We start from the raw sequence: 111,018 nt of genomic DNA, 5'->3' as shown, positions 1-111,018 counted from the left end.
GGGGGCGGCACTGAAGTGGCCAAATGATGTCTTGGTAGGGCAGAAGAAGATTGCCGGGATTTTGCTGGAGTTGGTAGGAGACCCTGCTGATATCTGTCACGTTGTTCTCGGAATAGGTATAAACGTGAATATGCAGAGAGCTGACGAGGTCGATCAGCTATGGACTTCGGTGCAGCTCGAGACGGGCTCTCCTATCGATCGCAACGCTCTGGCGGCGCGATTGGGCCAGCAGTTGCAAAACTACCTTGATCGACACAGGGCACACGGTTTTGTCGCGCTTCAAGAAGAGTGGGAGCAAAATCACGCATGGCAGGGGCGGTCAGTATCCCTCATTGCCGGCGTTAACCAGGTTGACGGGATTGTATTGGGTGTAGATCGTCAGGGAGCATTGCGCCTGAGCGTTGATGGTGTTGAGAAAATATACAGTGGTGGTGAGTTAAGCCTGAGGCTGCGTGATGATTCTTGAGCTCGACTGTGGGAATAGCTTTATTAAATGGCGAGTGCTTGATTCGGATAGGGCGAGTACCTCGGCGGAGGGTGTTGTGGGTTCGGATCTGGCATTGATTGAAAGCCTGCTCGCGCTTCCTGGATTATTGCTGACACGCTGCCGATTGGTGAGCGTTCGTGCCTTGGAAGAAACAAGCAAACTAGTCGCGGCTCTGTATGAGACTTTCGGCGTTGCTGTTTCCTGCGCTGCTCCCGCACGAGAAATGGCCGGAGTGCGTAACGGCTACGAAGATTTCGAGCGTCTGGGTCTTGATCGCTGGTTAGCGATGCTTGGTGGATTCAAGCTGGCGCGCGGCGCTTGCCTGGTGCTCGATTTTGGCACCGCGGCAACAGCAGATTTTATTACGGCGGATGGTGAGCATCTGGGCGGCTTTATATGTCCCGGCATGCCTCTAATGCGCAGTCAGTTGCGGACTCACACGCGCAAGATTCGTTACGACGACGCGGCTGCTGAAAGGGCGCTGGAGTATCTCTCGCCAGGTCGTACGACTGTGGAGGCGGTAGAGCGCGGCTGTACGTTGATGTTGAGAGGGTTTGTCCTGACTCAGTTGGAACTGGCGCGAAGCTACTGGGGTGATGACTTCACTGTGTTCCTGACCGGCGGGGATGCTGATCTGGTATCGGATGCGGTGCCACAGGCCCGGCTCGTTCCTGATCTGGTTTTTGTCGGTTTGGCGATGGCGTGCCCTTTGTCCTGAGGTGATTATGCGTTGGCTGTTTTTGCTTTTACTTGTTCTCAACGCCTTCTACTACGTTTGGCATCAGCAAGAAGCACCGTTGCGCGCTAAAGATGTCACTCCTCTAAGTCTCTACAAGGGGGCGCAGCAGGATATTCGGCTATTGAGTGAATCCTCTGACACCGTAATGCGCAGGGAGCGAGCAAGAGCGCCTGAGGCACAAAATACGTGCCTGTACATCGGCGGATTTGCGGATCAACGCCAGGCGCAACTCGTTGAGCAGCGCCTCACAAGCCTGGATATAAAGGTCAAGGTCCAATTGCTGAATACTGCTGATGCTTCCGGCTACTGGCTCCGCGTTGCCCCTGAAAGCCGACGCCTGGCTGACGACCTGCCCTTTGAAAACCTTGCCAAGGAATTCAATGAGTTAAAACATAAAATAATGTTGTGCGAAGGCGTTGCAACTCTCGAATAGTTTGCATAGAATGGCGCCCGCTTCGCAGTGAAGACCTTTTAGGTCAGCAGTGCGAAGCGAAGGTCAACGCAGCTAACCTCATATTTTTAATGAGAAAATGCTTGACAGAAGGTCGGCGTGATGTAGAATGCCGGCTCGCTTAGGAGGGGTTCCCGAGCGGCCAAAGGGATCAGACTGTAAATCTGACGTCTACGACTTCGAAGGTTCGAATCCTTCCCCCTCCACCATTTTTAGCGTGAGCTGCAAGCTCCGCGGGTATAGTTTAGTGGTAGAACCTCAGCCTTCCAAGCTGATGATGCGGGTTCGATTCCCGCTACCCGCTCCAAGTTTGCAGGTTGTGCACGGTGTTTTGCTCTTGTAGCTCAGTTGGTAGAGCACACCCTTGGTAAGGGTGAGGTCAGCGGTTCAAATCCGCTCAAGAGCTCCATATAACAAGGCAGATATGAAAATATCTGCCTTTGTTTTAACAGTTAATCTCGGCTTGATGGTGTTGTGCCTGGTGTTGCCAGGTGATTTCAAGTCTCTAGAGGTTGGTTGTTGTAAAGTCTTTTTCAGGCCTGCATAATGGTCGGCCTGATTTTGTTTTAGGTCAGTAGCTCAATTGGCAGAGCGACGGTCTCCAAAACCGTAGGTTGGGGGTTCGATTCCCTCCTGACCTGCCAGATTCACGTGGTGTATCTGGCTTTCTTTTCACAGGATCTTCATAGATGACTCCTAAGGCTGAAGCTCAAAGCTCTCGTTTCGATCTGGTCAAGTGGCTCGCCGTAGTCGCCTTGGTGGTCGTAGGCGTTGTTGGCAATCAGTACTATTCTGCTTCGCCGATCCTGTACCGTGTGCTCGCTTTGCTTGCCCTTGCTGCTGTAGCTGCCTTTGTAGGCCTGCAGACTGCCAAAGGCAAGTCTTTCGCGGTCCTGGTAAAGGAAGCTCGCACCGAAATACGTAAAGTCGTTTGGCCGACTCGCCAAGAAACCACGCAGACTACGTTGATTGTTGTGGCTGTTGTTCTGGTTATGGCGTTGCTGTTGTGGGGGCTTGATTCCCTGCTCGGCTGGCTTGTTTCCTTGATTGTTGGCTAAGGGTGTCCCGTGGCTAAGCGTTGGTACGTTGTGCATGCTTACTCGGGTTACGAGAAGCATGTTATGCGCTCTTTGCTAGAGCGCGTAAAGCTGGCAGGCATGGAAGATGGCTTCGGCGAAATTCTGGTTCCCACTGAAGAAGTGGTTGAAATGCGGAATGGTCAGAAGCGCAAAAGCGAACGCAAGTTCTTCCCTGGCTACGTGCTGGTACAGATGGACATGAATGAAGGTACTTGGCACTTGGTCAAGGACACTCCTCGTGTCATGGGTTTCATCGGCGGTACCGCTGATAAGCCTGCTCCTATCACCGATAAAGAAGCAGAAGCAATTCTGCGTCGTGTTGCTGATGGTAGCGACAAGCCTAAGCCGAAGACGCTTTTCGAGCCGGGTGAGGTTGTTCGTGTCACAGATGGTCCGTTTGCTGATTTCAACGGTACTGTCGAAGAAGTTAACTACGAAAAGAGCCGGATCCAAGTGGCAGTGCTTATTTTCGGTCGTTCTACTCCGGTAGAGCTGGAGTTCAGCCAGGTCGAGAAGGTCTAGCTGAGCAAGCATCCCAACCCCACAGCCTAGGCTGTGGGGTTTTGTCGTCACTGGGATAAACGCGCAAGTAACCGGGGAGCCTTTAGAGGCGTTCGAACCCGTAATTGGAGTGCCTCATGGCCAAGAAGATTACCGCTTACATCAAGCTGCAAGTGAAGGCCGCTCAGGCCAACCCTAGCCCACCCGTCGGTCCAGCTCTGGGTCAGCACGGCGTGAACATCATGGAATTCTGCAAGGCCTTCAACGCCCGTACTCAGGGTATTGAGCCAGGTCTGCCGACTCCAGTGATCATCACTGTATACAGCGACCGTAGCTTCACTTTCGAAACCAAGTCGACCCCGGCTTCGGTTTTGTTGAAGAAAGCTGCTGGTCTGACTAGCGGTTCCGCTCGTCCGAACACCGTTAAGGTTGGCACCGTGACTCGTGCTCAGCTGGAAGAAATCGCGAAAACCAAAAACGCGGATCTGACTGCAGCTGATATGGATGCAGCCGTGCGTACCATCGCCGGTTCTGCTCGTAGCATGGGCCTTAACGTGGAGGGTGTGTAATGGCTAAGCTGACCAAGCGCCAAAAGGCTATCGCCGGCAAAATCGAAGCAGGCAAGGCCTACAACTTTGTAGACGCTGCTGCCCTGCTGACCGAGCTGTCGACTGTCAAGTTCAGCGAGTCCGTTGACGTTGCTGTAAACCTGGGTGTTGACCCACGTAAATCCGACCAGGTCGTTCGTAGCGCAACTGTGCTGCCACACGGTACTGGCAAGACTGTACGTGTAGCTGTCTTCACCCAAGGCCCGGCAGCTGAAGCTGCTCTGGCCGCCGGCGCCGATCGCGTTGGCATGGACGACCTCGCTGCCGAAATGAAAGGCGGCGACCTGAACTACGACGTAGTTATTGCTTCCCCGGATGCAATGCGCGTTGTAGGTCAGTTGGGTCAGATCCTGGGTCCACGTGGCCTGATGCCTAACCCGAAAGTCGGCACCGTAACCCCAGACGTAGCTACCGCGGTTAAAAACGCCAAGGCTGGTCAGGTTCGTTATCGCACCGACAAAAACGGCATCATTCACACCTCCGTTGGCAAAGTCGGCTTCGATGCCGTCAAGCTGAAGGAAAACGTTGAAGCCCTGATCGCTGATCTGAAGCGTATCAAGCCAGCTTCCTCGAAAGGTATCTACGTCAAGCGCGTTACCCTGAGCACCACTATGGGCCCAGGTCTGGTCATCGACCAAGGCTCGTTGGACGTATAAGACACAGATTGGCGCGAGCGATTGCGCCAATTGAAAAAATTGGGGTCCCTGCCTGGCGGGGGCTATCCAAGACCGTAGGCGACGCAAGTCTTAAACCACAAGCCTACGCAGATGGTGCTCCCGGTTCCTTACCGAATCAGACACCAAAACGACATCCGGCTCCGGCCAGATGAAACGGTAACAAGCAGGAGTTAAACCCGTGGCAATTAATCTCGAAGACAAGAAGGCCATCGTCGCTGAAGTCAACGAGGCTGCCAAAGCTGCTCTGTCCGCTGTCGTGGCTGATGCCCGTGGTGTGACAGTAAGCGCTATGACCGGACTCCGTAAAGAGGCTCGTGAAGCTGGCGTATACGTACGTGTTGTACGTAACACCCTGCTCAAGCGCGCTGTTGCTGACACTGAATACAGTGTTCTCAACGACGTGTTCACAGGCCCGACCCTGATTGCTTTCTCCAAGGAACATCCTGGCGCTGCTGCCCGTTTGTTCAAAGAGTTCGCCAAGGGTCAGGACAAGTTCGAGATCAAGGCAGCTGCGTTCGAGGGCAAGTTCCTCGCAGCTAACCAAATCGACGTACTGGCAACACTGCCGACCCGTAACGAAGCTATTTCTCAGCTGATGAGCGTGATTCAAGGCGCTACCAGCAAGTTGGCTCGTACTCTGGCCGCAGTTCGCGAGCAAAAAGAAGCTGTCGCAGCCTAAGGCTGAGCAAATTCTCTCGCGTATTTTTGTTTATTTCGATGGCCGCGTAGGCCGTCCCCCAATTCAGGAAATACAGCAATGTCTATCTCCCAAGACGATATCCTCAACGCCGTAGCTGAAATGTCGGTTCTGCAGGTTGTTGAGCTGATCAAAGCTTTCGAAGAAAAATTCGGCGTTTCCGCTGCCGCTGCTTCCGCTGGCCCAGCTGTTGCTGCTGTTGCTGCTGAAGAGCAAACCGAATTCAACGTTATGCTGCTGGAAGCTGGCGAGAAGAAAGTAAACGTGATCAAGGCAGTACGTGAACTGACCGGTCTGGGCCTGAAAGAAGCCAAGGCTGTAGTTGACGGCGCTCCTGCCCAGGTTCTGGAAGCAGTGTCGAAAGACGCCGCTGACAAAGCCAAAGCTACTCTGGAAGAAGCAGGCGCTAAAGTCGAGCTGAAGTAAGCATCGACCTTGCGTCTCCAGCCCACGCGTCAAGCTGAAGGCTGATGGCTGGTGGCTCTTGCCACCGGCCTTTTTCCGTTCTTGGCTGTCGACTCGGTCGCCGCCATTAACGCGCTGTAGCCACCCGATGCGGTGGTGCAAACCATGGGGTTTGCAAGATTTTCTGGCTGCTCCCGTCGGGAGGGCCAAACAAGCAGGTGACCAAGCTGGGGAACGCTGATGGCTTACTCATATACTGAGAAAAAACGTATCCGCAAGGACTTTAGCAAGTTGCCGGACGTCATGGATGTCCCGTACCTTCTGGCTATCCAGCTGGATTCGTATCGTGAATTCTTGCAGGCGGGAGCGACCAAAGATCAGTTCCGCGACGTGGGCCTGCATGCGGCCTTCAAATCCGTTTTCCCGATCATCAGCTACTCCGGCAATGCTGCGCTGGAGTACGTCGGTTATCGCCTGGGCGAACCGGCATTTGATGTCAAAGAATGCGTGTTGCGCGGTGTTACGTACGCCGTACCTTTGCGGGTAAAAGTCCGCCTGATCATTTTCGACAAAGAATCGTCGAACAAAGCGATCAAGGACATCAAAGAGCAAGAAGTCTACATGGGCGAAATCCCACTGATGACTGAAAACGGTACCTTCGTTATCAACGGTACCGAGCGTGTAATCGTTTCCCAACTGCACCGTTCCCCGGGCGTGTTCTTTGACCACGACCGCGGCAAGACGCACAGCTCCGGTAAGCTCCTGTACTCCGCGCGGATCATTCCGTACCGTGGTTCGTGGTTGGACTTCGAGTTCGACCCGAAAGACTGCGTGTTTGTGCGTATCGACCGTCGTCGTAAGCTGCCGGCTTCGGTACTGCTGCGCGCGCTTGGCTATACCACTGAGCAAGTGCTGGACGCCTTCTACACCACCAACGTATTCAGCCTGAAGGATGAAACCCTCAAGCTGGAGCTGATCGCATCGCGTCTGCGTGGTGAAATTGCCGTTCTGGACATCCAGGATGAAAAGGGCAAGGTCATTGTTGAAGCCGGCCGCCGTATTACCGCGCGCCACATCAACCAGATCGAAAAAGCCGGTCTCAAAGAGTTGGAAGTGCCGCTGGACTACGTCCTGGGCCGCACTACCGCCAAGGTCATCGTTCACCCGGCGACAGGCGAAATCCTGGCTGAGTGCAACACCGAGCTGAACACCGAGATCCTGGCCAAAATCGCCAAGGCTCAGGTCGTTCGCATCGAGACCCTGTACACCAACGACATCGACTGCGGTCCGTTCATCTCCGACACCCTGAAGATCGACTCCACCAGCAACCAATTGGAAGCGCTGGTCGAGATCTATCGCATGATGCGTCCTGGCGAGCCGCCAACCAAAGACGCTGCCGAGACCCTGTTCAACAACCTGTTCTTCAGCCCTGAGCGCTATGACCTGTCTGCGGTCGGCCGGATGAAGTTCAACCGTCGTATCGGTCGTACCGAGATCGAAGGTTCGGGCGTGTTGTGCAAAGAAGACATCGTTGCGGTCCTGAAGACTCTGGTCGACATCCGTAACGGCAAAGGCATCGTCGATGACATCGACCACCTGGGTAACCGTCGTGTTCGCTGCGTAGGCGAAATGGCCGAGAACCAGTTCCGCGTTGGCCTGGTGCGTGTTGAGCGTGCGGTCAAAGAGCGTCTGTCGATGGCCGAAAGCGAAGGCTTGATGCCGCAAGACCTGATCAACGCCAAGCCAGTGGCTGCGGCGGTGAAAGAGTTCTTCGGTTCCAGCCAGCTCTCGCAGTTTATGGACCAGAACAACCCGCTTTCCGAGATCACCCACAAGCGCCGTGTCTCTGCACTGGGCCCGGGCGGTCTGACCCGTGAGCGTGCTGGCTTTGAAGTTCGTGACGTACACCCGACGCACTACGGTCGTGTTTGCCCGATCGAAACGCCGGAAGGTCCGAACATCGGTCTGATCAACTCCCTGGCTGCCTATGCGCGCACCAACCAGTACGGCTTCCTTGAGAGCCCGTACCGCGTGGTGAAAGACGCACTGGTCACCGACGAGATCGTGTTCCTGTCCGCCATCGAAGAAGCTGATCACGTGATCGCTCAGGCTTCGGCCACGATGAACGACAAGAAAATGCTGATCGACGAACTGGTCGCTGTTCGTCACTTGAACGAGTTCACCGTCAAGGCGCCGGAAGACGTCACCTTGATGGACGTATCGCCGAAGCAGGTAGTTTCGGTTGCCGCGTCGCTGATCCCGTTCCTGGAACACGATGACGCCAACCGTGCGTTGATGGGTTCCAACATGCAGCGTCAAGCTGTACCCACCCTGCGTGCTGACAAGCCGCTGGTAGGTACCGGCATGGAGCGTAACGTAGCTCGTGACTCCGGCGTTTGCGTCGTGGCTCGTCGTGGCGGCGTGATCGACTCCGTTGATGCCAGTCGTATCGTGGTTCGTGTTGCCGATGACGAAGTTGAAACTGGCGAAGCCGGCGTAGACATCTACAACCTGACCAAGTACACCCGCTCCAACCAGAACACCTGCATCAACCAGCGTCCGCTGGTGAGCAAGGGTGATCGGGTTCAGCGCAGTGACATCATGGCAGACGGTCCTTCCACCGATATGGGTGAGCTGGCACTGGGTCAGAACATGCGCATCGCGTTCATGGCCTGGAACGGTTACAACTTCGAAGACTCCATCTGCCTGTCCGAGCGTGTGGTTCAGGAAGATCGCTTCACCACGATCCACATTCAGGAACTGACCTGTGTGGCGCGTGACACCAAGCTTGGGCCAGAGGAAATCACTGCAGACATCCCGAACGTGGGTGAAGCTGCACTGAACAAGCTGGACGAAGCCGGTATCGTTTATGTAGGTGCTGAAGTAGGCGCAGGCGACATCCTGGTCGGTAAGGTCACTCCGAAAGGCGAGACCCAACTGACTCCGGAAGAGAAGCTGCTGCGTGCCATCTTCGGTGAAAAAGCCAGCGACGTTAAAGACACCTCCCTGCGCGTACCTACCGGTACCAAGGGCACCGTGATCGACGTACAGGTCTTCACCCGTGATGGCGTTGAGCGTGATGCTCGTGCACTGTCCATCGAGAAGACCCAGCTCGACGAGATCCGCAAGGACCTGAACGAAGAGTTCCGTATCGTTGAAGGCGCGACCTTCGAACGTCTGCGTTCCGCCCTGGTAGGCCACAAGGCTGAAGGCGGCGCAGGTCTGAAGAAAGGTCAGGACATCACCGACGAAATCCTCGACGGTCTCGAGCATGGCCAGTGGTTCAAACTGCGCATGGCTGAAGACGCTCTGAACGAGCAGCTCGAGAAAGCCCAGGCTTACATCGTTGATCGTCGCCGTCTGCTGGACGACAAGTTCGAAGACAAGAAGCGCAAACTGCAGCAGGGCGATGACCTGGCTCCAGGCGTGCTGAAAATCGTCAAGGTTTACCTGGCAATCCGTCGCCGCATCCAGCCGGGCGACAAGATGGCCGGTCGTCACGGTAACAAAGGTGTGGTCTCCGTGATCATGCCGGTTGAAGACATGCCGCACGATGCCAATGGCACCCCGGTCGACGTCGTCCTCAACCCGTTGGGCGTACCTTCGCGTATGAACGTTGGTCAGATCCTTGAAACCCACCTGGGCCTTGCGGCCAAAGGTCTGGGCGAGAAGATCAACCGTATGATCGAAGAGCAGCGCAAGGTCGCGGACCTGCGGAAGTTCCTGCACGAGATCTACAACGAGATTGGCGGTCGCAACGAAGAGCTGGACACCTTCACTGACCAGGAAATCCTGGATCTGGCGAAGAACCTGCGCGGCGGCGTTCCAATGGCTACCCCGGTGTTCGACGGTGCCAAGGAAAGCGAAATCAAGGCCATGCTTAAACTGGCAGACCTGCCAGAAAGCGGCCAGATGCAGCTGTTCGACGGCCGTACCGGCAACAAGTTTGAGCGCCCGGTTACTGTTGGCTACATGTACATGCTGAAGCTGAACCACTTGGTAGACGACAAGATGCACGCTCGTTCTACCGGTTCGTACAGCCTGGTTACCCAGCAGCCGCTGGGTGGTAAGGCTCAGTTCGGTGGTCAGCGTTTCGGGGAGATGGAGGTCTGGGCACTGGAAGCATACGGTGCTGCTTACACTCTGCAAGAAATGCTCACAGTGAAGTCGGACGATGTGAACGGTCGGACCAAGATGTACAAAAACATCGTGGACGGCGATCACCGTATGGAGCCGGGCATGCCCGAGTCTTTCAACGTGTTGATCAAAGAAATTCGTTCCCTCGGCATCGATATCGATCTGGAAACCGAATAACACGTGACGCGAATCGAGAGCGGGGCTGTTTAGCCCGCTCTCTGCTCCGCCAGGAGGAAAGGCCTTGAAAGACCTACTGAATTTGCTGAAAAACCAGGGTCAAGTCGAAGAGTTCGACGCCATCCGTATTGGATTGGCATCGCCTGAGATGATCCGTTCGTGGTCGTTCGGTGAAGTTAAAAAGCCGGAAACCATTAACTACCGTACGTTCAAACCTGAACGTGACGGCCTGTTCTGCGCCAAGATCTTTGGCCCGGTTAAGGATTACGAGTGTCTGTGCGGTAAGTACAAGCGCTTGAAGCACCGTGGTGTGATCTGCGAGAAGTGCGGCGTTGAAGTCGCACTGGCCAAGGTTCGTCGTGAGCGCATGGCGCACATCGAACTGGCTTCGCCGGTTGCCCACATCTGGTTCCTGAAATCGCTGCCGTCCCGTATCGGCTTGCTGATGGACATGACCCTGCGTGATATCGAACGCGTTCTCTACTTCGAGAGCTACGTCGTTATCGACCCAGGCATGACCACCCTTGAAAAAGGTCAGCTGCTGAACGACGAACAGTACTTCGAAGCGCTGGAAGAGTTCGGCGACGATTTCGATGCCCGCATGGGTGCCGAAGCTGTCCGTGAGCTGCTGCACGCTATCGACCTGGAACACGAGATTGGCCGTCTGCGTGAAGAAATTCCGCAAACCAACTCCGAAACCAAAATCAAGAAGCTGTCCAAGCGTCTGAAGTTGATGGAAGCCTTCCAGGGTTCCGGCAACTTGCCAGAGTGGATGGTGCTGACCGTTCTGCCGGTTCTGCCGCCAGACCTGCGTCCGCTGGTACCGTTGGACGGTGGTCGTTTCGCGACGTCCGACCTCAACGACCTGTACCGCCGCGTGATCAACCGTAACAACCGCTTGAAGCGCCTGCTCGATCTGTCCGCTCCGGACATCATCGTGCGCAACGAAAAGCGTATGTTGCAAGAAGCTGTCGATGCCTTGCTCGACAACGGTCGTCGTGGCCGCGCTATCACTGGTTCGAACAAGCGTCCTCTGAAATCCCTGGCTGACATGATCAAGGGTAAGCAAGGTCGTTTCCGTCAGAACTTGCTCGGTAAGCGTGTTGACTACTCCGGTCGTTCGGTAATTACCGTAGGCCCGACCCTGCGTCTGCATCAGTGCGGTCTGCCTAAGAAGATGGCACTTGAGCTGTTCAAGCCATTCATCTTCGGCAAGCTGGAAATGCGCGGTCTCGCGACCACCATCAAAGCGGCCAAGAAAATGGTCGAGCGCGAACTGCCAGAGGTTTGGGACGTTCTCGCTGAAGTGATTCGCGAACACCCGGTTCTCCTCAACCGTGCACCGACCCTTCACCGTCTGGGTATCCAGGCGTTTGAACCGGTACTGATCGAAGGTAAGGCTATCCAGCTGCACCCTCTGGTCTGTGCTGCGTACAACGCCGACTTCGACGGCGACCAAATGGCCGTGCACGTACCGCTGACACTGGAAGCCCAGTTGGAAGCGCGTGCGTTGATGATGTCGACCAACAACATTCTGTCGCCAGCCAACGGTGAGCCAATCATTGTTCCGTCGCAGGACGTTGTATTGGGTCTGTACTACATGACCCGTGAAGCGATCAACGCCAAAGGCGAAGGTCGTGTGTTCGCTGACCTGCAAGAAGTTGACCGTGTGTTCCGTGCCGGCGAAGCCGCACTGCACGCCAAGGTCAAAGTGCGGATCAACGAAACCGTCAATGACCGTGACGGTGGCAGCGTGAGCGGCACTCGTATCGTCGACACCACTGTCGGCCGTGCGCTGTTGTATCAAGTTGTGCCAAAAGGTCTGTCGTACGACGTCGTCAACCTGCCGATGAAGAAAAAGGCGATCTCCAAGCTGATCAACCAGTGCTACCGCGTGGTTGGTTTGAAAGAGACCGTTATCTTCGCTGACCAGTTGATGTACACCGGTTTTGCTTATTCGACCATCTCCGGCGTTTCCATCGGTGTTAACGACTTCGTTATCCCTGATGAAAAAGCTCGCATCATCGCGGCTGCAACCGATGAAGTGAAAGAGATCGAAAGCCAGTACGCCTCGGGCCTGGTAACACAGGGCGAGAAGTACAACAAAGTGATCGACCTTTGGTCCAAGGCCAACGACGAAGTGTCGAAGGCGATGATGGCTAACCTCTCGAAAGAGAAGGTTATCGACCGTCATGGCGTAGAGGTCGATCAAGAGTCGTTCAACTCGATGTACATGATGGCCGACTCGGGCGCACGGGGTTCTGCTGCGCAGATCCGTCAGCTCGCCGGTATGCGTGGCCTGATGGCCAAGCCGGACGGTTCCATCATCGAAACGCCGATTACTGCGAACTTCCGTGAAGGTTTGAGCGTACTTCAGTACTTCATCTCGACTCACGGTGCTCGTAAAGGTCTGGCGGATACCGCGTTGAAAACCGCTAACTCCGGTTACCTGACTCGTCGTCTGGTAGACGTTGCGCAAGACTTGGTTGTGACTGAAGTTGACTGCGGTACCGAACACGGTCTGCTGATGACTCCGCACATCGAAGGCGGCGACGTTGTAGAACCGTTGGGTGAGCGCGTACTGGGCCGAGTCATTGCCCGTGACGTATTCAAGCCAGGTACCGAGGAAGTTATCGTTCCTGCTGGCACCCTGGTAGATGAAAAGTGGGTCGAGTTCATCGAACTCAACAGCATCGACGAAGTGATCGTTCGCTCGCCGATCAGCTGCGAAACCCGCTACGGCATCTGCGCCAAGTGCTACGGCCGTGACTTGGCTCGTGGTCACCAGGTGAATATCGGTGAAGCGGTCGGCGTTATCGCTGCCCAGTCCATCGGTGAGCCGGGTACCCAGCTGACCATGCGTACGTTCCACATCGGTGGTGCGGCAAGCCGGACCTCCGCAGCTGACAGCGTTCAGGTGAAGAATGGCGGTACTGTCCGTCTGCACAACCTGAAACACGTTGAGCGAGTGGATGGCTGCCTGGTTGCTGTGTCCCGTTCCGGTGAGCTGGCAATCGCTGATGACTACGGTCGTGAGCGTGAGCGTTACAAGCTGCCGTACGGTGCTGTGATTTCGGTTAAAGAAGGTGACAAGGTCGACGCTGGCGCAATCGTGGCCAAGTGGGATCCGCACACTCACCCAATCGTTACCGAAATGAAAGGTACCGTGACCTACGTGGGCATGGAAGAAGGCATCACGATCAAGCGTCAGACTGACGAATTGACCGGTATGACCAACATTGAAGTACTCGACGCGAAAGATCGTCCAGCTGCCGGTAAAGACATCCGTCCTGCCGTTAAGATGGTCGATGACAACGGCAAGGATCTGTTGCTGCCAGGCACTGACGTAATCGCTCAGTACTTCCTGCCAGCCAACGCCCTGGTCGGTGTAGCGGATGGTGCGAAGATCGCGATCGGTGATGTTATCGCGCGTATCCCGCAAGAAACTTCGAAGACCCGTGACATCACCGGTGGTCTGCCGCGTGTTGCCGACTTGTTCGAAGCGCGTCGTCCGAAAGAAGCGTCGATTCTGGCTGAAGTCAGCGGCACCATCGCGTTCGGTAAAGAGACCAAAGGCAAGCGCCGTCTGGTCATTACCCCGAACGACGGTAGCGATCCGTACGAAGAGCTGATTCCGAAGTGGCGTCACCTGAACGTCTTCGAAGGCGAACAGGTAAACCGCGGCGAAGTTATCTCCGACGGCCCAAGCGATCCACACGACATCCTGCGTCTGCTGGGTGTGAGTGCGCTGGCCAAGTACATCGTTAACGAGATCCAGGACGTTTATCGCCTGCAAGGCGTGAAGATCAACGATAAGCACATCGAGACCATCCTGCGTCAGATGCTGCGTAAAGTTGAAATCGCTGAATCCGGCGATTCCAGTTTCATCAAGGGCGACCAGATGGAATTGACTCACGTACTGGTAGAGAACGAGCGTCTGGCTGGCGACGAGAAATTCGTTTCCAAGTTCACTCGTGTGCTGCTGGGTATCACCAAGGCGTCGTTGTCCACTGAGTCGTTCATCTCGGCGGCCTCCTTCCAGGAGACCACTCGCGTACTGACCGAAGCAGCGGTAACCGGCAAGCGCGATTACCTGCGCGGCCTGAAAGAAAACGTGGTTGTGGGTCGTTTGATCCCAGCTGGTACCGGTTTGGCTTACCACAGCGAGCGCAAGCGCCGCCGTGATGCTGACAAGCCGCTGCGCGTGAGCGCCAGTGAAGTGGAAGCTGCACTGACCGAAGCGCTGAACTCTAGCGGTAACTGAGTTCTGCGATAAATAAGTCTGGGCCCTGGCAGCCCCCATTCGTCGGATCGAGGCAGTTTTGCCCCGGTTCGATGAGCGGGGATGTCGGGGCCTTGCCTTGACTGGGGACAAGATCCTCTTTAGACTCTTGTACCCCTAAATTTGGCGGGAATTCGTTCCTGCCATTTTGCTTTTCTTGCAAGACAATAGCGTCGCAAGACAACAGTGGAGCTAGTAGATGGCAACTATCAACCAGCTGGTACGTCAGCCGCGTAAGCGTATCGTCGAGAAATCCGACGTGCCTGCGCTGCAGAACTGCCCGCAACGTCGTGGCGTATGCACTCGCGTGTATACCACTACGCCGAAAAAACCTAACTCGGCACTGCGTAAAGTATGCCGTGTGCGCCTGACCAACGGTTTCGAGGTTTCCTCGTACATCGGTGGTGAAGGTCACAACCTGCAAGAGCACAGCGTGGTACTGATCCGCGGCGGTCGTGTAAAAGACTTGCCAGGTGTTCGTTACCACACCGTACGCGGCTCCTTGGATACTTCCGGCGTTAAAGGTCGTAACCAGGGTCGTTCGAAGTACGGTACCAAGAAGCCTAAGTAGTAGCGGCTTTTTGTAAAATTGAATCATCTTATTTTCTGAGTCGATAAGAGTAAGGTCGGAGCCGTCCCGAAAGGGCGCTAATTCCGAGCGAACCTGAAGACCGTTTGAGGGCTTATCCATGCCAAGAAGACGCGTAGCAGCCAAGCGCGAAGTGCTTGACGATCCAAAATACGGAAGCCAAATTCTGGCCAAGTTCATGAACCACGTAATGGAAAGCGGCAAGAAAGCCGTTGCCGAGCGTATCGTTTATGGCGCGCTGGAAAAGGTTAAAGAACGCAAGAACAGCGACCCCCTGGAAATCTTCGAGAAAGCTCTCGACGCCATCGCTCCGCTGGTCGAAGTGAAGTCGCGCCGTGTAGGCGGTGCTACTTACCAGGTTCCGGTTGAAGTTCGTCCGTCCCGTCGTAACGCTCTGGCAATGCGCTGGTTGGTAGACTTCGCCCGTAAGCGCGGCGAGAAGTCTATGGCCCTGCGTTTGGCTGGCGAACTGTTGGACGCTGCTGAAGGTAAAGGTGCTGCTGTTAAGAAGCGTGAAGACGTGCACCGTATGGCTGAAGCTAACAAAGCTTTCTCGCACTACCGCTTCTAATCTTAGCTTCACTAATTTTGCGAGGGCTTTATGGCTCGTACTACTCCGATTAGCCGTTACCGTAACATCGGTATCGTTGCTCACGTGGATGCTGGTAAAACCACCACCACCGAGCGCGTACTGTTTTACACCGGCAAAAGTCACAAGATGGGCGAGGTGCATGACGGCGCCGCGACCACAGACTGGATGGTTCAGGAGCAGGAGCGTGGTATTACCATTACTTCTGCTGCTATTACCGCCTTCTGGAAAGGTTCCGAGAAGCAGTACAAAGATGAGCACCGCTTCAACGTAATCGATACCCCGGGCCACGTAGACTTCACCATTGAAGTTGAGCGTTCCCTGCGCGTACTCGACGGCGCTGTCGTTGTGTTCTGCGGTACCTCGGGCGTTGAGCCTCAGTCGGAAACCGTATGGCGTCAAGCCAACAAATACGGCGTTCCACGTCTTGTTTACGTAAACAAGATGGACCGTGCTGGTGCGAACTTCCTGCGCGTGATCGGTCAGATCAAGCAGCGTCTGGGTCACACCCCGGTGCCAATCCAGTTGGCTATCGGTTCCGAGGATAATTTCCAAGGCCAGATCGATCTGCTGACCATGGAAGCTGTTTACTGGAACGACGCTGACAAAGGTATGGTTCCTGTTCGCAAGCCTATCCCTGCTGAACTGCAGGAACTGGCTGACGAATGGCGCAACAACATGGTTGAAGCTGCGGCCGAAGCCAACGAAGAGCTGATGAACAAGTACCTCGAAGGTGAAGAACTCACCAACGTGGAAATCAAGGCCGCTCTGCGTCAGCGTACTATCGCTGGTGAGATCGTCTTGGCTGTTTGCGGTTCCTCGTTCAAGAACAAGGGTGTTCCCCTGGTTCTCGATGCTGTGATCGACTACCTGCCAGCGCCAGTTGATATTCCTGCCATCAAGGGTACTGACCCGGATGACGAGACTATCGAGCTGGAGCGTCATGCAGACGACGCAGAACCGTTCTCCGCTCTGGCATTTAAAATTGCCACTGACCCATTCGTGGGTACCTTGACCTTCGTCCGCGTTTACTCGGGCGTGCTGAACTCCGGCGACGGCGTGATCAACTCGGTTAAAGGCAAGAAAGAGCGCGTGGGTCGTATGGTGCAAATGCACGCAAACGCCCGCGAAGAGATCAAGGAAGTACGCGCTGGTGACATCGCGGCCTTGATCGGCATGAAGGACGTCACCACCGGTGAAACCTTGTGCAACGCTGACAAGCCAATCATCCTGGTTCGCATGGACTTCCCGGAGCCGGTTATTTCGGTAGCCGTAGAGCCTAAGACCAAGGATGACCAGGAAAAAATGGGTATCGCTCTGGGCAAGCTTGCTCAGGAAGATCCATCTTTCCGCGTCAAGACTGATGAAGAGACTGGTCAAACGATCATCTCCGGCATGGGCGAGCTTCACCTGGACATCCTGGTTGACCGGATGCGCCGTGAGTTCAACGTCGAAGCCAACATCGGTAAGCCTCAGGTTTCCTATCGTGAGCGCATCACGAAAAACTGTGAAATCGAAGGCAAGTTCGTTCGTCAGTCCGGCGGTCGTGGTCAGTTCGGTCACTGCTGGATCCGTTTTGCTCCTGCTGACGAAGGTCAGGAAGGTCTGCAATTCGTGAACGAAGTAGTAGGTGGTGTTGTTCCTAAGGAGTACATCCCTGCTATCCAGAAGGGTATCGAAGAGCAGATGAAGAACGGTGTTGTTGCCGGCTATCCGCTGATCGGCCTGAAAGCAACCGTTTTTGACGGTTCTTACCACGACGTCGACTCCAACGAGATGGCGTTTAAGGTGGCTGCTTCCATGGCAACCAAGCAACTGGCCCAGAAGGGCGGTGGTGAGTTGCTTGAGCCAATCATGGCGGTAGAAGTTGTTACACCTGAAGACTATATGGGTGATGTCATGGGCGACCTTAACCGTCGTCGCGGCATGATCTTGGGTATGGAAGACACGGTTTCCGGCAAAGTGATTCGCGCCGAGGTTCCGTTGGGTGAGATGTTCGGTTATGCGACCGACGTTCGCTCCATGTCTCAGGGTCGCGCAAGCTACTCTATGGAATTCAAAAAATACAACACAGCTCCGGCGCACATCGCTGAAACTGTATCCAAAAAACAAGGCTGATTCAGTCCTTTAGGCAAGGAGTTAATTGTCGTGGCTAAAGAAAAATTTGATCGTTCCCTACCGCACGTCAACGTTGGCACCATCGGTCACGTTGACCACGGTAAAACCACTCTGACTGCTGCTCTGACTCGCGTTTGCTCCGAAGTTTTCGGTTCTGCAATCGTTGATTTCGATAAAATCGACAGCGCACCAGAAGAGAAAGCTCGTGGTATCACCATCAACACCGCGCACGTTGAATACAACTCGCTGATCCGTCACTACGCTCACGTTGACTGCCCAGGTCACGCTGACTATGTGAAGAACATGATCACCGGTGCTGCTCAAATGGACGGCGCTATCCTGGTTTGCTCGGCCGCTGATGGTCCGATGCCACAGACCCGTGAGCACATCCTGCTGTCCCGCCAGGTAGGCGTTCCGTACATCGTGGTTTACCTGAACAAGGCTGACCTGGTAGACGACGCTGAGCTGCTGGAACTGGTTGAGATGGAAGTGCGCGATCTGCTGAGCACTTACGACTTCCCAGGTGACGACACTCCGATCATCATCGGTTCTGCTCGTATGGCTCTGGAAGGCAAAGACGATAACGAAATGGGCACCACGTCCGTTCGTAAACTGGTTGAGACTCTGGACAGCTACATCCCAGATCCAGTCCGTGTTATCGACAAGCCGTTCCTGATGCCAATCGAAGACGTATTCTCGATCTCTGGTCGCGGTACTGTTGTGACTGGTCGTATCGAGCGCGGTATCGTTAAGGTTCAAGATCCACTGGAAATCGTTGGTCTGCGTGACACTACCGTCACCACCTGCACCGGTGTTGAAATGTTCCGTAAACTGCTCGACGAAGGTCGTGCTGGCGAGAACTGCGGCGTTCTGCTGCGTGGTACCAAGCGTGACGACGTTGAGCGTGGCCAGGTTCTGGTTAAGCCAGGTTCGGTTAAGCCGCACACCAAGTTCGAAGCTGAAGTGTACGTGCTGAGCAAAGAAGAAGGCGGTCGTCACACTCCGTTCTTCAAAGGCTACCGTCCACAGTTCTACTTCCGTACTACTGACGTGACTGGTAACTGCGAACTGCCGGAAGGCGTTGAGATGGTAATGCCGGGCGACAACATCAAAATGGTTGTTACCCTGATCAAAACTATCGCAATGGAAGACGGTCTGCGTTTCGCTATTCGCGAAGGCGGCCGTACCGTTGGTGCTGGCGTTGTAGCTAAAATCATCGAGTAATTATCTCTTCTGAGATAGCTTCGATGTTTTGAGAAGGCCCCCGCTTAGCGGGGGCCTTTTTTATTGGGTTGACACCCATCTGGGGCGTCTATAGAATTGCGCCTCCTTTTAACGGGCGTATTGCGCTCGCTGGGAATAGCAGCCGGAGTCTGAAATCCAATGCAAAATCAGCAAATCCGTATCAGGTTGAAGGCTTTTGACCATCGCCTGATCGACCAATCCACCCAGGAAATCGTGGAAACCGCGAAACGTACTGGTGCTCAAGTGCGTGGTCCAATTCCACTGCCTACCCGTAAAGAGCGGTTCACCGTTCTGGTCTCCCCGCACGTCAACAAAGACGCGCGTGACCAGTACGAGATCCGTACTCATAAGCGCGTACTGGACATCGTCCAGCCAACGGATAAAACCGTTGATGCACTTATGAAGCTCGATCTGGCGGCCGGTGTGGAAGTACAGATCAGCCTCGGCTAAGACTTGGGTCTTAGTCGTGTAACGCTCTGAAATGGGCGGCCATAGCGGGTGAAAGCCCCGTACACTCATGAGGTTTACAACATGACTATTGGTGTAGTCGGTCGTAAATGCGGTATGACCCGTATTTTCACCGAAGAAGGTGTCTCCATTCCGGTTACGGTCATTGAGATCGAGCCGAATCGCGTCACCCAGTTCAAAACTGAAGAGACCGATGGCTATCGTGCAGTGCAAGTCACTGTCGGCGAGCGTCGTGCTTCGCGTGTGACTGCTGCTCAAGCAGGTCACTTCGCTAAAGCAAACGTTGCAGCTGGTCGCACTGTTATGGAGTTCCGTCTTGAAGACGGCGACTACCAGGCTGGCGATCTGATCAACGCTGAAATCTTCGCCGCTGGTCAACTGGTTGATGTAACCGGTCAGTCCAAAGGTAAAGGCTTCCAGGGTACGATCAAGCGTTGGAATTTCCGTGGCCAAGACAACACTCACGGTAACTCCGTCTCCCACCGCGTCCCGGGCTCTATTGGCCAGTGCCAGACTCCTGGTCGTGTATTCAAGGGCAAAAAAATGTCCGGTCATATGGGCGCTGAGCGCGTGACCGTGCAGTCCCTCGAAGTAGTGCGCGTCGACGCTGAACGCAATCTGTTGTTGGTCAAGGGTGCTGTTCCTGGCGCTACTGGCGGCAACCTGGTTGTACGTCCAGCGGCCAAGGCTCGCGGTTAAGGGGAAGCTGACATGCAATTAAATGTAAATGACGCTCAAGCGATCGAAGTTTCCGAACTGACATTTGGCGGCGAATTCAACGAGACGCTCGTTCACCAAGCAGTCGTGGCCTACATGGCCGGCGGCCGTCAAGGTAGCAAGCAGCAAAAGACCCGTTCCGACGTTCGTGGTGGCGGTAAGCGCCCTTGGCGTCAGAAAGGTACTGGCCGTGCTCGTGCCGGTACTATCCGTAGCCCAATCTGGCGTGGCGGTGGTACCACTTTCGCAGCTCGTCCACAGGATCACTCGCAGAAGCTCAACAAGAAGATGTATCGCGCAGCACTGCGCTCCATCCTTGCTGAACTCGTGCGTACCGATCGTCTGGTTGTGGTTCAGGACTTCGCTGTTGAAAGTCCAAAAACTAAAGACCTGCTGGGCAAACTGAACGACATGAGCCTGACCGACGTTTTGATCGTGTCTGAAGCTGTTGATCAGAACCTGTACCTGGCTGCTCGCAACCTGCCACACGTTGATGTACGTGACGTGCAAGGTTCCGATCCAGTTAGTCTGATCGCATACGACAAGGTGTTGATCACCGTGTCGGCCGTGAAGAAATTCGAGGAGCTGCTGGGATGAACCAGGAACGCGTATTTAAAGTTCTGCTTGGCCCGCACGTTTCCGAAAAGGCTACGGTTCTGGCTGACAAGAAAGGCCAGTTCGTTTTCAAGGTTGCAACTGACGCAACCAAGCTGGAAATCAAGAAGGCCGTCGAAAGCCTGTTCAGCGTGAAAGTAGAGCGTGTTACTACCCTGAATGTTCTGGGTAAGAGCAAGCGCACTGCTCGCGGTCTGGGCAAGCGTAATGACTGGAAGAAGGCAGTTATCTCCCTTCAGCCAGGCCAAGATCTCGATTTCAGCAGCAGTGCTGAGTAAGGAAGGGGTGCATCATGGCAATCGTTAAATGCAAACCGACTTCCCCTGGCCGCCGTTTTGTGGTCAAGGTGGTCAACCAGGAGCTGCATAAAGGCGCTCCTCACGCACCGCTGCTCGAGAAAAAATCGAAGACTGGTGGTCGTAACAACAATGGTCGTATTACCACTCGTCACATCGGTGGTGGCCATAAGCAGCATTATCGTCTGGTCGATTTCCGTCGCAACGACAAAGATGGCATCTCCGCCACTGTCGAGCGTATTGAATACGATCCAAACCGTACTGCTCACATCGCTCTGCTGCTGTACGCAGATGGCGAGCGTCGCTACATCATCGCCCCTAAAGGCGTGAGCGCTGGCGACCAGCTGATCGCAGGTGCCTTGGCGCCGATCAAGCCGGGCAACGCTCTGCAACTGCGCAACATTCCAGTTGGTAGCACCGTACACGGCATCGAATTGAAGCCAGGTAAAGGCGCGCAAATCGCTCGTTCCGCTGGTGCTTCGGCTCAGCTGATCGCTCGTGAAGGTGTCTACGTGACCCTGCGTCTGCGTTCTGGTGAGATGCGTAAAGTGCTGGCTGAATGCCGCGCGACCTTGGGTGAAGTCTCGAACTCCGAGCACAGCCTTCGTTCGCTGGGTAAAGCTGGTGCCAAACGCTGGCGTGGCGTTCGCCCAACCGTTCGTGGTGTTGCCATGAACCCGGTTGACCACCCACACGGTGGTGGTGAAGGTCGTACCTCTGGTGGTCGTCATCCGGTATCGCCATGGGGCTTCCCGACTAAGGGCGCGAAGACTCGTGGTAATAAGCGTACCGACAAAATGATCGTCCGTCGTCGCAAGTAAATAGAGGGATACGACAGTGCCACGTTCTCTGAAAAAAGGTCCTTTTATTGATCTTCACCTACTGAAGAAGATCGAAGTGGCGGCGGAAAAGAACGATCGCAAACCAGTTAAGACCTGGTCGCGTCGTTCGATGATCCTGCCACAAATGGTCGGTTTGACCATCGCTGTACACAACGGTCGCTTGCACGTCCCAGTTCTCGTGAACGAAGACATGGTCGGCCACAAACTAGGCGAGTTTGCCGGTACCCGCACTTATCGTGGGCACGTGGCAGACAAGAAAGCCAAGCGTTAAGGGGTTAGGAAATGGAAGTAGCCGCTAAGTTGTCGGGCGCTCGAATCTCCGCCCAGAAAGCCCGCTTGGTCGCCGACCAGATCCGCGGGAAGAAGGTGGGCGAAGCGCTCAACCTGTTGGCTTTCAGCAGTAAGAAAGCCGCCGAGATCATGAAGAAAGTGCTGGAGTCGGCCGTAGCCAACGCCGAGCATAACGAAGGCGCAGACGTTGATGACCTGAAGGTCAGCACCGTTTTCGTCAACGAAGGGCGTTCGCTGAAGCGCATCATGCCACGTGCCAAAGGCCGTGCTGATCGCATCGTCAAGCGGTCTTGCCATATCACTGTCAAGGTTGCTGACAAGTAACGGAGTCGAAGAGATGGGTCAGAAAGTACATCCCATTGGCATTCGCCTGGGAATCGTCAAGGAGCACACCTCCGTCTGGTACGCAGACGGTCGGACTTATGCGGACTATTTGTTCGCTGATCTGAAGGTGCGTGAGTATCTCCAAGACAAACTAAAAAGCGCGTCCGTAAGCCGTATCGATATCCATCGTCCGGCGCAAACTGCACGTATCACCATCCACACCGCTCGTCCAGGTATCGTTATCGGGAAGAAAGGTGAAGATGTTGAGAAACTGCGTCAGGACCTGACCAAGCAAATGGGTGTGCCTGTGCACATCAATATCGAAGAGATCCGCAAGCCGGAGCTCGACGGTATGCTGGTTGCGCAGAGCGTAGCTCAGCAGCTGGAGCGTCGCGTAATGTTCCGTCGCGCTATGAAGCGCGCTGTACAGAACGCCATGCGCATTGGTGCCAAAGGCATCAAAATCCAAGTGAGCGGTCGTCTCGGCGGTGCTGAAATCGCACGTACTGAATGGTATCGCGAAGGTCGTGTGCCACTGCACACCCTGCGTGCCGATATCGACTATGCCAACTACGAAGCTCACACCACTTACGGTGTGATCGGTGTAAAGGTTTGGATCTTCAAAGGCGAAGTAATTGGTGGTCGCCAAGAAGAACTGAAACCACAAGCACCAGCGCCTCGTAAAAAAGCTGCTAAGTAAGGGGTACGCCAAATGTTGCAACCTAAGCGTACGAAGTTCCGCAAGCAGATGACAGGCCACAACCGTGGTCTGGCTCAGCGCGGTAGCAAAGTCAGCTTCGGCGAGTTCGCGCTGAAGTCTGTAGCTCGTGGTCGTCTCACCGCTCGTCAGATCGAGTCAGCGCGTCGTGCTCTGACCCGTCACGTTAAACGTGGCGGCAAGATCTGGATCCGTGTATTCCCGGACAAGCCTATCTCCAAAAAGCCCCTCGAAGTTCGTATGGGTAAAGGTAAGGGTAACGTGGAGTACTGGGTTGCCCAGATTCAGCCAGGCAAAGTCCTGTATGAAATCGAGGGTGTTACTGAAGAGCTGGCGCGTGAGGCTTTTGCCCTGGCTGCTGCAAAGCTGCCGCTCGCCACCGCCTTTGTTAAACGGACGGTGATGTGATGAAAGCGAATGAACTTCGTGAAAAATCCGCACAGCAGCTGAACGAGCAATTGCTCGGCTTGCTGCGCGACCAGTTCAATCTGCGTATGCAGAAAGCAACTGGCCAGTTGGGGCAGTCTCATCTGCTCTCGCAAGTTAAGCGTGACATCGCTCGCGTGAAGACTGTGCTCAACCAGCAGGCAGGTAAGTGATCATGGCTGAAGCCGAAAAGACTGTCCGTACGCTGACTGGCCGTGTTGTCAGCGACAAGATGGACAAAACCATCACCGTACTGATCGAGCGTCGCGTTAAGCACCCGATCTACGGTAAATATGTTAAGCGTTCGACTAAGCTGCACGCGCACGACGAAACCAACCAGTGCCACATCGGCGACAAAGTCACTATTCGTGAAACTCGTCCGCTGGCCAAGACCAAGTCTTGGGCATTGGTTGATGTTCTCGAACGCGCTGTGGAAGTCTAAGGACTAGGGGTCGGAGAAATTATATGATTCAGACTCAATCCATGCTCGATGTGGCCGATAACAGCGGCGCTCGCCGTGTTATGTGCATCAAGGTGCTGGGTGGCTCCCATCGTCGTTACGCTGGTATCGGTGACATCATCAAAGTTACCGTGAAGGAAGCAATTCCTCGCGGTAAGGTGAAGAAAGGCCAAGTGATGACTGCTGTTGTAGTCCGCACTCGTCACGGCGTACGTCGTGCTGATGGCTCCATTATCCGCTTTGATGGCAACGCTGCTGTTCTTCTGAACAACAAGCAAGAGCCGATCGGCACCCGTATCTTTGGGCCAGTGACCCGTGAACTTCGTACTGAGAAGTTCATGAAGATCGTCTCGCTCGCCCCAGAAGTGCTGTAAGGAGATCCGACATGCAAAAGATTCGTCGTGACGACGAGATCATCGTGATCGCCGGCAAAGACAAAGGTAAGCGCGGTAAGGTGCTTAAGGTTCTCGCTAATAACCGTCTGGTTATCGGTGGTCTGAACCTGGTTAAGCGTCATACCAAGCCTAACCCGATGTCGGGCGTACAAGGCGGTATCGTCGAAAAAGAAGCTCCACTGGACGCTTCTAACGTCGCCATTTTCAACGGCGAAACCAACAAGGCTGACCGCGTTGGTTTCAAAGTAGAAGATGGCAAGAAAATTCGTGTCTTCAAGTCGACCCAAAAAGCGGTTGATGCTTGAACACTGCTAGGTAGAAGACCATGGCACGACTAAAAGAGATTTACTGGAAAGAAATCGCACCGAAACTTAAGGAAGAACTTAAGCTTTCGAACGTGATGGAAGTTCCACGCGTTACCAAAATTACCCTGAACATGGGTCTGGGCGAAGCGGTCGGCGACAAAAAAGTCATCGAACACGCCGTTGCTGACCTAGAAAAGATCACCGGTCAAAAAGTCGTTGTGACTTACGCTCGGAAATCCATCGCTGGCTTTAAAGTCCGTGAAGGTTGGCCGATCGGCGTCAAAGTGACTCTGCGCCGTGAGCGTATGTACGAATTCCTGGATCGTCTGCTGTCGATCTCCCTGCCTCGGGTTCGCGACTTCCGCGGCCTGAATGCCAAGTCCTTCGATGGTCGTGGTAACTACAGCATGGGCGTGAAAGAGCAGATCATCTTCCCGGAAATCGACTACGACAAGATCGATGCTCTCCGCGGTCTGGACATCACCCTGACCACCACTGCCAAGAACGATGATGAAGGTCGCGCCCTGTTGCGTGCTTTCAAATTCCCGTTCCGCAACTGATTGGAGTAGGACCATGGCCAAGATGAGCATGAAAAACCGCGAGCTGAAGCGTCAGCTCACGGTTGCCAAGTACGCCAAGAAGCGTGCAGCACTGAAAGCAATCATCGTTGATCTGAACGCAAGTCCAGAAGCGCGTTGGGAAGCTACAGTTGCTCTGCAGAAGCAGCCACGTGACGCAAGCGCTTCGCGCATGCGTAACCGCTGCCGCCTGACCGGTCGTCCACACGGCGTTTACCGCAAGTTCGGCCTCGGCCGTAACAAACTGCGTGAAGCGGCAATGCGTGGTGACGTACCAGGTCTGGTTAAAGCCAGCTGGTAAGTACTTTCAGCGTCCAGGTGGTCGGTATCGCAAGATACTGACCGCCGGTGACCTTGAATCTGGAACAAGCCCCTTTTGGGGCTTGTTTCATTTCTGGAGTGTGTTTAAAATACGCGGCTCGCCTGAGCCCGTGTTTTTTATGCTCGGAGATTCTCGGCGACATATGTAGCCGCAAGGCTAATTTTTTTGTATTAGGAGCGTCTAGCCCATGAGTATGCAGGACCCGTTAGCGGACATGCTAACTCGTATCCGTAATGCCCAGATGGCTGAAAAGTCCGTCGTAAGCATGCCATCTTCCAAGTTGAAGGTAGCTGTTGCCAAAGTCCTGAAAGACGAAGGCTACATTGCGGGTTATCAGATCAGCAGCGAAACCAAGCCACTGCTGTCCATCGAGCTGAAGTACTTCGAAGGCCGTTCGGTCATCGAGGAAGTGAAGCGCGTTAGCCGTCCAGGCCTGCGTCAGTACAAGTCCGCCGAAGATCTGCCGAAAGTTCGTGGCGGTCTGGGTGTGTCTATCGTCTCCACCAACAAAGGTGTGATGACGGATCGTGCTGCGCGCGCTGCCGGTGTCGGCGGCGAAGTTCTTTGCACTGTGTTCTAAGGGGGGATAAGCATGTCACGCGTCGCTAAGAACCCCGTTAAGCTGCCAGCCGGTGTCGAAGTAAAATTCGCAGGCCAACAGCTTTCGGTGAAGGGTGCCAAGGGTACTCTTGAACTGAACATCCATTCGTCCGTTGAGATCGTTGAAGAAGCTGGTGAGCTGCGTTTCGCTGCTCGCAATGGCGATCAACAAACTCGCGCAATGGCCGGTACCACGCGTGCGTTGGTAAACAACATGGTCCAAGGCGTAAGCCAAGGCTTCGAGCGTAAGCTCCAGCTGGTCGGTGTTGGTTACAAAGCGCAAGCAAAAGGCACGGTTTTGAACCTGGCCCTTGGCTTCTCGCACCCAGTGGATTACGAACTGCCGGAAGGCATCACCGCTGAGACCCCTAGCCAAACCGATATCCTGATCAAGGGCATCGATAAGCAGCTGGTAGGTCAGGTGGCCGCTGAGATCCGCGACTTCCGTCCACCAGAGCCGTACAAAGGCAAAGGTGTGCGCTACGCGGACGAAGTCGTCCGTCGTAAAGAAGCCAAGAAGAAGTAGGGCATAGCAAATGACCGACAAAAAAGTTACTCGACTGCGTCGCGCTCGCAAAGCACGCCTGAAAATGCACGAACTCGAAGTCGTGCGTCTCTGCGTGTATCGCTCGTCGCAGCACATCTACGCCCAGGTCATCTCGGCCGACGGCAACCAGGTCCTGGCAAGCGCCTCGACTTTGGATAAAGAACTGCGTGATGGTGCCACTGGCAACATCGACGCGGCCACTAAGGTTGGCCAGCTGGTCGCTACGCGTGCTAAGGCCGCTGGCGTCTCGCAAGTGGCTTTCGACCGCTCTGGCTTCAAGTACCACGGTCGCGTGAAAGCGCTGGCTGATGCTGCTCGTGAAGCTGGGCTGGAGTTCTAAGTTATGTCAAATAACGACCAAAAGCGCGACGAAGGCTACATTGAGAAGCTGGTTCAAGTTAACCGCGTAGCCAAAACCGTTAAAGGCGGCCGTATCTTCACTTTCACCGCGTTGACCGTGGTTGGTGATGGTAAAGGGCGTGTTGGCTTCGGCCGTGGCAAGTCACGTGAAGTGCCTGCCGCGATCCAGAAGGCAATGGAAGCTGCTCGTCGCAACATGATCCAAGTTGATCTGAACGGCACCACTCTGCAGTACGCAATGAAGTCCGCTCATGGCGCTTCGAAGGTGTACATGCAGCCTGCCTCTGAAGGTACCGGTATCATCGCTGGCGGCGCTATGCGTGCTGTCCTCGAAGTTGCTGGCGTTCAGAACGTTCTGGCCAAGTGCTACGGCTCGACTAACCCGGTAAACGTGGTTCACGCCACTTTCAAAGGTTTGAAAGCTATGCAATCTCCTGAGTCCATCGCTGCGAAGCGTGGTCTGACTGTCAAGGAGATCTTCTGATCATGGCTACCGTTAAAGTAACGCTGATCAAAAGCATGACCGGCCGCATCCCTAACCACAAACTGTGCGTTAAAGGTTTGGGTCTGCGTCGCATCGGTCACACTGTAGAAGTCCAGGATACTCCCGAGAATCGCGGGATGATCAACAAGGCTTACTACATGCTGCGTGTAGAGGGTTAATCGATGAAACTCAATGATCTGAGTCCAGCGCCGGGTTCCCGTCGCGAAAAGCATCGTCCGGGCCGTGGTATCGGTAGCGGTTTGGGTAAGACTGGTGGCCGTGGCCACAAAGGTCAAACCTCCCGCTCCGGTGGCACCATCGCTCCAGGCTTTGAAGGCGGTCAACAGCCGCTGCATCGTCGCCTGCCTAAGTTCGGTTTCGTATCCCTGAAAGCCATGGACCGCGCAGAAGTGCGTTTGTCCGAGCTGGCCAAAGTGGAAGGCGACATCGTTACTGTGCAGACCCTGAAAGATGCCAACGTGATCAACGTCAACGTACAGCGTGTGAAAATCATGCTGTCCGGTGAAGTGACTCGCGCTGTCACTATCGGCAAGGGAATCGGCGCCACCAAAGGTGCGCGTTCGGCTATCGAAGCAGCTGGCGGCAAGTTCGAGGAATAAATGGCTAAGCAAGGTGCTCTCTCAGCGCTCGGCAAAGGCGGTATGTCTGAACTCTGGGCTCGTCTGCGTTTTCTGTTCCTGGCGATTATCGTCTACCGAATAGGCGCACACATCCCGGTTCCAGGTATCAACCCGGACCGACTCGCAGACCTGTTTCGACAGAATGAGGGGACCATTCTTAGCTTGTTCAACATGTTTTCCGGCGGCGCGCTGGAACGGATGAGCATCTTTGCACTGGGGATCATGCCGTATATTTCGGCATCGATCATCATGCAACTGATGACCGCCGTCAGCCCGCAGCTGGAGCAGTTGAAGAAGGAAGGTGAAGCTGGCCGTCGCAAGATTAGCCAGTACACCCGCTACGGCACTGTCATCCTCGCCTTGGTTCAAGCTATCGGCATGTCCGTTGGCCTGGCCGGGCAGGGTGTTGCGTTCACTGGTGACTTTGGCTTCCATTTCGTCGCGGTATCCACGTTTGTGGCTGGTGCGATGTTCATGATGTGGCTGGGTGAGCAGATTACTGAGCGTGGTGTTGGTAACGGTATCTCGATGTTGATTTTCGCAGGTATCGTCGCCGGTCTTCCGAGAGCAATTGGGCAGTCTTTCGAGTCTGCACGTCAGGGTGATATCAACATTTTCGCTTTGGTTGCCATCGGTTTGCTGGCAGTAGCGATTATCGGTTTTGTGGTGTTCATTGAGCGTGGCCAGCGTCGTATTGCTGTTCACTACGCCAAGCGTCAGCAGGGCCGTAAGGTTTTTGCTGCGCAGACCAGCCACTTGCCGCTGAAAGTGAATATGGCCGGTGTTATTCCGGCAATTTTCGCGAGCAGCATTTTGCTGTTTCCGGCTTCGTTGGGTACCTGGTTTGGTCAGTCTGAAAATATGGGCTGGCTGCAGGACCTCTCTCAGTCGATCGCTCCTGGTCAGCCGTTGAATATTCTGCTGTTTAGTGCAGGGATTATTTTCTTCTGCTTCTTCTATACGGCGTTGATGTTCAATCCGAAAGACGTAGCGGAAAACCTGAAGAAGTCCGGTGCCTTTATTCCGGGCATCCGTCCAGGTGAGCAGTCTGCACGCTACATTGATGGCGTTCTGACCCGTTTGACCCTGTTCGGTGCTCTATATATGACGGCCGTGTGCTTGCTTCCCCAGTTCCTGGTGGTTGCAGCAAACGTTCCGTTCTACCTTGGCGGGACCTCGTTGCTGATCGTGGTCGTGGTTGTGATGGACTTCATGTCCCAAGTACAATCGCACCTCGTTTCGCACCAGTACGAATCCCTGATGAAGAAAGCCAACCTGAAGGGCTACGGCAGCGGCATGTTGCGCTGAGTACCCCATAAGGTTCGAGGAGTTGGTGATGAAAGTTCGTGCATCGGTGAAAAAGCTGTGCCGTAACTGCAAGATTATTCGCCGCGAAGGTGTTGTTCGAGTAATTTGCAGCGCGGAACCGCGTCACAAACAGCGCCAAGGCTGAGTGTGATCCGCTTGAAGCCCGGCAGCTAGTGCGCTGCCGGGTTGATTATTTGTTATTACAGCGATATTATCTCGCGCCCTATTTCTTGGCTTCCGGGGCGTAGGTAGCTGTCAATTGGAGTCCCACTGAATGGCCCGTATTGCAGGCGTTAACATTCCAGATAACAAGCACACTGTTATCTCGCTGACCTACATCTATGGTGTTGGTCGCACTACTGCGCAGAAAATTTGCGCAGACACTGGGGTAAACCCAGCCGCAAAGATCAAAGATCTGAGCGACGAGCAGATTGAGCTGTTGCGTGGCGAAGTGGCGAAGTTCACCACTGAAGGTGACCTGCGTCGCGAAATCAACATGAAAATCAAGCGTTTGATGGACCTCGGTTGCTACCGTGGTCTGCGTCATCGTCGTGGTCTTCCAGTACGCGGTCAGCGTACCAAGACTAACGCGCGTACCCGTAAAGGTCCGCGTAAGCCGATCCGCAAGTAATCGCCCACGCGAATCGACAGGAAAATTATCATGGCTAAACCTGCTGCTCGTCCTCGTAAAAAAGTTAAAAAGACAGTGGTTGATGGCATTGCCCACATCCATGCTTCTTTTAACAACACAATCGTGACCATCACCGACCGTCAAGGTAACGCGCTTTCTTGGGCTACCTCCGGTGGTTCGGGTTTCCGCGGTTCCCGCAAGTCCACCCCGTTCGCTGCTCAAGTAGCTGCTGAACGTGCTGGTCAAGCTGCGCTGGAATACGGCCTGAAAAACCTTGACGTTAACGTCAAAGGTCCAGGTCCAGGTCGTGAGTCTGCTGTCCGTGCTTTGAACGGCTGTGGCTATAAGATCGCCAGCATCACCGACGTGACGCCAATCCCGCACAACGGGTGCCGTCCGCCGAAGAAGCGCCGCGTGTAATCCAGGAGATTGTAAAGAATGGCTCGTTACATTGGTCCAAAATGCAAACTCGCTCGTCGTGAAGGCACCGATCTCTTCTTGAAGAGCGGCGTGCGCGCGATCGAATCGAAGTGCAACATTGAAGCAGCACCTGGTATCCACGGCCAACGCCGCGGTCGCCAGTCCGATTACGGCACCCAACTGCGTGAAAAGCAGAAGGTCCGTCGTATCTACGGCGTTCTCGAGCGTCAATTCAGCGGCTACTACAAAGAAGCTGCTGGCAAGAAAGGTGCAACCGGTGAAAACCTGCTGCAACTGCTCGAATGCCGTCTGGACAACGTTGTATACCGTATGGGCTTTGGTTCGACTCGCGCCGAATCCCGCCAGCTGGTATCGCACAAATCCGTCAGCGTAAACGGCCAAACCGTTAACGTCCCGTCCTACCAGGTTCGTGCTGGTGACGTGGTCGCGATTCGCGAGAAAGCAAAAAACCAACTTCGCATTGTCCAAGCTCTCGATCTGTGTGCCCAACGTGGCCGCGTAGAATGGGTAGAAGTAGACACTGAGAAGAAGTCGGGCGTTTTCAAGAACGTTCCTGCTCGCAGTGATCTGTCCGCCGACATCAACGAAAGCCTGATTGTCGAGCTCTACTCCAAGTAAGGGCTAGAAAATAGGTGCATCCATGCAGATTTCGGTAAATGAGTTCCTGACACCCCGCCACATTGATGTGCAGGTTGTCAGTCCAACCCGCGCCAAGATCACGCTCGAGCCTCTCGAGCGTGGTTTTGGCCACACCCTGGGCAACGCGCTGCGCCGCATCCTGTTGTCCTCAATGCCCGGCTGTGCAGTAGTCGAGGCCGAGATTGACGGTGTGCTCCACGAGTACAGCGCCATCGAAGGTGTACAGGAAGACGTAATTGAAATCCTGTTGAACCTTAAAGGTCTGGCTATCAAGCTGCACGGCCGTGACGAAGTTACGCTGACCTTGTCGAAGAAGGGTTCGGGGGTGGTTACCGCTGCCGATATTCAGCTGGATCATGATGTCGAGATCGTTAATCCCGATCACGTAATCGCTAACCTGGCGTCTAACGGCGCCCTGAACATGAAGCTCACTGTAGCTCGTGGTCGTGGTTATGAACCGGCCGACTCGCGTCAGAGCGATGAAGATGAAAGCCGCAGCATTGGTCGCTTGCAGCTTGACTCTTCGTTCAGCCCGGTTCGCCGTATCGCATACGTGGTGGAAAACGCCCGTGTCGAGCAGCGTACTAACCTGGACAAGCTGGTTATTGATCTGGAAACCAATGGTACTCTGGATCCTGAAGAGGCTATCCGCCGCGCTGCAACCATTCTGCAACAGCAGTTGGCTGCGTTCGTCGACCTCAAAGGTGACAGCGAACCAGTGGTAATCGAGCAGGAAGACGAGATCGATCCGATCCTGCTTCGCCCGGTTGACGATCTGGAACTGACTGTACGTTCGGCTAACTGCCTTAAGGCGGAAAACATTTACTACATCGGTGACCTGATTCAGCGCACCGAAGTAGAACTGTTGAAGACTCCGAACCTGGGCAAGAAATCCTTGACTGAAATCAAGGACGTTCTGGCCTCCCGCGGTCTGTCCCTCGGCATGCGCCTCGACAACTGGCCGCCTGCAAGTCTTAAGAAGGACGACAAGGCGACTGCCTGATCGTCGTAATCACCGAACGTGAGTTTGGTAAGGAATGAACCATGCGTCATCGTAAAAGTGGTCGTCACCTGAGCCGTACCAGCTCGCACCGCAAGGCCATGTTTCAAAACATGGCGGTGTCGCTGTTCGAGCACGAGCTGATCAAAACTACACTGCCAAAAGCTAAAGAACTGCGTCGCGTTGCTGAGCCGCTGATCACTTTGGCTAAGACAGACAGCCTGGCTAACCGCCGTTTGGTTTTCGACCGTACTCGTTCGAAAGCTATCGTTGGTAAGCTCTTCAACGACCTGGGCAAGCGTTACGCTACCCGTGAGGGTGGCTACCTGCGCATCCTCAAGTGCGGCTTCCGCACTGGCGACAACGCGCCAATGGCGTACGTCGAGTTGGTTGATCGTGCTACTGCCGGCGAAGCTGTAAGCGCCGAGTAAGACGACAAGCTGTAACGAAGAACCGGGCCTAGTGCCCGGTTTTTTGTGCGCGTAATAAAAGCGTGATTTGTACAAGCGTCCACGGGTTGTGCTTGGCAATATGCCTCTGGGGAGGTTGGTAGTTATTTTCTATCGATGCCGACAATTTAATGAATTTGTAGGCGTCATGTCGATGATCAATACTCCCTCCAAGCCGACTAGCCGGCAGTTCCAAGTCCGACCTGAGGAAGATTGCATGAGCCAGAATAAAATCCTTACTACCGCCAGCGGCGCGCCCGTTGCGGACAATCAGAATTCCCGTTCCGCCGGTCCACGTGGTCCATTGCTGCTCGACGATTTCCACCTGATCGAGAAGCTCGCGCACTTCAACCGTGAAAACATTCCGGAACGTCGCGTGCACGCGAAAGGTTCGGGTGCCTTTGGTACCTTCACGGTTACTCAAGACATTACCCAATACACCAGCGCCAAGTTGTTTGAGTCTGTTGGCAAGCAAACCCCGACCTTCTTGCGCTTTTCCACCGTTGGTGGTGAGCGTGGTTCGGCTGATACCGAACGCGACCCACGCGGCTTCGCCTTGAAGTTCTACACCGAAGAAGGCAACTGGGACATCGTCGGGAACAACACCCCAGTGTTCTTCATTCGCGATCCTTTAAAGTTTCCGGACTTCATCCACACCCAGAAGCGCCTGCCGCAAAGCAATCTCAAAAGCGCTCAGATGATGTGGGACTTCTGGTCGCACTCTCCGGAGGCACTGCACCAGGTCACCATTCTGTTTTCGGACCGTGGCATCCCTGATGGCTATCGCCACATGCACGGCTTCGGCAGTCACACCTACAGCCTGATTAACGCCAATGGCGAGCGCCACTGGGTGAAGTGGCACTACAAGACTAAGCAAGGCATCAAGAACTTGGCGCCGGCTGAGGCCGCGCGCCTGGCCGGTACCGATCCGGATTACGCCCAGCGCGATCTGTTCGGCGCGATTGAGCGCGGTGATTTCCCGAAATGGCGGGTCTGCATCCAGATCATGACCGAGGCCCAGGCTAATGCTCACTACGAGAACCCCTTTGACGTGACCAAGACCTGGTCGCAGAAGGAGTTCCCGTTAATCGAAGTTGGCGAGCTCGAACTCAACCGCAATCCGCAGAACTACTTCGCTGAAGTGGAGCAGGCTGCGTTCGGCCCGAGCAACATGGTGCCGGGTGTAGGCCTGTCGCCAGACCGTATGCTGCAAGGTCGTGTGTTCGCATACGCAGATGCTCACCGTTACCGCGTCGGCACCAATCACCAGCAACTGCCGGTGAATGCCCCACGTAACCAGGTGAACAGCTACCAGCGTGATGGTTCGATGGCATTTGGCAGCAACGGTGGCGCGGGGCCCAACTACGAGCCGAACAGCTACGCAGATGCGCCGAAGCAAGCACCACAATACGCGGAGCCTGCGTTGGCATTGAGCGGTGCTGCTGACCGTTATGATCACCGGGAAGACACCGATTACTACAGCCACGCAGGTGCACTGTTCCGCCTGATGAACGATGAGCAGAAAGCGTTGCTCACCAACAACATCGCCGGTGCAATGGGTGGCGTTTCCAGTGATGTGGTTCAGCGCCAATTGCAGCATTTCTACAAAGCAGATCCTGCTTATGGAGAAGCAATCGCAAAGGCACTGGGTGTATCGCTTAACTAACTCTAAACGATAAGCAGAACCGCCCTCATTTGGGCGGTTTTTGCGTTATTTCAGCCACTTTTCTCTGAAAATCTTCACTTTTCTGCCGTTGATCCCGTGACCTCCGGGTCATCATGGTTCAAACTACAGACTTTCAAGCAGGGAGATGTAGGGCGATGCAAGGTCACCCCGACGTAATCGATTACCTCAACACGTTGCTGACGGGCGAACTGGCTGCTCGTGACCAATATTTCATCCATTCGCGCATGTACGAAGACTGGGGCTTTACCGAGCTCTACGAGCGTATCAACCACGAGATGGAAGAAGAGGCACAGCACGCCGACGCACTGATGCGCCGTATCCTCATGCTCGAAGGCACGCCACGTATGCGTCCCGATGATCTGGATGTGGGGACCACGGTACCTGACATGCTCGCTGCCGACTTGCGCCTCGAGTACAAGGTCCGTGCCGCGCTCTGCAAAGGCATCGAGCTCTGTGAGCAGCATAATGACTATGTCACCCGGGAAATCCTGCGGGTGCAGTTGAATGACACCGAAGAAGATCATACCTATTGGCTTGAAAAGCAGTTGGGCCTGATCAAGCTGGTCGGCTTGGAGAATTACCTGCAATCGCAGTTCTGATTCCCGGCTACAAAAAAGCCCCTGTCACCGCAAAGTGACAGGGGCTTTTCATTGGGCCCGAAAAACTCAGGCCCGGTCGCGCTCCAGCAACGGCTTCAAGTAGAAGCCCGTGTGCGACTGCGGCATTTCGGAAACTTGCTCCGGTGTGCCTACCGCGATGATCTGACCACCCTTGGAACCACCTTCAGGCCCCAGGTCAACCAACCAGTCGGCGGTCTTGATTACATCCAGGTTGTGCTCGATCACCACCACGGTGTTGCCGTGATCGCGCAGGCGGTGCAACACGTCCAGCAGTTGCTGTATATCCGCAAAATGCAGGCCGGTGGTCGGCTCATCGAGGATGTACAGGGTCTTGCCGGTGTCGCGCTTTGACAACTCGCGGGACAGCTTCACCCGTTGCGCCTCACCACCGGACAGCGTGGTCGCCGATTGCCCCAGCTTGATATACGACAGGCCTACATCCATCAGTGTTTGCAGCTTGCGCGCCAACGCCGGAACCGCGTCAAAGAACACCCGTGCTTCCTCGATGGTCATCTCCAGGGTTTCGTGGATGCTTTTGCCCTTGTATTTGATCTCCAGGGTCTCGCGGTTATAGCGCTTGCTCTTGCACACATCGCACGGCACGTAGATGTCCGGCAGGAAGTGCATCTCCACCTTGATCAAGCCATCGCCCTGGCACGCTTCACAGCGACCGCCCTTGACGTTGAACGAGAACCGGCCCGGCCCATAACCCCGTGAGCGGGACTCCGGAACGCCAGCAAACAACTCACGAATGGGTGTAAACAACCCGGTGTAGGTCGCCGGGTTGGAACGCGGCGTGCGGCCAATTGGGCTCTGGTCGATATCGACGACTTTGTCCAGAAGCTCCAGACCCTTGATGCTGTCGTGAGCAGCCGCTTCCAGAGTCGTCGCGCCGTTTAAGGCAGTGGCACTCAAGGGGAACAGCGTGTTGTTGATCAGCGTCGATTTGCCCGAGCCGGAAACACCGGTCACGCAGGTCAGCAGGCCCAGCGGAATTTCCAGGTCTACATTGCGCAAGTTGTTGCCACGCGCGCCCTTGAGGTGCAGCGCCTGCTTCTTGTTGCGCGGTGTACGTTTGGCCGGCACGGCAATTTTCACACGGCCAGACAAGTACTTGCCGGTCAGCGAGTCCGGATGGGCCATGACTTCGGCAGGCGTACCTTCGGCGACAATATGCCCGCCATGCACACCCGCGCCCGGGCCAATATCAACCACGTAATCCGCCAGGCGAATCGCATCTTCATCGTGCTCGACCACGATCACCGTGTTGCCGATGTCCCGAAGGTGTTTCAGCGTGCCCAGCAGGCGATCGTTGTCGCGTTGGTGCAAGCCAATCGACGGTTCATCGAGGATGTACAGCACCCCCACGAGCCCGGCACCAATCTGGCTGGCCAAGCGAATTCGCTGGGCTTCACCACCAGACAACGTGTCGGCACTTCGGTCCAGCGACAGGTAATCCAGGCCAACGTTGACCAGAAACTGCAACCGCTCGCGAATTTCCTTGAGAATCTTGTCGGCGATTTCGCCACGGCGACCGGTCAACTTGAGCACACCAAAGTACTCGCAGGCATCACCGATCGGCAGGTTGGTCACCGCAGGCAATGTCTTCTCGCCCACCCACACATGCCGCGCCTCTCGACGCAGGCGAGTGCCACGGCAATCCGGGCAAGGCTGCGTGCTCAGGAATTTTGCCAACTCTTCGCGCACGCTGGCCGATTCAGTCTCGCGGTAGCGACGCTCAAGGTTCGGCACGATGCCTTCGAACGGGTGCGAGCGCTTGACGATATCGCCACGGTCATTCAAGTACTTGAAGTCGACATTCTGCGAACCACTGCCGTGGAGGATGACCTTTTGTTGGTCCGCCGGCAGTTGGTTGAATGGCACTTCCAGGCTGAATTTATAATGCGACGCCAACGACCCCAACATTTGGAAGTAGTAAACGTTACGCCTGTCCCAGCCGCGTATCGCACCCTCCGCCAGGGTCAAGTCACCGTTGACCAGACGCTTGATGTCGAAGAACTGCTTCACCCCCAGGCCATCACAGGTCGGGCACGCGCCGGCCGGGTTGTTGAAGGAGAACAGCTTGGGTTCCAGCTCACTGATGGCATGCCCGCAGATCGGGCAAGCAAAGCGCGCGGAAAAGATGATCTCTTCGCCCTGCTCGTCATCCATCGGGGCCACCAAGGCAATGCCGTCGGCCAGCTTCAACGCGGTTTCGAAGGATTCCGCAAGGCGCTGCTGCAGGTCTGCCCGCACCTTGAAGCGGTCGACTACCACATCAATCGAGTGCTTCTTCTGCTTGTCGAGCTTCGGCGCTTCGTCCAGCTCGTAGAGCTTGCCGTTGATTCGCGCCCGCACAAAGCCTTGCGCACGCAGTTCTTCGAAGACGGAAAGGTGTTCGCCCTTGCGCTCACGAATCACTGGTGCCAGCAGCATCAGCTTGGCGCCTTCCGGCTGGGCGAGCACCAGGTCGACCATCTGGCTGACGGTCTGGGCTTCCAGGGGAATATCGTGGTCCGGGCAGCGCGGAATACCCACGCGTGCGTACAGCAGACGCAGGTAGTCGTAGATTTCGGTAATGGTGCCCACGGTGGAGCGCGGGTTATGGGAAGTCGATTTTTGCTCGATGGAAATTGCCGGCGACAGGCCTTCAATGGTGTCGACGTCGGGCTTTTCCATCATCGACAGGAACTGGCGGGCATAGGCCGACAGCGATTCCACATAGCGACGCTGGCCTTCGGCATACAGCGTGTCAAACGCCAGCGACGATTTGCCGGACCCGGACAAGCCGGTGATGACAATCAGTTTGTCCCGTGGCAGGGTCAGGTCGATGTTCTTCAGGTTGTGGGTTCTAGCCCCACGAATCAGGATCTTGTCCAAGATGGCCTCGCACGGCGGGCGTAAATAATGCCGGAGTATACGGCTAAAGACTGGATGAATATACACTGTCAAAAGGCCGCTTGCAGCCTTAGATGAAAGCTGCGCGGCAAAGCGCCGCATATACCCTCTCAATCGATGGGACTGGTAGAATCGCCGCCGGTTCACACGAGGTTTTTCCATGCACGATCCCCACAGCGAACGCATGAGTAGCGGCGAGACCCGAGCGGCAAGCGGTCTGGCCCTGGTGTTCGCCTTCCGTATGCTGGGCATGTTTATGGTGTTGCCAGTGCTGGCGACCTATGGGATGGACCTCGCAGGCGCGACCCCGGCATTGATCGGCCTGGCCATTGGCGCGTATGGCCTGACCCAGGCGATTTTTCAGATTCCGTTCGGGATCATTTCTGACCGCATCGGCCGCCGTCCGGTGATCTATCTGGGTCTGATCGTGTTCGCTCTCGGCAGTGTGCTCGCGGCGCAAGCGGATTCGATATGGGGCGTGATCGCCGGGCGCATCCTGCAAGGTGCCGGTGCGATTTCCGCCGCGGTCATGGCGCTGCTGTCAGACCTGACCCGTGAGCAACACCGCACCAAGGCCATGGCCATGATCGGCATGACCATCGGCCTGTCGTTTGCCGTGGCCATGGTGGTCGGCCCCTTGCTGACGCGCGCGTTCGGCCTGCACGGGCTGTTCCTGGCCACCGGCGGCATGGCGCTGTTCGGTATCGTGATCGTAGCCTTTATGGTGCCGCGCTCCACCGGCACGTTGCAGCACCGCGAGTCGGGCGTCGCGCGCAAGGCTTTATTGCCGACACTCAAGCATCCGGACCTGCTGCGCCTGGATTTAGGTATCTTCGTATTACACGCCATGCTCATGTGCAGCTTCGTCGCCTTGCCCCTGGCGCTGGTGGAAAAAGCCGGGTTGCCCAAGGAACAGCACTGGTGGGTCTACCTCACCGCGCTGTTGATTTCGTTCTTCGCCATGATCCCGTTCATCATCTATGGCGAGAAGAAACGCAAAATGAAACGAGTTCTCTTGGGCGCCGTCGCGACGTTGATGCTCACTGAGCTATTCTTCTGGCAGTTCGGCGACAGCCTGCGGGCACTGGTAATCGGCACGGTGGTGTTTTTCACCGCGTTCAACCTGCTGGAGGCTTCATTGCCTTCGCTGATCAGTAAGGTTTCACCGGCCGGCGGCAAAGGGACGGCCATGGGGGTGTATTCCACCAGCCAGTTCCTGGGTTCTGCACTGGGCGGCATCATGGGTGGCTGGATGTTCCAGCATGGCGGTTTGTCGGTTGTCTTCCTGGGATGCGCCGGGCTGGCTGCACTTTGGCTAGCCTTTGCTGTTACCATGCGCGAACCTCCCTACGTCACAAGTCTGCGTTTGCCGCTATCGCCCGAGGCGATCCGTGAAAGCGGTCTGGTAGAGCGCCTGAAGGCCGTCGTAGGGGTAACCGATGCAGTCGTGATTGCTGAAGAAGCAGCCATTTACATCAAATTGGACACCGAATTATTGGATCGCGCGACGCTTGAGCAACTGGTCAACCCAGTGCCGACAGCGCGCCAAGCTTAGGAGAACGTTATGGCCCGTGGGGTTAACAAAGTCATATTGGTCGGTACATGCGGCCAGGATCCCGAGGTTCGCTACTTGCCTAACGGTAACGCCGTGACCAACCTGAGTCTGGCGACCAGCGAACAGTGGACCGACAAGCAGACTGGCCAGAAGGTCGAAAAAACCGAATGGCACCGCGTGTCCATGTTCGGCAAGGTTGCAGAGATTGCTGGTGAGTACCTGCGCAAAGGTTCGCAGGTCTACATCGAAGGCAAGCTGCAAACCCGTGAGTGGGAAAAAGACGGCATCAAGCGTTACACCACTGAAATCGTGGTCGACATGCAAGGCACCATGCAACTGCTGGGCGGCCGTCCACAGCAGGGCGACCAACAAGGCGGGGGCAATAACTACCAGCAGTCCGCACCGGCCCCACGCCAGCAGGCTCCGCGTCCGCAGCAGTCGGCACCGCAACAGTCGCGCCAGGCGCCGCCTCCACAACAGGCTGCTCCACAACCGGCTCCGGATTTCGACAGCTTTGATGACGATATCCCGTTCTAGCGGTCACCTTAGACCTTTTTGTAAGGTTTAGACCTGAAGCCCCCGCACTGCGGGGGCTTTGCATTTCTAAGTGAGGACTTCATCCTCAATGGCGACCCCTACATGAGCACGTTGACACGGATGAAATAGCGCAGCGTTTAATCGGCGATCAGGCGTCCGCCTCGGCCGCCGTCACCACCATCTCTTTGAACCGGCGTAACACTGCGGATCCGTCATCAATCCGCGTCGCCAAATGCAGTGGTGCCACCAGGCTCTGACACTCCGTCAGTTCCCGATACACGATGCCGTCCCCGCGCAACCGTTGCATCGACGCCGGCACGATGGACACCCCCAGTCCCGCCGCTACCAGGCTGAGTGTCGCGGTCATGCGCGGGGCTTCCTGGACCACCTGAGGGCTGAACCCCGCTTCACGGCACGCCACCAGAATCGCGTCATACAGGCCCAACCCCACGCGGCGGCGATAGAGCACGAAGGACTCGCTCGCCAATGCCTTCAAGGGCAGGGGAGAGCCCGCATTGAGTGCCAGCGGATGATCAGTGGGCAGCGCCAGCAACATCGGCTCCACCAGGATCGGGTCGTCCTGCAGCGATTGAGTCCCGCTGAGGGGGGAGCGGATAAACGCCGCGTCCAGTTTTTCATGCGCCAACGCGTCCAGCAGTTCGCCGGTGCCAGCTTCTTCCAACACCACCGTGACGCCGACATAGGTTTCGCGAAACAACCGCAACACACTCGGCACAAAGGGATGCAGTGCAGCCGAGCTAGTGAACCCGATCGCCAGCCGTCCGCGCTCACCCCGTGCGGCAAGGCGCACTACGTCCGCAATGCCTTCAGCCTGCGCGAGTAGTTCACGGGCCTCGTCCAGTAAAGCGAGCCCGGCGGTAGTGGGTCGCACGCCTCGGGGCAAACGCTCCATCAGCACCACGCCCAACTCGGCTTCGAGGCTTTGCAGCATCCGTGTCAACGGCGGCTGCTGCATGCCCAGGCGTTCGGCAGCGCGGGTGATATAACCTTCTTCGGCGATGGCTACGAAGGCCTTGAGTTGGCGAAGCTCCAGCATAGGAATACTTTTCAGGTATGGGAGAGTGCCAATCCTGGCATTTGTTCTCATGGCTCACAAGATTTAGGCTGTGGCCAACCTCAAACAGAAGGAAGCCGTGATGACCTGGTCTGCCAAGCAATACACGATGTTTGAACAGCAACGCACCCGTCCCGTCCGCGACCTGGTCGCGGCCATTCCGAATACCGAGGTGCGTACGGCTGTCGACCTGGGCTGCGGTCCCGGCAATTCCACCGAGGTGCTGGCCGAGCGCTTCCCGCATGCGCACGTTACCGGCATGGACAGCTCCGACGACATGCTGGTCGATGCACGCCAACGGCTACCGGCGCTGAACTTCGAACTGGCGGACATCGGCGCCTGGAACCCCGCACAGACTTTCGATGTGATCCTGGCCAACGCGTCGCTGCAATGGCTGCCTGACCACGCCACGCTTTACCCGCACTTGGTCCACCAACTGACACCCGCTGGCACGCTGGCGGTGCAAACGCCGGACAACCTCGATGAGCCTGCCCACCGACTTGCCCGTGAAGTTGCCGCTGATGGCCCGTGGTCTGCCAGGATCGGCGCGGTCAAACACAATGAACGCCACACCGCGAGCTACTACTACGAGCTGCTGAGCAAACATTGCAGCACCGTCGATGTGTGGCGCACCACCTATCAGCACCCGCTGGCGGATTACGCTACGGTGGTGGAGTGGTTCAAGGCCTCGGCCCTAAGACCCTTCCTGGCGCCGTTGACCGATAGCGAGAAGGCTGCCTTCCTGCAGGAGTACCAGGCGCGGATTGCCCAGGCTTACCCAGCCCTGGCCGATGGCACCGTGCTGCTGCCTTTTCCGCGCCTGTTCATTATCGCTACCCGCTAACGTCGCCAAGACCCGTGGCGGTTATGCCGCCGCCGCTTGCGCCTTGAAATATTCATCTGCCGACACCACGCCCGCATAGCCGAATGCCAGCGACGCCATATACGCCCCATGCACCTGCGCAGCCGGGATCACCTGGCCATTGAACTCCAGGTCCCGGGTCGCACACGCGTCATGAATGACCGTGACCTTGTAGCCCAGGTCCGCCGCCGCCCGCACCACCGCATCGATGCACATATGGCTCATGCTGCCGACCACCACCAGTTCGGTGATGCTGCGTTGTTCCAGCAGTGCGCGCAGGTTGGTCTCGCGAAACGAATTCACAAAATGTTTAAGCACCACCGGCTCATTGCCTTCATTCATCACTTTGGGATGCAGATGCGCACCCTCGGAGCCCGGTGTGAAGAACGGCGCGTCCTCAGACGTGAACTCATGACGCACATGAATCACCGCATCGCCCGCCTGGCGAAACGCCTGCAACACATGCACGGCCTTGTCCGCTGCGGCTTCGACGCCGTCGAGTGGCCACTTGCCTTGAGGGAAGTAGTCGTTCTGGATATCGATTAGGATGAGCGCTTGCTTGGCCATGTGTGTTGCCTCGTGATGGGTTGATGGGCCCAGTATCTTAGCTGGCGCCTGCACTTGGGATTGGCTGCACCGACAATAAAAGGGGGAAAACTGACAATGGTCGTGGTTGAGCTGGGCGTGTTGATCTACCAGGGGGCGCAGATGGCGGCCGTGCACGGCCTGACTGACCTGTTCGGCGTCGCCAACCGCATCGCCGCCGAGCACCAGTGCGCACAGTTGCCGCTCTTGCGGATCAGCCATTGGCAGGTGGAGGCTACCGGTGAAACGGTGCGCGTATTCGATAGCCATCCCGGCCCTGATCAACCCATGATGGCCGTACTGGTGCCCCCGTCGATTGGTGAGTTCACCGAAGAACAAGCGCCGCCTGCGCTACTGGAATGGCTTCGCCGGCAACACGCCGCAGGTACCGTATTGGGCGGCGTCTGCATGGGTTCGATCATGCTGGCGCGCAGCGGATTGCTCGATGGGCGCAGCGCCACCACTCATTGGTCTTCCGCCAAATCCTTCGCCGCGCGTTACCCGGCCGTGCGCCTTGAAGCGGATAAACCCATCGTTGATGACGGCGACCTTATTACCACCGCTGGCTTGATGGCCTGGTCCGAACTCGGCCTGCGCCTGGTCGATCGCCTGATGGGCCCTAGCATTGCGGCGGATACCGCGCGTTTCCTGGTGATCGAGCACAGTGACAGCGCCAGCCAATGCGGCAGCAACTTTGCGCCGATTCTCGGCCACGGCGACGCCGCCATCCTCAAGGTTCAGCACTGGTTGCAGGCCACCGGTGCGGTGGATGTTTCCCTCACGGCGATGGCACTGGAGGCAGGCTTGGAGGAGCGCACATTCCTACGGCGCTTTCGCAACGCCACCGGGTTGAAACCCACCGAATACTGTCAGCATCTGCGCGTGGGCAAGGCTCGGCAAATGCTCGAGTTTACCAACGGCACCATTGATCACATCGCGTGGACCGTGGGCTATCAGGACCCCAGCGCCTTCCGCGCCATCTTCAAGAAGATCACCGGCCTGGCGCCCAGCGATTACCGCAAACGGTTTGGCGTCTGAATCGTGCAGAACGCCGCGACGCCGACGCGCTGTCGTGCAAAATGGAGCAGGCCAACTGCCACCGGTTTTTCGGCAACTGCTTGATTTCACAACCATCCGCCTCGAAAGCGCGTTGGCCTGATCCCTGCAACCTCTCTTGCACACACATGGCGGGAAGGCCAAGGGGGACGCATGACCCCGACTCAACGCAAGAAGCTGGTGGTCGCTCACTCCACACGTGAAAGCGCCCCTCTGCATGAGATCGAAACCAACCGCGCCCTGGCGCGCTGGCTGGCACAGATTCTCGGGCTAAAATTCGGTGGCAGCTACGACCCGGCTCTACATGCGGGACGATCACTTTACCTGCTGCCCACGCAAACCCTGGTCGGTGCAGCCCAGGCGCGTGCGCTCCATATCAAGGGGCCGGAGGATGTGTGGGGCGGTTACGTCGACCACGACTTCATCTGCACCAAAGCCATCAGCCATGGTCTGCTCGGGCCTGAAGCCAAAGCGCCCGAAGGTTGGTCAGCGCTATTCTGCGAACGTGTGCGAAACGTCGTGCTGGATGGTTTGAGCGTCTTCGCGCTGGAAGACGCCCGGCCCGCAGCCACGCGCCTGCTCTACAGCGGACCCATTCGCCTGAAACCGGTGCACGCCTGCGCCGGCCGAGGTCAGGAAGTTATCCACAGTCTCGATGAGTTCGAAGCCGTGCTGGCTCGACCTGAGGCCGCGAAGCTCTTCAGCGATGGTGTGGTGTTGGAGCAAGACCTGCAGGACGTAATCACCCACAGCGTCGGCCAAAGCTTCATCGGCAATCACGTGCTCAGCTACTGCGGCGAGCAATACCTGACGAAAGACGGGCAGGGCGAAGACGTCTACGGCGGCTCCGACCTATTGGCGGTGCCGGGTGGCTACGAAGCTCTGTTGCAACTCGAACTGCCCGACGACGTACGCGAAGCCATCGAACAAGCGCAGGTGTTCGACGCGGCCGCCGATGAAGCCTATCCCGGCTTCTACGCATCGCGGCGCAACTACGACATCGCCCAGGGCTTGGACAGCGACGGCCAACGCCGCAGCGGCGTGCTCGAACAATCCTGGCGCATGGGCGGAGCCAGCAGCGCGGAAGTCGCAGCGTTGCAAAGTTTTATCAACAACCCCGGCCTGCGTGCGATCCGTGTGTCCTCTGTGGAAACCTACGCGGACCAACCCTTGCCGGCTGATGCCATTGAGGTGTATCGCGGGCCGGCGGAAAACAGCGAGTTTCTTCTTAAGTACGTGACGGTTAAATCTTATGACGGCTAGAAGCGAAAGCATTGCGATCGACATCGATGACGAACAGATGAGCGGCACCTTCCTGAGTCCCAAATCCAAAGTACCCGGCGTGTTATTTGTGCACGGCTGGGGCGGTAGCCAGGAGCGTGATCTTGAACGCGCCAAAGGCATCGCCGGCTTGGGCTGCGTGTGCCTCACCTTCGACCTGCGCGGCCATGCCGGCACTGGGATTCCGCTGTCTCGCGTCACCCGCGAAGACAACCTGCGCGACCTGCTGGCGGCCTATGATCGATTGCTGTCCCACCCGGCCATCGACACCTCGGCGGTGGCGGTGGTGGGCACCAGTTACGGCGGCTACCTCGCGGCCATTCTCACCTCACTGCGCCCGGTGCGCTGGCTGGCGCTGCGCGTGCCGGCGCTGTACCGCGACCAGGAATGGCTCAAACCCAAGCGTGATCTGGATAAGGCCGACCTGATGGATTACCGCAGCACGCTGGTCCACTCCGAAACCAATCGCGCCTTGCACGCGTGTTCTGCGTTTACCGGTGATGTGCTGATCGTTGAGTCGGAAACCGATGCCCACGTGCCCCACGCCACCATCATGAGTTACCGCGCGGCGTGCCAGCAGACCCATTCCCTGACCCATCGCATCATCGATGGCGCCGATCACTCCCTCAGCGACCCGGTGTCCCAGCAGGCGTACACCTCGATCCTGGTGGACTGGATTACCGAAATGGTGGTGGGTGAGCGGTTGAGCATTATCCAGTCTCAATAATTGGATGCTCTTTAGACCGCCTTCGCGAGCAAGCCCGCTCCCACATTCGACAGCATTCCAAAGGATGTACACGATTAAATGTGGGAGCGGGCTTACTCGCGAAGGCGGTCGACCAGTCACCACCGTCTTAAGCCGGTGTTTTCTTCACCCGCAACGCCTTGGCCTTGGCCTCTACGCCAAGGTACATCACCAGCGCGATCAGCAGCGGCAAGATGAAGTAGATCGCCCGATACGCGATCAACCCGGCGAGCAAACTGCCCCGCGACGCTTCATGCTGCAACAACGCAATGAACACCGCCTCCAGCACGCCCAGCCCTGCCGGAATATGGGTGAGCACCCCGGCAATCGCGCTGATCAGCAACACCCCTAACACCAGCGGATAATCCAGTTTGGCTGGCAGCAGGGTGAAGATCACCGCGGCCATGAGCGACCAGTTCAACGCGCCCAACATCAGCTGCAGGCACGCCATGCGTAGCGACGGCAGGTTGATTTCCATGCCGCGAATCGTCCACGCACGCTTTTTCGAAAACTGGCAGGCCACCAGATAACCCAGGCTGGCCAGTACCAACAACGCGCCAATGCCTTGCAACGCCGTGGTGCTGACCTTCCAGCCCGGTGGCATCGTGACCAGGCCGCTGCTGAAAACCACCCCGGCGATCGCCATGTAGCCAAACCAATTGGTGGCCAGGCTCAGACCGAGGATCTTGGCGATATTGCCTGTGCTCACTCCCAGCCGCGAATACAGCCGATAACGCATGGCGATGCCGCCGACCCAGGCGCTCAAATTGAGGTTGAAGGCGTAGCTGATGATGCCCACCGGCAAGATCTGCTTCCACACCAGATTCTGGCGAATGTAGGTGCGGCCAATCAGATCGAAGCTGGCGTAGACCAGGAAACTGCACAGCGTCAGTGCGCCTGCAATCAACAACGTGCGCACCTTGAAGTCGCCCAGGGTCTGCACCACTTCGCTCCAATCGATGCGCCGCGCGAGCAGGGTGAACAGCACGATCAGCAGCAAGAAGAAGGCGATGGTCAGCGGCTTCTTCCAGCGCTTGAACCGCGAGCCTTTGGTTTCAGACGTCATGGCGCTGAGCCTCAAAAGGTTTCAAGCGCGGCTTGTGCGCGGGCAACCAGCCGGTGAGCGCAGGAAAGTGACGCATCACATGGAACACCAGGAAACCCACGGTCAAACGCCAGAGCCACAGGCGCGGCTTGCGGTTTTCCGGCATGGTCTGGCAGTGGTTTTTGGCCAGGGCTTCCAGTCGTTCATACAGCTGTTGATTGAACGCACGGTCGCGAATCAACACGTTGGCTTCCAGGTTCAGCGACAAGCTCAATGGGTCCAGATTGCTCGACCCCACCGTGCTCCATTCGTCATCCACCAGTGCGACTTTGCCGTGCAGTGGGCGCTGGCAATACTCGTGGATCACCACGCCGTCCTTGAGCAAATAGTCGTACAGCATGCGCGCCGCCAGCTTGGCCAGCAGTACATCGGGCTGGCCCTGCATGATCAATTGCACGTGCACGCCACGGCGCGCGGCATTGCGGATTTCCCGCAGCAGGCGGTAACCGGGGAAGAAGTAGGCGTTGGCGATCACCGCGCGTGTCTGGGCTTTGCTCAAGGCGTGGATATACGCTTCTTCGATGTCATCGCGATGCTGCGCGTTGTCGCGGTAAATCAGGCGCACCTGGCCGTCGCCTTTATCGGTCGACCAGATCTCCGGCCGCTGCTGGCGTCGTCGCCAACCGCGCCGCGTGCGTACTTGGCGGCCGCTTTGGGCCAAGGCGAAATGATGCAAGTCCGCTACCGCCGGGCCGATCACCTTCACCGCGTAATCTTGCTTGGCCTCGGGACCGTAATCGCCCAGGTGGTCGGCGGAGAAATTGATTCCGCCGATGAACGCCACCTCCGCGTCCACTACGACGATCTTGCGGTGCAGGCGGCGAAACCAATTGGTGCGAATGCCCAGGGTCTTTGGCGCGGGGTCGAACATCTGCACCGCAACGCCGGCCTCGGCCAGCTCGCCGAGAAACGACGGGTTCAGTTCGCCGCAGCCAAAGCCATCCAGGCTGACCACCACGTTGACCCCACGGCGCGCCGCCTCGATCAGGATGCCATGCAGCTCATTACCCACTTTGTCCTCGAAGAGAATGAAGGTCTCCAGCAGGATCTCGCGCCGGGCTTCACGCAGTGCGGTGAACACCTCAGGGAAGTACGCTTCGCCGTTCTCCAGCAATTGGACCTGGTTGCCACTCTGCCAGCCGTAATCCAGGTCACGTGCCTTGGTTTGGTCCGGCGGCTGGTCGGTGGAAATATGTTCTACAGCGACGTTCATAGCTCGATCTCCACCGACAGGGGGACATGGTCTGATAGATGGGACCAGGGCCGTGTCGTCAGTACTCGGGGGTTATGCACCTTCAAATTGCGCACATAAATCCGGTCCAGCGGCAGCAGAGGCAAGCGCGCCGGGAAGGTGCGCGCGGGTTTGCCCTGGGTTTCGATGAATACTTCCTTCAGGCCGCTCTGGCTCAGGTCGGCCTTTTGGCGCCAATCGTTGAAATCACCGGCAACCACCAGCGGCGCGTCGGCAGGAATTTCGCTGATGCGCTGTTCGATCAAGCGCAATTGCTGCTGGCGGTGCACTTCGCGCAGCCCCAAGTGAATGCAGATCGCATGCACCTCTTGGCCGGTGCCCGGCAGGCGCATCACGCAATGCAAAAGGCCACGGTTTTCATGGCCGCTTTGGGAAATGTCGAGGTTGTCGTAGCGCACGATCTGGAATTTCGACAGCAGCGCATTGCCATGGTCGCCGTGTGGGTAGACCGCATTGCGCCCGTAAGCGAACTGCGGCCAGATGCTGTCAGCGAGGAACTCGTACTGCGGCATGTTCGGCCAGTCGCTGAAGCGCTGGGGGTGGCGCTCATGGGTGCCGTGAATTTCTTGCAGGAACACCATGTCGGCGCCCACGCTGCGCACCGCTTCACGTAGCTCAGGCAGGATGAAGCGTCGATTCAAGGCAGTGAAACCCTTGTGGATATTGACCGTCAGCACGGTGAAGCGCGTGATGGCGACGTTGGGCGTCACGGGAATCAATTCCGGATGAGTCATGGCAGCACCCCCGATTCTGGTAGTTTACCGGGCTCAGTGGTCAATGCTTTATCCAGCTCGAAGCGTTGTAGCAATTGGCGCGCATCGAAGGGCGCGCGCACCTTGATGTCGTTGTCGAAGAAGCAGAACACGTCGCGCTGCTTGCGCGCGCGCGGCTTGCGTTTCGGGTCGATCAGATGGGCGTCTGAGGGTTGTTTGCCGTGACGCCAGCATTCGATCCGGTCGCCCCAGCGCTCAAGCGCTGCGTCGGTGTAGCCGCTGGCGTAGAGCTTTTTATCGCCGTGCAGCCGCAGGTAGAGGAAGTCAGCGGTCACGTCTTCCAGATACGGCCACTTGCCGGCGGTGTCGGCGACCACCAACGCCACGCCGTATTTGTCGAGCATCTGCACAAATTCCGGAACGGCAAAGCTCTTATGGCGAATCTCGACCGCGTGGCGCAGCGGTTTTTTGCCATGGGCGTTCATGCTGGCTTTGCCATTGACCCGCGATTCATGCTGGCGGGCGAGGGCGGCGGCTTGTCGGGTATCGGTGGGCAACTGCGCGAGAAAAGCCTCAAACAGCGGTGGGTCGAATGTGAAACTGGGTGGGAATTGCCAAAGAAACGGCCCCAGCTTCTCCTTGAGCTCCAGCACGCCGGAGGCAAAAAAGTTGGCCATGGGCTTGTGCACATCGTGTAACCGCAGGATATGCGTGATGTAGCGCGGTGCCTTGACGCTGAACACGAATTGCTCCGGCGTATCGGCGTACCACTCGGCATAGCGCTGCGGCGTTTGCAGCGCGTAGAACGAACCATTGATCTCAATGCTGTTGACCGCCCGTGACGCAAACTGCAACTCACGTTTCTGGGTCAGGCCCTCGGGGTAGAAATCCCCCCGCCAAGGCGTGTAGCGCCAGCCGGAAATGCCGATATGAATCGCGGACATGGTTGCTCCCGTGGTTAATGGGTCGAATGACCTCCATGGAGGGATGACTGTGGGATTTGCGAGAAAGTTTCCAGCGCCTTACGGACGGCACGCCCCAGCGCATTGCGTTCTAGACGGGAACGATCAGCGCCAAAACCCGTCAGTTCCTTACAGACCTACCTCAAGGAGCCCGGTGTTTTGCTGAATTCAAAGACTGCATTACTGCTCGGCGCGCTGCTGTTTTGCGGCAGCGGCGCAGTGCACGCCGCGGCGGCCGCGCCTGAAGCCGAAACGCCGGCCAAGCCGGAAATCCTGGTCGAGGGCGGCCTGCTCGGGGCCATCAGCTCCAGCATCGATGATGTGCAGGACAAGCTTGATCTCAACCAGAACCTCCTTGACGCCTGGCGCCTGCGCGCCGACCGTGCGGCCAATGAGGTGGGGCGCCTGGTCAACCGTCCCTCGGACCGCTCGCCATGGAGCGTGGCCGGGGACTTCCTGCTGTTGTCCGGCGTTTGGATCGGCGCCTTCGCGCTTTTGACCTTCCTGGGGCGCATGTTGGTCAGGCGTATCAGTCAACGTCCCTTTGTTGAACGGCGTGGACGCTTGCAAGGCGTACTCGGCTATCTGATGCCCTACACGATCCCGGCCGTGATCTGTCTACCGCTGACGCTTTACGTCAGTCATTTTTTGCCGACCTCCATCGGCCGGGCGCTGGCGTTGTGTTTTGCCTATGCGACCAGTAGCGGCATCTTCTCCACGTCCATCCTGCTGTGCGTGATCGTGATGTTTAACGTCGGGCATAAACGCCCGGCCGTGCAGATCATCCGCGATTACTGCCCAAAGCCACTGTTCATGATCGGGTTCCTCGCCGCCCTCAGCGATGCGCTGACCAGCCCGCAGATCGCCCGCCAGTTCGGCGGCAATATCACCAGCGGCATTGCGGTGTTTACCGGCCTGTTTGCGGCGGTGATTTTCGGCATGCTGGTGATTCGCCTGCGTCGCCCGGTCGCGCACCTGATTCGTAATCGGGCGCTGTCCCAGCGCCTTAAACACCCGGCGTTGCAACAATCGCTGCGGATATTTTCCGGGCTCTGGTATTGGCCGATCCTGCTGATGGTGCTGGTTTCGGCGATCAACCTGATCGGCGCCGGGGACGATAATCAGAAAGCCCTGCGCTGCGCGCTGCTCACCACCATTTTGCTGATCGGCACGGTGTTCCTGAGCACTGTGCTGCAACACCTGTTCAAGTCGCGCAGCCAAGTGGCGATCCAGCGCAGCAGTGCTTACAAGGAGCGTTTCCTCAGCTTGCTGCACGCGATCTTGCGTATCGCGATGGCGATCGGGTTTATTGAAGTCCTCGGGCGTATCTGGGGCGTCTCGCTGTTTGAATTCGCCGAGCGCAACTCGATCGGTCGAGCGATCAGCGATTCCCTCAGCAGCATTGGCTTGATCCTGCTGATGACCTGGCTGTTCTGGGTGGTCCTGGATACGGCGATTCAGGAAGCGCTGAAACCGCCGGTCAACAAACGCTCGAGCCGCCAGCCCAGCACCCGGGTGAAAACCATCCTGCCGCTGGTGCGCAACGCGGTGAAAATCATCCTGGTGGTGATTTGCGCAATCACCACCATGGCCAACCTCGGCATCAACGTCGCACCGCTGCTGGCCGGTGCCGGCGTGGTCGGCCTGGCTATCGGTTTTGGTTCCCAGCAGTTGGTGCAGGATGTGATCACCGGGCTGTTCATCATCATTGAAGACACCCTGTCCATCGGCGACTGGGTGGTGCTCGACTCTGGCCACGCCGGCACGGTCGAAGGCCTGACTATCCGTACCCTGCGCCTGCGCGACGGCAAGGGGTTTGTGCATTCGGTGCCGTTCGGGCAGATCAAGGCGGTTACCAACCAGTCGCGGCAGTTTGCCTATGCATTCTTCTCAGTGCAGTTCACCTACGACACGGACGTGGACAAGGCGGTGGAATTGATCCGAGAGGCCGGGCAATCGATTCGCGACGATGTGTTCCTCAAGTACAACCTGCAAGGCCCGCTGGAGGTGTTTGGCGTCGACAAGATGGACCTCAACGGCGTGGTGCTGACGGCGCAGTTCCGTACGGTCTCGGGCGGGCAATACGCGGTAAGTCGCGCGTTTAACCAGCGGCTGAAAAAACTAGTGGATAATTGTGACGAGGTGCACTTCGCGCAGACTTATCCACAGCAGGTGTTGTTGCCCAAGCGTGCGCCGCAGGGGGATGAACCGGATGCAGAGGTGCCGGCTTCGGTGGTGCTGACGGAGCAGCCTCGGACTCAGTAACCTTCACAACCCGTAGCAGCTGTCGAGCGCCAGCGAGGCTGCGTCGGACGCGACTCGATAATATGCCTGACACGAATTTGGCGGTGCTGCCGACGCAGCCTCGCTGGCGCTCGACAGCTGCTACGTTACGGACGGTTAATCAGTTTATTCCGCACCGCCAACTGATCCACCTCCATCAACACCTGCTGCTTGCCCGCCACCATCACCGCCGCCGGCAACCCGTCCCGATATACGATCCGATTGCCACTCACCGCGGGCACCTTGGTACCCGGCAACAACGTACCCACCAAGTTCAACGGATCAGCCCCACACACAACAATCAAACTGCCGTCATGGGCCCGACGTCGCACTTCACGCAGCAACGGGATCGCCTCCGGCAACGCAAACTGTTCTCCCGCCAACCCACTGACAAACCGCCCCCCGCGAATCTCCCCGCGTGCTTCCAGCCGATGAAAAGTGCGCAGCAACTCGCGCCAGCTTGGTAGCCAATCCGCCTCACGCTCGAGCAACCGCCAGAACACCACGCCATAGCGGCGCAGCAAGGTCATTGCCACATGCTCCAGCGTCTCGGCCGAATGCGCGCCAGCGGCGGTGGGTGAACGCCGCACCAAGGCCCAGCGCCCGGCGTCGTCCATGCCGCCGATAAACGCGCCGCGCCCACGCCGACTGCTGCGCGCCTGGCGTTTGCTGGCGGGTGTGGTCAGGGCGCGCAGGCCGGCGAAGCTGTCGGCGTTTACCAGCCCGGCGCCGACCAGTTCCTGCAAGGCGCTTTCCAGTTCGCTGCGCAGCAAGTGGGCCTCGTGCACCAACTCATCAAAAAACAGCGCGCCGTGGTCGCGCAGGGCTTGATGCACCTTCTGCGCCTTGGGCGACAGTGTGGTGGCGTCGGTGAGGTCGGTCAGTCCGCTCCACAGTCCCACCTGGCTGCGCGGCAGTAACACCACAGGCGTACTGCGTAATGCCATGGCGCCGGCCTTGTTGCTCAAACGCGTCCACACCAGTTTGCCGCTGCGGCACAGGTCGTCGAGCCAGGTGGAGGCGTAATCCTTGAGCCGTGCGCTGAGCAGGTCGCTCTCCCAGGCGGACGTGGCGGCGGCATACCCTTCAAACTGCGCGACGATCTGCGGCAACATCGCGCTGCCCTGACCGCGTGTGCCGTCGGACAAGTGCTGCCAATCGAACAGAAACCGCATGAAGTCCTGCAGCGCCACCGGCTCGATTTCCCGGCGCAGGCGCTTGACTGTATAGCGATGAATACGCGCCAGCAGGTGGCGTTCGCACCATTGCTCCTCAGTGGCAGCAGGGCTGAAATGGCCGCGTAACACATAGCCTTCCTGCTCCAGGCGGGCCAGCGCCTGGAGCACGTCAGTTTCTGGCAAGGCCAGTGGCGGGGCGATCTCGCTCAGGCTCAGCGGGCCGAACCCACCGAGGCGTGCGCGCAGCACTTCTACCACGGCCTCATCAAAGGTCCAGGGCTCATCGAAACCAGGTAACAGCGGCAAGTCGTTGGGGTAGATCGCCTGCAAGCAACTCAAGCGTTCAACGGCAACCCATAGGCCATTGTGCAATTGAAAGGCACGACCGCTCTTGGCCAAGGCGTGCAGCCATTGCGCCCATGGCGGGGAGACTTCGGCAGCGGCGATACACGCCAGGCTCATCAACGCCTCATGCATTTCATCCAGCCCGTTGGGTGCCGGCCAGGCTTCTTCGCGCACGCCGGCAATAGCGTCAGCATCCAGCGCGCCGAGGTCGTCGGTGCTTTGCGGGTCGCTCCAGCGTCGGTTGAGCACGGCCTGGGTGCGGCGCTCTTCTAGCGGCGCATCGTCAAGAAAAGTATAGGGGCGCGCACTGAGTATTTCGGCGGCCATCGGCGAGGGCGCCGGCAGGTCGCGACTGATCAGGCGCACGTCGCCGCGCTCCATGCGCCGCAGCAGGGCCAGCCAGGCCTCGCTGTCCATGGCGTCGTGCAGGCAGTCGTCGAGGGTTTGCTCGACCAGCGGGTGTTCAGGCACTTCGCGCTCGCCGGCGAGGTTTTCCAGGCAGGCGATCTGGTCGGGAAACACACTGGCGATCAGGTCTTCGCTTTTCATGCGCTGGATCTGCGGCGCCACCTTGCGCCCGCCGGTAAAGCGCGGTAATGCCAGGGCCACACCGGCATTCCAGCGCCAGCGCACGCCGAACAGCGGCGCCTCCAGCACGGCCTGGATCAGGATATGTTCGGCGCTGTGGCTGTTGAGGTAACGCCACACCTCGTCCAGCTCGAAACTGTGGCTGGTGGACAGCGACAGCACGATCGCATTTTCGCTGGCGGCGGCCTGCAATTCGAAATTGAAGGTGCGGCAAAAACGCTTGCGCAAGGCCAGGCCCCAGGCGCGGTTGACGCGGCTGCCGAACGGCGTGTGGATGATCAGTTGGGTGCCGCCGGACGCGTCGAAGAAACGCTCCATGATCAACGTGTCCTGGGACGGCAGGGCGCTCAGGGCCAAGCGTGTGCGCGCCAGGTAATCGAGGATTTGTTCGGCGCTGGCGCGGTTCAGGCCGAGGGTTTCGATAAGCCAGTCCTGCGCGGCTTGCAGGTTGCCGGGCGTGGCGCTGAGCAGCGCGTCCAATTGGCCCTGCAAGCGCGCCACCGCCGCCGATAATTCGTTGCTGCGCCCCGGCGCTTCGCCGAGCCAGAACGGAATGGTCGGCGGCTGGCCATGGGCATCCTCGACGCGCACCTTGCCGGCGTCGACCCGCAGGATTCGGTAGGACGTATTGCCGAGCTGGAAGATATCCCCAGCGATGCTTTCCACTGCAAAGTCTTCGTTGACGCTGCCGATGTTCAGGCTCTGGGGTTCGAGCAACACGCTGTAGTCGGCATTATCGGGAATGGTGCCGCCGCTGGTCACGGCAGTGAGTTTGGCGCCGCGCCGACCGCGCAGGGTGCGGGTCAGGGCGTCGCGGTGCAGGTAGGCGCTGCGGATGCCCTGGCGGCCGTTGTAGCCGTCGCTGAGCATCTGCAGCAGCGCTTGGTAATGGCGTTCATCCAGCTCGGCGTAGGGCGCGGCGCGGCGGATCAGGTCGAGCAAGGCCTGCTCCGACCATTCCTGGGCGCTGACCTCGGCGATGATCTGTTGGGCCAGCACGTCCAACGGCGCGACCGGTATGTGCAAGGTGTCCAGCTCACCCCGACGTACGCAATCGAGCAGCGCGGCGCATTCGATCAAGTCGTCGCGCGTGGTGGCGAACAAGCGACCTTTGGGTGTGCCGCCGACCTGGTGGCCGGAGCGTCCCACTCTTTGCAGAAAACCGTTGATGGAGCCGGGCGAGCCGATCTGACAGACCAAATCCACGTCGCCGATATCAATCCCCAGCTCCAGGGACGCGGTGGCGATCAGCACTTGCAGCTCACCGGCCTTGAGCCGTTGTTCGGCGTCCAGGCGCATTTCCTTGGCCAGGCTGCCGTGGTGAGCGGCCACGGCGGTTTTGCCCAGGCGTTCGCTCAAATGCCGGGCCAGGCGTTCGGCCAGACGGCGGGTGTTGACGAACACCAGCGTGGTGCGGTGCTCGCGGGCCAATTCGGCGAGACGGTCGTAGACCAACTCCCACACATCGTTGGCCATTACTGCCGAGAGCGGGACCGGCGGCACCTCGATATTCAGGTCGCGCGGGCGCGCGTGGCCAATGTCCACAATCGCGCAGGGGCGACCCGTACCCACCAGGAAACGTGACACCGCATCGATGGGCTTTTGCGTGGCCGACAAGCCAATGCGCGTCAGCGGCTCGGCACACAGCGCTTGTAGGCGCTCCAGGCTCAACGCCAAATGGCTGCCACGTTTGCCGGCCGCGATGGCGTGGATTTCATCGACGATCACCGTGCGCGTGCTGGCGAGCATTTGCCGACCGGAGTCCGAGCCCAGCAGCACGTAGAGCGATTCCGGAGTGGTCACCAGAATGTGCGGCGGGCGCTTGCGCATCTGCACGCGGTCTTTTTGCGGGGTGTCGCCCGTGCGCACGGCGGTGCGGATCACCAGCGGCGGCAGGCCCTGGTTCTGTAAGTGTTGAGTGATCCCGGCAAGCGGATTCTGCAGGTTGATCTGGATGTCGTTGGACAGCGCCTTCAGCGGCGACACGTAGACCACCAGGGTTTCATCCGGCAGTTGCCCGCCGTTCGCCAATCCTTGCTGGACCAAGTCATCCAGCACTGCCAGAAAGGCTGTGAGCGTCTTGCCGGAGCCGGTGGGCGCGGCGATCAGCGTCGATTGGCGTTGGCGGATCAGCGGCCATGCCTGGGCCTGGGCGCTTGTCACCGAAGGGAAGGTGCTGCGGAACCAGGCACTGACGGCGGGGTGGAAGCCGTTCAATGCGCTGTCGGTGGATTCAGGAAGGTTCATGGAGTGATTGATACCGCCCGCTCCAACAAGTTGCAATCGCGCAGTTTGTCCGTGACGGTTGCGCTACAAACCCGCAAAATGCAACGATTCTGACAAATACCTGAATAACCATCGTTCTAAACAGACCGGGCCTGCTCAATCTATGCGAATGCGCCTTATGTTACTGGGCGGCGGGAATGCCCTCGGGCAGGCGCTGATTCGCCTCGGTGCAGAGGAAGACATTGGTTTCCTCGCACCCAAACCGCCCCAAGACGGCTGGGATGCCGCGAGCCTCACCCAATTGCTCGACGACACCCGTCCCGATGCGTTGATCAACCTCGCCTACTATTTCGACTGGTTCCAGGCCGAAGCGGTCAGCGAAACGCGCCTGGCCTCCCAGGAGTTCGCCATTGAGCGTCTGGCCGAGCTGTGCCAGCACCACAACATCACTTTGCTGCAACCGTCCAGCTACCGCGTGTTCGATGGCTCTCGCGCCACCGCCTACAGCGAAAAAGACGAGCCGGTGCCCCTGGGCCTGCGCGGCCAGGCGTTGTGGCGTATCGAACAAAGCGTGCGCGCCACTTGCCCGCAACATGTGTTGCTGCGGTTTGGCTGGCTGCTGGATGACAGCGTCGACGGCACCCTCGGGCGCTTCCTGGCCCGGGCCGAAAAAACCGATGAATTACTGATGGCTGACGACCGGCGCGGCAACCCGACGCCAGTGGACGATGCGGCGCGGGTGATCATTTCGGTGCTCAAGCAACTCGATTGCGCGGCGCCGTTGTGGGGCACTTACCACTACGCGGGCCATGAGGCGACCACGCCGTTGGCGCTGGGCCAGGCGATCCTCACAGAAGCGCGCAACTTTCATCCGTTGGCGATCGAATCCCCCACCGCCCAGGCCCATGCGGCCCGGCCGGATGCAAGTGAAGAACCGCAACACGCGGTGCTCGCCTGCAAGAAAATCCTCCATACCTTTGGCATCAAGCCACGGGCGTGGCGGGCGGGGTTGCCGGCGTTGCTGGATCGGTTCTATCGGCACAGCTGACTACACGCAAAACCAAAATGTGGGAGGGGGCTTGTGTGGGCGCTGGCTTGCCTGCGATAGCATCACCTCGGTATCACTGATACACCGAGGTGTCTGCATCGCGGGCAAGCCCGGCTCCCACACAACCCCCCTCCCACATTTGGTTATGCAGTGTTGCTTAGGTCGGGATTAGAACTTGTAACCAATACCCACCATGTAAACCATCGGGTCCACGTCCACATTGACCTTGGCGCGAGTGCCAGGTGCCACGGCGTTGTTTTCCACGGTGGCCTTGGTGCTGATGTCGATGTAGCGCGCCTGGGCGTTGATCATCCACTTGTCGTTGATCATGTAGTCCGCGCCGATCTGTGCAGCCCAGCCCCAGGAGTTTTCAGCCTTGAAGTTGCTGAAACCTGCGCCTTGGGCACGGCTGCCGACGTGCTCGTCGTAGATCCAGGTGTAGTTGATACCGGCGCCTACGTAAGGTTGGAAGGCCGATTTGTTATCCAACGGGTAGTACACGACGCTCAGTGTTGGCGGCAGGTGTTTCAGGGTGCCGAGCTTGCCGTTGGCGGCGCCTAGGGCGGTGCCTTTGATCTTCACGTCGTGCTCGAACGGCGTGGCGGCCAGCAGTTCGATACCGACGTGGTTGGTCAGCATGTAGGCGAAGTTCAGGCCCAGTTGGGTGTCGCTGCTCATGGTCGCCTTGCCGCCCAGGTTGGCGCCGGCCAATGGGCCTTGGTCAACTTTGACGGTGCTGCTGTCAGCTTTCGGATTCACGGTGATTGCACCGGCGCGAACCAGAATGTCGCCCGCTTCGTGAGCGTGTGCGACAGGGGCAGCGAGGGCGAGCGCGAAGAGGGACGCGCCGAGCAGAGACTTGTTCATGGGAGCTCCAAAAGGACGTTAAAAGTTGTACGTCCAATGGTAAAGATCGTTCCGCTCGATCTTTTGACTCAGCTCAATGAAAGGGCGATCAGCGCTATTCCGGCAGCTCGTAGATGTAAATCTTCTCGGCATCCATCTGGTAACCGGCGTCGGCCAGTTCGCTGGTGGACGGTTTGACCCGCATCGCGCCTTCGATCCAGTACGGTTGATACAGCTCATCGAGCTTCACGCCGACTTCACTTTTAACGTGCACGATCTGGTTCGATGGCGGTGGCGGAACGTGGATGCACGCGCCGAAATACGGCACCAGCAAGAATTCAGTGGTGCGGCCGTTTTCGCCGACTTCCAGCGGCACGATATAACCGGGCAGGCGGATGCGCTTGCCATCAAGGCTTTGCACCACAGGCGCGTGGGGCATTTCCTGCTTGGCCGCCGGTGCCGACTCCAGTGCATCCGCCATGCCGGACAGGTTGTGCAGCGGCTGCATATTGGGCACTTCGGGCATGGCATCCGGCGGGATCAGCTCCGACCAGGTCAGTTCCTTGGGCTCGGCGGCCCAGGCGGGCAGGGCCACCAGCAAAAACAGTGCAGCGAGGGCGCGACGCATCAAGGCCTTCCTCATAAACGTATGGACAGGCCGTCGGCCAGGGATTGTCGATAGGCGCGCCACGCGGGCACGCTGCCCATCAACAGCGCGGCGGCCAGGATACCGGCGAGCAGCGTCCATTCATATTCGCTGGGCCACGACATGGGCAGGTCCAGGCCGTAATTGGCCTGCAGGTAACCGCGCGAGGCGGCGATGCACACGTACAGCAGGCCCACGCCCGCGATCACGCCGGACAGCGCCAGGGCAAAGGCTTCAAAGATCAGCAAGGTCGCAATATGCCATGGCCGTGCGCCCACCGAGCGCAGGATCGCCATTTCGCGACGGCGCTCGTTGAGGCTGGTGAGGATCGCCGTGAGCATGCCGATCAGGCCCGTGAGCACCACGAACAGTGAGATCACAAACAGCGCTTTTTCAGCGGTGCCCATCATGCTCCACAGTTCTTGCAGCGCCACGCCCGGCAGGATCGCCAGCATCGGCTCACCACGGAATTCGTTGATCTCCCGTTGCAGGGCGAAGGTGGAAATCTTGTTGTTCAGCCCAAGCATGAACGCGGTAATGGCCTGCGGCGTGAGGTCCATGTTGCGCGCTTGATCGGCGCTGATGCGGCCTTTGCCTTGAGCCGGCACGCCGTTGTGCCAGTCGATATGGATCGCCTCCATGCCGCCGAGGCTGATGTGCAAGGTACGGTCCACCGGCGTGCCGGTGCGCTTGAGGATGCCGACCACGGTGAAGGGTTTGTCATCGTGCTTGACCAGGCTGACCACCGCCACGCCATGGGCCAGCACCAGTTTGTCGCCGAGTTTGTAGTGCAGTGCGTCAGCCACTTCGGCGCCGAGCACCACTTCGAACGGGTCGGTGGCGAAGGCGCGGCCGCTGGCCAGTTCAAGGTTTTGCTTGCGACCGTATTGGTAGTGCTCGAAGTAGGACTCGTTGGTGCCCATCACGCGGTAGCCGCGGTGGGAATCACCCAAGGAAATCGGGATCGCCCATTTCACCTGGGGGCTGGCGGCGAAGTGCTCGTAGCTGTCCCAGCGGATATTGTTGGTGGCATTGCCGATGCGAAACACCGAATACAGCAGCAGGTTCACCGAGCCGGAGCGGGCGCCGACGATCAGGTCGGTGCCGCTGATGGTGCTGGCGAAACTGTTGCGCGCCTCGACACGCACGCGTTCCACGGCCAGCAGCAGGCACACAGACAGGGCGATGGCGAATGCGGTGAGGATCGCGGTAAAGCGGCGGTTAGCCAGGCTGGCCATGGCTAGTCGGAACAGATACATCTCAAACCTCTGCGGGCGTGGCGGCGCGATTGAGTTCGGCCAGCGACAGGTGGCGGTCGAACAGCGCGGCCAGGCTTTGGTCATGGCTGACAAACAACAGGCTGGCGCCGGCTTCGCGGCATTCAGCGAACAACAGCTGAAGGAACGCTTCGCGGGCGTCGTAGTCCAGGGCCGAGGTGGGCTCGTCGGCGATCACCAACTCGGGTTGACCGATCAGCGCGCGAGCGGCGGCCACCCGTTGTTGCTGGCCGATGGACAGCGAGTCGGCGCGGCGTTCCAGCAGGTCTTTGTCTTTCAAACCCAGGTGCGCCAGCAAGGTCGCGGCGGCGCGGTCGACACTGCCGTGACGTTGTTTCGCCCGCTGCGCGCGCAGCGTGGAAAAGTGGCAGGGCAACTCGACGTTCTCGCGCACCGACAGGAACGGCAGCAGGTTGAACTGCTGGAAGATGTAGCCGGTGTGGTCGACACGGAAGCGGTCGCGGGCGCCGGCCGACAGTTCGGTCAGCTCCTGGCCGAGCAATCGGATGCTGCCCTGGCTGGGTTTCTGTACGCCGCCGAGCAGGCCCAGTAGCGTGGTTTTGCCACTGCCGCTCGGGCCCTTCAGAAACAGGGTTTCACCTGCTTCCAGGCGGAAAGCGGGGATGTCCAGCAACTGTGGGTGCCCGGGCCAGTTAAAGCCCAGGTCAGACAGTTCGATCAATGCTTGGGTCATGTTAAATCAGTAGTGCCTGGTTGTAGAAAATGGCGCCGATCCGTTGTGGGAGCTGGCTTGCCTGCGATGCGGGCGACTCGGTTTTTCCAGACATACCGAGGCGATCCGTTCGCAGGCAAGCCAGCTCCCACAGTGACCGCATTTTCAAATCAGAATTTAACGGTGGCTGCTGTGGCCGTCGCTTCAACACCTTGCTGACCGCTCGGGCCGATCAGTTGTACCTGAATTTTCTGGGTGGCGGGGAAGGTCTTGAACACTTGGCTCAGGTCGAGATTGCTCAAGGCTGTCGGCGTGGCGCAGGTGAACTGGTAATGGGCGTGGATCTCGCTGTGGTCGTGATGGTGCTCGTGGGCGCCGTCTTTGGCGTCATCGTCATCGTCATCGTCATGGTCGGCTTCGGGCTTGTCGCCGAACAACGGGCTGTTGAGTTCCTGGGTGCTGACGACGCAGCCGGCGGCCTTGGGCAAATTGAACAGGGCGACAGGGCTTTCCAGCTGTTTACGTGCAGCGGCGACTTTGGCTTTGTCCGCCGCGCTGGTGGCCACGTGTTCGAAACCCACCAGGTTCATCGCCGGGCTGTCCAACTCTAGTTCAAGGGCTTGGCCGTCGAGCACCGCATTGAGGCGACCAACGCCGTGTTCATGGGCGCCGAGGCTGCCGTGTTCATGGTCGTGATCGTCGTGAGCATGGGCGACCGCCAGTGGCAGCAGGGCAAACGGCAAAGCAAGCAACAGACGGCGCATGGTGAAACTCCCGAGCGAAGAGGAAAGTTTTGTTATGTGATCTTATAACAATAGTGCCGGGAGTTTGACCGTCTGCTTGGCGTTGCGCAAGCCGCATGGGAGCATGCCTGTCGGAAAATGTGCAGGAGTAACGACGATGTTGCGAATTCGTGGAACGGTCGGCGACCTGCCGGTGGACTTGACCCTGGAGCTGGACGACGCTGATTGGGCACGCCTGGGCGCGCAATTGCAGGCCGCCCCAGCACCGAGTACGCCCACAGTTACGCCGATAAAGCAGAATGATGACCTGTGGCAGAACGCTCAGGATCTGTTGCGCGAGGCCGGGCAACTCAGTGGCCTCGAACTGCTCGACCAGTTGGAAGGCTTGGCGGGGGACGCCTCGGCGGGCAAGCGCCTGTTGGTGCGCCTGCGCCATAGCGCCAAGGTGAAAGTGGCCAGCGGCGGTGATACGCCGCTGTACAGTTGGGTCGGCGATTAATACAGCGCGGCAAACAGCTTGCGGCGGTACACGGTCACCAGCGGGTGATCATTGCCCAGCAGTTCGAACACCTGCAGCAAGGTCTTGTGCGGCAGGCCTTCGCTGTAGCTGCGGTTGCGGATGAACAGCTTGAGCAAACCTTCCAGCGCCGCGTCGTACTGCTGGCGCGCCAGTTGCTGGATCGCCAGCTGGTAAGCCGCTTCATCGTCCTGCGGATTTTGCGCCAGGCGGCTTTTCAAGTCGGCGGCATCCGGCAGGTCGGCAGCCTGGCGCAGGAAAGTGATCTGCGCCTTGGCCCCGGCGAGGGCGGCTTTGTGGTCGTCGCTTTTCACGGCGTCCAGCACGGCCTGGGCTTCGCCCAACTCACCGCGCTCGGCCAGGCAGCGTGCATATAGGATCAGTGCGGCGGCGTTGGTGTTGTCCTCGCCCAACAGCGCGACCAGCACCGCTTCGGCATCGCTGATGCGACCTTCGGCAAACAGCGCCTGGGCCTGCTCCAACGGATCCGCCGCCGCTGGCGGCGGCATCTGCACATGCGGCTCCAACAGCGCCCGCACCGCCGACTCCGGCTGCGCACCGGCAAAACCGTCCACCGGCTGGCCATCCTTGAACAGCACCACCGTCGGCAGGCTTTGAATGCCAAAACGCGCGACGATGTCCTGCTCGGCCTCGCAATCAACCTTGGCCAGCAGCAGCTCGCCCTGATAACTCTCGGCAACTTTCGCGAGCATCGGCATCAACGCCTTGCACGGCGCGCACCACTCGGCCCAGAAATCCACCAGCACGGGTTTTTCGAAGGAGTTCTGGATCACCGCCTGGTCGAAGGTGGCAGTAGTAACGTCGAAGATGTACGGCGTGGGCTCACTCATGGGGCGTCTCGAATAAAGCGGGAATGGGGCAACTATAAGGGCTGGCGAGCCTGGCTGAAAGTGCGCCGCGAATGGTACAGGCTCACCTTGCGAAACTCCCAAGGCTCCGCCAAGTCCGGCAACGTCAGCGCATCCAGAGTCTCCAGCCGTTGATAATCCGGGTGCTGAAAGTCCCGCACCCGCGAATCCGCCACCAACGCTTCGCGGCCACGGGTCAGGAACTGGTCCAGCAGCGGCAGGTTCGCCCGGTCGTAGAGCACGTCAGCCACCAGGATCAGGTCGAAGCGGTCCGCTTCCGCGAAAAAGTCCGCTGAATAACCCAGTTCCACGCCATTAAGCTCGGCATTCGCCCGGCAGGATGCCAAGGCCAGCGGGTCCAGGTCGCAGGCGACTACTTCCAGCGCGCCCGCTTTAGTCGCCGCAATCCCGGCCACACCGGAACCCGCGCCAAAATCCAGCACGCGCTTGCCGGCGACCCACTCAGGATTCGCCGCCAGATACCGCGCCAGCGCCAAACCACTGGCCCAGCAAAAACTCCAGTAAGGCGGTTCATGCAGGATGCGCCGGGTTTCCTCGGGGCTGAAGGCGCGATCCATGTTGTCTGCATCCAGCAGCCACAAAGACAGCTCGGTACCCGGCAGTGGGCAGGGCACCAGTTGCGCGTCGCCGATCAGTTCGCTCAGCGCCGCTTGCAGGTCCAGCGGTGGCGTCATGGTGCCTTGACGAGTTGCAGGGGGCCGGTGGTCTGGGTGATTGCCTGGGTGATCAGTACGGCAGGCAGGTGCAGGATCAACTGGCCGGACTGGCTGGCGCGGCCACGCAGTTCAACCCGCGCACCGGCTGGGAAGGCTTCGGGGTTGTAGCGCAGGCGGAAGGCCAAGGGCTTGCCGTTGCCGCTCAATACACTGCTGGCGAGCAGTTGTTGCGGGCGCGAACGGTCGTCGATGACCAACAAGGCCATCTCGACTTCGGCACCCGCCGGCACGTTGGTCAGGCTGCCGCTGATTTCCCGCTGATAGGCAGGCAGGGGGCCCATGTCTTCAATCCCTGGGACTTTTTTCTCTTGCGCTGGTGTCGGTTGAGGTGCGGCCGGCTTGGGGGCTTCGCTGCTGCAGGCGACCAGAAAACTGAAAAGGGTGAGCAAAACAAGTGGTCGTAACTGCATGTACGGCTCCAGAAAGGACAAAATCCGTGGCTTAAAAGATATGAAACATAATAGTCAGCCTATATACCGTAAAGGCTATGGCTTGTCTTGCCACGGGGATGCGCTACCATGGCCCTCCCTTTATTTGTTGCCTGCCAACCATGCACTGTCCCTTCTGCGGTGCCAACGACACCAAGGTCATTGACTCGCGTCTGGTCGCCGAGGGCGATCAAGTGCGTCGCCGGCGCGAATGCCTGGCCTCTGGCTGCGGTGAACGTTTCACCACCTTCGAAACCGCCGAACTGGTATTGCCACGTCTGATCAAGTCCGACGGCAGCCGCCAGCCTTTCGACGAAGATAAATTACGCGCCGGTATGCAGCGCGCCCTGGAAAAACGCCCGGTGAGTGTCGAGCGGCTGGAAGCGGCGCTGGTGCACATCAAGCACAAGCTGCGGGCGACCGGCGAACGCGAGGTCAAGAGCCTGGTAGTTGGAGAGCTGGTAATGGGCGAGCTGCAAAAGCTCGACGAAGTTGCCTATATCCGTTTCGCCTCGGTGTATCGACGCTTCCAGGACCTCAATGAGTTCCGTGAAGAGATCGACCGCCTGGCCCGTGAGCCTGCCAAAGAATGAACCCACCTTCTGCTGAACAGGCAGTGCTCGACGCCCATTACATGGCCCGCGCCCTGGAACTTGCACGCAATGGCTTGTACACCACCCATCCCAACCCACGGGTAGGTTGCGTGATTGTGCGTGATGGGCAGATTGTCGGCGAAGGCTGGCATGTGCGTACCGGCGAGCCCCATGCCGAAGTGCATGCCCTGCGCGCAGCGGGTAACAAGGCTCGCGGTGCCACGGCCTACGTAACCCTTGAACCTTGCAGCCACTATGGTCACACCCCGCCGTGCGCCGATGCGTTGGTGAGCGCCGGGTTGGCGCGGGTGGTTGCGGCGATGCAGGACCCTAACCCGGAAGTCGCCGGGCGCGGCATGCAGCGCCTGGCCCAGGCTGGGATCGAGGTGCGCAGCGGTGTGTTGGAAGGTGAAGCCAGGGCCCTCAACAAGGGTTTCCTCAAGCGCATGGAACACGGCCTGCCTTTCGTGCGGGTCAAATTGGCGATGAGCCTGGACGGTCGCACCGCGATGGCCAGCGGCGAAAGCCAATGGATCACCGGCCCCGCCGCCCGCGCCGCGGTACAGCGCCTGCGCGCCGAGGCCAGCGTGGTGCTGACGGGCGCCGACACAGTGTTGGCGGACGGTGCGCGCTTGACCGTACGCGCCGCCGAGCTCGGCCTGGACGAAGCCACGACTGCCCTGGCGATGTCGCGCCCGCCGTTGCGCGTGCTGATCGATGGCCGCTTGCGCGTGCCGCTCAATGCGCCGTTCTTCAAGGCCGGCCCGGCGTTGGTCATCACGTGCGTGACCGCGGAAAACCAGTTCCCCCGTGGCCCCGAGTGCCTGGTGGTGCCGGGCGTCGAGGGCCAGGTCGACCTGCGCTCAGCACTGGTTGCGCTGGCTGCCCGCGGCGTCAATGACGTGCTGGTAGAAGCCGGCCCAAGCCTGGCGGGCGCGTTCGCCCAGCAAGGCCTGGTGGATGAATACGTGATATTCGTCGCCGGCAAGTTCCTTGGCTCCGCCGCCCGGCCTTTGCTGGACTGGCCGCTTGAGAAACTCGCCGACGCCCCCCAACTCAAGATCACTGAAATGCGCGCTGTTGGCGACGACTGGCGAGTCACTGCCATCCCGCTCCCCGCAGCGAGCGTATAATTCCCGGCCTGCGCTTGAGCGTCAGCCCCCCGTTTTCAGGAGAACGAAATGTTCACCGGCATTATCGAATCCATCGGCAGCATCCGTGCAATGACCCCCAAAGGCGGCGATGTACGCCTGCTGGTTGAAACCGGCAAGCTCGACCTGGGCGACGTCAAGCTGGGCGACAGTATCGCCGTCAGTGGCGTGTGCCTGACCGTCATCGAGCTGCCGGGCAACGGTTTTGCCGCCGACGTCAGCCGGGAAACCCTGGACTGCACCGCGATGAGTGACCTTAAGGCCGGCAGCCCGGTCAACCTGGAAAAAGCCCTGACGCCGACCACCCGCCTCGGCGGCCACCTGGTCAGCGGCCACGTCGACGGCGTCGGCGAAGTCGTGGCGCGCAGCGAAAACGCGCGGGCCGTGGAATTCCGCATCCGCGCGCCCAAAGAGTTGGCCAAATACATTGCCCACAAAGGCTCGATCACCGTCGACGGTACCAGCCTGACCGTGAACGCCGTGAACGGCGCCGAATTTGAACTGACCATTATTCCCCACACCCTGAGCGAAACCATCATGGCGTCGTACCAGCCGGGTCGCCGGGTGAACCTTGAAGTCGACTTGCTTGCCCGTTATCTGGAGCGCCTATTGCTGGGCGACAAGGCCGCAGAGCCTGCTGCCAGTAACATCACCGAAAGTTTTCTGGCCGCTAATGGCTACCTGAAATCCTGACCAAGGGGGTGCCACGTGGCGCTCAATAGCATCGAAGAACTGGTTGAAGACATCCGCCAAGGCAAGATGGTCATCCTGATGGATGACGAAGACCGCGAGAACGAAGGCGACATCATCATGGCCGCCGAGGCCTGCCAGGCTGAGCACATCAACTTCATGGCCAAGCATGCCCGTGGGCTGATTTGCATGCCTATGAGCCGTGAGCGCTGCGAATTGCTCAAGCTGCCATTGATGGCGCCGCGCAATGGCTCGGGTTTTGGCACCAAGTTCACCGTATCGATTGAAGCCACCACCGGCGTCACCACCGGTATCTCTGCTGCTGACCGTGCGCGCACCGTGCAAGCCGCCGCCGCCAAAGACGCCAAGGCCGAAGACATCGTCAGCCCAGGCCACATCTTCCCGCTGATGGCCCAGCCGGGCGGCACCCTGGCTCGCGCCGGCCATACTGAAGCCGCCTGCGACCTGGCGCGCATGGCCGGTTTCGAACCGAGCGGGGTGATCTGCGAAGTGATGAACGACGACGGCACCATGGCTCGCCGTGCTGAACTGGAAGCCTTTGCCGCCGAACACAACATCAAGGTCGGCACCATTGCCGACCTGATTCACTACCGGATGATCCACGAACGTACCGTTCAGCGGATTGCCGAGCAGCCACTGGACAGCGAACTGGGCCAATTCAATTTGGTGACCTACCGTGATTCAGTGGAAGGCGACGTGCACATGGCCCTGACCCTGGGCACCATCTGTGCAGACGAACCAACCTTGGTGCGCGTGCACAACATGGACCCGCTGCGTGACCTGCTGATGGTCAAGCAACCGGGCCGTTGGAGCCTGCGCGCCGCCATGGCTGCGGTCTCCGAGGCGGGTAGCGGTGTGGTGTTGTTGCTGGGTAATCCGGTCGACGGCGATGTATTGCTGGCGCATATCCGCGAAACGGCTGACCACGTGGCGGTGAAAAAACCGACCACCTATAGCATCGTCGGTGCCGGTTCGCAGATCCTGCGTGACCTGGGCGTGCGCAAAATGCGCTTGATGAGTGCACCCATGAAATTTAATGCGATATCCGGTTTCGACCTGGAAGTAGTAGAATACGTGCCCTCCGAATAAAGGCCGGCGATTGTCGCCCCTTGTTTGCGGTTCAAATATCACTAAGGGGCGCGTCATACACGCGTCCCGGCTCTTTAAGAGATTTGTCGAATGACCCTGAAGACCATCGAAGGTACCTTCATCGCCCCCAAAGGCCGCTACGCCCTGGTAGTTGGCCGCTTCAACAGCTTCGTGGTTGAAAGCCTGGTGAGCGGTGCCGTGGACGCCCTGGTTCGCCACGGTGTGAGCGAAAGCGATATCACCCTTATCCGTGCCCCTGGCGCCTTCGAAATTCCACTGGTTGCGCAAAAAGTTGCTCAACAGGGTGAATACGCGGCCATCATCGCCCTGGGCGCGGTCATTCGTGGCGGTACTCCGCACTTCGAATACGTGGCTGGCGAATGCACCAAGGGCCTGGCCCAGGTGTCCATGGAGTTCGGCGTGCCGGTCGCCTTCGGCGTACTGACCGTTGATTCCATCGAGCAAGCCATCGAGCGTTCCGGCACCAAGGCCGGTAACAAAGGCGCTGAAGCTGCCCTGTCCGCCCTGGAAATGGTCAGCCTGCTGTCGCAGTTGGAGGCCAAGTGATTTCCGACGAGAGCGATCGTTTCAACCCACGCGACGAGCGTCCAGCCGACGCCGGTAAGCCGTCCAAGAACGAGAAGCGTCGCGCTGCTCGTCAACTGGCCACCCAGGCGCTGTATCAGCGTCAGATGGCGGGCGCCTCGCTGAACGAAATCGAAGCGCAGTTTCGCGTCGACAACGATTTCACCTTCGCCGACCTGCCGTACTTCCACGACATCCTGCACGGTGTGTATGCGCACCTGAGCGAGATCGACACGGCCCTGGCACCTTGCCTGGACCTGACCATCGAAGAACTGGACCCGGTTGAACTGTGCGTGATGCGCCTGTCCACCTGGGAACTGCTGTATCGCGTCGATGTGCCGTACCGCGTAGTGATCAACGAAGGCATCGAACTGGCGAAAGTCTACGGTTCGACCGACGGCCACAAGTTCGTCAACGGCGTGCTCGACAAGCTGGCCCCGCGCCTGCGTGAAGCCGAAGTGAAGGCGTACAAGCGCTAACCGGCGCTTGAGTCCTGTGGGCGAGTTTGAGCTGATCCGCAACTACTTCGCCGCCGCGCCTTGTGCGCAAGGCGGCGAAGGCATTGCCTTGGGGATCGGCGACGACTGCGCTTTGCTGGCGCTCCCTGCCGGGGAGCAACTGGCAATTTCTACCGATACATTGGTGGCCGGGGTGCACTTTTCGGACCCCTGCGACCCCTTCCTGCTCGGCCAACGCTCGTTGGCGGTGGCGGTGAGCGACCTGGCTGCCATGGGTGCCAACCCCCTCGCGTTTACCCTTGCCCTTACCACGCCGACGGTTGATGCCGATTGGCTGCAACGCTATGCCCTGGGTTTGAACCTCATGGCGCAACGCTGCGGCGTGGGCCTGGTGGGCGGCGATACCACACGCGGGCCCCTCAGCCTGACCCTGACCGTGTTTGGTCGTGTGCCGGCCGGGCAAGCCTTGACCCGCAGCGGTGCGCGGCCGGGTGACCTGCTGTGTGTCGGCGGCGAGCTGGGTAATGCCGCCGGGGCCTTGCCGCTGGTGTTGGGGCAGCGCAGCGCTGACGCGGCCATCGCCGAGCCGTTGCTGGCGCATTACTGGTCGCCACAACCGCAGTTGGCCTTGGGCCTGGCACTGCGCGGCAAGGCGACGTCCGCGATGGATATTTCCGACGGGCTTCTGGCCGATTGCGGGCATATCGCCAAGGCTTCGTCTGTCAGCCTGCTGATCGAGCGTCAACAGTTGCCCTTGTCCGGGGCGCTGCTGGCGTTTGTCGGCGATGACCAGGCACGCGTGGCGGCGTTGAGCGGGGGCGACGACTACGTGCTGGCGTTTACCCTGCCATCCGCCGAATTGGCGCCGCTGCAGGCCGCCGGCTGGCCGATCCATGTGATCGGCCGAGTCGAGGCGGGACAGGGCGTGACGCTGCTCGACGCTAACGGACAGGACATCACCCCCGCCATCCGTGGCTATCAACACTTTCGCGAGACGCGTGAATAGCAGCGCTGCATAGAAGCTGAACAAAGGCCAATCAAACCGATTGATCTTTATCAGCGATAATTCAGCTTAAGCGTCTGTAGGAACGTGCTGTTACAATGGCCGCCTCTGTAAAAACTGAAATCAGGAGCACATGGTGCCCATCGTTTTCGTCGCCGCTTCCAAGCTGCCTACCCCTTTTGCCACGTTCACCATGAGCGGCTTTCTTGAAGAAGCCACCGGGCGCGAGCACGTTGTGCTTAGCCTGGGCGATATCGCGGATGGCGCGCCGGTGCTTGGGCGTGTGCACTCCGAATGCCTGACCGGCGATGCACTGTTCAGCCAGCGTTGCGACTGCGGTTCGCAACTTGAAGCGGCTATGCGAGCTATCGCGCGCGAAGGCCGTGGCGTGCTGCTGTACTTGCGTCAGGAAGGCCGCGGCATTGGCCTGATGAACAAGATCCGCGCCTACGAGCTGCAAGATGGCGGTGCCGATACCGTGGAGGCCAACGAGCGCCTGGGCTTCGCCGCCGATCAGCGTGACTACGCGATCTGCCTGCCGATGTTGGAGTATCTGGGCGTCAAATCCCTGCGCCTGATGACCAATAACCCGCGCAAGGTCAAAGCCTTGACCGAAATGGGCATCACCGTTGCCGAGCGCGTGCCGTTGCACACCGGGCACAACCCGCATAACAAGCTCTACCTGGCCACCAAGGCCAGCAAGCTCGACCACATGATGGGCAACGAGCACCAGGGCGAGGTCGACCGCGCGTGACTCGTGGCCAGGTGAAACGGCGACTGTCCTTCAATTGGTGGCAGTACCTGGCGCTGGCGCTGCTCCCTTTGTTCGTGATCAACCTGGTATTTGGCAAGGCCCAGTCCTTGCTGCCGGTGCTCGCCATGCCGTTCTTTATTGCCGGCGTGGCCTCGATGTTCCTCAGCCTGCGCTACTTCAACGGCTATAAACATGCGTTGATCGCGACCTCCAAAGCCCTCGATACCCCCGAAGAACCGGCTGCCTGGATTACCTTGGCGGCGCGTCGGCGCGCGGCGTTGCTGGTTGCCGCCGTGCCAGCCTGGATCGGTGCGTTGGCGGTGTTTGTCGGCCTTGAAGCCGTGCCGCTGTTCCTGCTGGTGCTATCGACACTCGTGCTGTTTTACCTCTACCGCATCCCCCGTCAATTGGGATGAGGTGTCACTGGCTGGCGTTCCTGCTGCTGGCATTGAGTGCCCAGGCGTTGGCTGCCGAACGCGTGATCAGCCTGGCGCCATCGCTGTCTGAAATCGTCGCTGAACTGGGCGCTGCCGACCTGCTGGTGGGCGTGCTCGACGGCGGCGATCGCCCGGCAGCCTTGGCGCAAGTACCGTCGGTGGGGCGTTACGGCCAACTGGACATGGAGCGCCTGCTCAGTCTCAAGCCCGACCTGATCCTGCTGTGGCCCGGCAGTGTCGGCCCGGCCCAGCGTGAGCAGTTGCAGCGCCTGAACATTCCGGTGTACGTCGCCGAACCCCACAGCCTTGAACAACTCACCACCCAAGTGCAGGCCATCGCCGAACAATTAGGTCGGCCTGAAGCCGGTCGGCAGTTGGCTGCACAGTTGCGCCAGCGCCTGGCCGAACTGCGTCAGCGTTATCAGCGGGCCGAACCGTTGCGGGTGTTCTACCAAGTGTGGAACCAGCCGCTGTACACCGTGGGCGGCGGGCAGATCATCAGTGATGCCTTGAGTGTGTGCGGCACGCGCAATGTGTTTGACGACCTCACGCTGCCCGCGCCGCAGGTGAATATCGAGTCGGTGTTGCAGCGTGATCCCGAGTTGATTCTGGTGGGGGATCAGGCGCAGAAGGAGGCCTGGAAGGTCTGGCCGTCGATGGCGACGCGGGTGCGGGTGGTTCCGGACAAAGGCCTGGAGCGGCCCAGTGGGCAGATGTTGGAGGCGGTGGCGAGGTTGTGTCAGGTGATTGCACCTGACCTGTGACACCGCTATCGCAGGCAAGCCAGCTCCCACAGGGAAACGCATTCCAAATGTGGGAGCTGGCTTGCCTGCGATGAGGCCTGTACGGCCCACTCAGATCTCAGGTGTCCAGGTCACCCCAACCATCCACACCCGGCCTTCTTCACGGTAATCCTGATTGTTCAAGAACCCCGGGTCGTTATAGCTGTAACGCGCCCGTGCATACGACTTGTCCAACAGATTATCGACCTTCAGCGACAACGCCACTTCCCGATTCAACGCCCAACTGCTGCGCAATCCCAGCAAGGCATACCCGCCAAGGCGGTGTGTGTTGTCTTCATCGTCATAGCTGCTGCTGATGGCCTGCCAACTGGCACCTACCCCCAGTTTGTCGAACTGCCGATCCAGATCCAGGCTCAACGTACGCCGCGCCCGTCGGGCCAGGGTGTGGCCGCTGTCACGGTCGCGCGGGTCGATGACCGCAAGCCCCAGGTTGCCCTGCCACCCAAACAGCTCTTGCTTCAGCGCGGCCTCAACGCCATCGATGCGCGCCGACGCCACGTTTTGGGGCTTGCTGTTACTGTCGAGAATGATCGCGTCGCTCAAGTCGGTGCGGTACAGCGAGGCCTCCAGGCGCGTGCTGTCGCTCAACTGGCTGCGCCATTGCAGCTCGTAGCTTTTCGAGGTTTCGGGCTGCAGGTTGGGGTTGCTGTACTTCGTATCCGGGTAATACAGGTCGTTGAAGGTCGGCGCACGAAAGCCTTCGCTGTAGCTCAGCAGCACGTCGTTGTCGGGGTTGACCGGCACGGTGACGGTGCCGCTCCAGCTGTTCTGCCCGCCAAATTGCTGGTTCTGGTCGCGCCGTATCCCCAACTCGGTGGAAAACCATTGGCCGTGGAACCGATGTTGCACAAAAGCTGCACGGTTCCAGCGGCTGTTTTCGGTAAAGGTGGTGGAGCCGTGGAAGCGGTCTTCGTACCAGTCGCCGCCGAGAATCAGGCTGTTCTGGTCATTCAGCGTCAGGTCGTTCTGCCAGTTGACCGAGTCGCGGTACGTGTTGAACACGCTGAAGTCATCGCTGAGGGTGTCGCGCTTGGTGTCGCGGTTCTCGCTATGGCCCAGCTCCAGGCGCGATTGCCAGCGCTCGTTGAGCCTGGCATCGACATAGCCGCTGGCGCTGCTCACCGCGTAGTCGGTGTAGGGCTTTTGCCCAAGCGTTTGCCCGGTGGCGACGTCGTAGCGGCCGAAGCTGTTGTCGTACTCCGATTTGCCACGGTTATCCAACAGGTTGAAACCGGCCTCTAGCTCATCGCTGAAGGAATGGCTCAGGTTCAGGCTGAGTGACTGGTTGCGGTAGGCGTCGTGGTCGCCATCGCTTGGGAATGACGTGTGCGTCGAGTTGATGCCCGCGGTTTCATCCAGGCTCGCGCCGAGGTTGAAACGCGTGTGCTCATCACCGCCGGACAGGCCAAGGCTACGCTCCCAGGTCTGGTTGCTGCCGAAACCGAGCTTGAGGCGTGGTTGCAGGCCTTGCTCGGTATTACGCCGGGTAAACACCTGGATCACCCCGCCAATGGCATCGCTGCCGTAGATCACTGAGCGTGAACCGCGCAGCACTTCCACCCGTTCAATCTGGTCGACGTTCAGGTACTGCAAGCCGCTGTCACCGGAGGTGGTATTGGCGATGCGCTGACCGTCCACCAGCACCAGGCTCTGGGCGGATTTGGTGCCACGCATATAGATGCCGGGCAGGCTGCCGCGGCCGCCAGTCGGTGCTATTTGCACGCCAGGAACGCGGCTGAGCAGGTCGGTGAGGCTGGTGGGTTGCAGGCGATCGATGTCATCGCGGGTAAACACGCTGTTGGCGGCGCTGCTGTCGTTGCGCGCCTGCACCTGGCGGTTGGCGCTGATGACGACGTTGGGGAGTTTCAGGGCGTCGTCGCGGCTGTCTGCGAGCAGGTCGGTGGCAGGCAGAAGGAAAAGGGGCAAGGCATAGCGAAGGCGTTTCATTGGCTGTCCATGGCATTTAAAAACAATGCAAACCAATGTGGGAGCTGGCTTGCCTGCGATGCAGGCACCTCGGTCTGTCAGCGTAACCGAGGTGATGCTATCGCAGGCAAGCCAGCTCCCACATTTGAATGTTGTTTACAGGTTCAAGAGTGCCATGCGCTTGCGCACCGAAGCCTCAATCCCGGCCTCATCCAACCCGCACTCCGCCAGCATCTGCGCCGGCTTAGCGTGTTCGACGTACACATCCGGCAAGCCCAGGTGGAGCACTGACTTGAGGATATTCTCCCGTGCCAGGAACTCGCTGACCGCCGCACCAGCGCCACCCATGATGGCGTTTTCTTCGACGGTCACCAGCAGCTCGTGGCTACCGGCGATCTCGCGCACCAAGGCTTCATCCAGTGGTTTGACGAAACGCATGTCGACCACGGTCGCGTCGATCTTCTCGGCGACTTTCAGGGCTTCGGCCAGTTGCACGCCGAACACCAGGAATGCGGTCTTGCTGCCCTGGCGACGCACGATGCCTTTGCCGATCTCGATCGGCTCCAGGTCTTTTTCGATCACGGCATTCGGGCCATTGCCGCGAGGGTAGCGCACGGCCGCCGGGCCGTTGTACAGATGGCCGGTGCTGAGCATCTTGCGCAATTCGTTTTCGTCGCTCGGCGTCATCACCAGCATGCCGGGGATGCAGCGCAAGTAGGACAAGTCGAAGCTGCCCGCGTGGGTCGGGCCGTCTTCGCCGACCAAACCGGCGCGGTCGATGGCAAACAGCACGTCTAGGTTTTGCACCGCTACGTCATGCACCAACTGGTCGTAACCGCGTTGCAGGAACGTCGAGTAGATCGCTACTACCGGCTTGGCGCCTTCACAGGCCATGCCGGCGGCGAATGTAACTGCGTGCTGCTCGGCAATCGCCACGTCAAAGTAGCGCAGCGGGAAACGTTCGCTGAACGCCACCAGGTCGGAGCCTTCCTTCATCGCCGGAGTAATGCCCACCAGGCGCGGGTCGGCGGCGGCCATGTCGCACAGCCATTCGCCAAACACACCGGAATACTTAGGCCCGCTGGCTTTTTTCGGCGCAGCGGCGGGGGCGTCCAGCGGTTCCAGCTTGGTAATTGCGTGATAGCCGATCGGGTCGACTTCTGCCGGGGCAAAGCCTTTGCCTTTCTTGGTGACGATGTGCAGGAACTGCGGGCCCTTGAGGTCACGCATGTTGCGCAGGGTGGCAATCAGGGTCGGCAGGTCGTGGCCGTCGATAGGGCCGATGTAGTTCCAGCCCAGCTCTTCAAACAGGGTGCCAGGCACCAGCATGCCCTTGGCGTATTCTTCGGTGCGCCGGGCAATTTCCCACGCGCCGGGCAGGCGCGAGAGCACCTTCTTGCTGCCTTCGCGCATGCTGGCGTAAGTGCGGCTGGAGAGGATTTTTGCCAGGTAGTTGGACAGGCCACCGACATTGCGCGAGATCGACATGTCGTTGTCGTTGAGGATCACCAGCATGTTGGCGTCCACTTCCGGCGCATGGTTCAGCGCTTCGAAGGCCATGCCGGCAGTCAGCGCGCCATCACCAATCACGGCAATCGCCTTGCGATCGCTGCCTTGCAGACGGGCGGCAATCGCCATGCCCAGCGCTGCACTGATGGAGGTGCTGGAATGGCCGACGCCAAAGGTGTCGTACTCGCTCTCGGAGCGACGCGGGAAGGCAGCAACGCCGTCCTTCTGGCGCAGGGTGCCCATTTGCTCGCGGCGACCCGTAAGGATTTTATGCGGATACGCCTGATGGCCCACGTCCCACACCAGCCGGTCGTCCGGGGTGTCGAACACGTAGTGCAGGGCGATGGTCAGCTCGATGACGCCCAGGCCAGCACCAAAATGCCCACCGGTCTGGCCGACCGTGTAGAGCAATTCCAGGCGCAACTCATCGGCCAGGGTTTCCAGCTCGGCTTCACCCAACCGACGCAGGCCGTCCGGCGTGGCAGCACGGTCGAGCAGGGGCGTGGACGGGCGCTTGCGGGGAATCTCTTGAAACGTCGTGGGCATCAGGCGAATCGTTATAGGTATAGAAGAGGCGGCAGTTTACCTCAAGCATCGCAAACTGCCCACGCAGAGCGCCGAACTTGGCCGATATGCGGCTGAAATGGCCGCTGTAATCAGTGCCGGCGTTCGACGATATACCGCGCCAAGTCACGCAGTGGCTCGGCCGCCGCGTCGAAAGGTCGCAGGGCGTCCAGGGCCTGGTCGCGCAGTTCCAGGGCATAAGCCTTGGCCGATTCCAGCCCAAGCAGCGCAGGATAAGTCGGTTTGTCCCGTGCGATATCGGCGCCTTGGCGCTTGCCCAGGGTGGCGGTGTCACTTTCTACGTCGAGAATGTCGTCCTGCACCTGGAACGCCAGGCCAACGGCCAGCGCGTAGGTCTTCAGCGCCGCCAATTGAGGGGCTTCGGCCCGCCCACTGGCAAGGGCGCCCAAGTGCACGGCGGCTTCGATCAAGGCGCCGGTCTTGTGCCGGTGCATGTATTCCAGGGCGTGTTGATCAAGCTTCTGGCCCACCGAACCGAGGTCGATGGCTTGGCCACCGACCATACCGGCGGGCCCTGCAGCCACGGCCAGGGCGGTAACCATACGCAGACGGATGTCGGCGTTGACGCTGCTCAGCGCCGGGTCCAGCAGTGCGCTGAACGCCAGGCTTTGCAGGCCGTCACCGGCGAGGATCGCGCACGCTTCATCAAACGCTTTGTGGGTGGTCGGCTGGCCGCGACGCAAATCATCGTCGTCCATCGCCGGCAAATCGTCATGCACCAACGAATAGGCGTGAATCAACTCCACCGCACACGCCGCGCCATTCGCCTGTTCGGCCGGCGCGCCCAAGGCTTCACAGGCCGCATAGGCCAGCAACGGGCGCACGCGCTTGCCGCCATTCATCACGCTGTAGCGCATGGCTTCGTAGAGACGCTTGAGTTCGGGGCTTGGCGCGACAAACAAGGGTTCCAACGCCGCATTGACCCGGGCTTGGCTACTGGCCTGATACGCGTCGATCATTCGGGCTGTTCCGCATCGAAAGGTTCTTCGGCCAACTCCCCGTCGCGCTCCAGCAACACCTGGACCTTCTGTTCCGCCTGCGCCAAGGCGCTCTGGCAGTCACGGGTCAGGCCGATGCCTTGCTCAAACGCTGTCAACGAGTCTTCCAGCGACAACTCGCCGTTCTCCAGACGCTCGACCAGGGTTTGCAGGTCGGCGAGGGATTGTTCGAAATCGAGTGCAACTTTTTTGCGGGCCATGGCGGCTATTCCGGTAGACGGTAAACCGGCGCGACACTAGCAGACATGGGGATTCTGGGCAAATGAGCGGGGGTGTCATTCTCCCTCTGTACTGACCTGATACCGCGTGCTGCGGCCGCCTCCGGGGAGTCGGACCAGGCAGTTCTTTTCCAGCAGGTCAGCCAGATGCCTCGTGGCCGTGGCCTTGGATACCTTAGCCACCGCCTGGTACTGCGCGGCGCTGATGCCGTGCTCAAAACCTTTCTCGCCACCGTCGAGCAGACGGTTGAGCACCTTGATCTGTTGGGCAGACAAGGCGAGGTCACGGCGCTGCTGCCAAAACCGGCTCTTGTCCAATACCCGGTCAATCCGCGCCATGGCTTGTTGCACGCTGCGGAGCAATGTCTTGAGGAACCACGCCAACCAGTCGGTGATATCCAGCGTAGCTTTCTGACTGGACGCTAGCGCGTTGTAGTAACCGGCGCGGTCTTCGAGGATGCTGGCCGACATTGCATAAAAACGGATGGCCTGATGCTCGCCTTGGGCCAGCGCCAGGTCAGTGATTGCGCGGGTCAGGCGACCATTGCCGTCATCGAACGGGTGCAGCGTGACAAACCAGAAGTGCGCCACGCCGGCGCGTACCAAAGGGTCCAGCTCTGGTTGATGGCGGCTGGTTTCGAACCACGCCAGGAAGTCATCCAGCGCTTGCTCCAGGCCCAGGCGCGGCGGTGCTTCGAAATGAACCGTTGGTCGATCAAGTCGACCCGGCATCACTTGCATCGGCTCATCCCCCCTCAACGTCCCGACATTCAGCGCACGCGCGGCAAGGCCAGTTTCCGCATCCGGGAACAATAAATGGTGCCAATTCAGTAAGCGGGCAAGGGTGAAGGGTTGGTCGAATGGCTGTGTGGCATCCATCATCAGCTCGGCAAGGCCTTCGCTGCGGCGGCTTACCTGGCCGTTCAAGGGTTCCAAACCCAAACGGCGCGCCAGTGACGAGCGCACTGAGCCAACGTTCAGTTGTTCCCCCTCGATTGCCGAAGAGGTCAGGACATTTTGCAGCAACGCATCCAGCTCATTCTGCGCACTGACTGGCTGGCTGACGGCACCGAGCTTGCCCAGCAGCTTGCCTTGGGCTTGCCCGCACTCGCGCAACAACACCGCAAGGCGCCCAGGTTGCCAATGAAAGTGCGGCCAGTCGATGTGTTGCCAGATCCAGAACGGGCGATCCATGGAGGAGTACCTGAGAAGGTGAGCCGAATAGAAAAGCTATTCGGCTCATTTAGTGAGCCGATTATGTGTCCTATTCGGCTCACCTTCCATTCAGGTGGGCGCTGTTGTCGGTAAAAAGCATCGCCCCTGCGCGTCCTTTAATTGGGCTTCGAACTCAAGTAACCCTGTTTGCATCGTCTGCAGCGCAGCGATCTGTGTGGCTAATTGGTGTTTCTTTCCAGCGATAGCCTGGTCCGCCCGGTCCCAAGGCAGCGCGTCGCCTTGATGGCCTCGGAGAATGTCCTGCAACTCCTTGAGCTTGAAGCCCAGTTGCTGCGCGCACTTGATAAACATCAGCAACTCAACGCTTTGCTCCGAATAGACCCGGTACTGGCCCTGACGCTGCGGCGCAGGTAATAGCCCGATCGCCTCATAGTGACGAATTGCCTTGATGGTCGTGCCCGACAACTGCGCGGCTTTGCCGATGTACATGAAAATTCCCTTTTCCCAATAAAGCGCCGGTTTGTTTCAGCCACCTGGCCCGCTGCGCCGCAGTAGAGCCCAGTACCGGCCCGAACAGCAACGTCTTGATCGGCTTGATGCCACACAACCCCAGCGTGGTCTTGCGCATCTGATGGATGCCTGGCATGCGATAGAACCAGCGGTAGTACCACGGAGGGGTGTCCAGGGTCACCAACAGGTGCGCGGTCCGGCCTTTCAACAGTTTGTCAGGGAATGCCTTGCCAGCACGGTATTTGAAGGCAAAGCCGGGTAGGAACGTTCGATCGATGAAACCTTTCATCAAGGCAGGGATGCCGCCCCACCAGATCGGGAAAATGAACGTCAGATGGGTGGCCCATAAGATGTCGGATTGTGCGCGGAGCAGGTCGGGTTCCAGGGCTTGGACCTCGGAGTAGCCGGTGTGCAAGACGGGGTCGAAAGCCAGATCACCCAAGCGTAGGACGCGCACCTCATGGCCGGCGTCTTTTGCGGCGTGGACGTACGTTTCGGCCAGGGCTGAACAAAAGCTGGTAGCGGAGGGGTGGCCGAGGATAACTAGGGTGCGTGGGGTCATGGGAAAGATCCTGAACAGGGCGTTTCAGGGTAAGGGTTGCCGTATAGGGGAGAGTCAAGCGTGGGGCTGCAATACGCCAATCTGCAATTGCCAGCAGGACGTTTCTGTAACCGTTGAAAGGCCTTTCCTGAACCGCTTCTGGCCCCTTGTGACAGCACATGCCCCTGACTAGCCTCCCTTCAAACACAAGAGTGCAACGGCATGAGCGAAACCGTTATCGGTTTGACCCAACCGCCCGAGGGCTACAGCGACTGGCTGACTGACCTGAAAGGCCGCATCCATTCGGCGCAACAGCGCGCAACGCTGGCGGTAAACCGAGAGCTGGTGCTGCTTTACTGGCAGATCGGCCACGACATTTTGACCCGCCAGGCTGAGCAGGGCTGGGGCAGTAAAGTCATTGATCGTCTTGCCCAGGATTTGCGGGCGGCCTTTCCCAAAATGAAGGGTTTTTCACCACGTAATCTTAAGTACATGCGTGCTTTTGCGCAGGCATGGCCAGACTCGGAATTTGTGCAACAGGCTGCTGCACAATTGCCCTGGGGACACAATGTGGTGTTGCTGGACAAACTCCCTGGCCCCGAAACCCGCCGCTGGTACATCGCCCAGGCGATAGAACACAACTGGTCGCGCAATACGTTAGTCATGCAAATCGAAAATCGATTGCTGGAGCGCAGTGGCAAGGCCGTCAGCTATTTCGACAGCCATCTGCCCAAACCTCAATCCGATTTAGCGCGTGAATCGCTGAAAGACCCTTACCGTTTTGATTTCCTCAGCCTGGGCTTGGACGCGCAGGAGCGCGACATAGAAAACGCCTTGATCAAACACGTGACTGACTTTCTGTTGGAGCTGGGCGCGGGTTTTGCCTTCGTCGGCCAGCAAGTGCTGATCGACGTTGGGGGTGATGAATTCTTTGTCGACCTGTTGTTCTATCACCTGAAGCTGCGCTGCTACGTGGTGATCGAACTGAAGGCGGGCAAGTTCAAGCCCGAGCACCTGGGGCAGTTGAGTTTTTATCTCGCGGCCGTCGATGCCCAGCTCAAACACCCGCAAGATGGGCCAACGATTGGCCTGCTGCTGTGCAAGAGCAAAAACGAAGTCGTCGCCGAATATGCATTGCGCGACAACAACCGACCGATGGGTGTGGCTGAATATCAACTGGTTGAGTCGCTGCCCGCTGAGCTGCAAACGGTTTTGCCTAGCATTGAGCAGATCGAGCGGGAGCTGGCGGATTAGAGTGCGAGAGGGCTGCGAGCCCTAGAACCCTGGCGGAATATACCCCGGCACATACGGTATGTTGATGCACTTGCCATGGAGGATGCGGCCATCCTCAATCCTGAACAGCACGATCTTCTTGGCCTTGTTTACGGTGGCCTCAAGCTTGCAATCCGAACTGTGTCCAACGCTCTGGTAATACTCCGTATAAACCATGCCGTTTCCGGTGTGGTTCATTGAAGTTCCCGCGGCTTCGGTGGTGTTCCAGGAAGACGACTTGTACCAAGTCATCACCACCTGCGTTTCGCCACTGGGCCCGTTCTGCTTTTTCATCGAGTCGGGTTTGCCGAATAAATTCAGCGCTTCCTGAGCATCCCTGCCTTCCCAGCGCGATTGTGCAATCAGGTGGCAGCCGTTAATAAAAAGCGTGGCAGGTAACAAGAGTCCTGCCAGCAACAGCCTTGTCCATGTAGGCATAGTGAATCCTTCGTGTAGGTGCGTGCTGTTCAGGGCTTGTTGCCCAACATATCGTCGAGGTCATCGATCATCTGACTCTTCTCCTGAGTCGGCCCCAACTGCTGGAACATGGCCTTGGTGGTCTGGATCATCTGCAGGTGGGTCATCTTGCCCATGGCGATCGTGTCTTTGCTCTTGCCCGGTTCACAGACAAACGCGAGCGTGCGATCGAGCCAGAACTCCTTGGGCGTTTGCCAGGTTTTGGAGACCTTCAAGTGCTTGAGCGTGTAGGAAAATTGCGCGACCGACTGCCCGTTGAGGAAGCGCACTTTGCGCGTGGGGCACTGCACCTCGATGTTGTACACATCGATCATCGGCTTGCCCGGGTCCTCATACACCAGAGTGACGGCCACCAACTGGGCGCCCTTGGTATGGTTCGAACGCACCACGGAAGTACGGTCGGCCACATACATCACGTTTTGATGCGCCCGGCCGTTGCCGTAGATGATCCACCAGTCGCCGACAGGTTCTTGCTCGTCGGCGAGCGCCCACGTGGCACTGGCCAGTAAGGCTGTCAGGAGTGCCAGGTAGTGTCCGGCCTTGGTTAGCGTATTCAACTGAGTTCTTCCTTGAGGCTTCAAACACCTGAAGGACTTTAGTGTTGCGCCTGCACAGTAACAATTAGGGCAAGTGTGCTAATGGCGTACTGCTAGCTCCACGAAAAAAGCCTGCTTTTTCAGGGCAGGCTGATTGAATGAAACGGTTGGCTTAGTCCTTACGTGCCGTCAGCGCCGAGTAACCATTCATCAAGTTGCGGTAGTTCGGAATACGCTGGGACAACAGATTGCCCAGGCCTTCGATATCGTTGCGCCAGTCGCGATGCAGCTCACAGGCCACCGAGAACCAGTTCATCATTTGCGCACCGGCTTGGGTCATCCGGCTCCACGCCGCCTGCTGCACGGTGGTGTTGAACGTGCCCGAGGCATCGGTTACCACAAACACATCAAAGCCTTCCGCCAGTGCCGACAAGGTAGGGAACGCGACGCACACATCCGTGACCACACCGGCAATGATGATCTGCTTGCGGCCGGTAGCCTTGATCGCCTTGACGAAGTCTTCGTTGTCCCACGCATTGATCTGGCCAGGGCGAGCGATGTACGGCGCGTCCGGGAACATTTCTTTCAGCTCCGGCACCAGCGGGCCGTTGGGACCTTGTTCGAAGCTGGTGGTGAGGATGGTCGGCAGGTTGAAGAACTTGGCCAGGTCCGCCAGGGCGAGCACGTTGTTCTTGAACTCGTTAGGGGAGAAGTCTTGCACCAGGGAGATCAGGCCGGTCTGGTGGTCGACCAGTAGAACTACGGCGTCGTCTTTGTTCAAGCGATTGTAGGTTGGCGTGCTCATGGTTGAATCCTTTTTTGTTTAAGTGGGTTTGGCGTTGCGTTCAGCATGGGCACAGATTAATGGGTGGTTGGCGGGTGATAAATCGGCTGTGGCGTGTCTTACCGTCAACCTGTAAGAGACAATCGAAAGGCAGGTATTTTTTGCCCATTGGGCGTCGGCGCGAAGGTCACCTCAAGCCGTTGCCCGATCTGCAGCTGTTGCCTGTCCTCGCACTCGATGACGGACAACATTGTCGGTCCCTCGTCGAGCGTTACGTAAGCGATGCAATACGCTTCATCGTCTCGCCCGCTGTAGCTGAAGCTGTACAAGGTGGCGTTGCCGCTGGCGACGATCCAGTCGGTGGCTGCACTGCCGGTAAAAGGGCTGTGGTCGCGGGGGTAGAAAAAGGCCTTGCCAGTGTCGAGGCAGCGGCGCAGCAGCAGTTGCTCCCGGTTGGCCGCTTCCCAGAACGGCGCGCTTTCGGGGGTGATGTGCGGTGAGGTCAGGTGCATATCAGAGTCGCTCCAGAATGAGAGTAGCGCTGCCATGCCGTGAGCCCAGCAATCCACCGGTGCCGTGGGCCAGGGCCAGCGCGCAGTCAGGCCTTTGCACCGCTGGGTGTGCCTCGCCACGTAACTGACGCACAGCCTCTATCAGCCTGGCCATGCCGCCGCGATTGCCGGGGTGGTTGTTGCACAGCCCGCCACCGTCGGTATTGATCGCCAACGGGCCCACGCCGCTGATCAATTTACCGTCGGCAACGAAAGCACCGCCCTCGCCGGGGGGGCAGAAGCCTAGGTTTTCCAGCTGGATCAATACGGTGATGGTGAAGCTGTCGTACAGCGAGGCGTAGCGGATGTCGCTGGGTTTGAGCCGTGCCTCGGCGAAGGCATCGGCGCCAGACTTCACCGCGCCCGAAGCCAGCAGGTCGAAGTAGCCGCCGTTCAGATGACTGAGTGAATAACCTGCACCGATGGGTGTAATCAGCGGCCGCTTGAGTGCCTGCGCAATGGACGGATGAACCACCACCAACGCGCCACCGCCGTCGCTGATCACACAACAATCCAAGCGTCGCAACGGGGCGGCGATCAGCGGTGAGTTCAGCACATCGTCCACCGTCACTATGTTGCGCAACATCGCCAGGGGGTTGTGCTGTGCATGGTGCGACGCTGCGACTTTGATCCAGGCCAGTTGCTCGGCGGTGGTGCCGTGCTCGTACTGATGGCGCATCGCGCACATCGCGTACAGGTTGGTCACGGCGGCGCCGTAGGGCATTTCAAAGGGGCCTTCGCAGGTGGTTTGGGGCTGATCGAGGTGGCTGGCGTCCGGCCGTTGGCGCCTGGCACGCGGGCGTCCGGCTTGGGTGATCAGGGCGACGGTGCAGCGCCCGTCGGCAATCGCGCGTGTAGCTTGGGCGACGTGATGCAGGTAGGACGAACCCCAGCTTTCTGTGGTCTCCAAGTGCCGAGGATGAATGCCCAGGTACTCGACCATGGAAAAAGGCCCTACACCCGGAGCATCCCAACCGGGTACGTCGCCGGCGCAAAAGTAGCCGTCCACGTCGCTGAGGCTCAGCCCCGCATCCGCCAGGGCGCCGCGGGCCACGTCCGCGTGCAATTGCGCGAGGGAGCGGTCCACCGCATGCCGTGTGGGATGTTCGTAGGCGCCGACGATAAATGCGTTGCCCTTCATGGTTAACGACTCCGGCGGGCGTATTCGATGAAAAACGCCAGCGCCTGCGGATCGCGCATGGCGCTGAGGTTGGCGACGTTTTGCGGCTCGTGCCCCATCAGGATTCGGCGCACCGGCACTTCCATTTTTTTACCGGTCAGCGTCAGGGGAATCAGCGGCACCGCGAGGATCTGGTCCGGTACATGCCGGGGCGTACACGCCTGGCGCAGGCATTCACGCACGCGCTGCTGCAAGGCATCGTCCAGCACCGCGCCGTGACGCAGTTGGACAAACAGCGGCATGAAAAAACCGCCTTCGGGCAGGTCCAGATTCACGATCAGCGCATCGTCGATTTCTGCGATGGGCTCCAATGCCCGGTAGATTTCTGCTGTACCGATCCGCACCCCAAAGCGGTTCAGCGTGGCGTCCGAACGCCCCAGCACCTGGCAACCGCCACGGGCATTGAGCAAGAAAAAATCCCCATGGCGCCACACCCCTGGCCAGGGTTGGAAATAGCTTTCGCGGTAGCGCTCGCCCCCAGTGTCATCCCAAAAGTACACCGGCATCGACGGCATGGGCGACGTCACCACCAACTCGCCAACCTGTTCAACCACCGGCCGACCATTTTCATCAAACGCATGAACCGCCACACCCAGGGCGCGCGCCTGGATTTCACCGGCATACACCGGCAGCGTCGGCACGCCGCTTACCAGGCCCGTGCAAATGTCCGTGCCCCCGCTGCCCGTGGTCACCCAGATATCCGTTTTGAGGTTGCGGTAAAACCAGGCATTGCACTGCGGCGAAACCGGCGAGCCAACCGGCATCACGGTGCGCAGCGCGCCCAGGTCAAAGCGCTCACGGGGCACTACGTCGTAGCGTTTCATCAACTCGATATAAGTGGGGCTGGTGCCGAAAAAGCTGGCGCGGCTGTCCTGCACGATCTGCCACAGCGTATCGATGTTCGGCCAGGTCGGATGGCCGTCATAGAGCACTGGCCGTACTCCGCAGAGCAGGGCGCTGAACAAGGTGTTCCACATCATCCAGCCGGTGGTGGTGAAGATGAATGCTGTATCACCGGGGCGAAAATCCAGGTGTAGATGCAGTGCCTTCAGTTGCTCCAGAAGTATCCCGCCATGGCTGTGTACGATGGCTTTGGGCAAGCCAGTCGTGCCGGAAGAAAACAGCACCCATAACGGATGATCGAAGGGCAATTGTTCGCAGTGGAAATCGGCAGCGGGCACCGTAGGCCGCCGGAGCAAGGCGCGCCAATCGATGGCGTTGGCAACCGTCAGCGGTTCATCGGGAAACAGCGCTGGCAGCACGATGACGTGTTCGATACTGCCCAGCTCGCGGGCAATGTGCCGGACCTGTTCGCGTCGATCAAACGCCTTGCCGCCATAGCGATAACCGTCCACCGCCAACAGCACCTTCGGCGACAATTGCCGCACCCGGTCCAGCACGCCCTCCGCACCGAAATCCGGCGAGCAACTGGCCCAGACCGCACCGATGGCCGCACAGGCACACAGCGCGATCATCGCCTCGGGAACATTTGGCAAATAAGCCACCACTCGATCACCCGGCATCACGCCCACTTCCCGTAGGTAGGTCGCCAGGGTGCGAACCTGACGGGCGAAGTCACTCCACGGCAGGCCTTGCAAGGCAACCGTTTCACTCTGGTAGAGCAGTGCGTCGCCTTCGCGTTCATTGCGCAGAATGTGTTCGGCAAAATTCAGTCGCGCACCGGGAAACCACTGCGCACCGGGCATCGCACGGTCACCCAGCACCGCTTGGTGAGGGCTACTGGCCTGAATGTGAAAATGATCCCAGATCGATTGCCAGAACGCTTCCGGCTCATCGACGGACCACTGCCATAGCGGGTGGTAATCGGCGAATCTGAGCTTGCGTTCGTGCCTCAGCCAACTCAGGTAGTGAGTGAGGCAAGCGTGTTGAAGAAGCTCAGGGGAGGGCTGCCAGAGCAGTTGCCCCTGGGCCACGTCGTTGAATGCAGTCGCCACGATAAAAGACCTCTGACGTTGTTGTTATTCGGGTCATGGGGTGCTCTTGCGTGGCGGACTGTAGCGACAAATTGTACGACGTACAATTGGTGGTGTGTCTGGTTTTGCTGTGCGAATTTTCAGCGGCGGGCAGCCAGGGTTTCCAGGCCGCAGAGGAGGGTGTCGACGTAGAACGTGAAGCTCTCATCCAGCGCCGCGTGCACGCCATTTTGCCAGCGCAGGCTGAAACCGCGATTGCTCAGTTGGTCCATATTCTGCGCGAGCGTGGGGTGCTGTTCTGCATCGATGGCCCGCAGCTTCTCCTGCACTTGGCATTGCCATGCCTCGGTATTATCCGGCAATGGCGCGTACTCCAGCGTCGTGAAACCGGTAAGAGCAGCGATAAACGTATTGTAGGCGGCGGCCAGGGAAGGGCCGCTGAAACCCGCTTGTTGCAGTGCTGCCAACACACCCTCGACCAACGTGAAGTCGGTGCTGGCGTTGGACACCAATTGCGAACCCAACAACGGCGCGATGTTCGGATGCTGGTGCACGGCATCATGGCAGTTGACCATCGCCGCACGCAGGTAGTCCTGCCAGCGCCGCTCCTGAGGCTCTGGCGCAACGTGTTCCAGGACTTTGGCCAGCACTTCACTCAACAACAACTCGCGTGATGAGACGTACCAATAGATGGCCGTCGGGTACACACCCAGGCTGCTGGCCAGGTTGCGCAGGCTGCATTTGTCCAGGCCTTCGCGATCGATCAACGCCAGGGCGGCGGTGATGATGGCGTCTTTGTTCAGTGGGCTCTTTGCATCTTCGCCAGCGGTTTTTTTACGCCTGCCTCGTGGGTTTGCGGTTTTGCTGGTCATTATTGTGGGTTCCGGTTGAGCGACGGCGAAAGGATAGCGGTTCACCGATTCGCTGTCGCTCTTGCGCAATAGCCGTCAACCCCCTCCGTAGCGCTCGACGAACGCTTGCGTGGCCGTGACCAGTCGGCTCAGCTCGCGGTCAGTCAGCGGCAAACTCAGCGCAAACAACCCGCGCCGCGCGCTGTAGATCCCACATTCGAGCAGGTGAAAGAAGAACAGGTCGCGCAGGTCGTTTCGGTCCGTTGGGATATCTGACGGACGACGAATCGGTAAGCCCGTGGGATGCAGATTCATCACCGATCCTTGCCCGGTAAATTGCATCGACATGGGCGCCAGCACCTCATTGAGCTGGCCGCGCAACCTGTCGCCACGGGCATTGAGTTCCAACGCTGCTTCGCGGGTGTACACCTGCTCCAGTCCGGCGATGCCCGCCGCCATGGTCAGCACATTGTTATTGAACGTGCCCGCATGGGACAGGCATCCATGGCGCGGGTCAAACTGCGCCAGGATGTCCCGCCGCCCACCGAGCACGCCGCACGGCATGCCACCGCCGAGGTATTTGCCCAGGGTGATCAGGTCCGGGGTGATGCCGAGCTTTTCCTGCAGGCCGCCGGGGGCTAGGCGCGAGGTCATTACTTCATCGAAGATCAGCAGCGTGCCATGGGCGTGGCTCCTTTCGCGCAACCCTTCGAGAAAACCCGGCTCGGCACAGATACACCCGCCCGCACCCAGCATCGGCTCCACCAGGATGGCCGCAATGTCGACATGCTCATGCAATAAACGCTCGACGTTCTCAAGGTCGTTGTAGTCGGCCAGGTACACCCGATGCGGCACATTCATCGCCGTGCTTGCCCCGGCAAAACTCAACACACCGCCGTGATAGCCGCCGTTGAACGCGATGACTCCGCTGCGCCCGGTGTAGGCCTTTGCCGCCGCCAACGCGAGCAGATTCGCCTCGGTGCCGGAGTTAGTAAACCGCACCTGCTCGATACAACCGAAGCGCTCCACGATCAGCGTCGCCAGCCGCGCTTCCCATTCTGTGTGGGCGCTCAGGTTCAGCCCGTTCGCCATTGCCTTTGTCAGCGCATCGGTGATTACCGGATGGGAGTGTCCATACAGCGCTGCTGTGTATTCCGCGAGAAAATCGACGTAGCGGTGCCCATCCAGGTCATCGAGAAAACACCCGCTGCCGCCTGTCATCACCAACGGAAACGGCTCATAGAACAGCACCGAGCGCGTGTTGCCGCCGGGCATCACCTGCGCAGCCCAATCCAGCTGGCGCGCACTGTTGGGATTGGCCCGGATGTACCGTTGAATGCAACGCTCCAACTCAAGCATGCCAGGCATCGCTCACCCCCTTCGACGCGGCACGTTTCGGATACACCAGCATCAACAAGCCAAACCACGCCGCCGCCACATAAAACGCCGCGCGCGTTTCCGGGTCGCGAATCACCAGCACTGTCAGCACGCCCAGGTAACCCAGAACCAGCACACTGCTGACCTTGGGCCAAGGCAGGCGGTAATCCACTTCTGCCAATTCGCTGCGCTGCACCTTGCGGCGATAGGCCATATGCGCCGTGATGATCACCACCCACACCCAGATCAACAGGCCCAGGATCCCCGTGATCAACAGGCTGAAAATGCTCTCCGGAATCAAATAATTCAGCAGCACCCCCATCAGCAAAATGGCGGTCGACACCATCAAGCAACGGGCCGGCACCTGTTGCGGGCTCAACACCTGCAACTGACGCGGCGCCTGCCTGATATGCGACAGCGCAAACAACATGCGGCTGGTGGCAAACAGCCCGGTATTGCACGAAGACGCCAGCGCGCTGATCACCACAAAATTGATAAACCCGGCCGCCACACTCATCCCGATGCTGTCGAACACCATCACAAACGGGCTTTGCGACGTATCGATCTGATTCCACGGGTACAGCGCCATGATCACTGCCGTCGACCCCAGGTAAAAAATCGCCATGCGCCACAGGATGCTATTGATCGCTCGTGGCAAGGTGCGCTGCGGCTCGGCCGTTTCCGCCGCCACCAAACCAATCACCTCGACACCCGCAAAGGTAAACGCGGCGACAGGCACCGCGAACCAAAAGCCACTCCAGCCATTCGGAAAAAAACCGCCGTGCTGCCAGAGATTCGCCGCCGAGGGTGTCGTTTGCTCCGATGTCTCCAGCCCAAACACCAAAATCACCAACCCCGCCCCGATCAGGCCGACAATCGTCAACACCTTGATCAACGCCAGCCAGAACTCCACCTCACCAAACGTCTTCACCGCAAACAGATTGATCACCATCAACACGCCGACAGTGACCAACGCCGGAATCCACTGCGGCAACTCCGGGTACCAATACTTCATCAGCAAACCAATCCCGGTCACCTCCAGCACCCCGACCAGGATCCAGATCATCCAATACGACCACCCCGTGATAAACGCCACCCGCGGTCCCAAAAACTCCTCCGCATACGTCGCAAACGAACCACTGCTGGGCCGATACAACGACAACTCCCCCAGCGCCCGCGCAATCAGATAAACCATCCCCCCACACAACGCATACGCCAGCAACAACGCCGGCCCCGCCGTGGCAATCGCCTTGCCCGATCCTAAAAACAACCCGGCCCCGATAATGCCGCCGATAGCGATCAACATGACGTGGCGCTCCTTGAGCGACCGCGCCAAGCCATGGTTGGAAGAGTGAAGCGGTGTTGTAGACATCAGCATTCCCCAGGCTGCATTACGCAGCAGTGGTTGAGGGTGAGCCCGGCTTGAACCGGTTTTATTGTACGGTGTGCAATAAGCAGGTTTTGGGCCAGCGGAGAGGGGAGTCGGGGAATTGGCGCTTAAACGGTTTGTTTAGATATGTGTGTAGGACGTTTCATTTGATGTTTATGCGATGGGGGTAAGGTCGGGGGGTGTCACCTGGGAACACAGGTGGGTGGGGGGAACACGGGAGTGAGTGGGGTGTGATTTTCAAAGGCCAGCAGGACTGATCCTTTTTGCTTGCAGGGCGTTTCCCAGGGAGCGCCTATCGCTTGCCCAGCTATTTTTGATGGCCGAAAAACGCACCGAAAAAATCTCACGCGTGAGCTATTGAGCACGATCGAAATTGCCTGTAGTGTTTCTCACGCGTGAGTTTTTCACAACGAGGTCAGTACCATGAAAAGCAGCTCTCCATCGAGCCCGCCAGCAGGGCCCGATACAGATTCAGCAAGCCGCAAGGGAGAGCGCTTGAAATCGCCCGCAAAGAAGCCATCGAGCTTTTATATGAAGCAGATGCGCGCGGGTCTGGCGGCCGCCGGTTATGTGAAACACGAGACTTGGGTGCTTCCCGAAAACCGAAGCCTGCTCAAGCAGATGGAGAAACAGCTTCGCCAGCCGATTCTGGCTGGCTCATTCATGTCGGAGAATTACATGAGCGCAGGTACCAACTGGAACATCGATCGCCTCTTCAGTGCGCTTCAGGCCCTGGACGACGTGGTCTCCAACGACATTACGCTTTCTCTGGTTCAAGGCTCCGAGTCCAGCATCAAGCTGGAAATGAACGACTTCGGTGGCCTGCCGATTTACATCGCGGTGGTCGGCGAGCAGATCATCGTCGACACCGTTCTGGTCGACGTCGAGTCCATCAACGATGTACCTGCCTTCAATGACGCCGTGTTGCGCAGCCGGGAAATGTTCCCGCTGTCTTCGATCGGCATCGAGTCCATGCCGAACGGGCAAGTTGTTTACAACATGTTCGGCGCGTTGAGCTCCGACTCCAGCCTGACGAACATCGTGACCGAGGTAAAAACCCTCGTCGATAACGTGCAGCGCGCCAGCGAAGCCTTTGAACGCTTCTTCAACTAATCAGTAGGGAATATCCAATGACTCAGTCCATCTGGAGCAAATTGTTCACCGCGCTGCGTGGCGGTGCCAACGAAGTCGGCGAATCCATCGTCGACCAACAAGCCCTGCGCATCCTCGACCAGGAAATTCGCGACGCCGACAGCGCGCTGGCTAACGCCAAGCGTGAGCTGGTCAGCATCATGGCCAAGCACAAATTGGCGAATGACCGCGTCGGCGAGTACAACGCCAAGATCAAGGACCTGGAATCCAAGGCGATGGCCGCTATCCAGGCCAACCGTGAAGACCTGGCGCTGGAAGTGGCAGAGGCCATTTCGACCCTGACCAACGAACTGGATGTCGAGCAAAAGCAGGCCGCCGAGTTCGGTGGGTACGCTGAAAGCATGCGCAAGGACATCACCAAGGCTGAAAGCCGGATTAAAAGCCTGCGTCAGCAAGTGGACATGGCCAAGGCGCGCGACAGCGTACAGAAGGCCCAGGTCAGCGCGTCCATCGCCAGTGGCGGTGCCAACGGCAAGCTGGAAACCGCCGTCGGTACGTTGAATCGCTTGCAAGCCAAACAGCAGCAACGCGCCGCTGAACTGCAAGCCCAGGACGAACTGGCTGACGCCTCGACGGGTACCGACCTGGAGCGCAAATTGCGCGACGCCGGCATCACGCCGAACGAAGGCAGCGCCAATGCGATTCTGGAACGTCTGAAGCAAAAGTCGGCCGAGTAAGCGAAGGGCGAACACTGTACCTGTGGCGAGGGAGCTTGCTCCCGTTGGGCTGCGCAGCAGTCCCATTTTCAGGGCCGCTACGCAGCCCAGCGGGAGCAAGCTCCCTCGCCACGGTTCATTAGCGGGCCGGCATTTAACGTCGAGGTCAGGATGGATGCCCTGAAGGGGTTCAAGACAATCGCAGGCCTCGCCCTCTTGATGGTCGCGCTGCAATTGCTCAATGCAGTCACCGGTTACAGCCTGATTGCATTCGGCCTTGTGCCAAGAACGCTGTACGGGCTGCCGGGCATTCTCACCTCACCCTTTTTGCACGCGTCCTTTGCTCACCTGAGTGCGAACCTGATCGCCTTTTTGATACTGGGCACCCTGGTCATCATCGAAGGGTTCAATCGGTTCATCAGCGTCAGCGCAATCATTATCCTGCTGGGCGGCTTGTTGGTCTGGCTGTTCGGTTTTGCAGGCGTGCACGTGGGGGCCAGCGGCTGGGTATTCGGGCTGTGGGCCTACCTGTTGTCTCGTGCCTGGTTTCATCGGAGCTGGAGCAACCTGATAACCGCCGGTGTTGTCGCTCTGCTCTATGGCGGGCTGATTTTTGGCTTCCTGCCGCGTCAGGGGGTGTCCTTCGAAGGTCACCTGTTTGGTGCGTTCGCTGGATTTATTGCTGCCAAGGTACTTCTCTCTGCGCCGCGCAGCAGGTTTAATGCGCGGTGAACGCACTTGAGCCTCCAGACGCCGAGGCGCTGACCTCATCCGGAATCAAGTACCCAGGGAATCAGGGACGACATGTCGATATTTCTATTGTTGCGCCTGTACGCGTCCTCCCTCTTTCACCGCTTCGGCTGGGCAGGTCTGGTCATTGCCCTGGGTGTCCACCTGAGCACGGCCTATCTGGGCCTGGTGTTTCTGGGCGAACAGCACCTTACTGCTCCCGCCACGTTTATCTACTTCTACCTCACCACCACACTCACCGTCGGCTATGGCGACCTCGCGCCACAGACCTCGGCGGGGCGAATTTTCGTGGCCACCTGGGTCATGCTCGGGGGCATTGCGCTGTTGACGGCAGCCATCGGCAAAACCACCAGCAGTGTCATCGATGCATGGAGAAAAGGCATGAAGGGCAAAGGCGATTTCACCGGAAAAGTCGGCCATACGGTGCTCATTGGCTGGGAAGGTACGTCCAGCGAGCGGGTCATTGAGTTGTTGCTGCAAGACGAAACCTCAAACGACAACCTGATCGTCATCTGCGATTGCACCCTCGAAGAAAACCCGATGCCCGGCAAAGCGGCATTCATCCGCGGCGAAAGCCTGTCCTCCACCGCGTTACTGTTGCGTGCAGGCGTTCCCGGTGCCGAGCGTGTGCTGGTGCGAACCCCGTCTGACGACTTGACGCTGGCCACCGTGCTGGCGGTGAATCAACTGAAACCTGTTGGGCATGTGGTCGCGCACTTCAACGAAAGTGAAATTGCCGCACTCGCCAGCTCCTACGCCCCCAGCCTGGAGTGCACCTCCAGCATGGCGATCGAGATGTTGGTGCGCGCCTCCCAGGACCCGGGCTCGTCAGTGGTCATTAATGAGCTGTTGTGCGTGGGCCAAGGCGCCACCCAATACCTGATGAAATTGCCCGAGGCCTTTGAAGCAACGTTCGGTGATCTGTACACGCAGATGAAGGAACGCCACAACGCCACCCTCATCGGCTACCGCGCCAAAGGTGCCCAGCAACCGTCGATCAACCCGCCCAGCGCCACGCGCGTTGAAGGCGGTGAACTCTTTTACATCGCCTCTACACGCCTCAAGGAAATCTCCAATGGGATGGCTTAAACAGTTGATGGGGCTTGAGGCCCCGAACGCGAATACCGAGTCGAACCGCACCGCCAGCGTAGCCGTGCCGACCACTGGCCCGTTGGGCCTGGCGCCGGGCAAAGGCGTGATATTCGACGCAAGCCTGCGATTGTTGCTCGATGATAAAACCAGCGTGGTTATCCCCGGCTCCCAGGAAATCTGGAGCAACGGCACCGTGGACCTCGGGCAGTCGACCTGGCTGTCGCGCTATTACATGAACGACGAAGATTACTGGCTGCAGGTGCACACCACGGGTGACATCGCCGGGCAGGTCGAGTCGGTGATCCTGTTCAACTACCTGAGTTACGTCACCCTCAGCAGTGAGGCGGAACTGCGTCGTCTCGCCGGTCCACAGAGCCTGATCGGGCTGCCGACCTACACGCACAACGGCGTTGAATACAGCCGCGTGTGGGGCAGTGAGGAGGGCCAGACAGAATTAGTGGCAATGAGCGAACAGGTGATCAATCCGGAGAGTGCCTACACCGTCGAGCACCGTTCGATGCTGTACGCCCGTGACACCGGCCTGACCGACCGCCGGGAGTTCCTGCTGTTTTCCGTCGAGGAAGACGCTGAAGGCACCGTCAGCCTGAGCACCTCGCTGGGCATTTCGCTGTACACAACCGACCTGAATACGCTCTGAAAAAGGAAGAAGTCCATGCTAGAAGCTCTCTCCATCTCGCTGAATAAACCCGCCGTGTTCGGGTTTGTCACCTATATCCTGGGCGCTGCCGTGCTGTTCGCGCTGTTCCAGTTCATCTACACCCGCGTCACACCGCACAAGGAATTCGAATTGATCCGTGCGGGCAACGTGTCGGCTGCGGTGGCGCTGGGCGGCGCCATCATTGGTTTCGCGATTCCGGCCAGCAATGTGATTGCTTTCTCGATCAGCCTCCTCGACTTCGTCGTCTGGGCCGTGATCGCCGCCCTCGTCCAACTGTTGGCGTTTCTGGTGACCAGCCTGGTGCTCAAAGGCACTTCCGAACGCATCAAGAAAGGCGAACTCGCGGCCGGTATCTACGTGGCAGCCGTGGCCATCAGCGTCGGCATGTTGAACGCCGCCTGCATGACGCCTTCCCAGAACTGATTGCGCACGGAGCTCCCGATGAAACGAAGCAAGTACGTCCAGCTTTCGCTGGCAGCGTCGGTCGCCATGGCGATATCCGGCTGCGGGCCGACGGAAAAAACCTACGAGTTGCAGAAGAAGTACAACTTCCAGTCTGTTCAGCAGTGCGCCGATGAAAAGCTTCCGGTGGACGTCTGCTCGGACGCCTACATGACGGCCATGGCCGAGCATCGCCGCATCGCCCCGGTATACGCCAGCCAGGCCGATTGCGATGCCGACTTTGTCGCCGGCTGGTGCCAGTTGGACTCCAATGGCCAGTTCATCCCCAAGCTGGGCGGTTTCGAACTGACCGCCGAAGGCCAGGTCACGCAATCCCAGGTCGACGCGGCCAAGGCGCAAACGGGCGAATCGCAAGCAAGCGGCTCAGGCTTCTCCACCAGCAGCCTGCTGACGGGGCTGTTGATCGGCAACATGCTGAGCAACAACCGCAACAGCTACCGCTCCGAGCCGGTGTATCGCTACCGCGACGATCGCGGCAGCTATGGCTCCTCGACGCTGAGTCAGCGGGCCTCCAGCGGGGCGACATTCGACCGCTCGAACCAGGCGCGGTACGGCAGCAGCAATTACTCGAACACGCTGCGCTCCTCCAGCGCGTCCAGCGCCGTATCGTCGGCCACCTCCCGTGGCGGCTTCGGCAGCAAGGCCAGCGCACGCAGCGGCTGGGGCGGCGGCGGGTCGAGCAGTTAAGGAAACCGGGCCATGAAGAAGATCCATTGCGCAGAGCGTCATGACTGGAAACAGACTGCCGACAGCCTCGGCTTCCTGTTCCACACCATCGACGACGAACCCTACTGGGACGAGAGCGCGTACTACCAGTTCACGCTCAAGCAAATCGAGCAAGATCTCGAAGACCCGACCACCGAGATCCATGACATGTGCATGGACCTCGTGGCCCGCGTGGTCCACAGCGAGGAACTGCTGGACCGCCTGAGCATCCCCGCGCCGTTCTACGACATGATTCGAACCTCATGGCTCGAAGGTCACCCGCACCTGTACGGGCGCATGGACTTTTCCTACAACGGCACCGGGCCCGCCAAGCTGCTCGAACTCAACTACGACACCCCCACCAGCCTGTACGAAGCGGCCGCGTTCCAGTGGGGCTGGCTGGAACAATGCATCGAACGCGGCCTGCTGCCCAAGCACGCCGACCAGTTCAACAGCATCGACACCAAACTGCACCAGGCCTTCGCCCAATTGCAGATCAACCAACCGTTCTACTTCGCGTCGATGAAAGAATCGATCGAAGACAAAGGCACCACCGACTACCTGCGCCTCGTCGCGGAAAAAGTCGGCATCGAATCACGCCACATCGACATCGAAGACATCGGCCTGACCGCCGAAGGCCGCTTCGTCGACCTCGAGGACCGCTGGATCCCCCACCTGTTCAAACTGCACGCCTGGGAATTCATCTTCCACGAGCCCTTCGGCTCGGCGATTGCCCAAAGTGATACGCAGTTTTTCGAGCCTGCGTGGAAATCCATAATTTCCAATAAAGGCATCCTGCCGCTGTTGTGGGAATTCAACAAAGGCCATCCGAATTTGCTCGCGTCCCACCTGGATACCGACCCCGGAAAAGCCGTGCCGAAGGGCTGGGTGCGCAAGCCGTTCTTCTCGCGGGAAGGGGCCAACATCGAGCTGCAAACGGCTGACGGGCTGATCGTGAAAGAGGACGGGCCCTATACGGATGCGCCGTTCATTCTTCAGGAGTTTGCGCCGCTGCCGAAGTTTGGTGACAGCTACACGCTGATTGGGTCTTGGGTGATTGGTGATCAGGCGGCGGGGATTGGGGTGCGGGAAGACAATAGTTTGATTACCAAGGATTCGAGTCGGTTTTTGCCGCATTTGATATTGGATTAAGGCCGAGCTTAAAGGGCCAGCAGGGTTGATCCCTTTCATTTGCAGGACGTTTCCGAGAGAATCCCAAGTGCATTGCGCCAGCGGGAATGCGTGACTAGGCTGCGAGCTGTCACTGCCTATTCAGTGACCGGGTTTAGTCGCCCGGATTCGATTGGCGCATAAGCAACTCATGAGTCAGGCATTCCTTCGCCTGCATCTTATGGTGGCTGTGCGCAGGGCACCTCCGGGTGCGCCGGGTTTCCAATCGACCGGTCGACTAACCTGCGTACAGCTGCCGCCTTTCGTTTAGTCGCGGGTCGTGGCAGCTCCAAATTATCGATTGGAGTTTTGCTATGGATAACGTTGTTTCGGATTCGCCATCATCGGGTGCGACTCACCCCTTTACCGTTAATGAAGAACTGAGCTTTGAGGATGCCTGGGTGCGTGTGGCTGAGTTGCTGCAGTGTGCGGTGGCCACGTCGCAAGCGCTCGGTGAACCGCTGGGTGCGCCGCATAGAGCGGTGATGCATTTGGTGGAGATGGCGAAGATGGTGGCGGATCGGGCGGTGGAGTGTATGCAGCCGAAATGATGCGGCTTGATAGTCGGTCTGGGCGCTAGGCGGCCCGCCTTTGGTTATCCAATTGTCCAACAGCTGTTGGACAATTGGTTTGTAATTTTTTCAGGCATTAAAAAGCCGGCTTGTGGCCGGCTTCTCGGGGACTGCCTCAGCTTGTTTTTGACAAACCTCACCAGCCTTCAAATCGCTCAGCCCACATTGCGTCGGGCTGAATAGTAGGGGCATCCGCGGGAACTCCTCCGCATCGCCGAGCAGGGTGAATAGCGCAAAGCCACCCCCTGCCAAATGTGCGGCGCATGATACCCACATTCATTTCAAATGCCCACCTCCGGCTCCGATTTAGAGCCTTCCCAGCCCAAAAGATGTTCATCCAGCGGCACCGGGGGGCGGCGGTTGTTCAGGGTGGACCACCAGAACACCCACCCCAGAATCTGGAAGTTCTGTTCAAAGCGTTGTTCGTGTGTGAGGTATTCGTCGGGATGCTCGCCGGCATTGTGGCTACGCATGCGCAAACCACCGCCCGGTCGGTTGTAGAGGTATTTGATGCGCAGCATGCCGTCGTGTTCGACGGCGTAGATTTCGCCGTCGATGATTTGCGTGCGGCCTCGGTCGATGGCGAGGGTGGCGCCTTGTTGGATGATGTCGATCATGCTGTTGTCGACCATGTAGGCGCCCAGGGCGCGGTCGGGGTTTACGGTGAGGGTTTGGAGGGTGTGCAGGGAGACGCGGATGCGTTCGGTGGAGGCGAATGAGGGGTGGAGGTCGATCTCCACGTCGATTTTTTCTGGAGGACAGGCGGGGCCTGTGAGGTATTTGCCGCTTCCTTCGCGGGTAGAGGGCAGTCCTTTTCGGGTGTCCGGGCCTTCCAGCAGGAAGTTGGCCGGTGGGTGTTTGGGGCCTTCGCCGGTACGCAGCCAGCGGCTAGAGATGCACAACAGTTCTGCGATCTCGTTGAGTCGGCCCATGGGTACACCGCGCTTGAACCAGTTGTTCACGTGTTGAGGCGTGACGCCACGGTTCTTGGCGAAGTCGGAGGCGGAAAGATGAACTTCCCGCAGTAGCGCTTTTAAACGATCACCTGATGTATTCATAAACGCAGAGTTTACTGGCGGGATTTACAGATCAAATAAACCATGCGTTGAGTTGCGCTTGTAGGCTTTTGCTTAGTTGTAGCTTAATACTTCGGATTCGGTCGCTAGTTAAACATTGATTATAAAAAATTGAACTTGTCGTTTAGTTTTTCCCACAAAAAAAGCCCCGAATGATCGGGGCTTTTTCAATTGCCGAGGCAATGAGGAGCAGGTATCAGCCTTTGTAGGCCGCGACCGACTTCATGATTTCGGCGCGAGCGGCTTCTGCATCGCCCCAACCGTCGATCTTCACCCATTTGCCTTTTTCGAGGTCTTTGTAGTTCTCGAAGAAGTGTTTGATCTGCTCCAGCAACAGGGGCGGCAGGTCGGTGTATTCCTTCACGTCCACGTACAGCTGGGACAGCTTGTCGTGTGGCACTGCGATGACTTTGGCGTCGCCGCCGCCGTCGTCGGTCATGTTCAGGATGCCGACTGGGCGTGCGCGGATAACCGAGCCTGGGGTAACCGGGTAAGGGGTTACAACCAGCACGTCGAGGGGGTCACCGTCGTCAGCCAGGGTGTTCGGGATGAAACCGTAGTTGGCCGGGTAGAACATCGGGGTGGCCATGAAACGGTCAACGAACAGGCAGTCGCTGTCTTTGTCGATTTCGTATTTGATCGGCGCGTGGTTGGCCGGAATCTCGATGGCGACGTAGATGTCGTTCGGCAGGTCTTTGCCAGCCGGAATCTTGCTGTAGCTCATTGGGCGTTGCCCCCGTTAATTGGCCAAGAAACTTGGCCGGATTGGCCTAAAAGTGGCGGCGATTATAGGCACATTCTGACGCCGATGCCATGCGCCAGACGTCGTACGGTCATTCGCCTTGTGGCTGATAACGTGGGTCGCTGGCCTGCAGTTCGGTGAGGCGGGCCAAGGGATCCTGGCGATAAAAGCGGCTGAGTTGCGCGTACACCTGTGGATAACTGCTCACCAGCAAATCCGGGGCGCTGAAAAAATATTCGCTGGTGACGGCAAAGAATTCCGCCGGGTTTTCGGCGGCGTAGGGGTCAATCTCGGTATCGGCGTCCGGGTTGGCGTCCAGTTGGCGATTGAGGTCGTCGTAGGCGCTTTGCATCACGCTGGCCCATTCCTGCACGCGCATGTCGTGGTGCAGCGGTGGCAGGCCGTTGGCGTCGCCGTTGAGCATGTCGAGCTTGTGCGCCAGTTCGTGGATGACCAGGTTGTAGCCTTCCCAGTTACCGCTGGCGAGTACGCCGGGCCAGGCGAGGATCACTGGGCCTTGTTGCCAGGCTTCGCCGCTGTGTTCGCCGTCCCATACGTGTTCGATGCCGCTGCTGTCGCGATGGCGCTGGGGGCTGACGAAGTCGTCGGGGTACAGCACGATTTCGTGGAAGCCTTGGTACCAATCCAGGTCGCCGAGGTTCATCAGCGGCAGTTGCGCCTGGGCGGCGAGCAGCAGGCGTTGTTCCTGATGCAGTTCGACGCCGGGCAGGGCGGTGAGGTGTTTTTCGGCAAGGAACACCACGCAGGCTTCACGCAGCCACTGGTCCTGATCGGCAGTGATGCCGTCGAGGAAGCTCAGGTGCTGGCGTACCCGCTGCCAGGTGTCATCGGCAATCGGGTGCCTGGCCAGCAAGCGCTGGCGACGCCAGGCGCTGAGGGACCACATCGCCGCTTACTGCGACTTGGCTTCGGAGGAGGAGCGGCCAAAACGGCTGCGGAATACACTAATGATCATCGGCACCAGCGACAGCAGGATGATAAACACCACCAGCAGCGACAGGTTTTTCTTGATGAACGGCACGTTGCCAAAGAAGTAGCCCAAGGTGACCAAGCCGCCCACCCAGAGGATAGTGCCCAGCACGCTGAAACCAAAGAAGCGTGCGTAGGGCATTTTCGCGATGCCGGCGACGAACGGCGCGAAGGTGCGCAGGATTGGCAGGAAGCGCGCCAGCGTCACGGTTTTGCCGCCGTGCTTGTCGTAGAAGTCGTGGGTTTTTTGCAGGTAATCGCGACGGAAGATTTTCGAGTTGGGGTTGTTGAACAAGCGTTCGCCCACCGTTCGCCCGATTACGTAGTTGGTGCTGTCGCCAAGGATCGCCGCCAGCATCAACAGGCCGCCCAGCAAGACCGGGTCCATACCACCACCTGCGGCCACGGCGCCGGCGATAAACAGCAACGAATCACCCGGCAGGAACGGCATGACCACCAAGCCGGTTTCGCAAAAAATGACCAGAAACAGAATGGCGTAGATCCACGGACCGTAATTGGTTACCAGCAGGTCGAGGTAAACATCGAGATGCAGGATAAGGTTGAGCGGGTTGAAATCCATGGATGGCACCTGTGTGAATGGCCCGGCTCTGCAGGCCTGTGCGGAAGCTCGGGTAATAAGGCTACAAGTGTATGCCGCATTTCTTACAACCCTGAAAGGTCCGCATTATACGGATAGAGCGGTGAAAAGCGTGTTGGTTTTGTAGCGGGGGATGTCGTGGCACGCGGTCCGCAGATCACCACAAATCCAAATGTGGGAGCGGGCTTGCTCGCGAAAGCGGCGGGTCAGTTATAAATAGTCTGACTGAACCAACGCTTTCACGAGCAAGCCCGCTCCCACAGGGGAATTGTAGTGTTTGAAGTATTCAGGTTTCAGTCTTCGCTGATCGGCAACGTGTAGTTCTTGAATTCAGTGTCCTCACGGAATCCGATCGACTCATAGGTCTTCTGCGCCACTTCATTGTCACTGCTGGTCGAGACTCGCAGCCGCACCGCATGTGTCTCCTTGGCCATCTTCTTCGCCGTACGCATCAGGTTGTCCGCCACTAATTGTCGGCGCGCGTCTTCCGCCACGTAGATGTCATTAAGAATCCACACCCGCTTCAGCGACAGCGACGAATAGCTGGGGTACAGCTGGCAAAATCCAAGCAGCTTCTTGTCGTCATCGTCCGCCAGGGCCAGGTAAATCACCGACTCCTTGCGGCGCAGGCGTTTTTCCAGAAAGGCCCGCGAGGAGTCCGGGAAGGGCAAGGCGCCATAAAACTCGCGGTATTTGACGAACAACGGGGTCAACAGGTCCAGGTGTTCCAGGGTCGCTTGAGTAATCCGCATGCCAGGCCTCAACTTCCAGATTGGGTATGACCACACAAGCGGCCGTGACTCGATGCTGCCTAATGGCGTGAAAAAGCGCAATCGCCCATCAATCAGTCATCCGGTGAACTGAGCAGGAAGTTACCTTTCATCAGGTCCGGATCGTCGGATTCGATTGTCTGAACCTGCGCTTCGTCCTTGAGATTGACCCCCGACAACTGCCGACGACACGCCTCTCGCATCAGATACAGCAGGCGATGGGCCGCCATGCCGTAACTCAGCCCTTCCAGGCGTACGTTGGAGATGCAATTGCGATAGGCGTCGGTAAGGCCCACTTTGGGGTTGTAGGTGAAATACAGCCCCAGGCTGTCCGGCGAGCTGAGGCCTGGCCGTTCGCCGATCAGGATCACCACCATCCTGGCACCGAGCAATTGGCCGATTTCATCTGCCACCGCCACGCGTCCCTGTTCCACCAAAATGACGGGCGACAAAGACCAGCCTTCAGCGTGGGTTTGTTCCTCCATGCGTGTAAGAAACGGCAGGGTGTGTTTATGCACCGCCAGCGCCGATAAACCATCGGCCACCACCACCGCCAGATCCACGCCGCCGGGATTAGCCTCGGCATGGTCGCGCAGGGTTTGGGCCGACTCATCACTGAGGCGCCGCCCCAGATCCGGGCGTTGGAGGTAGCTGTGCCGGTCGGCAGCAGCACTGTGCAGTAACAAACTATCGCGTCCGCGTTCTGCCAGTTGACTGCTCAGGCCCGCGTGGTCGAAGGGCAGGTGCACCGCGTCACGCGCCTGGGCGTGAGCATATTGGAAGTCCAGTTGCGCGTTGGTGGGGATGCTGGTGCCGGTTCGGCCCAGGGCAATACGCGCCGGCGTCAGGCGGCGCAGTTCCAGCCAGGGGTTGTCAGGCAGGTCTAGTTGCACGGGCGGCTCCTTCATCCCAGTTGCGCCAAGGCTTGGCGAAACGCCGGTGGCAGGCTGTTGCCGAAGCGTACCTTGCCGTCGGCTTGCGTGAAGATGCCCATCTTCGCCAGCCACTGTTCAAACTCCGGCGCCGGTTTTAGCCCCAGGGTCTGGCGGGCGTACAAGGCGTCGTGGAACGAGGTGGTCTGGTAGTTGAGCATGATGTCGTCGGAACCGGGGATGCCCATGATGAAGTTGATCCCGGCCACGCCCAGCAGGGTCAGCAGGGTGTCCATGTCATCCTGGTCGGCTTCGGCGTGGTTGGTGTAGCAGATGTCGCAACCCATCGGCACGCCCAGCAGCTTGCCGCAGAAGTGGTCTTCCAGGCCGGCGCGAATGATTTGCTTGCCGTTGTACAGGTACTCGGGGCCGATAAAACCGACCACGGTGTTCACCAGGAACGGCTTGAAGTGCCGGGCCACCGCATAGGCGCGGGTTTCGCAGGTTTGCTGGTCGACGCCAAAGTGCGCGTTGGCCGACAAGGCGCTGCCCTGGCCGGTTTCGAAATACATCAGGTTTTGGCCCAAGGTGCCGCGATTGAGGCTCAAGCCCGCGTCGTAGCCTTCTTGCAGCACACTCAAGCTGATGCCGAAACTGGCGTTGGCCGCCTCGGTGCCGGCAATTGACTGGAATACCAGATCCAACGGCACCCCCCGATTGATCGCTTCGATGGAGGTGGTGACGTGGGTCAGCACGCAGGCCTGGGTCGGGATCTCATAGCGCTGGATGATCGCGTCGAGCATTTCCAGCATGGCGCAGATCGAGGCGATGCTGTCGGTGGCCGGGTTGATGCCGATCATGGCGTCGCCGTTGCCGTAGAGCAGGCCATCAAGGATGCTCGCGGCGATACCTGCCGGTTCGTCCGTCGGATGGTTGGGTTGCAGTCGTGTGGATAAACGCCCGCGCAAACCCATGGTGCCGCGAAACTGCGTGACCACCCGGATCTTCTGCGCCACCAGCACCAGGTCCTGCACGCGCATGATCTTGGACACGGCGGCCGCCATTTCCGGTGTCAGCCCTGGCGCCAATGCGTGTAGGGATTGTTCATCGGCGGCGTCGCTGAGCAGCCAGTCGCGCAGGCCGCCGACGGTCAGGTGGTTGACCGCCGCAAACGCCTGTTTATCGTGGGTGTCGATGATCAGTCGGGTGACTTCGTCGCTTTCATACGGAATCAGCACTTCTTCCAGGAAGTGTTTCAGCGGGATATTCGCCAACGCCATCTGCGCGGCCACCCGTTCGCCGTCGTTCTGTGCGGCGACGCCGGCGAGAAAGTCCCCGGAGCGTGCGGGGCTGGCCTTGGCCATCACGTCCTTGAGGCTGTCGAAGCGGTAGGTTTGTGCACCTACCGCGTGGGAAAAGCTTGCCATACAGTGTCTCCTTGATGACGCAGGCCCCTGTGAACAAGGTCCCCGCGTCGAGGTTTACGGCATTTAGTGCAAGGCGGCCTCTGCGGCCTGGATCGCCGCGAATTCCTCTTCGGGCGTGCCTGCTACCAAGTGATGCCGGCTGTAGAAAGCAAAGTAAGCAATTAATACTCCATAGATGATCGCGGCGCCAATCACCACCCGTGGATCCACCAGAAAGCCCGCCACCACGGCCACGCAGGCCAGTACCAGCGCAACGCCTGACGTGAAGATGCCACCCGGCGTGCGGTACGGACGGTCCATTTTGGGGCGACGGATGCGCAGGGTGATGTGCGCGGCCATCATCAGCACGTAGGAAATCGTCGCGCCAAACACCGCCACCAGGATCAGCAAATCCCCCTGGCCGGTCAGCGACAGGCCAAAACCGATGATGCCGGGGATGACCAGCGCCAGCACCGGCGCCTTGCTTTTATTGGTCTGGGACAGTTTGCGTGGCAGGTAACCGGCGCGGGACAAGGCGAAGATCTGCCGCGAATAGGCGTAGATGATCGAGAAAAAGCTCGCAATCAGGCCGGCCAGGCCAACCAGGTTGACGAAGCTGCCCATCCAGGTGGAACCGCCGTAGGCCAAGGCCAGCGCTTCAACCAGCGGGTTGCCGGATTTGATCAGCGCGTAAGTGCCGGCGCCGCCCGGTGCGATCACCAGGATCAGCAGGGCAAAGCTGGTCAGCACCACGATGGCGCCGATCAGGCCGCGCGGCAGGTCGCGTTTGGGGTTTTTGGTTTCTTCGGCGGCCAGCGGCACGCCCTCGACCGCGAGGAAAAACCAGATGGCATAGGGGATTGCCGCCCACACACCCACATAGCCGAATGGCAGGAAGGTGCTGGCGCCTTTGGCTTCGGTGACCGGGATATCCAACAGGTTGGCGACGTTGAAGTGCGGCACCATCGCCACCAGGAACACGCCCAGGGCAATCGCGGCGACGGCAGTAATCACAAACATCAGCTTCAGGGCTTCACCCACACCAAAAATATGGATGCCGATAAAGATGATGTAGAACGCCAGGTAAATCATCCAGCCGCCGATGCCGAACAGTGACTCGCAATACGCGCCGATAAACACCGCAATGGCGGCGGGGGCGATGGCGTATTCGATCAGGATCGCGGTGCCTGTGAGGAACCCGCCCCAAGGGCCAAAGGCACTGCGGGCAAAGCCGTAGCCACCGCCGGCGGTAGGGATCATCGAAGACAGCTCGGCCAGGGAGAAACACATGCACAGGTACATGGTGGCCATCAGCAAGGTGGCGAGGAACATCCCGCCCCAGCCACCCTGGGCCAGGCCGAAGTTCCAGCCGGCGTAGTCGCCGGAGATGACGTAGGCAACGCCGAGGCCGACCAGCAACACCCAGCCGGCGGCGCCTTTTTTAAGTTCGCGTTGTTGGAAGTAGTCGGTGCCGACTTTTTCGAAGTCGACGGAGGATCCAGTGGGTTCGCTAGGCATTGGAAAGTACCTTCCATTCTTATTGTTTTTAACTCGGCCTCTGTGTGCCGAATGAGGTAGCAGCTACTTGCGAAGTTCAAATGTGGGAGCTGGCTTGCCTGCGAAAGCGTTTTGTCAGTTAACACATACTTGGCTGACACACCGCTTTCGCAGGCAAGCCAGCTCCCACACTTGATCTCATTTCAAGTTGAGAGCGGGTCGCCTGCTAGGAGGCAACGTTAGAAGAAGCCAAGTGGATTAATGTCGTAACTCACCAGCAAGTTTTTAGTCTGCTGGTAATGATCCAACATCATCTTGTGCGTCTCACGCCCCACGCCGGACTTCTTGTAACCGCCGAAAGCCGCATGCGCCGGATACAGGTGGTAGCAGTTGGTCCACACGCGGCCCGCCTTGATCGCGCGGCCCATGCGGTAGGCGCGGTTGATGTCGCGGGTCCACACGCCGGCACCCAGGCCGAACTCGGTGTCGTTGGCAATCGCCAGGGCTTCGGCTTCGTCCTTGAAGGTGGTGATGCTCACCACTGGGCCGAAGATTTCTTCCTGGAACACGCGCATTTCGTTGGTGCCCTTGAGCAGGGTCGGCTGGATGTAATAACCGCCAGCCATATCGCCTTCGAGCTTCTCGACTTTACCGCCAGTCAGCAGTTGTGCGCCTTCGCCCTTGGCGATTTCCAGGTAGGACAGGATCTTGTCGAATTGCTGCTCGGACGCCTGGGCGCCGACCATGGTGTCGGTGTCGAGCGGGTCGCCGCGTTTGATCTGCTCGACTTTCTTCATGACCACTTTCATGAAGTCGTCGTAGATCGACTCTTCCACCAGCGCGCGCGATGGGCAGGTACACACTTCGCCCTGGTTGAAGAACGCCAGCACCAGACCTTCAGCGGCCTTCTCAATAAAGGATGGCTCGGCTTTCATGATGTCGGCAAAGAAGATGTTCGGCGACTTGCCGCCCAGCTCAACAGTCGACGGAATGATGTTTTCCGCAGCACATTTCATGATGTGCGAGCCCACTGGCGTAGAGCCAGTGAAGGCAATCTTGGCAATGCGCTTGCTGGTGGCCAGGGCTTCGCCGGCTTCTTTACCGAAGCCGTGCACCACGTTCAGCACGCCCGGTGGCAGCAGGTCGCCGATCAATTCCATCAGCACGTTGATGCCCAGCGGCGTTTGCTCGGCAGGCTTGAGCACCACGCAGTTGCCGGCGGCCAAGGCCGGGGCGAGTTTCCACGCGGCCATCAGCAGCGGGAAGTTCCACGGGATGATCTGACCGACCACGCCCAGCGGCTCATGGAAGTGATAGGACGCGGTGTGTTCGTTGATCTCGGCGCTGCTGCCTTCCTGGGCGCGGATGCAGCCGGCGAAGTAGCGGAAGTGGTCGGCGGCCAGCGGGATGTCGGCGTTGAGGGTTTCACGCACGGCCTTGCCGTTGTCCCAGGTTTCGGTGATGGCCAGCAGTTCGAGGTTCTGTTCGATGCGGTCGGCGATTTTCAGCAGGGCCAGCGAGCGGTCCTGGGCCGAGGTCTTGCCCCAGGCGTCGGCGGCAGCGTGGGCGGCGTCCAGTGCTTTATCGATGTCTTTGGCAGTGGAGCGCGGGAATTCGGCGATAGGCTTGCCGTTGACCGGCGAGGTGTTGGTGAAATAGTTGCCGTCGACCGGCGCAACAAATTCGCCACCGATGTAGTTGCCGTACTTGGCCTTGAACGAAACGACGGCGCCTTCAGTACCGGGGTGTGCGTAACGCATGGTGGGTATCTCCTGGCTTTTATGTTTATTCGGAGTGCAGCGCAGCAAGCGCGTACTAAAGCGTAGAGCAAAGGTTGGGCCACCGCTTTGCACGCCAGGTAAATCAAAGGGTTGGGCATTGTTGCAAGGCGTTGCTGTAGCAGGGCTGATACAGGTGATATGACAGTTTGTGCCACAAACGGTACAGCCTGTGACCGGTGGGTCGGCCCGGGATTGCAATGCCTGGATGGCTGGGGGATGCTGGGCGTTCTCACGCAGGGAGAATAATAAGAAATGCACAACGATCAATTCAGTCGCCATGCCCAACAAGTTTTGACCGTGGCGCATGGCCGCGACCCGTCCAGCGATCCTTCCATCGCTCGCTCCTGGCTGCGTTGCCTGGAGGACTACCACCTTGACCCTGCGCAAACCATTGCCCCCACTGTGCTCGAACACGGCCGCTTGCTGGAAAGCCGCGAACGCCTGCAGCAGGTGCTGCACATCGCCGGCAGCGAGATGAACAGCCTGCACCAGCAACTCTCCGGTGCCGGGCATGCGGTGTTACTGACTGACGCGCGCGGGGTGATCCTCAACTGCGTCACTGCGCCGTCGGAGCGCAAGATTTTCGAGCGCGCCGGGCTGTGGCTGGGCGCCGATTGGAGCGAAGCCTGCGAAGGCACCAATGGTATCGGCACCTGCCTGGTGGAACGCCAGTCCCTGACCATTCACCGCGATGAGCATTTTCGTGGGCGCCACACGGGCCTGACCTGTTCGGCCAGCCCGGTGTTCGACCCACATGGCGATCTGCTAGCCGTGTTGGACGTGTCCTCGGCGCGGGAAGCGGTGTCGCGCCAGAGCCAGTTCCACACCATGGCGCTGGTAAACCTGTCGGCGAAGATGATCGAGAGTTGCTACTTCCTGCGTCACTTTGAACACCACTGGCTGCTGCGCTTCCACTTGCAGGCGGAGTCGGTCGGGTTGTTCAGCGAAGGCCTGCTGGCGTTCGATGGCGAGGGGCGGATTTGTGCGGTCAACCAGAGTGCGCTGAACCTGTTGGGGCAACTGCGTGGCCATTTGCTCGGGCAGCCGGTGGAGGCGTTTTTCGAGTGCTCCCTGGATCAGTTGCTCGGTCGCGCCAGCGCGAATGCCACCGCCAGTTGGCCGTTGCGTACCCGCGATGGTCGGCATTTGTTCGCGGCGTTGCGCGGCCAGGCGCGCAGCGCGCCGTCGCCCGTTGCCAAACCTGTTGTGGTGGCGCGGCCGCAACTGCCTGGTATCTGCCTGGGCGACCCGGCGCTGCAACAGGATTTCAGCAAGGCGCTGCGCGTGTTTGAGCGCGATGTGCCGTTGCTGATCAATGGCGAAACCGGCTCCGGCAAAGAGGCCTTCGCCAAGGCTGTGCACCTGGCCAGTCAGCGTGCCGACAAAGCGTTTGTTGCGCTCAACTGTGCGGCGATTCCGGAAAGCCTGATTGAAAGCGAGCTGTTCGGCTATCGCGGCGGCAGCTTTACCGGCGCGCGCAAAGAGGGCATGCAAGGCAAGCTGCAGCAAGCCGACGGCGGCACGTTGTTCCTGGATGAAATCGGCGATATGCCCCTGGCGCTGCAAACCCGGCTATTAAGGGTGCTGGAGGATCGGCTGGTGGTGCCGCTCGGCGGTGAGCCCCTGGCGGTGAACGTCAGAATCATCAGCGCGACCCACCGCAATCTCCTGGAACGTGTGCAGGAAGGCAGTTTCCGCGAGGACTTGTACTACCGGCTCAATGGTCTGGAAGTTGGGTTGCCGCCTTTGCGCGAGCGCAGTGACACATCCCAGTTGCTCGATTTTCTGCTGGCGCAGGAAGCCAACGGTGAGGCCGTATCGCTCGACCCGGCGGCGCGTGGGGCGCTGCTGGCATTCGCGTGGCCGGGAAATGTGCGCCAACTTCGCACGGTATTGCGCACGCTGGTGGCGTTGTGCGACGAGGGGCGTGTCGGCCTTGAGGACTTGCCCGCGCAGATTCGCCAGGCCCGTCCCGTGGCAGCCGCGCAGGCCACGCTTGTGGAATCGCCACTGGAAGACGCCGAACGCCTCGCACTGCTTACGGCGTTGCAGCAACAGCGCTGGCACATGACGCACACAGCGGAGCAGTTGGGTGTGAGCCGCAACACGCTGTATAGAAAGCTGCGCCGGCACGGCATCGCGCGCCACGCCCTCAGCTAAAAGGTGCGATTTTCGCCCCCCTGCGCTAACCTGCCTCGATGTTTTACGAGGTCGACTATGCACATTCATATTCTCGGTATTTGCGGCACGTTCATGGGCTCGATGGCAGTACTGGCCAAAGAGCTGGGCCATCACGTGACAGGCTCCGATGCCAACGTTTACCCGCCCATGAGCACGCAACTCGAGGCCCAGGGCATCGAGCTGACCCAAGGCTACGACCCGTCGCAATTCGACCCGGTCCCGGACCTGGTGGTGATCGGTAACGCCATGTCCCGTGGCAACCCGGCGGTCGAATACGTACTCAATAAAGGTTTGCCCTATGTGTCTGGCCCGCAATGGCTGGCGGACCATGTGCTGCAAGGCCGTTGGGTGCTCGCGGTTGCCGGCACCCACGGCAAAACCACCACCAGCAGCATGCTGGCCTGGGTGCTGGAGCATGCGGGCATGAGCCCGGGGTTCCTGATCGGCGGCGTGCCGCAGAACTTCTCGGTGTCGGCGCGCCTGGGCGATACGCCGTTCTTCGTGATCGAGGCGGATGAATACGACAGCGCCTTCTTCGACAAGCGCTCCAAGTTCGTTCACTACCGCCCGCGCACGGCGATCCTGAACAACCTGGAGTTCGATCACGCGGACATCTTCCCCGATCTGCTAGCCATCGAGCGTCAGTTCCACCATTTGGTGCGCACCATTCCGAGCGAAGGCCTGGTGATCCACCCGACCACCGAACCGGCGTTGCAGCGCGTGATCGACATGGGCTGCTGGACCCCGGTGCAAACCACTGGCGTGGGCGGGCAATGGCAGGTCAAGCTGCTCAGCGAAGACGGTTCCCGATTTGAAGTGCTGTTCGACGGCGAAGCCCAGGGCATTGTCGATTGGGACATGACCGGCCAGCACAACGTCGCCAACGCCTTGGTTACCCTGGCTGCCGCGCGGCATGTGGGCGTGGTGCCTTCCATGGGCATTGCCGCGTTGAGTGCTTTCAAAAGCGTGAAGCGCCGTATGGAAAAAGTCGCCGACGTGAATGGCATTACCATCTACGACGACTTTGCCCACCACCCAACGGCCATTGCTACTACGTTGGACGGCCTGCGCAAGCGTGTCGGTGATGCGCCGATCATTGCGATTATCGAACCGCGTTCCAATTCCATGAAGCTCGGCGCGCACCGCGATGGCCTGCCGGAAAGCGTCAACGATGCCGACGAGGCCGTCTGGTACGCGCCGGCCAATCTCGGCTGGGACCTGCCGGCGATTGCCGCGCTGTGCACGGTGCCCTCCACCGTGTGTGATTCCATCGAAGGCATCATTGAGCACGTCAAGCAACAGGCCAAACCCGGCACGCATGTGGTGGTCATGAGCAACGGCGGCTTCGGTGGCCTGCACGGTAAGCTGGCCGAGGCGCTGAAATGAGCGGGCCGGAACGCGTCACCCTGGCGATGACCGGTGCGTCCGGCGCGCCCTATGGTTTGCGCCTGCTGGATTGCCTGGTGCGCGAAGACCGTGAGGTGCACTTCCTGATCTCCAAGGCCGCGCAGTTGGTGATGGCCACCGAGACCGACGTGGCGCTGCCACCCAAGGTGCAGATGATGCAGGCCTTCCTCACCGAGTACACCGGTGCGGCGGCGGGGCAGATCAAGGTTTACGGTAAAGAGGACTGGATGTCGCCCGTGGCCTCCGGCTCCGGTGCGCCGGCGGCCATGGTGGTGGTGCCGTGTTCTACGGGCACCTTGTCTGCGATTGCCACGGGTGCCTGCAACAACTTGATTGAACGCGCGGCAGACGTGACGTTGAAGGAGCGCAGGCAGTTGATCCTAGTGCCCCGTGAAGCGCCGTATTCGAGCATTCACCTGGAGCACATGCTCAAGTTGTCGAACATGGGCGTGACGATTTTGCCGGCCTCGCCCGGTTTTTATCACCAGCCGCAGACCATCGATGACTTGGTGGATTTTGTGGTGGCGCGCATTCTCAACCTGCTGAATATCCCTCAGGACATGCTGCCGCGTTGGGGTGAGCATCATTTGAGCAGTGATGAATAAGGCGCTGCTGATCGTACTGGCGTTGCAACTCACGGGCTGCGCCACTGCCCGCACGCTGGATGCGGCAAAGCCAGGCGCGCCGGTGGTGTATGCCGGTACGCGCCTGGATCTGTATGCGATGAATGGAGGTTGTTGCGCCAAGGATAGGTTTGGTGCAGAGGCGCCGAGCTACCCCGGTGTGGATCTGCCGGCGAGTGCGTTGCTCGATACGCTGTTGTTGCCGCTGTCCGTGTTGACGGTGTTGGGCGTTGGCTTCAATGCCACAGGCGGCCTATAGAGGTGTATTGCCTGTGCTGGCCTCATCGCAGGCAAGCCAACTCCCACATTTAGAACTGTGTGAACCCGATCAAATGTGGGAGCGGGCTTGCCCGCGATGAGCATAAGTATCTATACATCTTCAAAGTGAAATTGCGCAGCAGCTGTCGAGCCCTGGCGAGGCTGCGTCAGCGGTGTGTCAGACAGCCCGCAAACGCAGCCTCGC

The 111,018-nt window shown here is 58.9% G+C and carries 119 protein-coding genes and 4 tRNA genes (1 of these 123 only partly in view); 82 read left to right on the top strand and 41 right to left on the bottom strand.

Translation table 11 applies throughout. The features are described from left to right. The 49 genes from birA to bfr form a co-directional block, all read left to right on the top strand. Positions 1-466 carry the 3' portion of a bifunctional biotin--[acetyl-CoA-carboxylase] ligase/biotin operon repressor BirA gene (gene birA / locus JBO08_RS25865; protein WP_065872591.1) on the top strand. The gene continues 494 nt to the left of window position 1, outside the view, so 466 of the gene's 960 nt are visible here — the last part of the coding sequence; its start codon lies off the left edge, out of view; its stop codon occupies positions 464-466. Further along, complete coding sequence (locus JBO08_RS25860; protein WP_065872590.1) at positions 456-1,205, top strand: pantothenate kinase; 750 nt, start codon at positions 456-458, stop codon at positions 1,203-1,205. Before birA ends, JBO08_RS25860 begins: the two co-directional genes overlap by 11 nt. A 7-nt stretch (positions 1,206-1,212) precedes the next feature. Then, positions 1,213-1,659: a hypothetical protein gene (locus JBO08_RS25855; protein WP_065872589.1), complete on the top strand. Its 447-nt coding sequence runs from the start codon at positions 1,213-1,215 to the stop codon at positions 1,657-1,659. Positions 1,660-1,801: 142 nt separating this feature from the next. Next, a tRNA-Tyr gene (locus tag JBO08_RS25850) sits at positions 1,802-1,886 on the top strand. Positions 1,887-1,910: 24 nt separating this feature from the next. Further along, positions 1,911-1,984 (top strand) — tRNA-Gly (locus JBO08_RS25845). 26 nt (positions 1,985-2,010) lie between these two features. Beyond that, positions 2,011-2,086, top strand: a tRNA-Thr gene (locus tag JBO08_RS25840). Positions 2,087-2,245: 159 nt separating this feature from the next. After that, positions 2,246-2,321: transfer RNA gene (locus tag JBO08_RS25835), tRNA-Trp, on the top strand. Between the two features lie 45 nt (positions 2,322-2,366). After that, entirely contained in the window at positions 2,367-2,735 is a 369-nt protein-coding gene (gene secE, locus JBO08_RS25830; protein WP_003194658.1) for a preprotein translocase subunit SecE, read from the top strand. Positions 2,736-2,744: 9 nt separating this feature from the next. Beyond that, positions 2,745-3,278, top strand: coding sequence for a transcription termination/antitermination protein NusG (gene nusG / locus JBO08_RS25825; RefSeq protein ID WP_003176436.1), 534 nt, complete (start codon positions 2,745-2,747; stop codon positions 3,276-3,278). A gap of 116 nt (positions 3,279-3,394) precedes the next feature. Beyond that, positions 3,395-3,826: a 50S ribosomal protein L11 gene (gene rplK, locus JBO08_RS25820; RefSeq protein ID WP_003210097.1), complete on the top strand. Its 432-nt coding sequence runs from the start codon at positions 3,395-3,397 to the stop codon at positions 3,824-3,826. After that, positions 3,826-4,521, top strand: a complete 696-nt coding sequence (gene rplA / locus JBO08_RS25815; RefSeq protein ID WP_003232403.1) for a 50S ribosomal protein L1 — start codon at positions 3,826-3,828, stop codon at positions 4,519-4,521. The genes rplK and rplA overlap by 1 nt, the downstream gene beginning before the upstream one ends. Before the next feature lie 199 nt (positions 4,522-4,720). Next, entirely contained in the window at positions 4,721-5,221 is a 501-nt protein-coding gene (rplJ, locus tag JBO08_RS25810) for a 50S ribosomal protein L10 (RefSeq protein WP_065879559.1), read from the top strand. Positions 5,222-5,299: 78 nt separating this feature from the next. Further along, the gene (rplL, locus tag JBO08_RS25805; RefSeq protein WP_003176432.1) at positions 5,300-5,665 is read left to right on the top strand and encodes a 50S ribosomal protein L7/L12; all 366 of its coding nucleotides are present in this window, start codon (positions 5,300-5,302) and stop codon (positions 5,663-5,665) included. A gap of 219 nt (positions 5,666-5,884) precedes the next feature. Beyond that, positions 5,885-9,958 (top strand): DNA-directed RNA polymerase subunit beta, encoded by a 4,074-nt coding sequence (gene rpoB / locus JBO08_RS25800; protein ID WP_065872588.1) that lies wholly within the window; start codon positions 5,885-5,887, stop codon positions 9,956-9,958. Positions 9,959-10,022: 64 nt separating this feature from the next. After that, entirely contained in the window at positions 10,023-14,222 is a 4,200-nt protein-coding gene (gene rpoC, locus JBO08_RS25795) for a DNA-directed RNA polymerase subunit beta' (protein ID WP_049711295.1), read from the top strand. A 217-nt stretch (positions 14,223-14,439) separates the two neighbouring features. Continuing rightward, on the top strand, positions 14,440-14,811 hold the full coding sequence (gene rpsL / locus JBO08_RS25790) for a 30S ribosomal protein S12 (RefSeq protein WP_002555494.1): 372 nt from the start codon (positions 14,440-14,442) through the stop codon (positions 14,809-14,811). 118 nt (positions 14,812-14,929) lie between these two features. Then, positions 14,930-15,400 (top strand): 30S ribosomal protein S7, encoded by a 471-nt coding sequence (gene rpsG / locus JBO08_RS25785; protein WP_002555493.1) that lies wholly within the window; start codon positions 14,930-14,932, stop codon positions 15,398-15,400. Between the two features lie 30 nt (positions 15,401-15,430). Then, complete coding sequence (fusA, locus tag JBO08_RS25780; RefSeq protein WP_015886136.1) at positions 15,431-17,536, top strand: elongation factor G; 2,106 nt, start codon at positions 15,431-15,433, stop codon at positions 17,534-17,536. A gap of 30 nt (positions 17,537-17,566) precedes the next feature. After that, complete coding sequence (gene tuf / locus JBO08_RS25775; protein ID WP_003176426.1) at positions 17,567-18,760, top strand: elongation factor Tu; 1,194 nt, start codon at positions 17,567-17,569, stop codon at positions 18,758-18,760. Positions 18,761-18,919: 159 nt separating this feature from the next. Then, the gene (rpsJ, locus tag JBO08_RS25770; protein ID WP_003186070.1) at positions 18,920-19,231 is read left to right on the top strand and encodes a 30S ribosomal protein S10; all 312 of its coding nucleotides are present in this window, start codon (positions 18,920-18,922) and stop codon (positions 19,229-19,231) included. A gap of 81 nt (positions 19,232-19,312) precedes the next feature. Then, entirely contained in the window at positions 19,313-19,948 is a 636-nt protein-coding gene (rplC, locus tag JBO08_RS25765) for a 50S ribosomal protein L3 (protein ID WP_003194649.1), read from the top strand. 12 nt (positions 19,949-19,960) lie between these two features. Further along, complete coding sequence (gene rplD, locus JBO08_RS25760) at positions 19,961-20,563, top strand: 50S ribosomal protein L4 (RefSeq protein WP_049711296.1); 603 nt, start codon at positions 19,961-19,963, stop codon at positions 20,561-20,563. Then, positions 20,560-20,859: a 50S ribosomal protein L23 gene (gene rplW / locus JBO08_RS25755; RefSeq protein WP_002555488.1), complete on the top strand. Its 300-nt coding sequence runs from the start codon at positions 20,560-20,562 to the stop codon at positions 20,857-20,859. The genes rplD and rplW overlap by 4 nt, the downstream gene beginning before the upstream one ends. Before the next feature lie 14 nt (positions 20,860-20,873). Further along, complete coding sequence (gene rplB / locus JBO08_RS25750; protein ID WP_003176423.1) at positions 20,874-21,698, top strand: 50S ribosomal protein L2; 825 nt, start codon at positions 20,874-20,876, stop codon at positions 21,696-21,698. 16 nt (positions 21,699-21,714) lie between these two features. Then, positions 21,715-21,990, top strand: a complete 276-nt coding sequence (rpsS, locus tag JBO08_RS25745; RefSeq protein ID WP_003232420.1) for a 30S ribosomal protein S19 — start codon at positions 21,715-21,717, stop codon at positions 21,988-21,990. A gap of 11 nt (positions 21,991-22,001) precedes the next feature. Further along, positions 22,002-22,334 carry a 50S ribosomal protein L22 gene (gene rplV, locus JBO08_RS25740; protein WP_003103908.1) on the top strand — a complete coding sequence of 111 codons (333 nt, stop codon included), beginning with the start codon at positions 22,002-22,004 and terminating at the stop codon, positions 22,332-22,334. 13 nt (positions 22,335-22,347) lie between these two features. Next, entirely contained in the window at positions 22,348-23,034 is a 687-nt protein-coding gene (gene rpsC / locus JBO08_RS25735; protein WP_003176422.1) for a 30S ribosomal protein S3, read from the top strand. A 12-nt stretch (positions 23,035-23,046) separates the two neighbouring features. After that, on the top strand, positions 23,047-23,460 hold the full coding sequence (gene rplP / locus JBO08_RS25730) for a 50S ribosomal protein L16 (RefSeq protein WP_003232424.1): 414 nt from the start codon (positions 23,047-23,049) through the stop codon (positions 23,458-23,460). Further along, positions 23,460-23,651 carry a 50S ribosomal protein L29 gene (rpmC, locus tag JBO08_RS25725; protein ID WP_002555481.1) on the top strand — a complete coding sequence of 64 codons (192 nt, stop codon included), beginning with the start codon at positions 23,460-23,462 and terminating at the stop codon, positions 23,649-23,651. The genes rplP and rpmC overlap by 1 nt, the downstream gene beginning before the upstream one ends. A gap of 2 nt (positions 23,652-23,653) precedes the next feature. Continuing rightward, positions 23,654-23,920, top strand: coding sequence for a 30S ribosomal protein S17 (rpsQ, locus tag JBO08_RS25720; RefSeq protein WP_003176419.1), 267 nt, complete (start codon positions 23,654-23,656; stop codon positions 23,918-23,920). 23 nt (positions 23,921-23,943) lie between these two features. After that, on the top strand, positions 23,944-24,312 hold the full coding sequence (gene rplN / locus JBO08_RS25715) for a 50S ribosomal protein L14 (RefSeq protein ID WP_002555479.1): 369 nt from the start codon (positions 23,944-23,946) through the stop codon (positions 24,310-24,312). 11 nt (positions 24,313-24,323) lie between these two features. After that, on the top strand, positions 24,324-24,638 hold the full coding sequence (rplX, locus tag JBO08_RS25710; RefSeq protein ID WP_003176416.1) for a 50S ribosomal protein L24: 315 nt from the start codon (positions 24,324-24,326) through the stop codon (positions 24,636-24,638). Positions 24,639-24,658: 20 nt separating this feature from the next. Next, complete coding sequence (gene rplE, locus JBO08_RS25705; protein WP_003176415.1) at positions 24,659-25,198, top strand: 50S ribosomal protein L5; 540 nt, start codon at positions 24,659-24,661, stop codon at positions 25,196-25,198. 13 nt (positions 25,199-25,211) lie between these two features. Next, the gene (rpsN, locus tag JBO08_RS25700) at positions 25,212-25,517 is read left to right on the top strand and encodes a 30S ribosomal protein S14 (protein WP_003176414.1); all 306 of its coding nucleotides are present in this window, start codon (positions 25,212-25,214) and stop codon (positions 25,515-25,517) included. A 208-nt stretch (positions 25,518-25,725) separates the two neighbouring features. Then, on the top strand, positions 25,726-26,118 hold the full coding sequence (rpsH, locus tag JBO08_RS25695) for a 30S ribosomal protein S8 (protein ID WP_010566853.1): 393 nt from the start codon (positions 25,726-25,728) through the stop codon (positions 26,116-26,118). A 12-nt stretch (positions 26,119-26,130) separates the two neighbouring features. Then, the gene (rplF, locus tag JBO08_RS25690; RefSeq protein ID WP_003176412.1) at positions 26,131-26,664 is read left to right on the top strand and encodes a 50S ribosomal protein L6; all 534 of its coding nucleotides are present in this window, start codon (positions 26,131-26,133) and stop codon (positions 26,662-26,664) included. A gap of 10 nt (positions 26,665-26,674) precedes the next feature. Beyond that, positions 26,675-27,025 carry a 50S ribosomal protein L18 gene (gene rplR / locus JBO08_RS25685; RefSeq protein WP_003176410.1) on the top strand — a complete coding sequence of 117 codons (351 nt, stop codon included), beginning with the start codon at positions 26,675-26,677 and terminating at the stop codon, positions 27,023-27,025. 3 nt (positions 27,026-27,028) lie between these two features. Then, positions 27,029-27,529 (top strand): 30S ribosomal protein S5, encoded by a 501-nt coding sequence (gene rpsE / locus JBO08_RS25680; RefSeq protein WP_003176409.1) that lies wholly within the window; start codon positions 27,029-27,031, stop codon positions 27,527-27,529. 2 nt (positions 27,530-27,531) lie between these two features. Next, positions 27,532-27,708 (top strand): 50S ribosomal protein L30, encoded by a 177-nt coding sequence (gene rpmD, locus JBO08_RS25675; protein ID WP_003176408.1) that lies wholly within the window; start codon positions 27,532-27,534, stop codon positions 27,706-27,708. 3 nt (positions 27,709-27,711) lie between these two features. Beyond that, entirely contained in the window at positions 27,712-28,149 is a 438-nt protein-coding gene (rplO, locus tag JBO08_RS25670) for a 50S ribosomal protein L15 (RefSeq protein WP_003176407.1), read from the top strand. Next, the gene (gene secY, locus JBO08_RS25665) at positions 28,150-29,478 is read left to right on the top strand and encodes a preprotein translocase subunit SecY (RefSeq protein ID WP_003176406.1); all 1,329 of its coding nucleotides are present in this window, start codon (positions 28,150-28,152) and stop codon (positions 29,476-29,478) included. A 28-nt stretch (positions 29,479-29,506) separates the two neighbouring features. Beyond that, positions 29,507-29,623 (top strand): 50S ribosomal protein L36, encoded by a 117-nt coding sequence (rpmJ, locus tag JBO08_RS25660; protein WP_002555468.1) that lies wholly within the window; start codon positions 29,507-29,509, stop codon positions 29,621-29,623. A 129-nt stretch (positions 29,624-29,752) separates the two neighbouring features. Beyond that, positions 29,753-30,109, top strand: a complete 357-nt coding sequence (gene rpsM / locus JBO08_RS25655) for a 30S ribosomal protein S13 (protein WP_003210063.1) — start codon at positions 29,753-29,755, stop codon at positions 30,107-30,109. Positions 30,110-30,139: 30 nt separating this feature from the next. Then, positions 30,140-30,529, top strand: a complete 390-nt coding sequence (gene rpsK, locus JBO08_RS25650; RefSeq protein WP_002555466.1) for a 30S ribosomal protein S11 — start codon at positions 30,140-30,142, stop codon at positions 30,527-30,529. A gap of 18 nt (positions 30,530-30,547) precedes the next feature. Next, on the top strand, positions 30,548-31,168 hold the full coding sequence (gene rpsD / locus JBO08_RS25645) for a 30S ribosomal protein S4 (protein WP_003210056.1): 621 nt from the start codon (positions 30,548-30,550) through the stop codon (positions 31,166-31,168). Positions 31,169-31,190: 22 nt separating this feature from the next. Further along, a complete protein-coding gene (locus tag JBO08_RS25640) occupies positions 31,191-32,192 on the top strand; it encodes a DNA-directed RNA polymerase subunit alpha (protein WP_003176403.1) in 1,002 nt (333 codons plus the stop codon). A 41-nt stretch (positions 32,193-32,233) separates the two neighbouring features. Beyond that, a complete protein-coding gene (gene rplQ, locus JBO08_RS25635; RefSeq protein ID WP_017135967.1) occupies positions 32,234-32,620 on the top strand; it encodes a 50S ribosomal protein L17 in 387 nt (128 codons plus the stop codon). Positions 32,621-32,855: 235 nt separating this feature from the next. After that, positions 32,856-34,304, top strand: a complete 1,449-nt coding sequence (locus JBO08_RS25630; protein WP_065872586.1) for a catalase — start codon at positions 32,856-32,858, stop codon at positions 34,302-34,304. A gap of 155 nt (positions 34,305-34,459) precedes the next feature. Next, the gene (gene bfr / locus JBO08_RS25625) at positions 34,460-34,924 is read left to right on the top strand and encodes a bacterioferritin (RefSeq protein ID WP_015886133.1); all 465 of its coding nucleotides are present in this window, start codon (positions 34,460-34,462) and stop codon (positions 34,922-34,924) included. Between the two features lie 66 nt (positions 34,925-34,990). On the opposite strand, the gene uvrA is transcribed toward bfr, so the two are convergent. Next, positions 34,991-37,825 carry an excinuclease ABC subunit UvrA gene (uvrA, locus tag JBO08_RS25620; RefSeq protein WP_220075154.1) on the bottom strand — a complete coding sequence of 945 codons (2,835 nt, stop codon included), beginning with the start codon at positions 37,823-37,825 and terminating at the stop codon, positions 34,991-34,993. A 178-nt stretch (positions 37,826-38,003) separates the two neighbouring features. Here uvrA and JBO08_RS25615 point away from each other — a divergent pair, with 178 nt between their 5' ends. Beyond that, a complete protein-coding gene (locus JBO08_RS25615; RefSeq protein WP_220075155.1) occupies positions 38,004-39,398 on the top strand; it encodes an MFS transporter in 1,395 nt (464 codons plus the stop codon). Positions 39,399-39,407: 9 nt separating this feature from the next. Beyond that, positions 39,408-39,935 carry a single-stranded DNA-binding protein gene (locus tag JBO08_RS25610; RefSeq protein WP_010467282.1) on the top strand — a complete coding sequence of 176 codons (528 nt, stop codon included), beginning with the start codon at positions 39,408-39,410 and terminating at the stop codon, positions 39,933-39,935. 148 nt (positions 39,936-40,083) lie between these two features. On the opposite strand, the gene JBO08_RS25605 is transcribed toward JBO08_RS25610, so the two are convergent. After that, positions 40,084-40,992 (bottom strand): LysR family transcriptional regulator, encoded by a 909-nt coding sequence (locus JBO08_RS25605; protein ID WP_220075156.1) that lies wholly within the window; start codon positions 40,990-40,992, stop codon positions 40,084-40,086. A 100-nt stretch (positions 40,993-41,092) separates the two neighbouring features. Between JBO08_RS25605 and tam the strand changes: the two genes are divergently transcribed. Then, a complete protein-coding gene (tam, locus tag JBO08_RS25600) occupies positions 41,093-41,854 on the top strand; it encodes a trans-aconitate 2-methyltransferase (protein ID WP_065872592.1) in 762 nt (253 codons plus the stop codon). Between the two features lie 21 nt (positions 41,855-41,875). Here tam and JBO08_RS25595 read toward each other — a convergent pair whose 3' ends face one another. Next, complete coding sequence (locus JBO08_RS25595) at positions 41,876-42,439, bottom strand: cysteine hydrolase family protein (protein WP_065879555.1); 564 nt, start codon at positions 42,437-42,439, stop codon at positions 41,876-41,878. A gap of 96 nt (positions 42,440-42,535) precedes the next feature. Here JBO08_RS25595 and JBO08_RS25590 point away from each other — a divergent pair, with 96 nt between their 5' ends. From JBO08_RS25590 to JBO08_RS25580, 3 genes are all read left to right on the top strand, one after another. Further along, positions 42,536-43,495 carry a GlxA family transcriptional regulator gene (locus JBO08_RS25590; RefSeq protein WP_065872583.1) on the top strand — a complete coding sequence of 320 codons (960 nt, stop codon included), beginning with the start codon at positions 42,536-42,538 and terminating at the stop codon, positions 43,493-43,495. 171 nt (positions 43,496-43,666) lie between these two features. Then, positions 43,667-44,776 carry a DUF3182 family protein gene (locus JBO08_RS25585; protein WP_065872582.1) on the top strand — a complete coding sequence of 370 codons (1,110 nt, stop codon included), beginning with the start codon at positions 43,667-43,669 and terminating at the stop codon, positions 44,774-44,776. Beyond that, positions 44,766-45,521 (top strand): S9 family peptidase, encoded by a 756-nt coding sequence (locus JBO08_RS25580; protein ID WP_065872581.1) that lies wholly within the window; start codon positions 44,766-44,768, stop codon positions 45,519-45,521. Before JBO08_RS25585 ends, JBO08_RS25580 begins: the two co-directional genes overlap by 11 nt. A gap of 127 nt (positions 45,522-45,648) precedes the next feature. Here JBO08_RS25580 and JBO08_RS25575 read toward each other — a convergent pair whose 3' ends face one another. The 4 genes from JBO08_RS25575 to JBO08_RS25560 are packed head-to-tail and all read right to left on the bottom strand — an operon-like array spanning position 45,649 to position 49,553. Beyond that, entirely contained in the window at positions 45,649-46,605 is a 957-nt protein-coding gene (locus JBO08_RS25575; protein WP_065872580.1) for a lysylphosphatidylglycerol synthase domain-containing protein, read from the bottom strand. Further along, positions 46,595-47,857: a cardiolipin synthase ClsB gene (clsB, locus tag JBO08_RS25570; protein ID WP_065872579.1), complete on the bottom strand. Its 1,263-nt coding sequence runs from the start codon at positions 47,855-47,857 to the stop codon at positions 46,595-46,597. The genes JBO08_RS25575 and clsB overlap by 11 nt, the downstream gene beginning before the upstream one ends. Continuing rightward, positions 47,854-48,630, bottom strand: coding sequence for an endonuclease/exonuclease/phosphatase family protein (locus tag JBO08_RS25565; RefSeq protein ID WP_065872578.1), 777 nt, complete (start codon positions 48,628-48,630; stop codon positions 47,854-47,856). The genes clsB and JBO08_RS25565 overlap by 4 nt, the downstream gene beginning before the upstream one ends. After that, positions 48,627-49,553, bottom strand: coding sequence for a DUF72 domain-containing protein (locus tag JBO08_RS25560; protein ID WP_065872577.1), 927 nt, complete (start codon positions 49,551-49,553; stop codon positions 48,627-48,629). Before JBO08_RS25560 ends, JBO08_RS25565 begins: the two co-directional genes overlap by 4 nt. A 177-nt stretch (positions 49,554-49,730) precedes the next feature. Between JBO08_RS25560 and JBO08_RS25555 the strand changes: the two genes are divergently transcribed. Further along, a complete protein-coding gene (locus JBO08_RS25555) occupies positions 49,731-51,836 on the top strand; it encodes a mechanosensitive ion channel family protein (RefSeq protein WP_065879550.1) in 2,106 nt (701 codons plus the stop codon). A 125-nt stretch (positions 51,837-51,961) separates the two neighbouring features. On the opposite strand, the gene JBO08_RS25550 is transcribed toward JBO08_RS25555, so the two are convergent. Beyond that, complete coding sequence (locus JBO08_RS25550; protein ID WP_220075157.1) at positions 51,962-56,212, bottom strand: DEAD/DEAH box helicase; 4,251 nt, start codon at positions 56,210-56,212, stop codon at positions 51,962-51,964. Positions 56,213-56,354: 142 nt separating this feature from the next. Between JBO08_RS25550 and JBO08_RS25545 the strand changes: the two genes are divergently transcribed. Then, positions 56,355-57,239 carry a sugar nucleotide-binding protein gene (locus JBO08_RS25545; RefSeq protein ID WP_220075158.1) on the top strand — a complete coding sequence of 295 codons (885 nt, stop codon included), beginning with the start codon at positions 56,355-56,357 and terminating at the stop codon, positions 57,237-57,239. Positions 57,240-57,407: 168 nt separating this feature from the next. On the opposite strand, the gene JBO08_RS25540 is transcribed toward JBO08_RS25545, so the two are convergent. From JBO08_RS25540 to JBO08_RS25520, 5 genes are all read right to left on the bottom strand, one after another. Continuing rightward, positions 57,408-58,106 carry an OmpW family protein gene (locus JBO08_RS25540; RefSeq protein WP_065873731.1) on the bottom strand — a complete coding sequence of 233 codons (699 nt, stop codon included), beginning with the start codon at positions 58,104-58,106 and terminating at the stop codon, positions 57,408-57,410. A 94-nt stretch (positions 58,107-58,200) separates the two neighbouring features. Beyond that, entirely contained in the window at positions 58,201-58,713 is a 513-nt protein-coding gene (locus tag JBO08_RS25535) for a DUF3299 domain-containing protein (RefSeq protein ID WP_065873730.1), read from the bottom strand. A gap of 11 nt (positions 58,714-58,724) precedes the next feature. Continuing rightward, positions 58,725-59,990 carry an ABC transporter permease gene (locus tag JBO08_RS25530; RefSeq protein WP_027605183.1) on the bottom strand — a complete coding sequence of 422 codons (1,266 nt, stop codon included), beginning with the start codon at positions 59,988-59,990 and terminating at the stop codon, positions 58,725-58,727. A gap of 1 nt (position 59,991) precedes the next feature. Beyond that, on the bottom strand, positions 59,992-60,702 hold the full coding sequence (locus JBO08_RS25525; protein WP_065873729.1) for an ABC transporter ATP-binding protein: 711 nt from the start codon (positions 60,700-60,702) through the stop codon (positions 59,992-59,994). A gap of 149 nt (positions 60,703-60,851) precedes the next feature. Next, positions 60,852-61,445 (bottom strand): DUF2796 domain-containing protein, encoded by a 594-nt coding sequence (locus JBO08_RS25520; protein ID WP_220075159.1) that lies wholly within the window; start codon positions 61,443-61,445, stop codon positions 60,852-60,854. A 136-nt stretch (positions 61,446-61,581) separates the two neighbouring features. On the opposite strand from JBO08_RS25520, the gene JBO08_RS25515 reads away from it, so the two are divergent. Continuing rightward, positions 61,582-61,923 (top strand): hypothetical protein, encoded by a 342-nt coding sequence (locus JBO08_RS25515; protein ID WP_220075160.1) that lies wholly within the window; start codon positions 61,582-61,584, stop codon positions 61,921-61,923. On the opposite strand, the gene trxA is transcribed toward JBO08_RS25515, so the two are convergent. Genes trxA through JBO08_RS25500 form a run of 3 tightly spaced genes read right to left on the bottom strand, consistent with a single transcriptional unit; the run spans position 61,920 to position 63,957 of the window. Continuing rightward, on the bottom strand, positions 61,920-62,792 hold the full coding sequence (gene trxA, locus JBO08_RS25510; RefSeq protein ID WP_065873726.1) for a thioredoxin: 873 nt from the start codon (positions 62,790-62,792) through the stop codon (positions 61,920-61,922). The two genes, JBO08_RS25515 and trxA, sit on opposite strands and share 4 nt — an antisense overlap. 32 nt (positions 62,793-62,824) lie before the next feature. After that, positions 62,825-63,505, bottom strand: a complete 681-nt coding sequence (locus JBO08_RS25505) for a methyltransferase (RefSeq protein WP_065881119.1) — start codon at positions 63,503-63,505, stop codon at positions 62,825-62,827. After that, a complete protein-coding gene (locus JBO08_RS25500) occupies positions 63,502-63,957 on the bottom strand; it encodes a YbaY family lipoprotein (protein ID WP_065873724.1) in 456 nt (151 codons plus the stop codon). Before JBO08_RS25500 ends, JBO08_RS25505 begins: the two co-directional genes overlap by 4 nt. Before the next feature lie 140 nt (positions 63,958-64,097). Here JBO08_RS25500 and nrdR point away from each other — a divergent pair, with 140 nt between their 5' ends. The 10 genes from nrdR (at position 64,098) to JBO08_RS25450 (ending at position 71,520) form a co-directional block, all read left to right on the top strand. Then, positions 64,098-64,568, top strand: a complete 471-nt coding sequence (gene nrdR / locus JBO08_RS25495; protein ID WP_049713467.1) for a transcriptional regulator NrdR — start codon at positions 64,098-64,100, stop codon at positions 64,566-64,568. Further along, positions 64,565-65,701 carry a bifunctional diaminohydroxyphosphoribosylaminopyrimidine deaminase/5-amino-6-(5-phosphoribosylamino)uracil reductase RibD gene (gene ribD / locus JBO08_RS25490; RefSeq protein ID WP_065873723.1) on the top strand — a complete coding sequence of 379 codons (1,137 nt, stop codon included), beginning with the start codon at positions 64,565-64,567 and terminating at the stop codon, positions 65,699-65,701. The genes nrdR and ribD overlap by 4 nt, the downstream gene beginning before the upstream one ends. A 48-nt stretch (positions 65,702-65,749) precedes the next feature. Continuing rightward, on the top strand, positions 65,750-66,412 hold the full coding sequence (locus JBO08_RS25485) for a riboflavin synthase (RefSeq protein ID WP_065908997.1): 663 nt from the start codon (positions 65,750-65,752) through the stop codon (positions 66,410-66,412). Between the two features lie 15 nt (positions 66,413-66,427). After that, positions 66,428-67,519, top strand: coding sequence for a bifunctional 3,4-dihydroxy-2-butanone-4-phosphate synthase/GTP cyclohydrolase II (gene ribBA / locus JBO08_RS25480; protein ID WP_065873721.1), 1,092 nt, complete (start codon positions 66,428-66,430; stop codon positions 67,517-67,519). 90 nt (positions 67,520-67,609) lie between these two features. Further along, entirely contained in the window at positions 67,610-68,086 is a 477-nt protein-coding gene (gene ribE, locus JBO08_RS25475) for a 6,7-dimethyl-8-ribityllumazine synthase (protein ID WP_003194576.1), read from the top strand. Beyond that, positions 68,083-68,583 (top strand): transcription antitermination factor NusB, encoded by a 501-nt coding sequence (gene nusB / locus JBO08_RS25470; RefSeq protein ID WP_065873720.1) that lies wholly within the window; start codon positions 68,083-68,085, stop codon positions 68,581-68,583. The genes ribE and nusB overlap by 4 nt, the downstream gene beginning before the upstream one ends. A 16-nt stretch (positions 68,584-68,599) precedes the next feature. After that, positions 68,600-69,568, top strand: a complete 969-nt coding sequence (thiL, locus tag JBO08_RS25465; protein ID WP_065873719.1) for a thiamine-phosphate kinase — start codon at positions 68,600-68,602, stop codon at positions 69,566-69,568. A gap of 133 nt (positions 69,569-69,701) precedes the next feature. Next, the gene (gene ribA / locus JBO08_RS25460; protein ID WP_065873737.1) at positions 69,702-70,319 is read left to right on the top strand and encodes a GTP cyclohydrolase II; all 618 of its coding nucleotides are present in this window, start codon (positions 69,702-69,704) and stop codon (positions 70,317-70,319) included. Next, positions 70,316-70,735 (top strand): MFS transporter, encoded by a 420-nt coding sequence (locus tag JBO08_RS25455; protein ID WP_065891191.1) that lies wholly within the window; start codon positions 70,316-70,318, stop codon positions 70,733-70,735. Before ribA ends, JBO08_RS25455 begins: the two co-directional genes overlap by 4 nt. Further along, on the top strand, positions 70,732-71,520 hold the full coding sequence (locus tag JBO08_RS25450; protein WP_065873717.1) for a cobalamin-binding protein: 789 nt from the start codon (positions 70,732-70,734) through the stop codon (positions 71,518-71,520). The genes JBO08_RS25455 and JBO08_RS25450 overlap by 4 nt, the downstream gene beginning before the upstream one ends. Positions 71,521-71,610: 90 nt before the next feature. Here the strand turns inward: JBO08_RS25450 and JBO08_RS25445 are convergent, their stop codons facing one another. From JBO08_RS25445 to JBO08_RS25415, 7 genes are all read right to left on the bottom strand, one after another. Beyond that, positions 71,611-73,506: a TonB-dependent receptor domain-containing protein gene (locus JBO08_RS25445; protein ID WP_065873716.1), complete on the bottom strand. Its 1,896-nt coding sequence runs from the start codon at positions 73,504-73,506 to the stop codon at positions 71,611-71,613. 135 nt (positions 73,507-73,641) lie between these two features. Further along, entirely contained in the window at positions 73,642-75,540 is a 1,899-nt protein-coding gene (gene dxs, locus JBO08_RS25440; RefSeq protein WP_065945950.1) for a 1-deoxy-D-xylulose-5-phosphate synthase, read from the bottom strand. A gap of 110 nt (positions 75,541-75,650) precedes the next feature. Next, on the bottom strand, positions 75,651-76,538 hold the full coding sequence (gene ispA / locus JBO08_RS25435) for a (2E,6E)-farnesyl diphosphate synthase (RefSeq protein ID WP_065881125.1): 888 nt from the start codon (positions 76,536-76,538) through the stop codon (positions 75,651-75,653). Then, the gene (locus JBO08_RS25430) at positions 76,535-76,777 is read right to left on the bottom strand and encodes an exodeoxyribonuclease VII small subunit (protein WP_003176346.1); all 243 of its coding nucleotides are present in this window, start codon (positions 76,775-76,777) and stop codon (positions 76,535-76,537) included. Before JBO08_RS25430 ends, ispA begins: the two co-directional genes overlap by 4 nt. 75 nt (positions 76,778-76,852) lie before the next feature. Continuing rightward, on the bottom strand, positions 76,853-77,989 hold the full coding sequence (locus tag JBO08_RS25425; RefSeq protein ID WP_065945951.1) for a Fic family protein: 1,137 nt from the start codon (positions 77,987-77,989) through the stop codon (positions 76,853-76,855). 90 nt (positions 77,990-78,079) lie between these two features. Continuing rightward, positions 78,080-78,460, bottom strand: coding sequence for a MerR family transcriptional regulator (locus tag JBO08_RS25420; RefSeq protein ID WP_065908986.1), 381 nt, complete (start codon positions 78,458-78,460; stop codon positions 78,080-78,082). Further along, entirely contained in the window at positions 78,399-79,043 is a 645-nt protein-coding gene (locus JBO08_RS25415) for an NAD(P)H-dependent oxidoreductase (protein ID WP_065908983.1), read from the bottom strand. Before JBO08_RS25415 ends, JBO08_RS25420 begins: the two co-directional genes overlap by 62 nt. Before the next feature lie 201 nt (positions 79,044-79,244). Between JBO08_RS25415 and JBO08_RS25410 the strand changes: the two genes are divergently transcribed. Then, positions 79,245-80,276: a YhcG family protein gene (locus tag JBO08_RS25410; RefSeq protein WP_065945952.1), complete on the top strand. Its 1,032-nt coding sequence runs from the start codon at positions 79,245-79,247 to the stop codon at positions 80,274-80,276. 21 nt (positions 80,277-80,297) lie between these two features. Here JBO08_RS25410 and JBO08_RS25405 read toward each other — a convergent pair whose 3' ends face one another. The 9 genes from JBO08_RS25405 to JBO08_RS25365 all read right to left on the bottom strand — a co-directional run bounded on the left by JBO08_RS25405 (position 80,298) and on the right by JBO08_RS25365 (position 89,290). Next, on the bottom strand, positions 80,298-80,732 hold the full coding sequence (locus JBO08_RS25405) for a hypothetical protein (protein ID WP_065873710.1): 435 nt from the start codon (positions 80,730-80,732) through the stop codon (positions 80,298-80,300). Positions 80,733-80,761: 29 nt separating this feature from the next. After that, complete coding sequence (locus tag JBO08_RS25400; protein WP_065873709.1) at positions 80,762-81,328, bottom strand: hypothetical protein; 567 nt, start codon at positions 81,326-81,328, stop codon at positions 80,762-80,764. A gap of 151 nt (positions 81,329-81,479) precedes the next feature. Further along, positions 81,480-82,112 carry an isochorismate family cysteine hydrolase YcaC gene (gene ycaC, locus JBO08_RS25395; protein WP_049711340.1) on the bottom strand — a complete coding sequence of 211 codons (633 nt, stop codon included), beginning with the start codon at positions 82,110-82,112 and terminating at the stop codon, positions 81,480-81,482. Positions 82,113-82,216: 104 nt separating this feature from the next. Beyond that, positions 82,217-82,603, bottom strand: coding sequence for a Zn-ribbon domain-containing OB-fold protein (locus tag JBO08_RS25390; RefSeq protein WP_065908978.1), 387 nt, complete (start codon positions 82,601-82,603; stop codon positions 82,217-82,219). A gap of 1 nt (position 82,604) precedes the next feature. Continuing rightward, positions 82,605-83,783: a thiolase domain-containing protein gene (locus JBO08_RS25385; protein WP_065873707.1), complete on the bottom strand. Its 1,179-nt coding sequence runs from the start codon at positions 83,781-83,783 to the stop codon at positions 82,605-82,607. 2 nt (positions 83,784-83,785) lie between these two features. Beyond that, complete coding sequence (locus tag JBO08_RS25380) at positions 83,786-85,777, bottom strand: acetoacetate--CoA ligase (protein WP_065945953.1); 1,992 nt, start codon at positions 85,775-85,777, stop codon at positions 83,786-83,788. 119 nt (positions 85,778-85,896) lie between these two features. Next, positions 85,897-86,628 carry a TetR/AcrR family transcriptional regulator C-terminal domain-containing protein gene (locus JBO08_RS25375; RefSeq protein WP_065873705.1) on the bottom strand — a complete coding sequence of 244 codons (732 nt, stop codon included), beginning with the start codon at positions 86,626-86,628 and terminating at the stop codon, positions 85,897-85,899. A 75-nt stretch (positions 86,629-86,703) separates the two neighbouring features. After that, entirely contained in the window at positions 86,704-87,975 is a 1,272-nt protein-coding gene (locus JBO08_RS25370; protein ID WP_065945954.1) for an aspartate aminotransferase family protein, read from the bottom strand. Then, positions 87,959-89,290 carry an amino acid permease gene (locus JBO08_RS25365; RefSeq protein ID WP_256530456.1) on the bottom strand — a complete coding sequence of 444 codons (1,332 nt, stop codon included), beginning with the start codon at positions 89,288-89,290 and terminating at the stop codon, positions 87,959-87,961. Before JBO08_RS25365 ends, JBO08_RS25370 begins: the two co-directional genes overlap by 17 nt. Positions 89,291-89,797: 507 nt before the next feature. Between JBO08_RS25365 and JBO08_RS25360 the strand changes: the two genes are divergently transcribed. From JBO08_RS25360 to JBO08_RS25320, 9 genes are all read left to right on the top strand, one after another. Next, complete coding sequence (locus JBO08_RS25360) at positions 89,798-90,487, top strand: YjfI family protein (RefSeq protein WP_082224410.1); 690 nt, start codon at positions 89,798-89,800, stop codon at positions 90,485-90,487. A gap of 17 nt (positions 90,488-90,504) precedes the next feature. Then, entirely contained in the window at positions 90,505-91,203 is a 699-nt protein-coding gene (locus JBO08_RS25355) for a PspA/IM30 family protein (protein ID WP_065881133.1), read from the top strand. A 150-nt stretch (positions 91,204-91,353) separates the two neighbouring features. Then, positions 91,354-91,914 carry a rhomboid family intramembrane serine protease gene (locus JBO08_RS25350; RefSeq protein ID WP_065881134.1) on the top strand — a complete coding sequence of 187 codons (561 nt, stop codon included), beginning with the start codon at positions 91,354-91,356 and terminating at the stop codon, positions 91,912-91,914. A 72-nt stretch (positions 91,915-91,986) separates the two neighbouring features. After that, positions 91,987-93,021, top strand: coding sequence for an ion channel (locus JBO08_RS25345; protein ID WP_065881135.1), 1,035 nt, complete (start codon positions 91,987-91,989; stop codon positions 93,019-93,021). Continuing rightward, positions 93,008-93,682 (top strand): DUF2491 family protein, encoded by a 675-nt coding sequence (locus JBO08_RS25340; protein WP_065873701.1) that lies wholly within the window; start codon positions 93,008-93,010, stop codon positions 93,680-93,682. The genes JBO08_RS25345 and JBO08_RS25340 overlap by 14 nt, the downstream gene beginning before the upstream one ends. A 15-nt stretch (positions 93,683-93,697) precedes the next feature. Next, a complete protein-coding gene (locus tag JBO08_RS25335; RefSeq protein ID WP_065873700.1) occupies positions 93,698-94,126 on the top strand; it encodes a DUF350 domain-containing protein in 429 nt (142 codons plus the stop codon). An 18-nt stretch (positions 94,127-94,144) separates the two neighbouring features. Further along, a complete protein-coding gene (locus tag JBO08_RS25330; protein ID WP_049711347.1) occupies positions 94,145-94,852 on the top strand; it encodes a DUF1190 domain-containing protein in 708 nt (235 codons plus the stop codon). A gap of 12 nt (positions 94,853-94,864) precedes the next feature. Continuing rightward, positions 94,865-96,022, top strand: a complete 1,158-nt coding sequence (locus tag JBO08_RS25325; protein WP_065891182.1) for a glutathionylspermidine synthase family protein — start codon at positions 94,865-94,867, stop codon at positions 96,020-96,022. Positions 96,023-96,354: 332 nt separating this feature from the next. Beyond that, positions 96,355-96,591: a DUF6124 family protein gene (locus tag JBO08_RS25320; RefSeq protein ID WP_065908962.1), complete on the top strand. Its 237-nt coding sequence runs from the start codon at positions 96,355-96,357 to the stop codon at positions 96,589-96,591. Between the two features lie 302 nt (positions 96,592-96,893). On the opposite strand, the gene JBO08_RS25315 is transcribed toward JBO08_RS25320, so the two are convergent. The 9 genes from JBO08_RS25315 to JBO08_RS25275 form a co-directional block, all read right to left on the bottom strand. Then, the gene (locus JBO08_RS25315) at positions 96,894-97,670 is read right to left on the bottom strand and encodes a S24 family peptidase (protein ID WP_065873697.1); all 777 of its coding nucleotides are present in this window, start codon (positions 97,668-97,670) and stop codon (positions 96,894-96,896) included. 214 nt (positions 97,671-97,884) lie between these two features. Further along, positions 97,885-98,412 (bottom strand): inorganic diphosphatase, encoded by a 528-nt coding sequence (gene ppa / locus JBO08_RS25310; RefSeq protein ID WP_049711351.1) that lies wholly within the window; start codon positions 98,410-98,412, stop codon positions 97,885-97,887. Between the two features lie 109 nt (positions 98,413-98,521). After that, positions 98,522-99,337 carry a zinc-dependent peptidase gene (locus tag JBO08_RS25305; RefSeq protein WP_220075161.1) on the bottom strand — a complete coding sequence of 272 codons (816 nt, stop codon included), beginning with the start codon at positions 99,335-99,337 and terminating at the stop codon, positions 98,522-98,524. A 6-nt stretch (positions 99,338-99,343) separates the two neighbouring features. Next, complete coding sequence (locus JBO08_RS25300) at positions 99,344-100,000, bottom strand: DedA family protein (RefSeq protein WP_220075162.1); 657 nt, start codon at positions 99,998-100,000, stop codon at positions 99,344-99,346. A gap of 311 nt (positions 100,001-100,311) precedes the next feature. After that, positions 100,312-100,770, bottom strand: a complete 459-nt coding sequence (locus tag JBO08_RS25295) for an N-acetyltransferase (protein WP_049711354.1) — start codon at positions 100,768-100,770, stop codon at positions 100,312-100,314. A gap of 92 nt (positions 100,771-100,862) precedes the next feature. Then, positions 100,863-101,696 carry an ethanolamine ammonia-lyase subunit EutC gene (gene eutC / locus JBO08_RS25290; protein WP_065880420.1) on the bottom strand — a complete coding sequence of 278 codons (834 nt, stop codon included), beginning with the start codon at positions 101,694-101,696 and terminating at the stop codon, positions 100,863-100,865. Next, positions 101,693-103,087, bottom strand: a complete 1,395-nt coding sequence (locus tag JBO08_RS25285) for an ethanolamine ammonia-lyase subunit EutB (protein ID WP_220075163.1) — start codon at positions 103,085-103,087, stop codon at positions 101,693-101,695. Before JBO08_RS25285 ends, eutC begins: the two co-directional genes overlap by 4 nt. Before the next feature lie 63 nt (positions 103,088-103,150). Further along, complete coding sequence (gene eat / locus JBO08_RS25280; RefSeq protein WP_049711357.1) at positions 103,151-104,584, bottom strand: ethanolamine permease; 1,434 nt, start codon at positions 104,582-104,584, stop codon at positions 103,151-103,153. 218 nt (positions 104,585-104,802) lie between these two features. Further along, positions 104,803-106,323: an aldehyde dehydrogenase family protein gene (locus JBO08_RS25275; RefSeq protein WP_220075164.1), complete on the bottom strand. Its 1,521-nt coding sequence runs from the start codon at positions 106,321-106,323 to the stop codon at positions 104,803-104,805. Between the two features lie 273 nt (positions 106,324-106,596). Between JBO08_RS25275 and JBO08_RS25270 the strand changes: the two genes are divergently transcribed. The 4 genes from JBO08_RS25270 to JBO08_RS25255 are packed head-to-tail and all read left to right on the top strand — an operon-like array spanning position 106,597 to position 110,814. Beyond that, on the top strand, positions 106,597-108,504 hold the full coding sequence (locus tag JBO08_RS25270) for a sigma-54-dependent Fis family transcriptional regulator (protein WP_065873692.1): 1,908 nt from the start codon (positions 106,597-106,599) through the stop codon (positions 108,502-108,504). 57 nt (positions 108,505-108,561) lie between these two features. Beyond that, positions 108,562-109,911 carry a UDP-N-acetylmuramate:L-alanyl-gamma-D-glutamyl-meso-diaminopimelate ligase gene (gene mpl / locus JBO08_RS25265; RefSeq protein WP_065873691.1) on the top strand — a complete coding sequence of 450 codons (1,350 nt, stop codon included), beginning with the start codon at positions 108,562-108,564 and terminating at the stop codon, positions 109,909-109,911. Continuing rightward, positions 109,908-110,537: a flavin prenyltransferase UbiX gene (gene ubiX / locus JBO08_RS25260; RefSeq protein WP_017735613.1), complete on the top strand. Its 630-nt coding sequence runs from the start codon at positions 109,908-109,910 to the stop codon at positions 110,535-110,537. The genes mpl and ubiX overlap by 4 nt, the downstream gene beginning before the upstream one ends. After that, positions 110,530-110,814 carry a YceK/YidQ family lipoprotein gene (locus JBO08_RS25255; protein WP_220075165.1) on the top strand — a complete coding sequence of 95 codons (285 nt, stop codon included), beginning with the start codon at positions 110,530-110,532 and terminating at the stop codon, positions 110,812-110,814. The genes ubiX and JBO08_RS25255 overlap by 8 nt, the downstream gene beginning before the upstream one ends. Positions 110,815-111,018 lie beyond the last annotated feature (204 nt).

It is taken from the genome of Pseudomonas sp. LAP_36 (assembly GCF_019456785.1).
Taxonomy (GTDB): domain Bacteria; phylum Pseudomonadota; class Gammaproteobacteria; order Pseudomonadales; family Pseudomonadaceae; genus Aquipseudomonas; species Aquipseudomonas tritici.
The sequence above is the reverse complement of the archived record's forward strand: the minus strand, read 5'-3'. Positions and strand labels throughout refer to the sequence as shown.

What these genes read in the sequence shown, in the direction of transcription:
- rplF (WP_003176412.1), top strand. Translation starts at nt 26,131, where the DNA reads ATGTCACGCGTCGCTAAGAACCCCGTTAAGCTGCCAGCCGGTGTCGAA.
- rplL (WP_003176432.1), top strand. Translation starts at nt 5,300, where the DNA reads ATGTCTATCTCCCAAGACGATATCCTCAACGCCGTAGCTGAAATGTCG.
- JBO08_RS25370 (WP_065945954.1), bottom strand. Translation starts at nt 87,975, where the DNA reads ATGCCTGGCATGCTTGAGTTGGAGCGTTGCATTCAACGGTACATCCGG.
- clsB (WP_065872579.1), bottom strand. Translation starts at nt 47,857, where the DNA reads ATGAACGTCGCTGTAGAACATATTTCCACCGACCAGCCGCCGGACCAA.
- JBO08_RS25525 (WP_065873729.1), bottom strand. Translation starts at nt 60,702, where the DNA reads ATGACCCAAGCATTGATCGAACTGTCTGACCTGGGCTTTAACTGGCCC.
- rplE (WP_003176415.1), top strand. Translation starts at nt 24,659, where the DNA reads ATGGCACGACTAAAAGAGATTTACTGGAAAGAAATCGCACCGAAACTT.
- JBO08_RS25385 (WP_065873707.1), bottom strand. Translation starts at nt 83,783, where the DNA reads ATGAAGGGCAACGCATTTATCGTCGGCGCCTACGAACATCCCACACGG.
- rplC (WP_003194649.1), top strand. Translation starts at nt 19,313, where the DNA reads ATGACTATTGGTGTAGTCGGTCGTAAATGCGGTATGACCCGTATTTTC.
- rplQ (WP_017135967.1), top strand. Translation starts at nt 32,234, where the DNA reads ATGCGTCATCGTAAAAGTGGTCGTCACCTGAGCCGTACCAGCTCGCAC.
- rpmD (WP_003176408.1), top strand. Translation starts at nt 27,532, where the DNA reads ATGGCTACCGTTAAAGTAACGCTGATCAAAAGCATGACCGGCCGCATC.
- JBO08_RS25595 (WP_065879555.1), bottom strand. Translation starts at nt 42,439, where the DNA reads ATGGCCAAGCAAGCGCTCATCCTAATCGATATCCAGAACGACTACTTC.
- rpoB (WP_065872588.1), top strand. Translation starts at nt 5,885, where the DNA reads ATGGCTTACTCATATACTGAGAAAAAACGTATCCGCAAGGACTTTAGC.
- JBO08_RS25300 (WP_220075162.1), bottom strand. Translation starts at nt 100,000, where the DNA reads ATGGATTTCAACCCGCTCAACCTTATCCTGCATCTCGATGTTTACCTC.
- rplB (WP_003176423.1), top strand. Translation starts at nt 20,874, where the DNA reads ATGGCAATCGTTAAATGCAAACCGACTTCCCCTGGCCGCCGTTTTGTG.
- rpsC (WP_003176422.1), top strand. Translation starts at nt 22,348, where the DNA reads ATGGGTCAGAAAGTACATCCCATTGGCATTCGCCTGGGAATCGTCAAG.
- rpsJ (WP_003186070.1), top strand. Translation starts at nt 18,920, where the DNA reads ATGCAAAATCAGCAAATCCGTATCAGGTTGAAGGCTTTTGACCATCGC.
- JBO08_RS25855 (WP_065872589.1), top strand. Translation starts at nt 1,213, where the DNA reads ATGCGTTGGCTGTTTTTGCTTTTACTTGTTCTCAACGCCTTCTACTAC.
- JBO08_RS25450 (WP_065873717.1), top strand. Translation starts at nt 70,732, where the DNA reads ATGAGGTGTCACTGGCTGGCGTTCCTGCTGCTGGCATTGAGTGCCCAG.
- JBO08_RS25580 (WP_065872581.1), top strand. Translation starts at nt 44,766, where the DNA reads ATGACGGCTAGAAGCGAAAGCATTGCGATCGACATCGATGACGAACAG.
- rplO (WP_003176407.1), top strand. Translation starts at nt 27,712, where the DNA reads ATGAAACTCAATGATCTGAGTCCAGCGCCGGGTTCCCGTCGCGAAAAG.
- JBO08_RS25515 (WP_220075160.1), top strand. Translation starts at nt 61,582, where the DNA reads ATGTTGCGAATTCGTGGAACGGTCGGCGACCTGCCGGTGGACTTGACC.
- JBO08_RS25390 (WP_065908978.1), bottom strand. Translation starts at nt 82,603, where the DNA reads ATGCACCTGACCTCACCGCACATCACCCCCGAAAGCGCGCCGTTCTGG.
- JBO08_RS25640 (WP_003176403.1), top strand. Translation starts at nt 31,191, where the DNA reads ATGCAGATTTCGGTAAATGAGTTCCTGACACCCCGCCACATTGATGTG.
- JBO08_RS25345 (WP_065881135.1), top strand. Translation starts at nt 91,987, where the DNA reads ATGTCGATATTTCTATTGTTGCGCCTGTACGCGTCCTCCCTCTTTCAC.
- ppa (WP_049711351.1), bottom strand. Translation starts at nt 98,412, where the DNA reads ATGAGCTACAGCAAGATTCCGGCTGGCAAAGACCTGCCGAACGACATC.
- JBO08_RS25425 (WP_065945951.1), bottom strand. Translation starts at nt 77,989, where the DNA reads ATGGATCGCCCGTTCTGGATCTGGCAACACATCGACTGGCCGCACTTT.
- mpl (WP_065873691.1), top strand. Translation starts at nt 108,562, where the DNA reads ATGCACATTCATATTCTCGGTATTTGCGGCACGTTCATGGGCTCGATG.
- JBO08_RS25275 (WP_220075164.1), bottom strand. Translation starts at nt 106,323, where the DNA reads ATGCGTTACGCACACCCCGGTACTGAAGGCGCCGTCGTTTCGTTCAAG.
- ycaC (WP_049711340.1), bottom strand. Translation starts at nt 82,112, where the DNA reads ATGAGCACGCCAACCTACAATCGCTTGAACAAAGACGACGCCGTAGTT.
- eat (WP_049711357.1), bottom strand. Translation starts at nt 104,584, where the DNA reads ATGCCTAGCGAACCCACTGGATCCTCCGTCGACTTCGAAAAAGTCGGC.
- JBO08_RS25415 (WP_065908983.1), bottom strand. Translation starts at nt 79,043, where the DNA reads ATGACCCCACGCACCCTAGTTATCCTCGGCCACCCCTCCGCTACCAGC.
- rplA (WP_003232403.1), top strand. Translation starts at nt 3,826, where the DNA reads ATGGCTAAGCTGACCAAGCGCCAAAAGGCTATCGCCGGCAAAATCGAA.
- rplR (WP_003176410.1), top strand. Translation starts at nt 26,675, where the DNA reads ATGACCGACAAAAAAGTTACTCGACTGCGTCGCGCTCGCAAAGCACGC.
- ribD (WP_065873723.1), top strand. Translation starts at nt 64,565, where the DNA reads ATGAACCCACCTTCTGCTGAACAGGCAGTGCTCGACGCCCATTACATG.
- JBO08_RS25315 (WP_065873697.1), bottom strand. Translation starts at nt 97,670, where the DNA reads ATGAATACATCAGGTGATCGTTTAAAAGCGCTACTGCGGGAAGTTCAT.
- JBO08_RS25355 (WP_065881133.1), top strand. Translation starts at nt 90,505, where the DNA reads ATGACTCAGTCCATCTGGAGCAAATTGTTCACCGCGCTGCGTGGCGGT.
- rpsL (WP_002555494.1), top strand. Translation starts at nt 14,440, where the DNA reads ATGGCAACTATCAACCAGCTGGTACGTCAGCCGCGTAAGCGTATCGTC.
- rplK (WP_003210097.1), top strand. Translation starts at nt 3,395, where the DNA reads ATGGCCAAGAAGATTACCGCTTACATCAAGCTGCAAGTGAAGGCCGCT.
- JBO08_RS25445 (WP_065873716.1), bottom strand. Translation starts at nt 73,506, where the DNA reads ATGAAACGCCTTCGCTATGCCTTGCCCCTTTTCCTTCTGCCTGCCACC.
- rpsD (WP_003210056.1), top strand. Translation starts at nt 30,548, where the DNA reads ATGGCTCGTTACATTGGTCCAAAATGCAAACTCGCTCGTCGTGAAGGC.
- rpsN (WP_003176414.1), top strand. Translation starts at nt 25,212, where the DNA reads ATGGCCAAGATGAGCATGAAAAACCGCGAGCTGAAGCGTCAGCTCACG.
- JBO08_RS25340 (WP_065873701.1), top strand. Translation starts at nt 93,008, where the DNA reads ATGGGATGGCTTAAACAGTTGATGGGGCTTGAGGCCCCGAACGCGAAT.
- JBO08_RS25485 (WP_065908997.1), top strand. Translation starts at nt 65,750, where the DNA reads ATGTTCACCGGCATTATCGAATCCATCGGCAGCATCCGTGCAATGACC.
- secY (WP_003176406.1), top strand. Translation starts at nt 28,150, where the DNA reads ATGGCTAAGCAAGGTGCTCTCTCAGCGCTCGGCAAAGGCGGTATGTCT.
- JBO08_RS25505 (WP_065881119.1), bottom strand. Translation starts at nt 63,505, where the DNA reads ATGACGCCACCGCTGGACCTGCAAGCGGCGCTGAGCGAACTGATCGGC.
- JBO08_RS25325 (WP_065891182.1), top strand. Translation starts at nt 94,865, where the DNA reads ATGAAGAAGATCCATTGCGCAGAGCGTCATGACTGGAAACAGACTGCC.
- rpmC (WP_002555481.1), top strand. Translation starts at nt 23,460, where the DNA reads ATGAAAGCGAATGAACTTCGTGAAAAATCCGCACAGCAGCTGAACGAG.
- JBO08_RS25365 (WP_256530456.1), bottom strand. Translation starts at nt 89,290, where the DNA reads ATGTTGATCGCTATCGGCGGCATTATCGGGGCCGGGTTGTTTTTAGGA.
- JBO08_RS25630 (WP_065872586.1), top strand. Translation starts at nt 32,856, where the DNA reads ATGAGCCAGAATAAAATCCTTACTACCGCCAGCGGCGCGCCCGTTGCG.
- JBO08_RS25255 (WP_220075165.1), top strand. Translation starts at nt 110,530, where the DNA reads ATGAATAAGGCGCTGCTGATCGTACTGGCGTTGCAACTCACGGGCTGC.
- rplW (WP_002555488.1), top strand. Translation starts at nt 20,560, where the DNA reads ATGAACCAGGAACGCGTATTTAAAGTTCTGCTTGGCCCGCACGTTTCC.
- JBO08_RS25575 (WP_065872580.1), bottom strand. Translation starts at nt 46,605, where the DNA reads ATGACGTCTGAAACCAAAGGCTCGCGGTTCAAGCGCTGGAAGAAGCCG.
- tam (WP_065872592.1), top strand. Translation starts at nt 41,093, where the DNA reads ATGACCTGGTCTGCCAAGCAATACACGATGTTTGAACAGCAACGCACC.
- JBO08_RS25305 (WP_220075161.1), bottom strand. Translation starts at nt 99,337, where the DNA reads ATGTGGTCCCTCAGCGCCTGGCGTCGCCAGCGCTTGCTGGCCAGGCAC.
- rplX (WP_003176416.1), top strand. Translation starts at nt 24,324, where the DNA reads ATGCAAAAGATTCGTCGTGACGACGAGATCATCGTGATCGCCGGCAAA.
- JBO08_RS25360 (WP_082224410.1), top strand. Translation starts at nt 89,798, where the DNA reads ATGAAAAGCAGCTCTCCATCGAGCCCGCCAGCAGGGCCCGATACAGAT.
- trxA (WP_065873726.1), bottom strand. Translation starts at nt 62,792, where the DNA reads ATGAGTGAGCCCACGCCGTACATCTTCGACGTTACTACTGCCACCTTC.
- rplP (WP_003232424.1), top strand. Translation starts at nt 23,047, where the DNA reads ATGTTGCAACCTAAGCGTACGAAGTTCCGCAAGCAGATGACAGGCCAC.
- ribE (WP_003194576.1), top strand. Translation starts at nt 67,610, where the DNA reads ATGACCCTGAAGACCATCGAAGGTACCTTCATCGCCCCCAAAGGCCGC.
- rpsK (WP_002555466.1), top strand. Translation starts at nt 30,140, where the DNA reads ATGGCTAAACCTGCTGCTCGTCCTCGTAAAAAAGTTAAAAAGACAGTG.
- JBO08_RS25335 (WP_065873700.1), top strand. Translation starts at nt 93,698, where the DNA reads ATGCTAGAAGCTCTCTCCATCTCGCTGAATAAACCCGCCGTGTTCGGG.
- JBO08_RS25420 (WP_065908986.1), bottom strand. Translation starts at nt 78,460, where the DNA reads ATGTACATCGGCAAAGCCGCGCAGTTGTCGGGCACGACCATCAAGGCA.
- rpsH (WP_010566853.1), top strand. Translation starts at nt 25,726, where the DNA reads ATGAGTATGCAGGACCCGTTAGCGGACATGCTAACTCGTATCCGTAAT.
- ubiX (WP_017735613.1), top strand. Translation starts at nt 109,908, where the DNA reads ATGAGCGGGCCGGAACGCGTCACCCTGGCGATGACCGGTGCGTCCGGC.
- JBO08_RS25530 (WP_027605183.1), bottom strand. Translation starts at nt 59,990, where the DNA reads ATGTATCTGTTCCGACTAGCCATGGCCAGCCTGGCTAACCGCCGCTTT.
- JBO08_RS25285 (WP_220075163.1), bottom strand. Translation starts at nt 103,087, where the DNA reads ATGGCAAGCTTTTCCCACGCGGTAGGTGCACAAACCTACCGCTTCGAC.
- JBO08_RS25350 (WP_065881134.1), top strand. Translation starts at nt 91,354, where the DNA reads ATGGATGCCCTGAAGGGGTTCAAGACAATCGCAGGCCTCGCCCTCTTG.
- JBO08_RS25500 (WP_065873724.1), bottom strand. Translation starts at nt 63,957, where the DNA reads ATGCAGTTACGACCACTTGTTTTGCTCACCCTTTTCAGTTTTCTGGTC.
- JBO08_RS25585 (WP_065872582.1), top strand. Translation starts at nt 43,667, where the DNA reads ATGACCCCGACTCAACGCAAGAAGCTGGTGGTCGCTCACTCCACACGT.
- JBO08_RS25550 (WP_220075157.1), bottom strand. Translation starts at nt 56,212, where the DNA reads ATGAACCTTCCTGAATCCACCGACAGCGCATTGAACGGCTTCCACCCC.
- rpsG (WP_002555493.1), top strand. Translation starts at nt 14,930, where the DNA reads ATGCCAAGAAGACGCGTAGCAGCCAAGCGCGAAGTGCTTGACGATCCA.
- rpsQ (WP_003176419.1), top strand. Translation starts at nt 23,654, where the DNA reads ATGGCTGAAGCCGAAAAGACTGTCCGTACGCTGACTGGCCGTGTTGTC.
- JBO08_RS25320 (WP_065908962.1), top strand. Translation starts at nt 96,355, where the DNA reads ATGGATAACGTTGTTTCGGATTCGCCATCATCGGGTGCGACTCACCCC.
- JBO08_RS25405 (WP_065873710.1), bottom strand. Translation starts at nt 80,732, where the DNA reads ATGCCTACATGGACAAGGCTGTTGCTGGCAGGACTCTTGTTACCTGCC.
- JBO08_RS25295 (WP_049711354.1), bottom strand. Translation starts at nt 100,770, where the DNA reads ATGCGGATTACTCAAGCGACCCTGGAACACCTGGACCTGTTGACCCCG.
- JBO08_RS25615 (WP_220075155.1), top strand. Translation starts at nt 38,004, where the DNA reads ATGCACGATCCCCACAGCGAACGCATGAGTAGCGGCGAGACCCGAGCG.
- rpmJ (WP_002555468.1), top strand. Translation starts at nt 29,507, where the DNA reads ATGAAAGTTCGTGCATCGGTGAAAAAGCTGTGCCGTAACTGCAAGATT.
- JBO08_RS25590 (WP_065872583.1), top strand. Translation starts at nt 42,536, where the DNA reads ATGGTCGTGGTTGAGCTGGGCGTGTTGATCTACCAGGGGGCGCAGATG.
- dxs (WP_065945950.1), bottom strand. Translation starts at nt 75,540, where the DNA reads ATGCCCACGACGTTTCAAGAGATTCCCCGCAAGCGCCCGTCCACGCCC.
- JBO08_RS25565 (WP_065872578.1), bottom strand. Translation starts at nt 48,630, where the DNA reads ATGACTCATCCGGAATTGATTCCCGTGACGCCCAACGTCGCCATCACG.
- JBO08_RS25860 (WP_065872590.1), top strand. Translation starts at nt 456, where the DNA reads ATGATTCTTGAGCTCGACTGTGGGAATAGCTTTATTAAATGGCGAGTG.
- JBO08_RS25545 (WP_220075158.1), top strand. Translation starts at nt 56,355, where the DNA reads ATGCGAATGCGCCTTATGTTACTGGGCGGCGGGAATGCCCTCGGGCAG.
- fusA (WP_015886136.1), top strand. Translation starts at nt 15,431, where the DNA reads ATGGCTCGTACTACTCCGATTAGCCGTTACCGTAACATCGGTATCGTT.
- JBO08_RS25605 (WP_220075156.1), bottom strand. Translation starts at nt 40,992, where the DNA reads ATGCTGGAGCTTCGCCAACTCAAGGCCTTCGTAGCCATCGCCGAAGAA.
- secE (WP_003194658.1), top strand. Translation starts at nt 2,367, where the DNA reads ATGACTCCTAAGGCTGAAGCTCAAAGCTCTCGTTTCGATCTGGTCAAG.
- rplD (WP_049711296.1), top strand. Translation starts at nt 19,961, where the DNA reads ATGCAATTAAATGTAAATGACGCTCAAGCGATCGAAGTTTCCGAACTG.
- nrdR (WP_049713467.1), top strand. Translation starts at nt 64,098, where the DNA reads ATGCACTGTCCCTTCTGCGGTGCCAACGACACCAAGGTCATTGACTCG.
- JBO08_RS25375 (WP_065873705.1), bottom strand. Translation starts at nt 86,628, where the DNA reads ATGACCAGCAAAACCGCAAACCCACGAGGCAGGCGTAAAAAAACCGCT.
- JBO08_RS25410 (WP_065945952.1), top strand. Translation starts at nt 79,245, where the DNA reads ATGAGCGAAACCGTTATCGGTTTGACCCAACCGCCCGAGGGCTACAGC.
- JBO08_RS25610 (WP_010467282.1), top strand. Translation starts at nt 39,408, where the DNA reads ATGGCCCGTGGGGTTAACAAAGTCATATTGGTCGGTACATGCGGCCAG.
- JBO08_RS25535 (WP_065873730.1), bottom strand. Translation starts at nt 58,713, where the DNA reads ATGCGTCGCGCCCTCGCTGCACTGTTTTTGCTGGTGGCCCTGCCCGCC.
- JBO08_RS25560 (WP_065872577.1), bottom strand. Translation starts at nt 49,553, where the DNA reads ATGTCCGCGATTCATATCGGCATTTCCGGCTGGCGCTACACGCCTTGG.
- JBO08_RS25520 (WP_220075159.1), bottom strand. Translation starts at nt 61,445, where the DNA reads ATGCGCCGTCTGTTGCTTGCTTTGCCGTTTGCCCTGCTGCCACTGGCG.
- rplN (WP_002555479.1), top strand. Translation starts at nt 23,944, where the DNA reads ATGATTCAGACTCAATCCATGCTCGATGTGGCCGATAACAGCGGCGCT.
- bfr (WP_015886133.1), top strand. Translation starts at nt 34,460, where the DNA reads ATGCAAGGTCACCCCGACGTAATCGATTACCTCAACACGTTGCTGACG.
- eutC (WP_065880420.1), bottom strand. Translation starts at nt 101,696, where the DNA reads ATGAAGGAGCCGCCCGTGCAACTAGACCTGCCTGACAACCCCTGGCTG.
- rpsE (WP_003176409.1), top strand. Translation starts at nt 27,029, where the DNA reads ATGTCAAATAACGACCAAAAGCGCGACGAAGGCTACATTGAGAAGCTG.
- ispA (WP_065881125.1), bottom strand. Translation starts at nt 76,538, where the DNA reads ATGATCGACGCGTATCAGGCCAGTAGCCAAGCCCGGGTCAATGCGGCG.
- JBO08_RS25540 (WP_065873731.1), bottom strand. Translation starts at nt 58,106, where the DNA reads ATGAACAAGTCTCTGCTCGGCGCGTCCCTCTTCGCGCTCGCCCTCGCT.
- JBO08_RS25270 (WP_065873692.1), top strand. Translation starts at nt 106,597, where the DNA reads ATGCACAACGATCAATTCAGTCGCCATGCCCAACAAGTTTTGACCGTG.
- rplV (WP_003103908.1), top strand. Translation starts at nt 22,002, where the DNA reads ATGGAAGTAGCCGCTAAGTTGTCGGGCGCTCGAATCTCCGCCCAGAAA.
- rpsM (WP_003210063.1), top strand. Translation starts at nt 29,753, where the DNA reads ATGGCCCGTATTGCAGGCGTTAACATTCCAGATAACAAGCACACTGTT.
- JBO08_RS25330 (WP_049711347.1), top strand. Translation starts at nt 94,145, where the DNA reads ATGAAACGAAGCAAGTACGTCCAGCTTTCGCTGGCAGCGTCGGTCGCC.
- JBO08_RS25430 (WP_003176346.1), bottom strand. Translation starts at nt 76,777, where the DNA reads ATGGCCCGCAAAAAAGTTGCACTCGATTTCGAACAATCCCTCGCCGAC.